This is a genomic window from Lentzea waywayandensis, assembly GCF_900115955.1.
Classification (GTDB): domain Bacteria; phylum Actinomycetota; class Actinomycetes; order Mycobacteriales; family Pseudonocardiaceae; genus Lentzea; species Lentzea waywayandensis.
In genome coordinates this window covers 454,815-568,857 of sequence record NZ_FOYL01000002.1, presented here as the reverse complement: position 1 = coordinate 568,857, position 114,043 = coordinate 454,815, and the positions used below count along the sequence as shown (strand labels likewise).

At 70.4% G+C, this 114,043-nt stretch carries 106 protein-coding genes and 2 pseudogenes (2 of these 108 only partly in view); 60 read left to right on the top strand and 48 right to left on the bottom strand.

The genetic code is table 11. The features are described from left to right. The 4 genes in view from BM417_RS07510 to BM417_RS07495 are tightly spaced (each overlapping or abutting the next) and all read left to right on the top strand, a layout consistent with a single transcriptional unit that may run on beyond the window. A protein-coding gene (locus tag BM417_RS07510) for a class I SAM-dependent methyltransferase (RefSeq protein WP_093589140.1) crosses the window boundary here: on the top strand, positions 1–142 show its end. 551 nt of this gene lie to the left of the window's left edge; 142 of the gene's 693 nt are visible here — the last part of the coding sequence; its start codon lies off the left edge, out of view; its stop codon occupies positions 140–142. After that, a complete protein-coding gene (locus BM417_RS07505; protein ID WP_093589137.1) occupies positions 139–1,662 on the top strand; it encodes an FAD-dependent oxidoreductase in 1,524 nt (507 codons plus the stop codon). Before BM417_RS07510 ends, BM417_RS07505 begins: the two co-directional genes overlap by 4 nt. Next, positions 1,659–2,870: an NAD(P)/FAD-dependent oxidoreductase gene (locus BM417_RS07500; RefSeq protein ID WP_245821760.1), complete on the top strand. Its 1,212-nt coding sequence runs from the start codon at positions 1,659–1,661 to the stop codon at positions 2,868–2,870. Before BM417_RS07505 ends, BM417_RS07500 begins: the two co-directional genes overlap by 4 nt. Beyond that, a complete protein-coding gene (locus tag BM417_RS07495) occupies positions 2,867–4,312 on the top strand; it encodes a cryptochrome/photolyase family protein (protein ID WP_093589134.1) in 1,446 nt (481 codons plus the stop codon). The genes BM417_RS07500 and BM417_RS07495 overlap by 4 nt, the downstream gene beginning before the upstream one ends. Positions 4,313–4,381: 69 nt before the next feature. Here the strand turns inward: BM417_RS07495 and BM417_RS07490 are convergent, their stop codons facing one another. The 4 genes from BM417_RS07490 to BM417_RS07475 all read right to left on the bottom strand — a co-directional run bounded on the left by BM417_RS07490 (position 4,382) and on the right by BM417_RS07475 (position 7,512). Then, the gene (locus BM417_RS07490) at positions 4,382–5,248 is read right to left on the bottom strand and encodes a MerR family transcriptional regulator (protein ID WP_093589131.1); all 867 of its coding nucleotides are present in this window, start codon (positions 5,246–5,248) and stop codon (positions 4,382–4,384) included. Next, the gene (locus tag BM417_RS07485) at positions 5,245–5,532 is read right to left on the bottom strand and encodes a WhiB family transcriptional regulator (protein ID WP_093589128.1); all 288 of its coding nucleotides are present in this window, start codon (positions 5,530–5,532) and stop codon (positions 5,245–5,247) included. The genes BM417_RS07490 and BM417_RS07485 overlap by 4 nt, the downstream gene beginning before the upstream one ends. 77 nt (positions 5,533–5,609) lie before the next feature. Then, positions 5,610–6,572 (bottom strand): DUF5914 domain-containing protein, encoded by a 963-nt coding sequence (locus tag BM417_RS07480; RefSeq protein WP_093589125.1) that lies wholly within the window; start codon positions 6,570–6,572, stop codon positions 5,610–5,612. 13 nt (positions 6,573–6,585) lie between these two features. Beyond that, on the bottom strand, positions 6,586–7,512 hold the full coding sequence (locus BM417_RS07475) for a phytoene/squalene synthase family protein (protein WP_093589123.1): 927 nt from the start codon (positions 7,510–7,512) through the stop codon (positions 6,586–6,588). 142 nt (positions 7,513–7,654) lie between these two features. On the opposite strand from BM417_RS07475, the gene BM417_RS49100 reads away from it, so the two are divergent. The 3 genes from BM417_RS49100 to BM417_RS07460 all read left to right on the top strand — a co-directional run bounded on the left by BM417_RS49100 (position 7,655) and on the right by BM417_RS07460 (position 11,651). Then, positions 7,655–8,731, top strand: a complete 1,077-nt coding sequence (locus BM417_RS49100) for a polyprenyl synthetase family protein (protein ID WP_093589120.1) — start codon at positions 7,655–7,657, stop codon at positions 8,729–8,731. A gap of 17 nt (positions 8,732–8,748) precedes the next feature. Then, positions 8,749–10,221: a phytoene desaturase family protein gene (gene crtI / locus BM417_RS49095; RefSeq protein WP_093590865.1), complete on the top strand. Its 1,473-nt coding sequence runs from the start codon at positions 8,749–8,751 to the stop codon at positions 10,219–10,221. Between the two features lie 62 nt (positions 10,222–10,283). Next, entirely contained in the window at positions 10,284–11,651 is a 1,368-nt protein-coding gene (locus tag BM417_RS07460) for an alpha/beta hydrolase (protein ID WP_093589117.1), read from the top strand. Here BM417_RS07460 and BM417_RS07455 read toward each other — a convergent pair. From BM417_RS07455 to BM417_RS07440, 4 genes are read right to left on the bottom strand one after another with little or no spacing between them, the layout of a single operon-like run. Next, complete coding sequence (locus BM417_RS07455) at positions 11,629–12,978, bottom strand: GH1 family beta-glucosidase (RefSeq protein WP_093589114.1); 1,350 nt, start codon at positions 12,976–12,978, stop codon at positions 11,629–11,631. The genes BM417_RS07460 and BM417_RS07455 overlap by 23 nt on opposite strands. An 18-nt stretch (positions 12,979–12,996) precedes the next feature. Then, the gene (locus BM417_RS07450) at positions 12,997–13,884 is read right to left on the bottom strand and encodes a carbohydrate ABC transporter permease (protein WP_093589111.1); all 888 of its coding nucleotides are present in this window, start codon (positions 13,882–13,884) and stop codon (positions 12,997–12,999) included. Positions 13,885–13,888: 4 nt separating this feature from the next. After that, entirely contained in the window at positions 13,889–14,809 is a 921-nt protein-coding gene (locus tag BM417_RS07445; RefSeq protein WP_093589108.1) for a carbohydrate ABC transporter permease, read from the bottom strand. A 9-nt stretch (positions 14,810–14,818) separates the two neighbouring features. After that, complete coding sequence (locus tag BM417_RS07440; protein ID WP_093589105.1) at positions 14,819–16,075, bottom strand: ABC transporter substrate-binding protein; 1,257 nt, start codon at positions 16,073–16,075, stop codon at positions 14,819–14,821. Positions 16,076–16,277: 202 nt separating this feature from the next. Between BM417_RS07440 and BM417_RS07435 the strand changes: the two genes are divergently transcribed. Further along, positions 16,278–17,312, top strand: a complete 1,035-nt coding sequence (locus BM417_RS07435; RefSeq protein WP_093589102.1) for a LacI family DNA-binding transcriptional regulator — start codon at positions 16,278–16,280, stop codon at positions 17,310–17,312. A gap of 78 nt (positions 17,313–17,390) precedes the next feature. Here BM417_RS07435 and BM417_RS07430 read toward each other — a convergent pair whose 3' ends face one another. From BM417_RS07430 to BM417_RS07420, 3 genes are read right to left on the bottom strand one after another with little or no spacing between them, the layout of a single operon-like run. Further along, entirely contained in the window at positions 17,391–17,858 is a 468-nt protein-coding gene (locus BM417_RS07430) for a MarR family winged helix-turn-helix transcriptional regulator (protein WP_093589099.1), read from the bottom strand. Between the two features lie 26 nt (positions 17,859–17,884). Further along, entirely contained in the window at positions 17,885–19,912 is a 2,028-nt protein-coding gene (locus BM417_RS07425) for a xanthine dehydrogenase family protein molybdopterin-binding subunit (RefSeq protein WP_093589096.1), read from the bottom strand. Beyond that, positions 19,909–20,379, bottom strand: coding sequence for a (2Fe-2S)-binding protein (locus BM417_RS07420; RefSeq protein WP_093589093.1), 471 nt, complete (start codon positions 20,377–20,379; stop codon positions 19,909–19,911). Before BM417_RS07420 ends, BM417_RS07425 begins: the two co-directional genes overlap by 4 nt. A gap of 77 nt (positions 20,380–20,456) precedes the next feature. On the opposite strand from BM417_RS07420, the gene BM417_RS07415 reads away from it, so the two are divergent. Next, on the top strand, positions 20,457–21,470 hold the full coding sequence (locus BM417_RS07415) for a hypothetical protein (protein WP_218164381.1): 1,014 nt from the start codon (positions 20,457–20,459) through the stop codon (positions 21,468–21,470). On the opposite strand, the gene BM417_RS07410 is transcribed toward BM417_RS07415, so the two are convergent. From BM417_RS07410 to BM417_RS07400, 3 genes are all read right to left on the bottom strand, one after another. Continuing rightward, the gene (locus tag BM417_RS07410) at positions 21,406–22,197 is read right to left on the bottom strand and encodes an ANTAR domain-containing response regulator (protein WP_093589088.1); all 792 of its coding nucleotides are present in this window, start codon (positions 22,195–22,197) and stop codon (positions 21,406–21,408) included. The two genes, BM417_RS07415 and BM417_RS07410, sit on opposite strands and share 65 nt — an antisense overlap. A 433-nt stretch (positions 22,198–22,630) precedes the next feature. Continuing rightward, complete coding sequence (locus BM417_RS07405; protein WP_093589085.1) at positions 22,631–23,251, bottom strand: TetR/AcrR family transcriptional regulator; 621 nt, start codon at positions 23,249–23,251, stop codon at positions 22,631–22,633. Between the two features lie 38 nt (positions 23,252–23,289). Beyond that, positions 23,290–23,745 carry a nuclear transport factor 2 family protein gene (locus BM417_RS07400; protein ID WP_093589082.1) on the bottom strand — a complete coding sequence of 152 codons (456 nt, stop codon included), beginning with the start codon at positions 23,743–23,745 and terminating at the stop codon, positions 23,290–23,292. Positions 23,746–23,942: 197 nt separating this feature from the next. Here BM417_RS07400 and BM417_RS07395 point away from each other — a divergent pair, with 197 nt between their 5' ends. Beyond that, a complete protein-coding gene (locus tag BM417_RS07395; RefSeq protein ID WP_143138550.1) occupies positions 23,943–24,770 on the top strand; it encodes an endonuclease/exonuclease/phosphatase family protein in 828 nt (275 codons plus the stop codon). Between the two features lie 80 nt (positions 24,771–24,850). Then, on the top strand, positions 24,851–26,347 hold the full coding sequence (locus BM417_RS07390; RefSeq protein WP_245821759.1) for a molybdopterin-dependent oxidoreductase: 1,497 nt from the start codon (positions 24,851–24,853) through the stop codon (positions 26,345–26,347). On the opposite strand, the gene BM417_RS07385 is transcribed toward BM417_RS07390, so the two are convergent. Then, a complete protein-coding gene (locus BM417_RS07385) occupies positions 26,344–26,808 on the bottom strand; it encodes a peroxiredoxin (protein ID WP_093589076.1) in 465 nt (154 codons plus the stop codon). The two genes, BM417_RS07390 and BM417_RS07385, sit on opposite strands and share 4 nt — an antisense overlap. A 191-nt stretch (positions 26,809–26,999) precedes the next feature. Between BM417_RS07385 and BM417_RS07380 the strand changes: the two genes are divergently transcribed. Beyond that, positions 27,000–27,653, top strand: coding sequence for a fasciclin domain-containing protein (locus BM417_RS07380; RefSeq protein WP_093589074.1), 654 nt, complete (start codon positions 27,000–27,002; stop codon positions 27,651–27,653). A gap of 54 nt (positions 27,654–27,707) precedes the next feature. On the opposite strand, the gene BM417_RS47650 is transcribed toward BM417_RS07380, so the two are convergent. From BM417_RS47650 to BM417_RS07355, 6 genes and pseudogenes are all read right to left on the bottom strand, one after another. After that, positions 27,708–28,094 carry an NAD-binding protein gene (locus BM417_RS47650; protein ID WP_177320330.1) on the bottom strand — a complete coding sequence of 129 codons (387 nt, stop codon included), beginning with the start codon at positions 28,092–28,094 and terminating at the stop codon, positions 27,708–27,710. A 44-nt stretch (positions 28,095–28,138) separates the two neighbouring features. Next, on the bottom strand, positions 28,139–28,870 hold the full coding sequence (locus BM417_RS07370) for an anti-sigma factor (RefSeq protein ID WP_177320329.1): 732 nt from the start codon (positions 28,868–28,870) through the stop codon (positions 28,139–28,141). A gap of 224 nt (positions 28,871–29,094) precedes the next feature. Then, positions 29,095–29,307 (bottom strand): ankyrin repeat domain-containing protein, encoded by a 213-nt coding sequence (locus BM417_RS49090; RefSeq protein WP_245821758.1) that lies wholly within the window; start codon positions 29,305–29,307, stop codon positions 29,095–29,097. A gap of 196 nt (positions 29,308–29,503) precedes the next feature. Continuing rightward, positions 29,504–29,803, bottom strand: a pseudogene (locus BM417_RS49085) (ankyrin repeat domain-containing protein); the annotation flags it as partial. A 57-nt stretch (positions 29,804–29,860) separates the two neighbouring features. After that, on the bottom strand, positions 29,861–30,817 hold the full coding sequence (locus tag BM417_RS07360) for a threonine ammonia-lyase (RefSeq protein ID WP_245821757.1): 957 nt from the start codon (positions 30,815–30,817) through the stop codon (positions 29,861–29,863). A gap of 19 nt (positions 30,818–30,836) precedes the next feature. Continuing rightward, on the bottom strand, positions 30,837–31,307 hold the full coding sequence (locus BM417_RS07355) for a molybdopterin-binding protein (protein WP_245821756.1): 471 nt from the start codon (positions 31,305–31,307) through the stop codon (positions 30,837–30,839). Between the two features lie 88 nt (positions 31,308–31,395). Between BM417_RS07355 and modA the strand changes: the two genes are divergently transcribed. The 9 genes from modA (at position 31,396) to BM417_RS07310 (ending at position 39,726) form a co-directional block, all read left to right on the top strand. Then, complete coding sequence (gene modA, locus BM417_RS07350; protein ID WP_245821755.1) at positions 31,396–32,202, top strand: molybdate ABC transporter substrate-binding protein; 807 nt, start codon at positions 31,396–31,398, stop codon at positions 32,200–32,202. Continuing rightward, positions 32,199–32,996, top strand: coding sequence for a molybdate ABC transporter permease subunit (modB, locus tag BM417_RS07345; protein ID WP_093589066.1), 798 nt, complete (start codon positions 32,199–32,201; stop codon positions 32,994–32,996). The genes modA and modB overlap by 4 nt, the downstream gene beginning before the upstream one ends. Beyond that, positions 32,993–34,039 (top strand): ABC transporter ATP-binding protein, encoded by a 1,047-nt coding sequence (locus BM417_RS07340; RefSeq protein WP_093590850.1) that lies wholly within the window; start codon positions 32,993–32,995, stop codon positions 34,037–34,039. Before modB ends, BM417_RS07340 begins: the two co-directional genes overlap by 4 nt. Positions 34,040–34,141: 102 nt before the next feature. Then, positions 34,142–35,302 carry an NAD-dependent formate dehydrogenase gene (locus tag BM417_RS07335; RefSeq protein ID WP_093589064.1) on the top strand — a complete coding sequence of 387 codons (1,161 nt, stop codon included), beginning with the start codon at positions 34,142–34,144 and terminating at the stop codon, positions 35,300–35,302. Between the two features lie 52 nt (positions 35,303–35,354). After that, the gene (locus tag BM417_RS07330) at positions 35,355–35,969 is read left to right on the top strand and encodes a cysteine hydrolase (protein WP_093589062.1); all 615 of its coding nucleotides are present in this window, start codon (positions 35,355–35,357) and stop codon (positions 35,967–35,969) included. 75 nt (positions 35,970–36,044) lie between these two features. Further along, positions 36,045–36,674, top strand: a complete 630-nt coding sequence (locus BM417_RS07325) for a hypothetical protein (protein ID WP_093589060.1) — start codon at positions 36,045–36,047, stop codon at positions 36,672–36,674. Beyond that, positions 36,671–37,828 (top strand): PrsW family intramembrane metalloprotease, encoded by a 1,158-nt coding sequence (locus tag BM417_RS07320; RefSeq protein ID WP_093589058.1) that lies wholly within the window; start codon positions 36,671–36,673, stop codon positions 37,826–37,828. The genes BM417_RS07325 and BM417_RS07320 overlap by 4 nt, the downstream gene beginning before the upstream one ends. A 53-nt stretch (positions 37,829–37,881) precedes the next feature. Continuing rightward, positions 37,882–38,655 carry an HD domain-containing protein gene (locus BM417_RS07315; protein ID WP_177320328.1) on the top strand — a complete coding sequence of 258 codons (774 nt, stop codon included), beginning with the start codon at positions 37,882–37,884 and terminating at the stop codon, positions 38,653–38,655. Positions 38,656–38,703: 48 nt separating this feature from the next. Beyond that, positions 38,704–39,726 carry an LLM class flavin-dependent oxidoreductase gene (locus tag BM417_RS07310; RefSeq protein WP_093589056.1) on the top strand — a complete coding sequence of 341 codons (1,023 nt, stop codon included), beginning with the start codon at positions 38,704–38,706 and terminating at the stop codon, positions 39,724–39,726. Between the two features lie 10 nt (positions 39,727–39,736). Here BM417_RS07310 and BM417_RS07305 read toward each other — a convergent pair whose 3' ends face one another. Continuing rightward, positions 39,737–40,474 carry an NYN domain-containing protein gene (locus BM417_RS07305; RefSeq protein ID WP_245821754.1) on the bottom strand — a complete coding sequence of 246 codons (738 nt, stop codon included), beginning with the start codon at positions 40,472–40,474 and terminating at the stop codon, positions 39,737–39,739. A gap of 44 nt (positions 40,475–40,518) precedes the next feature. Beyond that, complete coding sequence (locus tag BM417_RS07300; RefSeq protein WP_093590844.1) at positions 40,519–41,091, bottom strand: TetR/AcrR family transcriptional regulator; 573 nt, start codon at positions 41,089–41,091, stop codon at positions 40,519–40,521. 100 nt (positions 41,092–41,191) lie between these two features. Between BM417_RS07300 and BM417_RS07295 the strand changes: the two genes are divergently transcribed. The 5 genes from BM417_RS07295 to BM417_RS07275 all read left to right on the top strand — a co-directional run bounded on the left by BM417_RS07295 (position 41,192) and on the right by BM417_RS07275 (position 45,802). Further along, a complete protein-coding gene (locus BM417_RS07295; RefSeq protein WP_093589052.1) occupies positions 41,192–42,082 on the top strand; it encodes a DMT family transporter in 891 nt (296 codons plus the stop codon). Positions 42,083–42,273: 191 nt separating this feature from the next. Further along, positions 42,274–42,666: a hypothetical protein gene (locus BM417_RS07290; protein ID WP_093590841.1), complete on the top strand. Its 393-nt coding sequence runs from the start codon at positions 42,274–42,276 to the stop codon at positions 42,664–42,666. A gap of 4 nt (positions 42,667–42,670) precedes the next feature. Then, complete coding sequence (locus BM417_RS07285; RefSeq protein ID WP_093590838.1) at positions 42,671–43,528, top strand: hypothetical protein; 858 nt, start codon at positions 42,671–42,673, stop codon at positions 43,526–43,528. Between the two features lie 64 nt (positions 43,529–43,592). Next, positions 43,593–44,972, top strand: a complete 1,380-nt coding sequence (locus BM417_RS07280; protein WP_281251297.1) for a flavin monoamine oxidase family protein — start codon at positions 43,593–43,595, stop codon at positions 44,970–44,972. Further along, on the top strand, positions 44,969–45,802 hold the full coding sequence (locus BM417_RS07275) for a TetR/AcrR family transcriptional regulator (RefSeq protein ID WP_093589048.1): 834 nt from the start codon (positions 44,969–44,971) through the stop codon (positions 45,800–45,802). The genes BM417_RS07280 and BM417_RS07275 overlap by 4 nt, the downstream gene beginning before the upstream one ends. A 124-nt stretch (positions 45,803–45,926) precedes the next feature. Here the strand turns inward: BM417_RS07275 and BM417_RS07270 are convergent, their stop codons facing one another. The 6 genes from BM417_RS07270 to BM417_RS07245 are packed head-to-tail and all read right to left on the bottom strand — an operon-like array spanning position 45,927 to position 51,363. Next, the gene (locus BM417_RS07270) at positions 45,927–47,324 is read right to left on the bottom strand and encodes an alpha/beta hydrolase (RefSeq protein ID WP_093589046.1); all 1,398 of its coding nucleotides are present in this window, start codon (positions 47,322–47,324) and stop codon (positions 45,927–45,929) included. 53 nt (positions 47,325–47,377) lie between these two features. Next, complete coding sequence (locus tag BM417_RS07265; protein WP_093589044.1) at positions 47,378–47,893, bottom strand: hypothetical protein; 516 nt, start codon at positions 47,891–47,893, stop codon at positions 47,378–47,380. Beyond that, the gene (locus tag BM417_RS07260) at positions 47,890–49,248 is read right to left on the bottom strand and encodes a hypothetical protein (RefSeq protein ID WP_143138549.1); all 1,359 of its coding nucleotides are present in this window, start codon (positions 49,246–49,248) and stop codon (positions 47,890–47,892) included. The genes BM417_RS07265 and BM417_RS07260 overlap by 4 nt, the downstream gene beginning before the upstream one ends. Further along, positions 49,245–50,012, bottom strand: coding sequence for an ABC transporter ATP-binding protein (locus BM417_RS07255; RefSeq protein ID WP_245821753.1), 768 nt, complete (start codon positions 50,010–50,012; stop codon positions 49,245–49,247). Before BM417_RS07255 ends, BM417_RS07260 begins: the two co-directional genes overlap by 4 nt. A gap of 8 nt (positions 50,013–50,020) precedes the next feature. After that, positions 50,021–50,815, bottom strand: coding sequence for a cupin domain-containing protein (locus tag BM417_RS07250; protein ID WP_093589038.1), 795 nt, complete (start codon positions 50,813–50,815; stop codon positions 50,021–50,023). Beyond that, on the bottom strand, positions 50,812–51,363 hold the full coding sequence (locus tag BM417_RS07245; protein WP_093590835.1) for an RNA polymerase sigma factor: 552 nt from the start codon (positions 51,361–51,363) through the stop codon (positions 50,812–50,814). The genes BM417_RS07250 and BM417_RS07245 overlap by 4 nt, the downstream gene beginning before the upstream one ends. A gap of 146 nt (positions 51,364–51,509) precedes the next feature. Here BM417_RS07245 and BM417_RS07240 point away from each other — a divergent pair, with 146 nt between their 5' ends. From BM417_RS07240 to BM417_RS07230, 3 genes are all read left to right on the top strand, one after another. Beyond that, the gene (locus BM417_RS07240; protein ID WP_093589036.1) at positions 51,510–52,256 is read left to right on the top strand and encodes an ABC transporter ATP-binding protein; all 747 of its coding nucleotides are present in this window, start codon (positions 51,510–51,512) and stop codon (positions 52,254–52,256) included. After that, positions 52,256–54,718 (top strand): ABC transporter permease, encoded by a 2,463-nt coding sequence (locus BM417_RS07235; RefSeq protein ID WP_245821828.1) that lies wholly within the window; start codon positions 52,256–52,258, stop codon positions 54,716–54,718. Before BM417_RS07240 ends, BM417_RS07235 begins: the two co-directional genes overlap by 1 nt. Before the next feature lie 76 nt (positions 54,719–54,794). Then, positions 54,795–56,717 carry a tachylectin-related carbohydrate-binding protein gene (locus BM417_RS07230; protein WP_177320327.1) on the top strand — a complete coding sequence of 641 codons (1,923 nt, stop codon included), beginning with the start codon at positions 54,795–54,797 and terminating at the stop codon, positions 56,715–56,717. A 411-nt stretch (positions 56,718–57,128) separates the two neighbouring features. On the opposite strand, the gene BM417_RS07225 is transcribed toward BM417_RS07230, so the two are convergent. The 4 genes from BM417_RS07225 to BM417_RS07210 are packed head-to-tail and all read right to left on the bottom strand — an operon-like array spanning position 57,129 to position 61,772. Beyond that, positions 57,129–58,022, bottom strand: coding sequence for an alpha/beta hydrolase family protein (locus BM417_RS07225; RefSeq protein ID WP_093589030.1), 894 nt, complete (start codon positions 58,020–58,022; stop codon positions 57,129–57,131). A 50-nt stretch (positions 58,023–58,072) separates the two neighbouring features. After that, entirely contained in the window at positions 58,073–58,684 is a 612-nt protein-coding gene (locus BM417_RS07220; protein ID WP_093589028.1) for an acetoacetate decarboxylase family protein, read from the bottom strand. Continuing rightward, complete coding sequence (locus BM417_RS07215; RefSeq protein WP_093589026.1) at positions 58,674–60,317, bottom strand: GMC oxidoreductase; 1,644 nt, start codon at positions 60,315–60,317, stop codon at positions 58,674–58,676. The genes BM417_RS07220 and BM417_RS07215 overlap by 11 nt, the downstream gene beginning before the upstream one ends. A gap of 3 nt (positions 60,318–60,320) precedes the next feature. After that, positions 60,321–61,772: a flavin-containing monooxygenase gene (locus tag BM417_RS07210; RefSeq protein ID WP_093589024.1), complete on the bottom strand. Its 1,452-nt coding sequence runs from the start codon at positions 61,770–61,772 to the stop codon at positions 60,321–60,323. 71 nt (positions 61,773–61,843) lie between these two features. On the opposite strand from BM417_RS07210, the gene BM417_RS07205 reads away from it, so the two are divergent. Beyond that, positions 61,844–62,863 carry an AraC family transcriptional regulator gene (locus BM417_RS07205; RefSeq protein WP_093589022.1) on the top strand — a complete coding sequence of 340 codons (1,020 nt, stop codon included), beginning with the start codon at positions 61,844–61,846 and terminating at the stop codon, positions 62,861–62,863. Here the strand turns inward: BM417_RS07205 and BM417_RS07200 are convergent. After that, on the bottom strand, positions 62,860–63,798 hold the full coding sequence (locus tag BM417_RS07200; protein ID WP_093589020.1) for an EamA family transporter: 939 nt from the start codon (positions 63,796–63,798) through the stop codon (positions 62,860–62,862). The two genes, BM417_RS07205 and BM417_RS07200, sit on opposite strands and share 4 nt — an antisense overlap. A gap of 83 nt (positions 63,799–63,881) precedes the next feature. On the opposite strand from BM417_RS07200, the gene BM417_RS07195 reads away from it, so the two are divergent. The 11 genes and pseudogenes from BM417_RS07195 to BM417_RS07145 all read left to right on the top strand — a co-directional run bounded on the left by BM417_RS07195 (position 63,882) and on the right by BM417_RS07145 (position 78,771). Next, complete coding sequence (locus BM417_RS07195; protein ID WP_093589018.1) at positions 63,882–64,436, top strand: CGNR zinc finger domain-containing protein; 555 nt, start codon at positions 63,882–63,884, stop codon at positions 64,434–64,436. Then, a complete protein-coding gene (locus BM417_RS07190) occupies positions 64,433–64,966 on the top strand; it encodes a GNAT family N-acetyltransferase (protein ID WP_218164380.1) in 534 nt (177 codons plus the stop codon). The genes BM417_RS07195 and BM417_RS07190 overlap by 4 nt, the downstream gene beginning before the upstream one ends. Beyond that, positions 64,900–65,190, top strand: a pseudogene (locus BM417_RS49080) ((2Fe-2S)-binding protein); the annotation flags it as partial. The gene BM417_RS07190 and the pseudogene BM417_RS49080, both read left to right, overlap by 67 nt. Further along, entirely contained in the window at positions 65,190–65,849 is a 660-nt protein-coding gene (locus tag BM417_RS07180; protein WP_407656133.1) for an XdhC family protein, read from the top strand. The pseudogene BM417_RS49080 and the gene BM417_RS07180, both read left to right, overlap by 1 nt. A gap of 30 nt (positions 65,850–65,879) precedes the next feature. After that, a complete protein-coding gene (locus BM417_RS07175) occupies positions 65,880–66,296 on the top strand; it encodes a DUF3592 domain-containing protein (protein ID WP_143138547.1) in 417 nt (138 codons plus the stop codon). A 185-nt stretch (positions 66,297–66,481) separates the two neighbouring features. After that, the gene (locus tag BM417_RS07170; RefSeq protein ID WP_177320326.1) at positions 66,482–69,217 is read left to right on the top strand and encodes a helix-turn-helix transcriptional regulator; all 2,736 of its coding nucleotides are present in this window, start codon (positions 66,482–66,484) and stop codon (positions 69,215–69,217) included. Then, positions 69,214–71,703, top strand: coding sequence for a helix-turn-helix transcriptional regulator (locus BM417_RS07165; protein ID WP_093589010.1), 2,490 nt, complete (start codon positions 69,214–69,216; stop codon positions 71,701–71,703). Before BM417_RS07170 ends, BM417_RS07165 begins: the two co-directional genes overlap by 4 nt. Positions 71,704–71,750: 47 nt before the next feature. Beyond that, the gene (locus BM417_RS07160; RefSeq protein WP_093589008.1) at positions 71,751–73,895 is read left to right on the top strand and encodes an ATP-binding protein; all 2,145 of its coding nucleotides are present in this window, start codon (positions 71,751–71,753) and stop codon (positions 73,893–73,895) included. Continuing rightward, the gene (locus tag BM417_RS07155) at positions 73,888–76,278 is read left to right on the top strand and encodes a helix-turn-helix transcriptional regulator (protein ID WP_093589006.1); all 2,391 of its coding nucleotides are present in this window, start codon (positions 73,888–73,890) and stop codon (positions 76,276–76,278) included. The genes BM417_RS07160 and BM417_RS07155 overlap by 8 nt, the downstream gene beginning before the upstream one ends. 460 nt (positions 76,279–76,738) lie before the next feature. Further along, the gene (locus tag BM417_RS07150) at positions 76,739–77,548 is read left to right on the top strand and encodes a streptomycin biosynthesis protein (RefSeq protein WP_245821752.1); all 810 of its coding nucleotides are present in this window, start codon (positions 76,739–76,741) and stop codon (positions 77,546–77,548) included. Between the two features lie 32 nt (positions 77,549–77,580). Further along, the gene (locus BM417_RS07145; protein ID WP_218164379.1) at positions 77,581–78,771 is read left to right on the top strand and encodes an MFS transporter; all 1,191 of its coding nucleotides are present in this window, start codon (positions 77,581–77,583) and stop codon (positions 78,769–78,771) included. Position 78,772: 1 nt separating this feature from the next. Here the strand turns inward: BM417_RS07145 and BM417_RS07140 are convergent, their stop codons facing one another. After that, the gene (locus BM417_RS07140; RefSeq protein ID WP_093589002.1) at positions 78,773–79,060 is read right to left on the bottom strand and encodes a hypothetical protein; all 288 of its coding nucleotides are present in this window, start codon (positions 79,058–79,060) and stop codon (positions 78,773–78,775) included. Between the two features lie 82 nt (positions 79,061–79,142). On the opposite strand from BM417_RS07140, the gene BM417_RS50245 reads away from it, so the two are divergent. Continuing rightward, the gene (locus BM417_RS50245; protein ID WP_407656132.1) at positions 79,143–79,535 is read left to right on the top strand and encodes a LuxR C-terminal-related transcriptional regulator; all 393 of its coding nucleotides are present in this window, start codon (positions 79,143–79,145) and stop codon (positions 79,533–79,535) included. Between the two features lie 54 nt (positions 79,536–79,589). Here the strand turns inward: BM417_RS50245 and ispG are convergent, their stop codons facing one another. The 4 genes from ispG to BM417_RS46675 all read right to left on the bottom strand — a co-directional run bounded on the left by ispG (position 79,590) and on the right by BM417_RS46675 (position 83,894). Continuing rightward, complete coding sequence (gene ispG / locus BM417_RS07130; RefSeq protein WP_093589000.1) at positions 79,590–80,729, bottom strand: flavodoxin-dependent (E)-4-hydroxy-3-methylbut-2-enyl-diphosphate synthase; 1,140 nt, start codon at positions 80,727–80,729, stop codon at positions 79,590–79,592. Next, positions 80,726–82,543, bottom strand: coding sequence for a 1-deoxy-D-xylulose-5-phosphate synthase (locus BM417_RS07125; protein ID WP_093588999.1), 1,818 nt, complete (start codon positions 82,541–82,543; stop codon positions 80,726–80,728). The genes ispG and BM417_RS07125 overlap by 4 nt, the downstream gene beginning before the upstream one ends. Positions 82,544–82,592: 49 nt before the next feature. Further along, the gene (gene ispH, locus BM417_RS07120) at positions 82,593–83,543 is read right to left on the bottom strand and encodes a 4-hydroxy-3-methylbut-2-enyl diphosphate reductase (protein WP_093588997.1); all 951 of its coding nucleotides are present in this window, start codon (positions 83,541–83,543) and stop codon (positions 82,593–82,595) included. Positions 83,544–83,672: 129 nt separating this feature from the next. Continuing rightward, complete coding sequence (locus BM417_RS46675; protein ID WP_143138546.1) at positions 83,673–83,894, bottom strand: hypothetical protein; 222 nt, start codon at positions 83,892–83,894, stop codon at positions 83,673–83,675. 130 nt (positions 83,895–84,024) lie between these two features. On the opposite strand from BM417_RS46675, the gene BM417_RS07115 reads away from it, so the two are divergent. Next, positions 84,025–84,864, top strand: a complete 840-nt coding sequence (locus BM417_RS07115) for an SAM-dependent methyltransferase (RefSeq protein WP_245821751.1) — start codon at positions 84,025–84,027, stop codon at positions 84,862–84,864. Positions 84,865–84,973: 109 nt separating this feature from the next. Then, complete coding sequence (locus tag BM417_RS07110; RefSeq protein WP_093588995.1) at positions 84,974–85,804, top strand: methyltransferase domain-containing protein; 831 nt, start codon at positions 84,974–84,976, stop codon at positions 85,802–85,804. A 52-nt stretch (positions 85,805–85,856) separates the two neighbouring features. Here the strand turns inward: BM417_RS07110 and BM417_RS07105 are convergent, their stop codons facing one another. Further along, on the bottom strand, positions 85,857–87,077 hold the full coding sequence (locus BM417_RS07105; protein WP_245821750.1) for a cytochrome P450: 1,221 nt from the start codon (positions 87,075–87,077) through the stop codon (positions 85,857–85,859). 369 nt (positions 87,078–87,446) lie between these two features. Here BM417_RS07105 and BM417_RS07100 point away from each other — a divergent pair, with 369 nt between their 5' ends. The 8 genes from BM417_RS07100 to BM417_RS07065 are packed head-to-tail and all read left to right on the top strand — an operon-like array spanning position 87,447 to position 96,260. After that, positions 87,447–88,484, top strand: a complete 1,038-nt coding sequence (locus BM417_RS07100; protein ID WP_218164376.1) for a polyprenyl synthetase family protein — start codon at positions 87,447–87,449, stop codon at positions 88,482–88,484. A gap of 23 nt (positions 88,485–88,507) precedes the next feature. After that, positions 88,508–89,674 carry a cytochrome P450 gene (locus tag BM417_RS07095; protein ID WP_093588991.1) on the top strand — a complete coding sequence of 389 codons (1,167 nt, stop codon included), beginning with the start codon at positions 88,508–88,510 and terminating at the stop codon, positions 89,672–89,674. Positions 89,675–89,684: 10 nt separating this feature from the next. Beyond that, positions 89,685–90,581, top strand: coding sequence for a 4-hydroxybenzoate octaprenyltransferase (locus BM417_RS07090; protein WP_093588989.1), 897 nt, complete (start codon positions 89,685–89,687; stop codon positions 90,579–90,581). Next, entirely contained in the window at positions 90,578–91,408 is an 831-nt protein-coding gene (locus BM417_RS07085; RefSeq protein ID WP_093588987.1) for an arylamine N-acetyltransferase family protein, read from the top strand. The genes BM417_RS07090 and BM417_RS07085 overlap by 4 nt, the downstream gene beginning before the upstream one ends. Next, a complete protein-coding gene (gene pabB / locus BM417_RS07080) occupies positions 91,405–93,441 on the top strand; it encodes an aminodeoxychorismate synthase component I (protein ID WP_093588985.1) in 2,037 nt (678 codons plus the stop codon). The genes BM417_RS07085 and pabB overlap by 4 nt, the downstream gene beginning before the upstream one ends. Continuing rightward, complete coding sequence (locus BM417_RS07075; RefSeq protein WP_093588983.1) at positions 93,438–94,196, top strand: aminotransferase class IV; 759 nt, start codon at positions 93,438–93,440, stop codon at positions 94,194–94,196. The genes pabB and BM417_RS07075 overlap by 4 nt, the downstream gene beginning before the upstream one ends. A gap of 13 nt (positions 94,197–94,209) precedes the next feature. Further along, positions 94,210–95,115, top strand: coding sequence for an AurF N-oxygenase family protein (locus BM417_RS07070; RefSeq protein ID WP_093588981.1), 906 nt, complete (start codon positions 94,210–94,212; stop codon positions 95,113–95,115). After that, positions 95,112–96,260 (top strand): 3-deoxy-7-phosphoheptulonate synthase class II, encoded by a 1,149-nt coding sequence (locus BM417_RS07065; RefSeq protein WP_093588979.1) that lies wholly within the window; start codon positions 95,112–95,114, stop codon positions 96,258–96,260. Before BM417_RS07070 ends, BM417_RS07065 begins: the two co-directional genes overlap by 4 nt. Before the next feature lie 16 nt (positions 96,261–96,276). Here BM417_RS07065 and BM417_RS07060 read toward each other — a convergent pair whose 3' ends face one another. Further along, on the bottom strand, positions 96,277–97,926 hold the full coding sequence (locus BM417_RS07060) for a carbamoyltransferase N-terminal domain-containing protein (protein ID WP_093588977.1): 1,650 nt from the start codon (positions 97,924–97,926) through the stop codon (positions 96,277–96,279). 38 nt (positions 97,927–97,964) lie between these two features. Then, entirely contained in the window at positions 97,965–99,200 is a 1,236-nt protein-coding gene (locus BM417_RS07055) for a cytochrome P450 family protein (RefSeq protein ID WP_093588975.1), read from the bottom strand. Between the two features lie 165 nt (positions 99,201–99,365). Between BM417_RS07055 and car the strand changes: the two genes are divergently transcribed. Genes car through BM417_RS07040 form a run of 3 tightly spaced genes read left to right on the top strand, consistent with a single transcriptional unit; the run spans position 99,366 to position 104,730 of the window. Further along, a complete protein-coding gene (gene car / locus BM417_RS07050; RefSeq protein ID WP_218164375.1) occupies positions 99,366–102,680 on the top strand; it encodes a carboxylic acid reductase in 3,315 nt (1,104 codons plus the stop codon). Further along, positions 102,673–104,088 carry a GMC family oxidoreductase gene (locus BM417_RS07045; RefSeq protein WP_093588971.1) on the top strand — a complete coding sequence of 472 codons (1,416 nt, stop codon included), beginning with the start codon at positions 102,673–102,675 and terminating at the stop codon, positions 104,086–104,088. Before car ends, BM417_RS07045 begins: the two co-directional genes overlap by 8 nt. A gap of 18 nt (positions 104,089–104,106) precedes the next feature. Next, a complete protein-coding gene (locus tag BM417_RS07040; RefSeq protein ID WP_093588969.1) occupies positions 104,107–104,730 on the top strand; it encodes a maleylpyruvate isomerase family mycothiol-dependent enzyme in 624 nt (207 codons plus the stop codon). Positions 104,731–104,736: 6 nt separating this feature from the next. Here the strand turns inward: BM417_RS07040 and BM417_RS07035 are convergent, their stop codons facing one another. Beyond that, positions 104,737–105,939, bottom strand: coding sequence for an amidohydrolase family protein (locus tag BM417_RS07035; RefSeq protein ID WP_093588967.1), 1,203 nt, complete (start codon positions 105,937–105,939; stop codon positions 104,737–104,739). Between the two features lie 86 nt (positions 105,940–106,025). On the opposite strand from BM417_RS07035, the gene BM417_RS07030 reads away from it, so the two are divergent. Then, positions 106,026–106,499 carry a MarR family winged helix-turn-helix transcriptional regulator gene (locus BM417_RS07030; protein ID WP_093588965.1) on the top strand — a complete coding sequence of 158 codons (474 nt, stop codon included), beginning with the start codon at positions 106,026–106,028 and terminating at the stop codon, positions 106,497–106,499. 45 nt (positions 106,500–106,544) lie between these two features. Then, complete coding sequence (locus tag BM417_RS07025) at positions 106,545–107,270, top strand: YqjF family protein (RefSeq protein ID WP_093590813.1); 726 nt, start codon at positions 106,545–106,547, stop codon at positions 107,268–107,270. Between the two features lie 3 nt (positions 107,271–107,273). On the opposite strand, the gene BM417_RS07020 is transcribed toward BM417_RS07025, so the two are convergent. From BM417_RS07020 to BM417_RS07010, 3 genes are all read right to left on the bottom strand, one after another. Next, positions 107,274–108,185: an alpha/beta fold hydrolase gene (locus BM417_RS07020; protein WP_093588963.1), complete on the bottom strand. Its 912-nt coding sequence runs from the start codon at positions 108,183–108,185 to the stop codon at positions 107,274–107,276. Between the two features lie 76 nt (positions 108,186–108,261). Further along, positions 108,262–109,812: an esterase/lipase family protein gene (locus BM417_RS07015; RefSeq protein WP_093588961.1), complete on the bottom strand. Its 1,551-nt coding sequence runs from the start codon at positions 109,810–109,812 to the stop codon at positions 108,262–108,264. Positions 109,813–109,820: 8 nt separating this feature from the next. Then, on the bottom strand, positions 109,821–110,264 hold the full coding sequence (locus BM417_RS07010; RefSeq protein WP_093588959.1) for a hypothetical protein: 444 nt from the start codon (positions 110,262–110,264) through the stop codon (positions 109,821–109,823). 211 nt (positions 110,265–110,475) lie between these two features. Here BM417_RS07010 and BM417_RS07005 point away from each other — a divergent pair, with 211 nt between their 5' ends. Next, positions 110,476–111,969 (top strand): hypothetical protein, encoded by a 1,494-nt coding sequence (locus BM417_RS07005; protein ID WP_143138545.1) that lies wholly within the window; start codon positions 110,476–110,478, stop codon positions 111,967–111,969. Between the two features lie 26 nt (positions 111,970–111,995). Here BM417_RS07005 and BM417_RS07000 read toward each other — a convergent pair whose 3' ends face one another. Further along, positions 111,996–112,196, bottom strand: a complete 201-nt coding sequence (locus BM417_RS07000) for a hypothetical protein (RefSeq protein WP_093588955.1) — start codon at positions 112,194–112,196, stop codon at positions 111,996–111,998. A 161-nt stretch (positions 112,197–112,357) separates the two neighbouring features. Between BM417_RS07000 and BM417_RS50240 the strand changes: the two genes are divergently transcribed. Next, positions 112,358–112,456, top strand: coding sequence for a helix-turn-helix domain-containing protein (locus tag BM417_RS50240; RefSeq protein ID WP_218164374.1), 99 nt, complete (start codon positions 112,358–112,360; stop codon positions 112,454–112,456). Here BM417_RS50240 and BM417_RS47645 read toward each other — a convergent pair. Continuing rightward, the gene (locus BM417_RS47645) at positions 112,453–112,599 is read right to left on the bottom strand and encodes a hypothetical protein (RefSeq protein ID WP_177320325.1); all 147 of its coding nucleotides are present in this window, start codon (positions 112,597–112,599) and stop codon (positions 112,453–112,455) included. The genes BM417_RS50240 and BM417_RS47645 overlap by 4 nt on opposite strands. 143 nt (positions 112,600–112,742) lie before the next feature. Here BM417_RS47645 and BM417_RS06990 point away from each other — a divergent pair, with 143 nt between their 5' ends. After that, positions 112,743–114,043: the 5' portion of a substrate-binding domain-containing protein gene (locus tag BM417_RS06990; protein WP_093588953.1), read on the top strand. The gene runs 247 nt beyond the window's last position; the window shows 1,301 of its 1,548 coding nt (coding positions 1–1,301); it begins with the start codon at positions 112,743–112,745; its stop codon lies beyond the right edge, outside the window.

The following is a 114,043-nucleotide window of genomic DNA, read 5'->3' as shown; positions in this document are numbered from 1 at the left end:
GGACTTCGACGGGGCGACGGCGCTGCGGGACCGCTTGCGGCGCAACGACTTCGTCGGGGTGCGCAGCGCGCCGGTGCCGGGCCTTCAGCTCGGCGTGGTGCACACCTTCCGCGGGCACGTGCCGGAACAGGTGCAGCGGTGAGGGATCGCAGGGCCGTGCGGATCCCGGCACCGGCCGGGCGTGCGCAGTTCGAAGGGGACGCCCCCGTGGTCGCCGTCGTGGGCGGTGGCATCGCCGGGCTCTCCGCGGCGACCCTGCTCGCCGAACGCGGGGCGCAGGTCGTGCTGTGCGAACGGGAGAACTACCTCGGCGGGCGTGTCGGCGGCTGGAGCACCAGGCTCGCGGACGGCAGCGACGCCACCATGACGCGCGGCTTCCACGCGTTCTTCCGGCAGTACTACAACCTTCGAGCCCTGCTCAAGCGCGTCGACCCGGCGGGACGCGCCCTCGTCGGACTGCCGGACTACCCGTTGCAACACGCTTCGGGCCATCGGGACGGCTTCGCGAACCTCCCGACGGCCGTGCCGTGGAACGCACTGGCCTTCCTCCGCAGCAGCCCCACGTTCCGCTGGCGCGACCTGCCCGACGTGAACGCGCGAGCCGCGCTGTCGTTGCTCGACGTGTCGGTGCCGCGAGTGTACGAGGAGCTCGACGGCATCGACGCCGCGACCTACCTGGACCGCATCCGCTTCCCGGAGGCCGCGCACGCCCTCGCCTTCGAGGTGTTCTCCCGCAGCTTCTTCGCCCACCCCACCCGCATGTCGGCCGCGGAGCTCGCGGTGATGTTCCACATCTACTTCCTCGGCTCCGGCGAGGGGCTGCTGTTCGACGTGGCCGCGGACCCGTTCCCGCACGGGCTGTGGGAACCGCTCCGGCGTCACCTCGCCCTGCTGGGCGCGACGGTGTGCACAGGTGTCGAGGTCAGGTCCGTGCGGCCGGGCGAGCAGAAGCGGTTCTCCGTCACCATCGGCGACGGGGCGATCGAGGCGGACGCCGTGGTGCTCGCCGCGGACGTCCGGGGACTGCGGGCACTCGTCGGCGAGTCGCCCACGCTCGGCGACGCCGCGTGGCGCGAGAAGGTCGGCGGGCTGCGCACCGCGCCCCGGTTCCTCGTGTCGAGGTACTGGCTGGACACGCCCGTGGACCCGGATCGGCCCGGCTTCCTCGGCACCGGCGGTCACGACCTGCTGGACAACATCAGCGTTCTCGACCACTACGAGCACGAGGCACGGGCGTGGGCGGCACGGACGGGTGGTTCCGTGGTGGAACTGCACGGGTACGCGCTTCCGTCCGATGTGGACGAACGGTCCGCGCGCGCCCGGCTCTGGGAGCAGCTCACCGAGGTGTACCCGGAGACCAAACGGGCAGGGGTGGTCGACGAACGGCACGAGCTGCGCGAGGACTGCCCGCTGTTCCCCGCGGGTGGCTACGCGAACCGGCCGGGAGTGCGGACACCGGACGACTTCCTGGTGGTCGCGGGCGATCTCGTGCGCATCGACCTGCCCGTCGCACTCATGGAACGCGCGGCCACCACGGGGTTTGCCGCCGCCAACCACCTGCTGGGCCGCTGGGGCGTCGCGGGCACCGAGCTGTGGACCGTGCCGACCGAGGGCCGCGTGCCGCTGCTGCGCTCGGTCGCCCGACGCTGGAGGACGCTGTGATCGTCGTGGTGGGAGCCGGTCTGGCGGGCCTGAGTGCCGCGCTCGAGCTCGAAGCGGCGGGCGTCGAGGTCACCGTGCTGGAGGCGGGGGACGAGGTAGGTGGCCGCGTGCGGACCGACGTCGAGGACGGCGTGCGGTTCGACCGGGGTTTCCAGATCATGCTGCCCGCCTATCCCGAACTGGAGCGGCTCGGGCTCGATCCGTTGCCGTTGCGACACTTCAGGCCAGGAGCGTTCGTGCACGACGACGGCCGGCACGACCTGCTCGCCGATCCGCGCAGCGGGCCGTCCGCGTGGGACGGATTCCTGCGCCAGCACGTCCTGGGCGTGCGGGACGTGGCGGCGATCGCCCGGTTCTCCGGCCCGGACGCCTTCGGTCTGGTGCGGCCGTTGCTCACCGCGCAGGACCGCACGACTTGCGACGAGCTGCGGCGGCTGGGTGTGTCCGACCGAGCGGTCAAGGCGGTGTTCCGGCCGTTTCTGTCCGGCGTGTTCCTGGAACGCGAGCTCAGGACGTCGTCGAGGTTCTTCCACCTGGTGTGGCGCAGTTTCGCCCGAGGCGGCGCCGCGGTGCCCGCGCTCGGCATGGGGGAGCTGCCGAAGGCGATGGCGGAACGGCTGCCGAGAGACGCCGTCAAGCTGGAGACCGCTGTGCGGGCCGTGCACGACAACGGCGTGGACCTGGAGGAGGGCGGCCGGATCGCCGCCGACGCCGTGGTGGTGGCGACGGACGTCACGACCGCGGCCCGCCTGCTGCCGGGACTGGCCGAACCCCGCTGGAACGGCGTGACCACGTGGTACTTCCGGCCGCCCCGGTCGCCGCTGCGCGACGGCTGCCTGGTCGTCGACGCCGGCGGTGGCCCGGTCGTGAACACGGCGGTGATGTCGGAGGTGTCGCGCCCGTACTCGCCGCACGCTCCACTGGTGCAGGCCTCGGTGCTCGGCGATGCCGACGAACAGGCCGTCCGAGCGCACCTGGATCGCTTGTACGGCACGGACACCAGCCGGTGGGAGGTGCTGCGGCGGTACGACGTCCCACAGGCGATCCCCGCGATGACGGCGCCGCACCGGCTGAAGAAGTCCGTTCGCGCGGGCGGCCGCCGGTACGTGTGCGGTGATCACCGCGACACCAGCTCGATCCAGGGAGCACTCCACTCGGGACGCAGAGCCGCGCACGCCGTGCTGGCCGACCTGCGTGGTGATCAGTGACGACGTTGCTGCTGTTCGGCGACCAGCTCGGACCGCAGTTCCACTCCGGCCACGACGAGATCGTGCTGATCGAGTCGGCCGCGGCGTTGCGCCGCAAGCCGTACCACCGGCAGAAGCTGCACCTGGTGCTGTCCGGCATGCGTCATCTCGCCGCCGAGTACCCCGATCGCATCACGCTCGTGCGCGCGAACACCTACGGCGAAGCCATCCGCGAGCTGGACCGCCCACTGGTCGCCTACCAGCCGGGTTCGGTCGCCGCGCGGAGGATGCTGACCGAACTCGGCGTGGAAGTGCAGCCCACGCCCGCGTTCGCCTTGTCCCGTGAGGAGTTCACCGCGTGGGCGGGGCCGCGCGAGCGGTTCCTGATGGAGGACTTCTACCACTACCAGCGCACCCGCTTCGACGTGCTGATGGAGGGCGACGTTCCGGTGGGCGGCCGGTGGAACTTCGACACCGAGAACCGCGAACCCCCGCCGAAACGCGGGCGGCTCGACGTTCCGGCGCCCTGGTGGCCCGAAGAGGACGACATCGACAGGCAGGTGCGCGCCGACCTCGACGCGATGGACCTGCCCGCTGTGGGCAGGGACGGCCCGCGCCGCTTCGCCATCACGCGGGAGGAGGCGCTCACCGCGTTGGAGGTCTTCCTGCGCGACCGCCTTCCGCACTTCGGCCCGCACGAGGACGCCGTCCTGACCAAGGACTGGACGATGGCGCACTCACTGCTGTCGGTGCCGCTCAACCACGGACTCCTGCACCCGCTGGAGGTCGTCTACGCCGCGGAGGACGCCTACCGCGACGGTGCCGCGCCCCTCGCGAGCGTCGAGGGGTTCGTCCGGCAGGTGCTCGGCTGGCGTGAGTACGTGTGGCACCTGTACTGGCACCTCGGCCCGGAGTACGGGCGGCGCAACGACTTCCGCGCGACCGCCGCGCTGCCGTCGTGGTGGGCGGAGCTGCGCCCGGCGATGGTGCGCGCGGCGTGCCTGCGGACCGCGCTGGAAGGCGTCCGCGACCACGGCTGGGTGCACCACATCCAACGGCTGATGGTGCTGGGAAACCATGCGCTGCAACGCGGTTACGACCCCGCCGCGCTCAACGACTGGTTCGTCACGTCCTTCGTGGACGGCTTCCCGTGGGTGATGCCGGTCAACGTCATCGGGATGAGCCAGCACGCGGACGGCGGCGTGATCGCGACCAAGCCGTACCTGAGCGGCGGCGCCTACCTCAACCGGATGACGGACCACTGCGGCACGTGCTGGTTCGACCCGAAGCGGCGCACGGGCGAACGCGCGTGTCCGTTCACCGCGGGGTACTGGGCGTGGCTCGACCGGCACGAGGAGCAGGTGAGCGGGAACCACCGCATGGCGCGGGCCGTGCAGGGGCTGCGTCGCATCGCGGAACTGGACGAGGTGCGTGTGCGGGAACGCGACCGCGAGGTGTTCTAGTGGCGCGGGGACGGTGCCGCGAGGCACCCTGCAGAGCGTGAGTTCACGCCAAAGTTCCGAGTCACGCCACTAAGGACTGGTGCGGTCCACGATCAGCCGGATCGCCTCGGTCAGCGTGGCCGGCCGGTGCACGAACGGCGGCAGCTCCAGACCGTTCCACCCGGCGCCCGCGACGGCGAGCACCGTGCCCGGTCGCGCTCCCAGTTCCTCCAGCGGCACCCGGAGCGCCAGTTCGGGCCGGTGCGCCCAGACCAGCGCGACCGCGGGCCGCAGGCGGGTCACCGCGTCGTACAGGGCGTCGGCGGGCACCCGTGCTCCTAGGTTGCGCCACATGCGGCCCTGTTCGGACAATGCCGCGCCGAGCGCCTCGAGCGGCAGCCAGTGTTGTTCGTCGGGTGCGCACGACAGCAGCGCGGAGAGCACCCCGGGACTGCTCGCACGAGGGATCCCCCGCAGGGCGAACAGCACGCTTCCGCTGGCGAGGTGCTCGATCTCGACTCCCTGCCCGGTGTCGGCGACCAGTTCGCCGAGTTCCACGAGCGCCGGGACGAACACGGTCTCCCAGGCGGAGACGACGCCGTGGTCGGTGATGAGCCTCTCGGCGAGGTCGGACATCATCGGTTCGTCGAGGCGTTTCGCCGCGGCCAGGAAACTCCGCCGGGCCGAGGCAGCGTCCTCGGAGCCGAGCGGGGAGAGCGGGAGGCTGGGGCGGATCGCCGGTTTCTGGCGCGCCAGCAAGGCCGCGGCGGACGCCGACACGCCCTGACCGGTCAGCACCACCATTCTGCGCAGCACATCGACGTCCGCCTCCTCGTAACGGCGGTGGCCGCCGTCGGTGCGGATGGAGGGACCCAGTCCGTAGCGCTGGTCCCACGTCCTGAGCGTGGTCGGGGCGACGCCGAGCATCCCCGCCACCGCGCGCGGTGTGTAGGTCACGTCCTACGGGCACGTTTCGCGAGCATCGCCCTCAACTCACTCTCCCCGAGTCCACCCCAGATGCCGAAGGTCTCCTGGACCTCCAGCGCGTGCGAACGGCATTTTTCCATGACCGGGCAGCGCTGGCAGACGGCCTTCGCCGCCGCCTCGCGTTTGTCCCGTGCCGAGCCCCTCTCGTTGGGCGTGTGGAAGAAGTAGGCGCTGTCCATGCCGCGGCACAGGCCGGCGAGCTGCCAGTCCCACGACTCCGCGACTGGCTGGGGCAGGCGGGACAGTTCGGGCATGGCGCACGTCCTCTGGAGTCGACCCTCGATGGGAGCCTATCGTAAAATCGACTCAGAAACGACGCAACTCGGGGGGCTCAGTCGGGGAATCGGCCCGCCTGACGCAGTGCGTACCGGCGTTCGGCGTAGTCGAGGTCGTCGCGCCACAACCGTGCGGCCGCCCAGCGCATGACCGGCCGCAACGCTCCCGCCGCGGGCCTGGCCAGCGCGAAGCCGCGACGGTCCGAGTGCGCGATGGTCGCCTCCACCACGGCGGTCCGGCCGGCGCGGACGGGCGTCGCGTGCGTCTCGACGACGCTGCCCTGGCCTTCCCCCTCGACGATGTGCATCACGACCGTCCGCGGTTCCGGGCAGGTGAAGGCGGCGATGACCGGCACGCCGACCCGTCCGGCGACGCGGAAGGTGACCTCGACCAGGAACCGGTCGTCCGCCTCCGTGGGGGTTTCGAGGACGTGCAGGTTCGCGAACGAGTAGGGGTGGAACCACGCGCCGTGCCAGGGGTCGAGCCGGTTGGCGACGACGTCCTCGGGGTCGCAGCGGCCGATGAGCGTGGCCACCGCGTCGATCGACCCCGCCGGCGGCCTTTCGGGAAGCACGGGAGCGTCCAGCGGCTCCTCTCCGCCCGCCTCGTCCAGCCGGACCCACACCAGCACTCCGTCGTCGTGCGCGGGGAACGGCGTCCACGCGCCGAACCGCGTGCCGTCGAGGGCGAGGCCGTGCCAGCGGCAGATCAGCTTGCCCTCGGCCACGGCGCCATCGCACAGCGGAGCACCGAGGTGCGGACACGAGCCGGACCCCGCCATGAGCTTGTCGTGTGGCCCGCGCCAGAGCACGACCTCCCGGCCCGCGATGGTGCGGCCGCACGGCTTGCCCTTCACGACGTCCCTGCCGGCACCCGCGACGAACCAGTTGCCGGACGGACGCGCGGTCGCGCGCTTGAGCGCGGCCTCGATCAGCGTGGGCTTGGCGTCCTGCCACGTCGGCCGTTGCATCCGCCACGGAGGACTCGAGTAGATCCGCAACGGAATCCGGTCGCGCATCGACTTCCTCTCATCAGGCCGCACGGGCGAACACCGCCCTCGCCAGCGCGGGCAGGGCGACCGCGAGCCGCCTGCCGTTGGACACGACGACGCGGCGCGACAGCACGTCGCAGTCCGCGCCCTCGACGAGGTCGAGAATGCGGCCGTACAGCCGGTAGGCGGTGAGCACGCAGGGCCGCGACCGCGGCGCGAGCATGCCGATGCCCGGCCAGGCCCGCTCGTAGACCTGGCGCGCCCTGCGCACCTGGTCCCGCAGGGCGGCCCGCACCTGCTGGTCGGCTCTTCCCTGCGCACGCGCGTGCAGCAGGCGTTCCCGGTCGACGCCGAACGCCGCGAGCTCGTCGGCGGGCAGGTACACCCGGCCGCGGTCGAGGTCCTCGCCGACGTCGCGGATGAAGTTGGTGAGCTGGAAGGCGACACCGAGCGCCGCGGCGGCCGGTTCGGCCTCCTCCCGCGACGTGCTGGTGCCGAGCACCGGCAGCACCTGCAGGCCGATCACGGCGGCGGACCCGTGCACGTAGCGTTCGAGGTCGGAGTAGGTGGCGTAGCCGGTGACCGTGAGGTCCATCCGCATCGACGCCATGAAGTCCTGAAAGTGCTGAACAGGGATGTCGTAGCGATGCACGGTGTCCATCAGCGCCGCCAGCACCGGGTCGTCCGTCGTCCCGTCCCGCAACGCGACCTGAAGGCGACCGTCGATCGCGCCGAGCGCGGCGTTCTTCTCGTCGACTCCACTGTGGACGTCGTCGACGACGTCGTCCACCCACCGGGCGAACCCGTACAGCGCGTGGACGGCGGGACGTTGCTCCGCGCTGAGCATCCTCGTTGCCAGGTAATAGGTGCGGCCGTGCTGTGCGTTGAGCTCACGGCAGCGCCGGTACGCGTCGCGCAACGCCGGAGCGGTGACGCCCGCGGCATCCAGTTCGCGCTCAGCCGACATCAGGGGTCCTTTCGCGGAGGAGGTTCCTCCACGCTAAGTCCGCGAATTGCCTTCCGCACAACGACCGCACTCATCATGCGGACCCCTCACCGCGCTGCTTAGCTCGGAGGATCGAACTCACGCCGACTTCCGAGGAACGCCGATGTCGCTGCTGACCAGCGTGGACGCTCGCACGTCGCGGGTGGACGACTTCCACGCCCTGCTCGACGAAGCACTGCACGAGTTCCTGCACGCACGACAGGACCTCGCCACCGAGCTCAGCGCCGAGCTGCGTGGGCTGGTCCTGGCCGGTGGCAAGAGGATCAGGCCCACGTTCGCCTGGTGGGGATGGCGTGCGGCAGGAGGAGCGCCGCCGGTGGACGCCGTGGTGCGGGCGATGGTGGCACTGGAACTGCTGCAGTGTTGCGCACTGGTGCACGACGACGTGATGGACCGCTCGGCGACCAGGCGGGGCAGGCCGTCGACGCACGAGTCCTTCGCCGCGCTGCACCGGCGGGAACGGTGGGCCGCGAGCGCTCGCCGGTACGGCGACTCGGCCGCGATCCTGGTCGGAGACCTCGCGCTGGCCTGGGCAGACGACGCGCTCGTGACCGCCGGCCTTCCCGCCGAGGCGCTGAGCCGCGCCTGGGGGCCGTGGCAGGCGATGCGCACCGAGATGATCATGGGACAGCACCTCGACCTGCTGGCCGTCGCGCGACGGGAGGAGTCGCTGGAGCACGCCGTGCGGGTGGCCGCGCTGAAGACCGCCGCGTACACCGTGGAACGGCCGCTGCATCTCGGAGCCGCCCTCGCGGGGGCCGACGACGACGTCGTCGGCTGTCTGCGCGCGTACGGCCACGACATCGGCGTCGCCTTCCAGCTGCGGGACGACCTGATGGGTGTGTTCGGAGACCCGTCGGTCACCGGGAAGCCGGTGGGCGAGGACCTGCGGGAGGGCAAGAGGACGCCGCTGATGGCCATCGCGCTGTCTCGCGCACAGGGCAGGCCTGCCGCGCAACGGGTGCTCCGGCGCTGCCTGGAGAGCGGGACCGTCAGCGAGCGGACCGTCCGCGACGTGTGCGCTTTGCTGGTGGAACTCGGAGCCGTCGCCGCGGTGGAGGAGCACATCGAGAGGCTTGCCGTGTCGGGGATCGCGGCGCTGGAACGCGCGGCCATCGACGACGAAGCGCGTCACGAGCTGGTGCGCCTCGCCGGCCGCGCCGTGGCACGAACGACCTGAGCAGGGGGAACGCAGTGGTGCACGTGGTGAAAGGCTGTACGGACCGTGTGGTCGTGGTCGGCGCGGGACTCTCGGGGCTGTCGGCGGCACTGCACCTGCGCGGTGCGGGGCACGAGGTGACGGTCCTCGAAGGAAAGCCGCATCCGGGCGGGCTCGCGGGCCGTCTCGACGTCGGCGGCCACCGGATCGACACCGGCCCGACCGTCCTCACCATGCCGGAACTGCTGGACGACGCGTTCGCCGCGGTGGGCCGGAAGCGTGAGGACCACCTGGAGCTGCTGCCGTTGCGGCCCGCCTACCGCGCGACGTTCCACGACGGCACGGCGCTGGACGTGCACACCGACGCGGACCGCATGGAACAGGCGGTGCGCGACTTCGCGGGAGACCGGGAGGCGCAGGGATACCGCGATCTGCGAGCGTGGCTGACGAGGCTCTACGAGGTCGAACGGGACAGGTTCATCGGCGCGAGCTTCGACTCTCCGCTCGACCTCGCGGGCCCCGACCTGGTCGCACTCGCCCGGCTCGGCGGCTTCGGCTCGCTCGCGAAGGCGGTGGGGCGGTTCCTGCGCGACGACCGGCTCCGGCGCGTGTTCACGTTCCAGGCGCTCTACGCCGGTGTCGCACCGAAAGACGCTCTCGCCGCTTACGCCGTCATCGCCTACATGGACACCATTGCCGGTGTGTGGTTCCCACGCGGCGGCATGCGCGCTGTCCCGCAGGCCATGGCGGATGCCGCTGCCGACGCAGGCGTGCGGTTCCACTACGGCGTGGAGGCCGAGGAGCTCGAACGGAGCGGTCACCGGGTGACCGCAGTGCGCACGGCCGACACCCGATTCCCTTGCGACGCCGTCGTACTCGCCACCGGACCCGCCCAGAGCACCCGGCTGCTGCGCGGCCGACCGCGCCGGATCCGGCCGTTGCGCTGGTCGCCGTCCGCGGTGGTCGTGCACCTCAGCGCCGGCCGGGTGGCGGACGACCTCGCCCACCACACGATCTCCTTCGGCGACAAGTGGAACGGCACGTTCGACGAGATCATCCGGCAGGGAAAGCTGATGAGCGACCCGTCGCTGCTGCTCACCACGCCCACCCTCACCGATCCCGCGCTCGCGCCGGAGGGCAGGCACCTCCAGTACCTCCTGGCGCCGTGCCCGAACCTCGACGCCGCTCCGCTGCGCTGGGACGCGCTGGCGCACCGGTACGCCGAGGAGCTCGTCGACGAGATGTCGGCGCGCAAGCTCATCGTCGACGCCGAACCGCTCGCCGTGGTGACACCGGACGACTGGGCGCGCGACGGCCAGGCCGCCGGCACGCCGTTCTCCGCCGCGCACACGTTCGGCCAGACCGGCCCGTTCCGGCCGCGCAACCTGCCGTTCCGGGACGGCAACGTCGTGCTGGCGGGCAGTGGCACCACACCCGGTGTCGGCATCCCGCCGGTGCTGATCTCCGGACGGCTGGCCGCCGAACGACTCCGGCGTCCGGAGCAACCGTGAGAGCGCTTTCTCTCGTAGGGTGATCCACTCCGGGCAAGGCTGGAGGGGGCGTCGTGCGAACGATGAGGCGGGCATTGGCGGCATCCGTCGCCGCGGTGGTGCTGGTGGTCACCGGAGGTGCGGCGCACGCCGGACCGGCGTCGTCGATCGCCTGGGCGCCCTGCCCGGACAACCCCGACGGCGAGTGCGGAACGCTCAGCGTGCCGCTGGACTGGAAGAAACCCCGGGGTGAGCGCATCGACCTCGCGCTGGGGCGGCACCGGGCCACCGACCCGGCGCGGCGGCTGGGCGTGCTGATGGTCGACCCCGGCGGTCCCGGGGGATCGGCGGCGGAGTTCGCGCTCTCTGGTCTGTTCAGTCCGGAGGTCCGCGCCCGGTTCGACATCGTCGGCATCGACTCGCGGGGCACCGGGAACAGCCTGGCGTTGCGGTGCGCCGACCTCATGGACGGGCAGCCGTCGATCTATCCGGAGGACGAGGCCGGGTTCGCCGCGCTGCTCCAGCACAACAAGAACGTGCTGGCGAAGTGCCGTGAGCGCAGCGGGCCGATCTTCGACCACGCCGACAGCGCCGCCGTCGCCCAGGACGTGGACGCGGCCCGGCGGGCGCTGGGCGAGCGGAAGATCAGCTACTTCGGGCTGTCGTACGGCACGGTGTACGGGCAGATGTACGCGGAGAAGTTCGGCGGCAAGGTGCGCGCGATGGTCCTCGACAGCGTGGTGGACCACAGCGTGGACGCCCGGCGGTTCGTGGGAGACCGTGCGGCCGCCGCCGACGACGCGTTCCGGGAGTTCGCGAGCTGGTGCGATCGCACGGCCGACTGCGTCCTGCACGGTCAGGACGTGAGAGCGGCCTGGGAGGCGGCACTCGTCCGCGCCGACGGCGAACCGGGAGGACGGCAGGGCCTGCTCGACCACATGTACTTCGCCCTGCGCGGCCCGGACTGGCTCTGGGCCGCCGACCTGATCGCGGTTCAGACGCTGCGGACGCAGGCCTTCGAACCCAACTACGAGTCGGTCCGGCTGGCCACGGTCTGCCAGGACTTCTCGTTGCGCATCAGGAACTTCCAGGAGTACCAGCGGCTGCGGGCCGAGGAGCTGCGCCGTTCGCCGATCATGCGCGGCAGCTTCCTCGGCCACGACGAGGCCACCGCGTGCATCGGTGTTCCCGGACCGCCCGCCAGCCCGCCCCACCGCCTCGACATCGCCGACGCGCCGAAGATCCTGGTCCTCAACGCCAAGTACGACCCGACGACCCCGTACGCGTGGGCGGTCAACATCAAACGACAGGCGCCGCGCAACACCGCGTTGCTGACCTACGAGGGCTGGGGCCACATCGCCTATCCCCGCAGCGCCTGCACGCGCGGCGGGGTGGACGACTACCTGCTCGACCTGAAGACTCCTGCGGTCAGTTGTCCTGCCGTGCCGTAGTGATGAACGAGCGGTACCAGTGGTAGCTGGCGCGCGGTGTGCGTTGCAGCGTCTGGTAGTCGACGTGCACCAGCCCGAACCGGTGCTTGTAGCCGTGCGCCCACTCGAAGTTGTCGAGCAGTGACCAGCAGAAGTAGCCGCGCAGATCCACCTCCGCGGCTTGGGCCGCCGCGATGTGGTCGCGCAGGTAGGAGATGCGCTCGGTGTCCTCGAACCCCTCCGAGTCCGGGTAGACGCAGCCGTTCTCCGTGACGTAGACGGGCGGCAGGTGGGGGTGGCGTGCCTTGAGGTCCGTGAGCGCGGTCGTGAGACCGGCGGGTTCGACCGGCCAGCCCATGCCGGTGCGCGGGACGTCCGGCAGCTGGGTCGTGTCGACGCCGATGTCGTGGGCCGTGCGCTTGGCCGGGTCGGGTTCGCGGTGCGGCGCGTCGGCCACGTGCAGCCGGTAGTAGTAGTTGAGGCCGACGTAGTCCAGCGGCTCGCCGATGATCGCCAGGTCACCGTCGTGCCGGAACGAGAAGTCGCTGATCTCGCCGAACATCGACGTCATCTCGTCCGGGTACGCCGAGCCGAACAGCGGGTCGGTGAACTGCCGCCGCAACAGGCAGTCCTGACGACCGGCCGCGGCGACGTCGGCGGGGGAGTCGCTGACCGGCACGGTGGGGGACTGGTTCAGCACGATGCCGAACTCGCCGCCGGAACCGTTGGCGCGCATGGCCTGCACCGCGAGCCCGTGACCGAGCAGCAGGTGGTGTGCCGCAGCCAGCGCGCCGTGACCTTCGCGGGCGCCAGGCGCGTGGCGACCTTCGCCGTAGCCCACGACCGACGAGCAGTACGGCTCGTTCAGCGTGGTCCACTTCGTGACGACGTCACCGAGCGCCTCGTGCACCAGGGCGGCGTAGTCGGCGAACCGGTGCGCGACGTCGCGGTTTCGCCATCCGCCCTGGTCCTCCAGCGCCTGCGGCAGATCCCAGTGGTACAGCGTCAGGAAGGGCTCGATCCCGTTGTCCAGCAACGCCTCCACCAGCCGCCGGTAGAAGTCGAGGCCGCGCTGCTCGATCCGTCCGCTGCCCTCCGGCAGGATCCGCGACCACGACACCGAGAACCGGTACGCGTCCACGCCGAGGTCGACGAGCAGCCGCACGTCCTCGGCCCAGCGGTGGTAGTGGTCCGCCGCCACGTCACCGGTGTCACCGGACGCGACGGCACCGGGCACCTGCGCGAAGGTGTCCCAGATGGACGGACCGCGGCCGTCGAGGCGGGCCGCCCCTTCGATCTGAAAGGCCGAGGTCGCCACGCCCCAGCGGAAGCCGGCTGGAAAACTCACAACAGTCTCCAAAGAAGATCAGCCCTTGACGGCACCCGACATGATGCCGCCGACGATCTGGCGGCCGAACAACAGGAACACGGCCAGCACGGGGACCGTGCCGATCGTCGCGGCGGTCAGCACCAGCGTGTAGTCCGTGGTGTAGCCGCTGGCCAAAGTGGACAGAGCGGTCTGCACGGTCGGGTTCTCCGGCACCAGCACCACCAGCGGCCAGAAGAAGTCGTTCCACGCCTGCATGAACGTGAACAACCCGAGCACCGCCGCGGCAGGACGCGCCGCGGGCAGCGCGACGTGCCAGAACAGCCGCAGCGAGTGGCAGCCGTCCATCCGGCCCGCCTCCAGCAGCTCGTCCGGGATCGCCCGCTCGAAGTACTGCCGCATGAAGAACACGCCGAACGCGGTCACGAGCCCCGGCACGATCACGGCGTGGATCTCGCCGGCCCAGCCGAACTCGCTCATCATCATGTAGAGCGGGATGATCCCGAGCTCGGTCGGGATCGCCTGCGTGCCGATGATGAGCAGCAGCAACACGTTGCGGCCGCGGAACTTCAACTTGGCGAACGCGAAACCGGCCAGCGTGGAGAACAGCACCACCGAGACGGTCACCGTGCCCGCCACCACGATCGAGTTCATCAGCGCCAGCGCGAAGTCGGTGGTGTCGAAGACGCGTGCGATGTTCTCGAAGAGGTGGCCGCCCGGCACCAGGACCGGCGGCACGCTGTCGATCGCGTCCGGTGTCTGCGAGGACACCACGAACGACCAGTACACCGGGAAGGCCGACCCGGCCAGGATCGCGATCAGGGCGGCGTACGTCCACGGCCCGGCCACGCGCCGGGCCAGCCTGCGCGCCCTCGTCGAGGGGCCGGCGGGCCGCACCGGCGCGGGGCGTTCCAGCACTGCGGTCATGGGGTCACTCCGTCCGGATCCGTTTGGTCACCAGGTAGCCGAGACCGGCGACGATGACCGTGGCGATCGCCAGCACGACCGCGATCGCCGAGCTGTAGCCGAAGTCGTAGTTCGTGAAGCCCTGCTCGTACAGGTACAGCGCGGCGGTCTGGAACTGCCGGTCCGAGCCGCCGGTCGCGGCCGCGGCGCCGGGGTTGAACAGCAGCGGTTCGGCGAGCAGCCGCATGTTGCCGGTGGTCGCGATGATCGTGGAGAAGATGATCTGCGGTCGCAGCAACGGCACCGTGATCCGCCAGAACTGCTGCCGCCCGTTCGCTCCGTCCAGCGTGGCCGCCTCGTACAACGTCGACGGGATCGCCTGCATGGACGCCAGGAAGATCAGCGCGTGGTAGCCGGTCCAGCGCCACACCACCATCACGGCGATCGCGATGTGCGAGGTGGCCGTGCCCGCCTGCCAGTCGATGTTCCCGGCGCCGAACAGGTCCAGCACCCAGTTGATCAGGCCGAAGTCCCGGCCGAACAGCTGCGCGAAGATGATCGTCACCGCCGCCACCGAGGTGATGTTCGGCAGGATGACGCCCATCCGGAACAGCGTGCGGGTGCGGACCTTGCGGTTGAGCAGCTGCGCGATGAAGAGCGCGAACAGGATCTGCGGCACCGTCGTCAGCAACCACAGGCTGAGCGTGTTGCCCATGGCGTTCCAGAAGTACGGGTCCGCCATCAGCTTCGCGTAGTTGTCGAACCACACGAGGCTCGCCGCGTCGGACTCGAGCAGGTTGCGGTCCTGCAGCGAGACCCAGACGGTGTAGAGCAGGGGGAACAGCCCGAAGACACCGAAGATCAGGAAGTACGGCGCCACGTACCCGTACGGCGCGAACCTGGTGTCCCACCGGTGCCTTCGGGCCGTCTTGTCGATCAGGACCATGTCAGCTCGTCACTTCTGGACGTCGCCGACGAACTGGCGCCACGAGTCCTCGCCGTTCTGCTTGCCCTGTTCGACGCGCTGCATCGCGTTGCCGATCGCGGTCTGGATGTCGCCCGCCTTCGGTCCCTGGTACTGCGGGTTGAGCTTCTTGGCCGCGTCGGTGAAGAGCTTGCCGATCGGCGCGTCGTTGAAGTACGGGTTCTTGTAGTCGACGATCGACGGGTCGTCGTACAGCTTCGGGATCGACGGCAGCAGCCCGGCGCTCTTGAACACCTTGGCCTGCTGCTCGGGCGCGGTCAGCCACGCCGCCAGCTCCACGGCCTTGTCGACGTTCTTGCCGGCCTTGGGAACCGTGAGGTACGAACCGCCCCAGTTGCCGCCACCGCCGGGTACGGAGGTGACGTCCCACTTGCCCGCGGCCTCCGGTCCCGCCTGGTCCTTGATCTTGGCCATCTGCCAGGCCGGGCAGGTCACCGTGGCGAACTGGCCCTGCTTGAACCCGGTGTTCCAGACCGGTGTGGAGTACAGGAGCTTCGACGACAGGCCGGACTGCACGCCGTCGACGACGAGGTCCCAGCCCGCCTTGATCTCCTTGTTGTCACCCACGACGATCTTGTCGGTCTTGTCGTAGTAGCCGGTGGAGGCCTGGCCGACGATCGCGTTGAGCACGGTCGGGCCGCCGTCGAACCACTTGACGCCCTCGGGTGCCTTGGCCTGGAACGTCTTGCCCGCGGCCATGAAGTCCTGCCAGGTCGGCCACAGCGCCGCGACCTGGTCGCGGTCGGCGGGCAGCCCGGCGTTCTGGAGCAGGTCGCGGCGGTAGCAGATGGCCAGGCCGCCGATGTCGGTGCCGTAGCCGATCTGCTTGCCGTCCTTGCTGAGCGACGCCTCCCACTTCCAGGCCAGCCAACGGTCCTTGAGCTCGCCGCCGCCCTTCGTGTTGAAGTCGACGAACTTGTCCGGCGTGGCCTTGAACTGGTTGATGTACCCCGTGTCGACCGCCTCGATGTCCGCGGCGCCGCTGCTGGTGGCGAGGTGCGCGGCGAGGTTCTTGTGGTGGTCGGAGTAGGAGGCGGTGCGGTCGGTGATCTCGACGTCCGGGTGCGTGCTCGCGTACTCCTTGAGCAGCTCGGCGTACCCGAAGTTGCCGAACAACCCGATGGTCAGCTTCGTCTTGCCACCGGACGCGGTGTCGCTGCCGCAACCGCTGAGCACCACGGCCGTCGCCAGGGCGGCGCAGCCGAGGACGAGTGCTTTGGGGCGCATTTTCCAGGCCTCCGTTGGTTTTTGGGCGCGCTGAAGCAGAGAAGTGCTTCTTCGAGAAGGTGTGTGGCGCCAATGACAGCGGTGTTACGCGGTGTCCGTCAAGTAACGAGATGATAAACAGATCAACTTCCGCACCCGTTTGACTAGGGGAAGTGCTGCTCGTAGGGTCTATGTAACCGCTTACGGTAAATCGGGAGGTCCGATGGCGACCGGGCGAGAGATCGCCCAGCTCTGCGGCGTGTCCGTGGCGACGGTGTCGCGCGTCTTCAACCAGCCGGAAACGGTGAACGAAGAAACGCGTGAACGCGTGCTGCGCGTCGCGAAAGAGCTGGACTACCGGCCCAACGAGTCCGCGCGGGCGTTGTCGACGAAGCAGTCGACGATGATCGGCCTGGTCTGGGACACCGACCACCGCCGGCCCGGCTGGCGGCACCCTTACCTCCAGGACCTGTTGATAGGGCTGAAGTCCGCGCTCAGCGCGCACGGCTACCACCTGCTGATGCTCGCCACCAGCGGCGACGCCCGCGAGGTCGGCGCGTCACTCGCGGACCCGGTCGGTTACGTGAACATGACCCGCCGCCACCACCTCGGCGGGCTGGTCCTGATCGACAGCGGCTCGGACGCCGAGGCGTTCGAAGCCTTTGCGCAGTCCGGAGTTCCGTGCGTCGCGCTGGACGTCGCCGTCGACGGTCCCCGGGCCACCTACGTGACTTCGGACAACGAGGGCGGCGCGCTGTCGGCCGTCCGCCACCTCGTGGGTCTGGGCCATTCCCGGATCGCCACGATCACTGGTCCGCCGGGCAACCAGCCGTCCGAGGCTCGTGTTTCGGGCTACCGCAAGGCGTTGCGGGAGGCGGGCGTCGAGCCGCGCGACGAGTACGTGGTGGCCGGTGACTTCTACCGGGCGAGCGGAACCGCTGCCACGCACCGGCTTCTGGCGTTGGACGAGCCGCCCACCGCCGTCTTCGCGGCCAGCGACGAGATGGCGGTCGGCGCGCTGCTCGCCGCCCGTGCCGCCGGCCTGCGCGTGCCCCAGGACCTGGCGCTCGTCGGGTTCGACGACATCGAGATCGCCTCGGTGGTCGATCCGGCGCTGACGACGGTGGCGCAGGACAAGCCGGGGTTCGGGGTGGCGGCGGCGAAGACGATCATGGCGATGATCACCGGTGCGGGCCGCGAGGAGCCCGTGGTGCTGCCGACCCAGCTGGTCGTCAGGGACTCCTGCGGAGCGCGTTAGTCCGCGACCTGTGGAGCGCGGCTCAGTGGCTGTGTCGAAGTCTGGTCCGCGACAGCCGTGCCCGGCTTCGGCACCGGCCTAGTCCCTTGTGGACGTGGCGGCCGCGATGAGTGCGATCAGCTGCTGCCGGAAGTGCTCGTAGTCGTCCACGGCGCCGAGCAGCGTGTCGGACTCGCGTTCCTCGCGACGGGCGGCGGCGAGGGCACGGCGACCGGCCGGGGTGATCTTCACCGACGTGCGCCTGCGGTCCTGCTGGTCCTGGCTGCGCACGACGTGACCGCCGCGGTCGAGGTGCTCGATGGTGCGGCTCATGGTCTGGTCGGTGACCCGGCACAGCACGGCGAGCTCGCGCTGGGAACGCGGTCCGTCGGCGAGGTGGTGCAGGGTGATCATGCCCGCGTGGGTGAGGCCGCGGCTCGCCAGGAAGTCCTCGAAGCGCTTCTCGACCACGCGCGCCGCGACCGACAGGAGCCTGCCGGTCGGCCAGGAGTCGACGTCCACCTGGTCCGGGCGGTCTGGCACCGCCGGCTCGTCTCCTTCGGCCACGGCGCCATCATCCCAGACCCGCCCGATCACCCCACGTCGGTCCCGAACGGCATGCCCGTCACCGGCGTGTCGCCCGCGAGCGCCGCCGCGATCGCCGAGGCGGCCGGTGGGTAGGGGAGCTCGCCGAGGCCGCCCAGCGGGGCGTTCGACGGCACGATGGTGACGTCGATGTCGGGTGTCTGGTCGATCCGCGCCCACCGGTAGTCACCGAACGACGACTCCGCGACGTGTCCTTCCCGGACGGTGATCTGCGCACCGAGCACAGTGGACAGTGCGTCGGCCACGCAACCTTCCACCTGGGCGCGGACTCCGGACGGGTGCAGCGCCACGCCGACATCCACCGCCGCGTGCACGCGCAGCACCCGGCGCGATCCCGGCTCGGCGATCGCGATCACCGCGATCGCGGAACCGTATTCCTCCAGGCAGGCCACGCCCCGTGACGTGCCGGGCGCGGGCGGCCTGGTCCAGCCGGCACGGCCGGCGACGGTGTCGAGCACCTTGTGCAGCCGCGAGCCCGCGGGCAGCAGCTTGCGGCGCAACGCGACCTGGTCGAGGCCGGCCCTCGTGCCGATCTCGCTCAGGAAGTTCTCCTCGGCGTAGAGGAACTGCCCCGAGTACACGGACCGCCAGAACCCGGTGCGCAGCGGCGCGGGCCGCACGGTGACCGTGACGTCGCCCGGCACGGTGTAGGGGAAGTGGTCGCCGCTCGCCTTGATCAGGGCGGGGTTGTTGAAGATGGGCAGCACGGTCAGCGGCCAGGTGACGACCTCGTGAGCCCTGCGGACGGGCAGGCCGTCGGCGCCGATCTCCGCGGACATCCGGTGCACCGACATCGGCCGGTAGGAGTCGTGGCGCATGTCGTCGGCACGCGTCCACAACACCTGGACGGGGGCGCCCGCACGACGTGAGCAGGCCACCGCCTCCAGCACCGGATCAGGCTCGACGCGACGCCCGAACGCGCCGCCGGACGCCGCCGTCTCCACCCGCACCGCCGTGGTGGGCAGGCCGAGCTGACGTGCCAACTGGGTGCGCAGCCCGCCGGGATCCTGCGTCGGCGCCCAGATGGTCACGCCATCCGGACGGACGTGCGCGGTGGCGTTCATCGGTTCCATCGGCGCGTGCGCGAGCAACGGCATCTGATAGACGCGCTGCAGGCCGGTGATCGGACTCTGGGCGGGCAGCGCCGAGTGCAGATCGGCGAGCCACGCGCGGCTGTCCGCGGCGGGGGTGCCGCCGCGCCAGGTGATCCGCAGCGCGTCACGGCCGCGCAACGCCTGGTGGGTCGACCGGGCGATCACCGCGACACCACCCTGGCCCTCGGCCGGGGCGGTGAGCGTCAGGACGTCGACCACTCCCGGCATCGCTCGGGTCGCGGTGTCGTCGATCGTGTCGGGAACAGCGCCGATCCACGGCGGGCGGGCCACGACCGCGACCATGCCACCGGGTGGGCGGGAGTCGATGCCGTACCGGGTGCGACCGGTGACGGCGTCGCGGGCGTCGACCCGCCCGCCACGGGTCCTGCCCAGCAGCCGCCACTTCTCCGGCGGTGTGAGCTCGACGGGCACTGTGGCGGGATCGAGGGCGGCCGCGCCGCGCACGAGCGCCCGATACGGCAGCCGGCCCCGGCGCGGATGGCACACGGCTCCGTCCTTCGCCGTGCACTCGCTGACCGGCACGCGCCAGCGTTGCGCGGCGGCGGTGACGAGGAGGCAGCGCGCGGTCGCGGCGGCCGTGCGGATCGGGGTGGCGAGCTGCCGCACCGAGGTCGAGTTGTTGATGGTCTGCGAGCCGAAGCGTTCGGTGTCGCCGGGCGCCTGCTCCAGCGTGATGTCGCCGGCCTCGACCGCCAGTTCCTCGGCGACCATCAGCGCGACCACGGTCCGCACGCCCTGACCGGTCTCCGGTCGGGGCGCGGTCGCGGTGATCCGGCCCGCGCCGTCCAGCCGCACGAAGACGTTCGGCACGAGGCCCTCGGCGGCCAGCGCGGGCACCGGCACCGCGACGACCAGCGCACCGGCTCCCGCGCCGCGCAACAACGTCCGCCTGCTGATCATCGTTCCTCCCGCATGATCCGGCTCGCGCGGCGCACGGCGGCGCGGATGCGGGGATAGGTGCCGCAACGGCACACGTTGTCGCGCAGAGCCTTGTCGATCGCCGCGTCGTCGGGATCCGGATCGCGGGCGAGCAGCGCGGCCGCGGCCATGACCTGGCCGGGCTGGCAGTAGCCGCACTGCGCCACGTCGAGCTCCCGCCACGCCCGCTGCACCGGGTGGTCCCCGTCGCGCGACAGCCCCTCGATCGTCGTGATCCGGGTCTGCGCGCTGTCGGCCGCCGTGCGCACGCAGGGCCGCGCGGCCTGACCGTCCACATGGGACGTGCAGGCGCCGCACAGGCCGACCCCGCACCCGTACTTGACCCCTGTCAACCCCAGTTCGTCCCGCAACACCCACAGCAGGGGAGTGTCGCCCTCGACGTCCACCTCGTGCCGTTCACCGTTGACGCGCAACAGATATCGGGCCACCGCGCTGCCTCCTGATTTGCTCAGTGCGCTGAACGTATCACGGTCGGCACTGCATAATGCTCAGCATGCTGAACGATATGCGACGGACCGGTCGGGGTGTTCTGGTGTGGGGTGTGGTGGCGAGCGCGCTGCTCACCGGCCTGGTGTGGGTGCTGGGCCAGCGGCTGCACGGCGTCACGTTGCTGCCCGACCAGGGAGCCTCTTGGTACTACTGGAAGCTGCCGGACCCGACCTTCTGGACCAGGGCGTCCGCCTGGCTGGGCTACGCGGCGCACCAACTCGTCTCGTGGGGCCTGATCTACTACGCGCAGACCAGAGTCCGGCGCTACACCACCGGCCTGCACCGCCTCAACGTCGTCGCCCTCGCCGCCAACGGCGCGTTCATCGGCCTGCACGCCCTGCAGACGCAGGTGTTCTACGACGGCCTCGCCCAGGACGTCTCCATCTTCAGCTCGCAGGGCTCCGTCGTCCTGCTGCTCGTGGTCGTCCTGCTGATGGAGAACCGCCGCCGCGGCCTCGTGCTCACCTGGTCCGCGCCGATCTCCGCGCAGGTCGTCGCGTTCGCCCGCCGCTACCACGGCTACCTGTTCAGCTGGGCCGCGATCTACACGTTCTGGTACCACCCGATGGAGTCCTCGAGTGGGCACCTCATCGGGTTCTTCTACATGTTCCTGCTGCTCGTGCAGAGCAGTCTGATGTTCACGACATCCCACACGAACCGCTGGTGGACGCTGACCCTGGAGCTGCTCGTGGCCGTGCACGGCACGCTCGTCGCCGTGATGAACTCCGGCCCGAACGGGATGTGGCCGATGTTCTTCTTCGGGTTCGTGGCGATCTTCGTGCTCACCCAGATGCACGGCATCGGCCTCAGCGCCGCGACGCGGTGGTGGATCGGAGGCACGTTCGTGGTCGCCGCCCTCGCCGTCTACTCCTGGCGAGGGCTCGGCAGGATCGACGAGGTCGTGCGGATCCCGTTGATCGAGTACCTGCTGGTGGGGGTGCTCGCCGTGCTGATCTGGGCGGGCGTCAGGCTGGCTCGTCCGGCTGCGTCACCGACTCGAGCAGCTTCGCCGCGACGTCGCGGAGCTTGACGTTCAGGCGCTGCGACTCCGCCACGAGCAGCGCGAACGCATCATCCGCGCTGCACGTGTGCACCGCCATCAGCACGCCTTTGGCCTGGTCGATCACGGCACGCGACCCCAGTGCCCGCTCCAACTGCTGGACCTGGCCCTGCGAGTGCTGCCATCGCTGGGCGCTGGTGATCGTGGCGGACGCGGCCGTGGTGAACAGCCGCATGAGGCCTTCGTCGAACGGGTCGAAGGCCGCCGCCGTGTAGCTGTAGATGTTGAGCGTGCCGATGTGCCGCGCTTCGGAGTCGTCCGACGCCGGCAACACGACCGGCACCGACAGATAGGCGCGCACACCGGCGTTCTCGGCCGCGGCCTCGAACTCGGGCCACGAATCGCGGTGCTCGCCGATCACCGCCCGCACGGGCTTCAGGTTGAGCGCCGACTCCAGGCACGGCCCGCGACCGGAGCCGTACTGCTTCTGGTCGAGTTCGACGAGCCGCTGGTCCGTGGCGGCCGCCGTGTGCGGCCGTTCGTCGGTCACCACGGAAACGGTCACGGCGTCGGCGTCGGGCACGGCCCTGGCCGCGGTCTCCGCGACCCGCTGCAACGCGTCCTCGAGCGACTCCTCGCCGGTGAACGCGTCGTGCAGCTGCGTCAGCGCCTCGGTGGTCTCGTCCAGGCGTTCCACCGGATCGGGACGTTCGCCGTCGACCGGCCTCACCGAACGTGATTGCGCGTAGTCCGCCATGCCGCGGCCCCTTCTGCCTCTGCGGAGTCCACGGCGCCGGCTGCTTGACGCACGTTCAGCGCATCGTACGGCCACGGGCGACGCGGGGTCCGCGACCGGCACGCTGGAACCGGGCCGGCGGCGGGTCGCTGGAGTGTTCAACTTCCCGGCGCCGGCGCGGCCGGACCACCCGAAGGCGGTCCTCCGTGCGAACACGCGCGTGTTCGGCGTCTACTCGGTACCCCGCCGGTGCCGTGCTCACACGGTGCGGGCCACCCGGTGTCCGGCCACGGCCGGGAATCGGGCCAGACCCATTCGTCGTCGATCGCGGCCAGGTCGGTGTGGCAGATGCCGCCGTGCGTCACGCGGACGTCGACCTCGTTGGGCTCCAACGGTCCTGCCGCGTACTCCTAGGGCCAGAGGGGGCCGCGAACGCATGGACCTTCATGCGACGTCAGGTGCCGTTCGAGGGGCCGCGGGTCATCGAGGCGAGGACGATCTCCTGCGCCGCGCGGACCGTGGCCGGGAGGGCGGCCGGATCCCGGCTGATGCGGTCGATGCCCGCGCGCATCGCGCCGGACATCAGTTCCACGGTGAGCCGCACGTCTTCGACGCCGTGGAACTCACCGTTGGCGAGACCGTCCTCGACGACGTTCTCCACCTCGATCACGAGCGTGGTGAACGGGTTGTCCGGTCCGTCCGGCAGATCGGCCACCAGCGAGCCGGAGTTCGGGAGGAACATCAGCCGCATGGCGTGGTTCGTGGAGGCGGACAGGATCACCTCGATGATCTCCCGCAACCGGTCCGCGGCGGGTTCCGGCGATCGTGCGGCGATCGCGGCCACCTGCTCGGCCAGTGGACGGCTCGCCCGGCGGGCGAGCTCCAGGACCAGCGTTCGCTTGTCCGCGGCGTAGTTGTAGAGGGTGTTGCGCGCGAGTCCCGCCTGGGCCGCGATGTGGCCCATGTTGATCGACTCGTAGTCGCGTTCGAGCAGCAGCTGCCGCATCGCCTCGGTGAGGTCGGCCCACACCATCTCGTGGTGTTCCTCGATGGTGGCGGCGCGAATCCGCGGCATCTGATCGTTCTCCTCGGTCGTGGACGGGACCGCCTGCGCTACCGCGCGGGCGCTGCGTCCGCCAGTGCCGGCTGGTTCTCCTGGTGGATCGCGGTCAGCTTGACACGGTTCAGCCGCCAGCCGTCCGGTGTGCGGACCGCCTCGTTGTCGTAGAAGCCGACCACCAGCCACGCGGCGGCGGCGAGTCCGTCCGGCAGCCAGTGCTCGGCGCGGACGTGTGCGTGGATCTTCGCGGTGTCGCCGTCGATCTCGACCACGTGGCCGGTGATGGCGTGGTGCGTTGCCTTGAAGGGCGCGAAGCTTGCGCGCAGGGCCTCGACGTAGTCGTTCAGCGGGACCGTCATCACCGGCATGCCCGTCACCGACTCGAAGTCGAGCGTGAGCACGTCGGTGAAGACCCGGCCGGGCAGGGTCGTGAACTCCTTCAGGTCCGCGATGTCGGCGTAGTGGCTGATCAGTTCGATGAGTTCGGCGCGATCGGCGAGCGTGTTCATGGAGGGCGCCTTCCGTTGCGAATCTTTTACGACAACCTGTCGCAAAAGATTACGACAGGTTGTCGTAAACGGCAACCGGGAACGGTCGATCCGGCTCCGGCCGGCACGCACGACGTGTAGAACCACGGTGGCGGCTCGCTCCGGGGATGGGCCGGGGCAGGACGCCACCTGTGGGGGACTCCATCAACGGAGGACGAATGAGTCGACGAAGTGCGGCGGTCCTGGTGATCGCGGCGGCGTTCGGGCTTGGATCGCTGGTCCCATCGGCGGCGCCCGCCGCGGCCGCGGAACGGTTCTGGGAGCTCCAGCTGAACCTGTGCAACAGCGGCGTTCCCGGGGTGAGCTGCTACGCGCAGGGCCGATCGGTCATCGAGGGCGGTGACCTGATCGCCCGGCTGCGGCCGAACATGGTGACGCTGAACGAGATCTGCGCCAACGACCTGCCCGGCTACCTCGTGCCGTCGCTCGTGAAGGCGTGGCCGGGCGACCGGGTGTACTCGCAGTTCGCGCCGGCGCTGCGGCGGGACACCGGTACGCCGGTGAAGTGCGCCAACGGTCAGGACTACGGCAACGCCGTGATCGGCCGGGTGGCGGCGGCGAACTACCAGGGCGTGAAGACGTACAGCGGCAGGTATGCCAGCCAGGACGGCGGCAACGAGCAGCGGACCTACGTCTGCGTGTACGCGGTCGGCGATCACCTGGGATGCGCGACGCACCTGTCGGCCAGCAGCGAGCCGGTCGCTCTCGCACAGTGCCGGTCGCTGCTGTTCGACGTCGTCCCGCAGATCCGGGCGGCGGAGGGCGTGAGCGGGAAGACGATCGTCGGTGGTGACTTCAACCTGGAGTACGACACCTCCGATCCGGAGAACGCGCAGAACTGCGTCCCGCCCGGCCACATCCGCAAGGGGGACAACGACGTGCAGCACGTGGTGTTCTCGAACGACATCGCGTTCGTGAGCACCTCCAAGTACGGCATGAGCCACACCGATCACGACGGGTTCCTGGTTCGCCTGACCAAGCCGTGACGACGTGAGCGTCGCCCGCCGTGCGCGGCGGGCGACGCTCTTCAGCCAATCCGGTGAGCGGCCGGCTCCGAACCACCCGTGTGAAGGCAACACGAACGATCCTCATCGGCCTGGTGTCGGTGGCCGCGGCGCTGGCGGCGGGGCATCTCGTCGCGGGGCTGGTGAGCCCGCTGGCCTCGCCGTTCCTCGCGGTCGGGAACACCGCGATCGACCTGACTCCCCACCCGGTCAAGGACTTCGCCATCCGCACGTTCGGCGAGAACGACAAGCTGGTGCTGCTCGGCGGCATGGCGCTCGTGCTCGCGGCACTCGGCGTGGTGGCGGGGCTGCTGTCCCGCCGCAGTCCCTGGCCCGGCACCGCCCTCGCCGGTGTGCTCGGTCTGCTCGGGATCGCCGCCGTGCTGGCCAGGCCGACCACGACCGCGTGGTCGGTGATCGCACCGGTGGCCAGTCTCGTGGTCGGGGTAGCGGCGTTCCGCTGGTTGTGGTCCCAGGCGCCGGTCGTGGCGCAGGGGAGGAGGAAGTTCCTGCTGTCGACGGCGGCGATCGCGGCAGGCGCCGGACTCGCGGCGATGGGCGGGCAGTTGCTCGCCGGTCGCGTCGACGTCGAGGCCTCCCGGCGCGGCATCAAGTTGCGGCCGAGGGAGACCGCGCCGGAGATCCCGTTCGACGCCGACTTCGCCCGCGAGGGCACGCCGTCGTTCCTGACGCCGAACGACAAGTTCTACCGGGTCGACACCGCGCTCACCGTGCCTCGCCTGCGAGCGGAGGACTGGCGCATGCGCGTGCACGGCATGGTGGACAACGAAATGCTGCTCACCTATGACGACCTGCTGCGGCGTCCGTTGGTGGAGAAGACCATCACACTGGTGTGCGTGTCCAACGAGGTCGGCGGCCCGTACATCTCCACGTCGAACTTCATCGGCGTCTCGCTGCCCGATCTGCTGCGGGACGCCGGCGTGCGGCCTGGTGCCGACCAGCTGGCGACGCGCAGCGTGGACGGGTGGACGTGCGGCACTCCGGTCGAGTCGATCATGGCGCCGGGATCGAACGCGATGCTGGCCCTCGGGATGAACGGTGAGCCGTTGCCGCTGGAGCGCGGCTTCCCGGTCCGCATGGTCGTGCCGGGTCTCTACGGTTACGTCTCCGCCACCAAGTGGTTGGTGGACATGGAACTCACCACCTTCGACGCGTTCGACCCGTACTGGGCGCAGCGCGGCTGGGGGAAGAAGGCGCCGGTCAAGGTCATGTCCAGGGTGGACCGGCCGAAGTCCTTCGAACGGGTTCCGGCGGGCAGGTTCGTCGTGGCGGGCATCGCCTGGGCCCAGCACACCGGCATCGACGGCGTGGAGGTCCGCGTCGACGGCGGGCCGTGGCAGAAGACCACGCTCAGCACCGAGGTCAACATCGACACCTGGCGGATGTGGCGCATCGAGCTGGATCTGAAGCCGGGCAACCACACCGTGGAGTGCCGCGCCACCGACCGGAAGGGCTACACCCAGACCAACGAGCGCGCCGCCCCGATTCCGGACGGCGCGACCGGCTGGCACTCGATGGTCTTCACCTCGGTCGGCTAGAGGCCCTTCGCCGCACGCTCTCGCAGGACTGCGAGGGCGTTGTCGGCGTGCAAGGTGAACTTCAGCTCGCTCTTGATCACTTCGAGGATCTCGTGGTCGGTGTCGATGACGAAGGTGTGCCTTTTCGCGTGCAGCGGGCTGAAGCGCCGCCAGACGCCGAACTGCTTCGCCACGACACCGTCGACGTCGGACAGCAGCGGGTAGCCGAAGTCGTTCGTGACAGCGAACTCGCGCTGCCTGCTCACGGCGTCCGGGCTGATCCCGACCCGGTGGGCGCCGACTTCGCCGAACTCCTTCGCCAGGTCGCGGAAGTGGCAGCTCTCCTGCGTGCAGCCGCCGGTCATCGCGGCCGGGTAGAAGAACAGCACGACCGGGCCGGAGGCCAGGAAGTCGGACAGCATGCGGGGCCGGCCGGTGTCGTCGGGCAGGGTGAAGTCCGGGGCGGTGTCTCCTCGTTTCATGGCCGTTGTTCGGGCCCGCGAGCACCGCGGATTGCCCGGCGCTTCCGTCCACTGTGGACGATCGGGGAGTTTTCCCTGGTGGGACGCGGTTTTCGGGTTGTTCGGTAACGGATCGGTAACCACGCCAATCCGTTCCCTCAGGGGTGGCGAATCACCAGCAACTGCCCGAACACCCTTGGAGATGTTCCGTCATGAACAAGACCGCCCGCAGCACCGTTCTGGCCGTCGGCGCTGTCTCGCTCGCCCTGTTCGGAGCTGCTTGCGGCTCGGGTGACACGGCGAGCAGCAGCTCCAGCACCGCGCCCACGTCCGCCACCTCGATGGCGCCGTCCTCGTCGGCGATGGCCGACCCGGCCGCCAACCTCGTCGGCCCGGGTTGTGCCGACTACGCGAAGCAGGTTCCGTCCGGTGCCGGTTCGGTGAGTGGCATGGCCGCCGACCCGGTCGCCGTGGCCGCGAGCAACAACCCGCTGCTCACGACGCTGGTCAGCGCGGTGTCCGGCAAGCTCAACCCGAAGGTGAACCTGGTCTCGACGCTCAACGGTGCCGAGTTCACCGTCTTCGCGCCGGTCGACTCCGCTTTCGCGAAGATCGACGCCGCGACGATCGAGAAGCTCAAGACCGACGACGCGCTACTGACCAAGATCCTGACCTACCACGTCGTCCCCGGCCAGATCACGCCTGACAAGATCGCCGGCGACCAGAAGACCGTCGAGACCGGCACCGTCAAGGTCACCGGTTCCAAGGACGCGCTGAAGGTCAACGACGCCAACGTCATCTGCGGCGGCGTGAAGACCGCGAACGCCACCGTCTACCTCATCGACTCGGTCCTGCTGCCCGCGTAAGCAGCTCGACAGCACGACGAACTCCGGGAACAGCGATGCTGTTCCCGGAGTTTCTCATGTCAGTTCGTCCGGATGTCTGATGTGGACGGACGTCGCGTCGGAGGACAGGAACAGCGCGTGGTTCTCCGCTTCGCGAATGACGACGACGATCACGGCGTCGGGGTTGTACGGCCGTACGGCTCGCGTGATCAGGAAGGCCGCGAGGTCGTCCGGCACCGCGACGATGACACGGTCGGCGGCGTCGATCGCCGCTTCGTCCAGTGCGCATCTGTCCCGGCCGTCGCCGAGGATCGCGCTGGCGCCGTTGGCCATCGCCTCGACGACCGCGAACAGGTCGATGTCCAGCACGGTCAGCCGGGCGTCCGGCTGGGCAGCCAGCACCGCGTTGACGGCACAGCGCCCGGTGTCGCCGTATCCGATGACGAGGATGTGATCGGTCACGACCAGGGATTCGGTGTGCCGGTCGAACCGGATTGGCGTCCGCCTCAGCGAAGGTCGAGGGTGAGGACCGGCGCGCTCGTTGGACTCGGTGACCCGCCCAGAGGCTCGACCGTGAGAAGGGCTTCGCCGACTCCTGCGATCCCGGTCACGTGCAGCGACATCGCCGTGCCCGCCGGTCGCAGGGTTCCCGCGGATCGTGGGCCGTGGCCGTCCAGCAGCCACAGCTGATAGACGCGGTCGCGGGGCAACGTGCGCAGGTCGTCCGCCAGGAAGAGCATCTCGTCGCGGCTGCGTGACATGGCGGCGGTACCCGCGGACTCTCCCGCCGTGACGAGCCGCAGATCCGGTGCCGCCAGGAGATCGCCTGTCTGCGTGCGCGGAGAGACGACGACGGGGGCGATCCTCGACGTGGTCAGCGCCCCGTGCACACCGGCCACCGCCGCGGCGGCCACGCAAGCGGCCGAGATGAGCGCGGCGGCGTGCCGGAAGCCTTGTCGCCGCGAGAAAACCGCCCGGATCTCGGAGTCCGGCGGAACCTGCCGCACGTGCCGGGCCGCGTTCAGCAGCCGTGGGCGCAGGGCGCTCGGAACGACTTGGCTGACAGCGTTGCCGAGCTTCGCCGCGGTCTCGCTCAGTTCGGCCACCTCGTCCGCACAGTCCTGGCACGCGCCCAGGTGTGCTTCGAACTCGACTCGCTCGGCGCCGGGGAGCGCGCCGAGTACGTGGGCACCGGTCAGCAGGTGCGGGTTGATCGCACGCGTTCGTCCCGGTTTCACGGTTCTACTTCGAAGCCGTCCGATGAACGGATTGCTCGCGAAGATCAACCCTGGACCGGCTGGTCACCCCATCGGGTGGATCGAGTCGCCGCACCGATCCGCTGTGGCGGTGTCGTGCGGATGTAGAACGCGCGGATCCGCCAGATGCGGTTCAGCCGGCTCGGGACGGCGCCACGCACGTCCCTGTGCGTCCGCCGTCGTTGGACCGGACGCACAGGGACGCGTCACCCCGTCGCCTGCCTGCCGCCCTGACTGCGCAACCACTCCGCGACGTCCTCGAATCCGTTGCGCACGGCAGCGTCGAGCGGTGTGAGGTGCTCCCAGGGCGGAAGCCAGTTCACGTCCGCACCCGACGCCAGCAGGCGTTCGGCGCACTCCCGTTGACCACCGTGGCACGCGCCCCAGAACGCCACGGCGACGTCTTTCCCCAGCTGCACCAACGAGAAGACGCTCAAGTCGATCGGACAGGCCGAGCGTGGCGGCGTCGGTCAGCGTGACGGTCGCGCCGCGCTCCACGAGTCGATGAGCCGCCTTCCACTGCGCGAACGCCCGTGCGTCGGCCAGGGGAGTGCCGCCACCGATCACGGCTCCGTCGGCGTCTATGTCCGCTCCGGCGTCGAGAAGTGCGTCGAGCACCACGACGTCATCGGCGCTCGCGGCCCAATGCAGCGGCGTCTCGCTGTGCGAACCCTGGAACCGTGCGTTGACGTCGGCGCCTGCGGAAACAAGCACGGCAACGGTTTCTGCGCCGTGAGGGCACCGGGCGGGCCAGTCCGTCAGCACGTGCAGCAGGGTTCGCGCATTCCCGCCCTCATCGACGATCCGCGCGGTGGCCAGGTCGGCGTCGTCGGCCAGCAGCTGTCGCAAGGTGGCCAGGTCGCCGCTGCGGATGGCGAGGACAACAGCCTGCGCCAGCGGATCGTCGTGTCGCATGGTCGTCCTCCGCGGTTGGAGGCTCCAGCTTGCCTCGTTGAGACCTGCTTCGCGAAGCTAGGCCTGCGACCACCGGACGACGTCCGCGAAGGTCGTGTTCCCGCCACACACCACGATGCCCAGCCGCGCGCCGGGACCGACCCGGTCCAACACCGTGCGCGCAGCCGCCACGAGGCACCCGGCGGCGGGCTCGGCCCACACCTTCTGGGTCTCGGCCAGCGTGATCGACCCCCGCACGGCGTCGGCGTCGGACACCACGAGGACGTCCTCGACCAGCGCGACGGCGTGGTCGTAGGTCAGCTGCGACACGTGCGGTGCCGAGAGGGTCGAGACGATCGACGTCGGCGCGATCTCGACGGGTCCGCCTGCGGCCAGCGCCTGGTGCATCGCGTCGGCGCCCTCGACCTCGACGCCCCACACCCGGACGCCGGGTACGAGCGCGTGGAACGCCGTCGCGACACCCGCGATGAACCCGCCACCGCCGATGCTCACCAGCACGTCGGTGACGTCCGGGGCGTCGGTCGCGAACTCCAGCCCCACGGTGCCCTGGCCGGCGACCACGATCGGGTCGTCGTAGGGGTGCACGAGCGTCGCGCCTGCCGTCACCAGGTCGTCGAGCAGCGCGAACGCCGCCGCCAGGCCGTCGGTCAGCCGCACGTCCGCGCCGGACGCGCGCGCGAGCTCGACCGAGCGGGCGGGTGCGGAGGCGGGCATCACCACGGTCGCGGCCACGCCTAGTTCGTGCGCGGCGTCGGCCAGCGCGATCCCGTGGTTGCCGCCGCTCACCCCGACCACGCCCGCCGCCCGTGCCTCGCCGGACAGCGAGAGGATCTTGGCGAACGCGCCGCGCGTCTTGAACGAACCGCTGCGCTGCAACAGTTCCAGCTTCACCGTCGTCGGAACGCCGAACAGCGCGGACAGGCCGGGGGAGGGCAGCGTCGGCGTGCGCAGCACCCGTCCGTCGAGCACCTCGGCCGCGGCCCGGACGTCGTCGATGGTCAGCAGTTCCGCCATGCCGTCCACCCTATGGCCGTCAGATGCCGAACCGGGTGATCTCCAGCCGGGCGACGTCGCGGACGTAACGGCTTGCCCGCCCGTCCTGCGGCGTGACGAGGGTCGGCCGGGTGAGCTGCCTGCCGTTGTAGCGGGTGGCGAGCATCGCCGAGCACGCGCCGAACTCCGGGTCGACCTCCGCCCACGACAGCAGCACGCGGTAGCCGTCGGCGGACGAGGCGACGACCACGAAGCTGAGCCGGTCCATCTTGCTGCCCTCGGACGTGCGCAGCGTGACCTTCGCGAGCACCTCGTGCAGCGGAACGCCCCGCACCTGGTGGACCTCGCGGACGCGGGTCGTCCGGTACTGGACGTTGACCGGCTCGCGGGCGTGGGCGTCGAGGTGGGACGTGCGGAAGACCCAGTCGTCGGCGATGTCCCCGGTGACCAGGACCTGGTCCTCGGACAGCGGCGTGCGCGGCGTTGGTATGCCTGCAAACGATGACGTCACGCACTCCACGGTACGACGCAGGCGCGGTCCGCAGAAGCCTCTTAACCTGATGGATTGCATCCGTGAAAGCGGCATCTAAGATGTGACAGTGCCGAATCTGCGGAAAAGCAAGTCCATCAGGGTCACCCTCGCGGTCGCCTCGGCCGCGCTGGTGCTCGCGGGGTGTGGCTCCGGCGGGCAGGCGGCCGCGCCGGCGTCGGGCTCGGAGGCGCCGAAGGTCACCGGTGACGTCACGGTGTTCGCGGCGGCGTCGCTGACGGAGACGTTCACCCGGCTGGGCAAGGACTTCGAGGCGGCCAACCCCGGCACGAAGGTCAAGTTCAACTTCGGCGGCAGTTCGGCGCTCGCCCAGCAGCTCAACCAGGGCGCCCCGGCCGACGTGTTCGCGAGCGCCGCGCCGGCGAACATGAAGCAGGTGACCGACACCAAGACGATCACGGACGCGCCGAGGACGTTCGTGAAGAACAAGCTCGCGATCGCGGTGCCGAAGGGCAACCCCGGCAAGATCGCCGGACTCGCGGACTTCGCCGATGCCGGCAAGAAGATCGCCCTGTGCGCGGAGCAGGTGCCGTGCGGCGCCGCGTCGAAGAAGGTCTTCGAGCTCGCCAAGATCACGCCCGCGCCGGACACCCTGGAGCAGGACGTCAAGGCCGTGCTCACCAAGGTCTCGCTCGGCGAGGTCGACGGCGCGCTGGTCTACAAGACGGACGTGAAGGCCGCGGGCGACAAGGTCGAGGGCATCGAGTTCACCGAGTCGGCGCAGGCGGTCAACGACTACCCGATCGCCTCGCTGGCCAAGGCGCCCAACGCCGTCACGGCCAAGGCGTTCGTGGAGTTCGTGCTGTCCGACAAGGGTCGCACAGTGCTGAGCGCGGCGGGCTTCGACAGCCCATGACGCGCAACCGGGTGCGGGGACGGCTGCCCGTCGTCCTCGTCCTGCCCGCCGTGCTCGGGCTGGCGTTCCTGCTGGTGCCGCTCGCCGGGCTGCTCGTCAAGACGCCGTGGACCTCGCTGTCGACGCTGCTCAGCGCCGAGGTCGGCGAGGCGCTGCGGTTGTCGCTGATCTGCGCCTCGCTGGCGACGGTGCTGTGCCTGTTCCTCGGCATCCCGCTCGCCTGGCTGCTGGCGCGCTCCGGTTTGCCGGGACGTGGGTTCCTGCGCGCGCTCGTCACCGTGCCGCTCGTCCTGCCGCCGGTCGTCGGCGGTGTCGCGTTGCTGCTCGTGCTCGGCCGGCGCGGACTGATCGGTGAGCACCTCGACGCGTGGTTCGGCATCTCGTTGCCGTTCACCACGGCCGGTGTCGTCGTCGCCGAGGCGTTCGTGGCGATGCCGTTCCTGGTGATCTCGGTGGAGGGCGCGCTGCGGGCCGCCGATCCGCGTTATGAAGAGGCGGCGGCGACGCTGGGTGCCTCGAAGTGGCTGACGTTCCGGCGGGTGACGTTGCCGTCGGTGCTGCCGGGCGTGGTGGCGGGCGCGGTGTTGTGCTGGGCGCGGGCGCTGGGGGAGTTCGGTGCGACGATCACGTTCGCGGGCAACTTCCCTGGCGAGACGACGACCATGCCCCTGGCGGTCTACCTCGCCCTGGAAACGGATCCGGACGCGGCGATCGTGCTGAGCATCGTGTTGCTGCTGGTGTCCGTCGGAGTGCTGGCCGGTCTTCGCGACCGGTGGATCAGCGGGCCGACGTGACCCTGAACGCGGAACTGCGCGTCACGCGCGGCACCTTCTCCCTCGACCTCGACGTGACCATCGCGCCGGGCGAGATCGTCGCACTGCTCGGCCCGAACGGCGCGGGCAAGTCCACGGCGCTGCGCGCCCTCGCTGGGCTGCTTCCCTTGAACTCCGGGCACATCACCGTCGGAGAGTCCACTTGGGACGGCACGGACGCGTTCGTGCCCGCCGAGAAACGGCCGATCGGCGTGGTGTTCCAGGACTACCTGCTCTTCGCGCACATGTCCGCCCTGGAGAACGTCGCGTTCGGACTCAGGGCCCGTGGCACGCGCCGGGCCGAGGCACGAGCCGAGGCGGCGCGCTGGCTCGACCGGGTTGGGCTGAACGGATACGCGCAGGCCAAACCCCGTTCCCTGTCGGGAGGTCAGGCCCAGCGGGTCGCGCTGGCACGGGCTTTGGCCACCGGCCCGAGTCTGCTCCTGCTCGACGAACCGCTCGCCGCACTGGACGCGAGCACCCGCCTTCAGGTCCGTTCGGAACTGGGCCGGCACCTCGCGGACTTCGGCGGCCACACGCTGTTGGTGACGCACGATCCGTTGGACGCCATGGTCCTCGCGGACCGGCTGGTGATCCTGGAAGGCGGCCGTGCCGTGCAGTCCGGCCCACCCGCCGAGGTGGCCCGTCAGCCGCGCACCGACTACGTCGCCAACCTCGTCGGCCTGAACTTCTACCGCGGCAAGGCATCGGGCACGGACGTCGACCTGGACGGCGGCGGCCGTCTCACGATTCCCAGGCCTGTCAACGGTCCGGCGCACGTCGTGTTCCCGCCCAACGCCGTGAGTCTGCACGCCGCGAAGCCGGAAGGCAGTCCGCGCAACGTCTGGCCGGTCACCGTCGCCGCGATCGAACAGCACGCGCACACGACCCGAGTCCGGCTGGACGGCGCGCCGAACGTGCTCGCGGACATCACCACGGCCACGCTCGCCGACCTGCGGCTGCGTCCCGGCGACGAGTTGTGGGCGGCGGTGAAGGCGACCGAGACCCACGTCTATCCGGCCTGATAGCCGGCGGCTATCGGGCGATAGGAACGTTCGCTTGGACACCGCGCCGATCCCGGGAGGAAGGTCGAGGCACCACAACGACTTCCGAACGGGAGACCCGCAATGGCGAAGGTCCTGTGCGTGCTCTACGACGACCCGGTCAACGGCTATCCGTCCACCTACGCGCGGAACGACCTGCCGCACCTCGACGGCTATCCGGGCGGCCAGACGCTGCCGGCGCCGTCCGCCGTCGACTTCACGCCGGGCCACCTGCTCGGCAGCGTCTCCGGTGAGCTCGGCCTGCGCCGGTACCTGGAGAGCCAGGGCCACACGCTCGTCGTCACGTCCGACAAGGAAGGCCCCGGCTCGGCGTTCGACCGCGAGCTGGCGGACGCGGACGTCGTGATCTCCCAGCCGTTCTGGCCCGCCTACCTCACGAAGGAACGGTTCGCCCGCGCGCCGAAGCTGAAGCTCGCGCTGACGGCGGGCATCGGCTCGGACCACGTCGACCTGGACGCGGCGATCGAGCACGGCGTCACGGTGGCGGAAGTGACGTACTGCAACAGCATCAGCGTCGCCGAGCACGTCGTGATGTCGATCCTGAACCTGGTGCGCAACTTCGTTCCCTCGCACCAGATCGTGCTGGACGGCGGCTGGAACATCGCCGACGCCGTGGCCCGTTCCTACGACGTCGAGGGCATGCACGTCGGCACGGTCGCGGCCGGACGCATCGGCCTCGCGGTGCTCAAGCGCCTGGCACCGTTCGACATGCACCTGCACTACACCGACCGCCACCGCCTTCCCGAGAGCGTCGAGCGCGAGCTCGGCCTGACGTTCCACGAGACCACGGCGGACATGGTGCCGCACTGCGACGTCGTGACGATCAACGCGCCGCTGCACCCCGAGACCGAGGGGCTGTTCGACGACGACCTGATCGCGACGATGAAGCGCGGCACCTACCTGATCAACACCGCCCGCGCCCGCATCGCCGACCGCGACGCCGTCGTGCGCGCCCTGGAGAGCGGACAGCTCGCGGGGTACGCCGGTGACGTGTGGTTCCCGCAGCCCGCGCCCGCCGACCACCCGTGGCGGACGATGCCCCACCACGGCATGACTCCGCACATCTCCGGCAGTTCGCTGTCCGCGCAGGCCCGGTACGCGGCCGGCACCAGGGAGATCCTGGAGTCGTTCTTCGCGGGCACGCCGATCCGCGACGAGTACCTGATCGTGGAGGCCGGCAAGCTCGCAGGCACGGGCGCGCACTCGTACTCCACGAACAGCTGATCACCCGGGCTGGTGATTGCTCCGGGGTTCGTGGCGAACGTTGGATGAGTCCATGAGCGAACTGACGCTGGACCCCAAGACGACCGCGGTGGTCCTGATCGAGTACCAGAACGACTTCACCAGCGAGGGCGGCGTGCTGCACGGCGCGGTGTCCGAGGTGATGGACAAGACCGGAATGCTCGACAGGACCATCGCGGTCGTCTCGGCGGCCCGCGCCGCCGGGGCGACGATCATGCACGCGCCCATCACGTTCGCTCAGGGCTATCACGAGATCTCCGCGCACCCGTACGGCATCCTCAAGGGCGTCGTGGACGGCAACGCGTTCGTCAAGGACAGCTGGGGCGCCGCGATCACCGACCAGCTCGCGCCGCAGCCCGGTGACATCGTGGTGGAGGGCAAGCGCGGCCTGGACACGTTCGCCAGCACCAACCTCGACTTCATCCTGCGCAGCAAGGGCATCACGACGATCGTGCTGGGCGGGTTCCTCACCAACTGCTGCGTCGAGTCCACCATGCGCACCGGCTACGAGAACGGCTACCGCGTCATCACGCTGACCGACTGCGTCGCGGCCACGTCGGTCGCCGAGCACGACAACGCGATCACGTTCGACTACCCGATGTTCTCGCTCCCGGTCAGCTCCGATCAGGTCATCGCCGCGCTGGCCTGACCGCCGTCACGCCGTGCCGGTCGCGGCCATGTGTGGTCAAGTGGTGCCGGGTACGGCCAGGAGAGGGGCTCTGGGATGACGGACGCAGCACCGCGAGAATGGGTGCCGGTCGAGCACCGGTTCCTCGGACTGGACCGGCGGACGTTCGCACCCGCCCTGAGCGTCCTGGTGATCGCGCTGCTGCTCCTCTACGGACTGCCCGCCCTCAACGCGGCCATCCCGTGGCACAACGAGATCCGCGCCGGCGACGTGCTCGACCTCGGTGACGGCGCGACCGCCGTGCCGCCGGTGGGCTGGCAACTGGAGGGCGGCACGCTGGCCGGCACCGGCTCGGTGTCCCCGTCGAGCGTTCAGGTGCAGCTGGCGTCGGGTGGCGCGACGATCACGTTGCGGGGCACGTCGTTCACCGGGACCGCGGACGCGTTCCTCGACCAGGTCCAGCGCTCGGAGGGCAGCCCACCAGGCGTGGACGGGTCGCGCGGCACGGTGACGACGGCGAGTGGGCTGGTCGGCGTCGCACAGGGCAGCACCTCGCCGAACGGGGACGCGCTCGACGTCGCGTTCAAGATGGCCGGCGCGTCGGGTGAGGCCGAGGCGGCGCCTGCGCTGCTGGTCAGGGTCCGCACGGCACCGGGCCAGTTCGAGCGACTGCAGGACACGGTGGCCACGTTCCTGCGCGGCATCGCCCCTGGAGCGTCCCGATGACCACGACATCCGAAGTGAAGACCGCACAGCTCGCCGCGATCGAGCAGTCGGGCTGGGGGCAGCCGTTCCGGCTCGTCCAGCCGCGCAACCTGGCGTTCTGGGTCTACCTGCTGGGCGTCGGCGGTGGCGCGCTGGCGGTGCTGCGCTACTTCGGCCCAGGCGCCCACTTCTACAGCCCGGCGCTGACCGGCGGCGTGCTGCTGTTCGGCCTGTACCTGGTGCCGTGGCTGCTGCTCCTGCGTCACCAGAACCGCTACACCGCGCAACCCGCCGCCCTCCTCGCGACGGCGTTCGTCTGGGGTGGGCTCGCGGCGCCGTTCTGGATCGCGCTGCCGGCGAACAACGCGCTGCTGGAGATCTGGACGAAGGTCGGCGGCACGGCCTTCGCCGCCAACTGGTCGGCCGGCCTCACCGCGCCGATCAACGAGGAGTTCGGCAAGGCACTGGGCCTGGTCCTGCTGATCGGTCTCGCCCCGAGGCTGGTGCGCGGCGCCTACGACGGATTCATCATCGGCGCGTTCATCGGCCTGGGCTTCCAGGTCTTCGAGGACGTGCTCTACGTCTACAACGGTGCGGCGCAGACCTTCGGCGCCGACCAGATCACCTCCTCGTTCCAGATGTTCCTGATCCGCGGCGCGGCGGGCATCGTGTCGCACGCGTTGTTCAGCGCGATCTTCTGCGCCGGTCTCATGTGGGTCCTCGGCCGCACCCCGGGCGAGCGCAACGTGCCGCGTGGCGTCCTGACCATGCTCACCGCCATGGTGTTCCACTTCGCGTGGGACGACATGGGCGGCCTGAGCGGCGGAAACGCGCTTCTTGCGGTCGTGCTCCCGTTCGTGATCGCGATCGTCGAGCTCGTCACCCTGTTCTACGTCGCGCGGCACGCGTCCAGGCAGGAGCGGATCTGGGTCCGCCAGCTGCTCCAGCCGGAGTCGGATGCCGGCGTCATCGATCCCGCGCTGCTCGCGGCGGTCAGCGGGCTCGGCAAGGACCGCAAGGCGTTCCGGAAGCTGGTGCACAGCCGGAGCAGGGCACGGCACCTGCTGGACGCGGCGGCCGACCTCGCCCGCGAACTCGCTCGCGCACAGGGGAGCGAGACGAGCGAGGTCGCCCATGCCCGCGCCGAGCTGCTGCGTCTGCGCGGCGGTCGGTAGAACCCTTCGAAGGGCCCTCTCACCATCGCGAGCGAGGGCTTACCGTGGACGCCGTGACGACCACGGCGGAGGTTGTGAGCCAGACGGATGACCGGATCCGGCGCCTGGAGTCCCGGCTGGTCCGCGAGTTCCACGACGTGCCGCCGAGCATCGTGCACGAGTGGATCGAACGGGCGCGGGCGCGGTTCGGCGGCGCCCGGCTCCAGGACTACGTGCCGTTGTTCGTGGCCCGTGAGGTGCGAGCCTCCGCACGGGCGTTCCCGGCGCAGGAGACGCCAGGGACGTTCCTGTCGAGCTGGGCGCGGAACACCGCACGCCGCCTGCTTGCCGCCGAGCTGCCACGCCGTTGGGCGCACACGGCCGGTGTGGCGCGTCGTGCCGAGCACGTCGCACGGGTGCTGCCCGAAGAGGAACGCGAGCTGCTCGTGGCGGCGGCGTGGGTGCACGACATCGGGTACGCGGCCGAGCTGACCGACACGGGCCTGCACTCGCTCGACGGGGCACGCTACCTGCGCCGGGCGGGCGTCTCGGAACGGATCTGCGGCCTGGTGGCGCACCACTCCGGCGCGGCGGCGGTAGCCGGCCTGGTCGGGCTCGCCGACGGCCTCGGCGAGTTCCCGGACAACCGCGGCCGGCTGCGCGACGCGCTCTGGTACTGCGACATGAGCACCGGTCCGGACGGCCACCCGACGACGGTGCACGGCAGGCTGGCCGAGATCCGGCAGCGCCGAGGCCCTGACGACCCGGTGGTCCGCGCGCTCGCGATCAACGGCGACGAACGTCTCGCGGCGGTCCGGCGCACGCACCGGCTGCTCCGCCAGGCGTGACGCACGCGTCATGGGCATTTACTTGAAGATTGAACTATCTTGGAGGGCATGAAGAAGATCGGTTTTCTGTCGTTCGGGCACTGGACGGACAGCCCGCACTCGCAGACGAGGTCGGCGGCGGACACGTTGCTCCAGTCGATCGACCTCGCGGTGGCCGCCGAGGAGCTCGGCGCGGACGGCGCCTACTTCCGGGTGCACCACTTCGCGCGGCAGCTCGCGTCGCCGTTCCCGCTGCTCGCCGCGATCGGCGCGAAGACCGACCGCATCGAGATCGGCACCGGCGTGATCGACATGCGCTACGAGAACCCGATGTACATGGTCGAGGACGCCGGCGCCGCCGACCTCATCGCCGGCGGAAGGCTCCAGCTCGGCATCTCCCGGGGATCGCCCGAGCAGGTCGTGGACGGGTGGCGGCACTTCGGTTACCAGCCCGCCGAGGGCCAGACCGACGCCGACATGGCCCGCATGCACACCGAGCTGTTCCTGAAGGTGCTGGAAGGCGGCGGCTTCGCGGAACCCGCGCCCCGCCCGATGTTCCCGAACCCGCCCGGCCTGCTGCGCGTCGAACCGCACGCGCCGGGCCTGCGCGACCGCATCTGGTGGGGCGCCGGTTCCAACGGCACCGCTGTGTGGGCGGCCAAGCAGGGCATGAACCTGATGAGCTCCACCCTGAAGTACGACGAGGGCGGCGCGCCGTTCCACGTGCAGCAGGCCGACCAGATCAGGGCGTTCCGCAAGGCCTGGACCGAGGCGGGCTGGGAGCACGAGCCGCGGGTCTCGGTGTCGCGCAGCATCTTCGCGCTCACCACGGACCTCGACCGCGCGTACTTCGGCGCCGACGGCAGGAGCACCGACTCCATCGGCTTCATCGACGGGCCGAACAAGGCGATCTTCGGCCGTTCCTACGCGGCCGAGCCTGACGTGCTGGTCGAGCAGCTGGCGGGGGACGAGGCGATCGCGGAGGCCGACACGCTGCTGCTGACCGTGCCCAACCAGCTCGGCGTCGAGTTCAACGTGCACGTGCTGGAGAACATCCTCACGCACGTGGCACCGGCACTCGGCTGGCGTTGATCGAAGCAAGTCACCGTCGGCGGTCGCGCACGTAGACCGCCGACTGCTTGCCCTCGCGCGGCCCGCGCCGGTCGACCTCGAACAGCGTGGTCGCCGTGATCAGGTCGCTGAGCTTCGAGTAGCCGTACGTGCGGGAGTCGAACTCGGGGCGCTGCTTGGTGATGATGCTGCCGACGGCGGAGAGCGTCGCCCACCCGTCGTCGTCCGACGCCGCCTCGACCGCGTTGCGCAGCAGCTTGACCAGGGTCGTGTCGCCCTTGAGCTGCGCGGCGGAGGTCGTCGACTTCGGCAGCAGCGGGGTCTCGGCCGGCGTCGCGGCCTCGGGGTAGGCGAGGTTCTCCACGTAGATGAACTTGTCGCAGGCCGCGACGAACGGCTTGGGCGTCTTGCGTTCGCCGAAGCCGTAGACGGTGAGGCCGGACTCGCGCAGGCGGGCGGCGAGGCGGGTGAAGTCCGAGTCGCTGGAGACGATGCAGAAGCCGTCGAAGCGGTCGGAGTAGAGCAGGTCCATCGCATCGATGACCATCGCGGCGTCGGTCGCGTTCTTGCCGGTGGTGTACGCGAACTGCTGGATGGGCTGGATCGACTGGGCCAGCAGGTGGTCCTTCCAGCCCTTCAGGCTGGTGCCGGTCCAGTCGCCGTACGCGCGCTTGACGTGTGCGGTGCCGTACTTGGCGATCTCGGCCAGCAGCGCCTCGGTGATCGAGGGCTGGGCGTTGTCCGCGTCGATGAGCACCGCGAGTTTCACAGCGCTCTCATTGGCAGTGGCCACGCTCGAATCCGCCTTCGTTCTCAGGTGTTCAGCAGCCGGCTCAGCCACGTCAGCGAGGCCGTGACCTGGTGCGGGGACAGGCCGCGCCGTCGTTGTTCCTGGTAGAGCTCGGGGGCCAGCGGCGCGAGCAGCACCTCGACCAGGCCGTTCGGGTCCGGTACGGCGGCCTCGGCCAGCAGCGCCAGCACGTGCAGCCGCCAGAAACCATAGGCGCCGGTGCGGAACCGGGCGTCGCCGGTCTCCGCTCCGAGCGCCAGGTGCAGGTGTCGTTCGAGCAGGCCCGTCATGGCCGCGTAGAACGCCGCGAGCCGCTCGGCCGGTGGTGCGCCGGGGCCCAGCGGTGGGGGACCGCCCATCAGCTGTTCCTGGAGAACGCGTTCGTGCTCGTCCAGCAGGGCCGCGGCGACGGAGGCCGGGTCCGGGTAGCGGCGGTAGAGGGTGGCGCGGCCGACGCCGGCGGCGCGGGCGATCTCGTCCATCGTGACCTGGCGGGCGTCCTTGGTCGCGAACAGCTCCTCGGCCGCAGCCAGCACTCGCGCCCGGTTGCGCGCCGCGTCGGCGCGTTCCCTGGCCGGAGGCTGCCCGATGACCATGAACGGATCGTACGCGATCAACGACTATGTGGACAGCGCGTCCACTTCGTGCCTACCCTGGATTAGCGGACACCGTGTCCACTTATTGGGGGTTGTCGTCGTGTACTTCGCGTTACTGGGGTCAGCGCTGCTCGTCGGGTGTCTGCTCGCCGTGCAGGCGTCGGCGAACCTGCAGCTGACCAAGGCGGTCGGCACGCCGTACGGGGCGTCGACGCTGCAACTGGGCCTCGCCGCGGTGGTGCTCGCGGTCCTCGCCGCGGCCACCGGCACGATCGGGGCGGTCGCGCTGGTGCCGGACGTCGAGCCGTGGCGCCTGCTGGGCGGCCTGGCCAGCCCGCTCTACATCACCAGCGGCATCCTGCTGTTCCCGCGGCTGGGCGCGCTCGCCGCCGTCGGGCTCTTCGTCACCGGTCAGATGTTCGCGTCAGTGGTGCTGGACCTGTTCGGACTGCTCGGCCTGCAGCAGAAGCCGCTCTCCGCGGGCATCGTGATCGGCGCCGTGGCGGTGCTGGCGGGCATCACGGTGATCGCCCAGCCGATGAGGACCAGGAGGCCGGGCTGGATCGTGCTGGGCATCGCGGCGGGTGCCGTGCTTCCGATGCAGGGGGCGATCAACGCCCGGCTGCGCGCCGACCTGCACGCGCCGATCGCCGTCGCCCTGGTCAGCTTCACCGTGGCGACGGTCGCCATCGCGGTGGTGCTGCTGTTCAACCGCACGCCACCGCCGACCCTGGTGCCCCTCAAGGACATGCCGTGGTGGGGCTGGCTCGGCGGCGGGTGTGCGGCGGCCTACGTCACCGCGACGTTCCTGCTCATTCCGGAGATCGGCGCCGCGACCACCGTGGTGCTCACCGTCACCGGGCAGCAGCTCGCCTCGGCGTTGATCGACCACTGTGGACTCTTCCGGATGCCGCGCAGGCCGTTCACGCCTGTTCGCCTCACCGGACTCGCACTGCTGGTCGCCGGTTCCCTGCTCGTGCAGTTCGGCTGAGGTCAGCCTGGTTCAGCGCCGGCACGGCCTCGGTGCGGGACTCCGGCGCCGCGCGACCGGCCGAGACCCGTGGACACACCTCGCCGCCCGGTTGTGACACCGTCTCGACACGATCGTCCAAAGCAACACGAACGCCCTGTGCCCGCATTACGGTGGTGATGGGAAATGCCGTGAGAGAGGCGGAACCGGGCGTGACGTCCTGGGTCGAAGTGATCAACTATGTTCGGCTGCGGTACGAGGTGCTGGAGGAGTCCGACGCCTGGCTGCGTTTCCGGCTCGCCACGGACGGCGAGCGGACGCAACAGGTCTCCGTCCACCACCTGCCGGATCTCGACGGCACGGCGTGGGTGGAGATCTCCTCACCGGTCGGCCGCGCCGCCGACCTGGACCTGAGCCGGTTCCTCGAACTCGCGGGCGAGCCGCAGGTCGGCGGAGCGGCCGTGGTGGACGGACTCGCGTTGCTCAAGCACGTGGTGCCGCTGGAGGACCTGAGCGTCCGCGAGGAGTTCGAACGCCCGCTCGCGCTGCTGGTCGGCCGTGCGGACGCGATGGAGCACCAGCTGACGAGCGGCGACCAGTTCTAGCGTGATGGCGGAGGCCGCGGCCTGGGCCGAGCAGCGGGTGGCGATGGTCCGCGACGACCCCGCCGGTCGGCTGGCGTTGATGGAACGCTGCTACTACGGCCCGTTCGGCCAGGCGCCCCAGCACCTGCCGTTCCGGCGGGCGGCCAGGTCGTTCATGCGCTGGCAGCTGGGGCGCGGCGTGCTGCAACCGGCGTTCCACGCACGGCCGGGTAGTCCGTGGTGGCGCGCGGTGAACGAACGCATCCTGCGCGACGGCTGTGAGGCGGTCGGACTGAGCGGTGGGCTCAGCGGCCCGCCGTCGTCGCAGACGGCCGCCCAGTGGCTGGCCTTCGCGCTCAACCCCACCGCTCAGGCCTGGTACCGCGCGCACAACGGGAGCGTGGTCGCCGCGTACCTGGAGCACCGCTCGCTCGCGGAGGCCGAGAGCGAGCCCGAGCGGTTCTTCATGAACGTGATCCTGTGCAGGGTGCTCTACACGCACGCGCTGGTGGCCGCGCCCCGGATGTCTTTGGGCTGGTTGCGCGCGCTCGCGCCGTTGCTCGGCGACCCCAGGCTGGGCATGACCGGGATCTTTCTGCAGCTCTCGCGGGTGCTCCCGGACGAGTACCCGCTGCGCGACGACGTCCGGTACTACCTCGCCCAGGAACACGGATTCGCCCGTCTCGTCGACTTCGGCATGATCGTGCCGAGGATGCAGCGGCTCTACGAGTGGTCGGCGCGCGAGCTCGCGGTGCCGGGGCTGCTCGACTGCGTTCGCGACGGCGCCCTGACCTACGCGTGGCCGTTCGAGGACCGGCACGTCTGGGATCCGCCGAGATCACTCGTGCTGCCCGTGATTCACCGGGTCCTCCCACCCCGGTAGTAGCCGGATCGCAATTCTCGTCCGGAGCTTGACTGGCGGGTCAGCGTTGCCCATCGTGTGCGGCGTGACTGGACTGGAGCAGCGTTCCACCGGCGTCGTGATCGTCGGTGCCGGCTACGCGGGACTGGCCGCCGCGTCCCGCCTCACGGCCGCCGGACTCGCCGTCGTCGTGCTGGAGGCCGCGGATCGGGTCGGCGGCCGGGTGTTCAGCGAGGTGTTGCCGTCCGGGGTGCGCGTGGACCACGGCGGACAGTGGATCGGCCCGTCGCAGAAGCGTTTTCACGAGCTCGCGGCGAAGTTCGGCTGCGCGACGTTCCCGACGTGGGAGACCGGCCAGCACGTCGAGGTGTGGCACGACGACACCCGCACCGACTACTCCGGCGCCGTGCCGAGGTCCGGTCCCGGCGTCGACGAGTACCAGCGGGTCGTCAAGTCGCTCGACGACCTCGCGCTGACCGTCGACCTGGAACGGCCGTGGCTCACGCCGCGTTTCGCCGAGTTCGACGCGTTGTCCGCCGAGGAGTTCTTCGCCTCGCAGACCAGCGACGAGGACGCGGTGCGCAGGCTGGCGCTCACCGTGCAGGGCGTGTGGTGCTGCGAGCCGAGGGAGATCTCGTTCTTCCACGTGCTGTTCTACGTGGCCTCGGCGGGCGGGTACGGGCAGTTGACGGAGACCGCCGGATGCGCGCAGGAGTCCCGTTTCTCCGATGGCGCCGACGCGCTCGCGCTGGCGTTGGCCGCGTCGATGCCTGGTGTCGTGCGGCTGGACGAGCCGGTGCGGGCGATCCGGCACACCTCCGACGGGGTCGAGGCGGTCACCGACAAGGGAGTGGTCCGCGCACGGCGGGCGATCGTCACCGTGCCGCCGGCGGCGTTGGGGCGGATCTCCTTCGAGCCCGCACTCCCGCAGGCGCGTCGCGGCTGGACCGGTCACACGCCGATGGGACGGGTTGCGAAGATCCACGCCGTGTACGAGGAACCGTTCTGGCGCAAGAAGGATCGCTCCGGCATCGCCACCCTCTACAGCCGCAGCCCGGTGGGCGTCGTGTTCGACAACTCGCCTGAGGACGCGTCACGGGGCGTGCTCGTCGCGTTCGTCTACGGCGACCGCGTCGACCGCTGGGCGGCCGCGCCTGACTCGGTCCGGCGTACCGACGTTCTCGCGGCGCTGGCCGAGGTCGCCGGACCGCGGGCGCGCATGCCGATCGACTACGCCGAGATGGCCTGGTCCGAGGACGGCTGGACCATCGGCGGCTACGCGTGCTTCGTGTATCCCGGTGGCTGGACCGAGTTCGGCGAGCACGGATGGCGTGCCGCGACCGGCGGCGTGCACTGGGCCGGCACCGAGACCGCGTCGGTCTGGAACGGCTACGTCGACGGCGCCATCACCTCCGGCGAGCGGGCCGCCGACGAGGTGATGACCGCGTTGAAGGTCGCCAGATGACCGGCCTGTCCTCGCGCGTGCGGACGGCGCTGCGGGCGGTCACGCTGTCCCAGCGCGAACTGGCCGTGCGCATCGGCATGGACCCGACGGCGTTGTCCAAGGCCCTGCGCGGCACGAGGCGGCTGCGCGACGAGGAGATCACGGCCATCGCCGAGGCCTGCTCCGTGACCGTCGCCTACCTGACGCGGGGCACCGGCCCGGAACCCGTTGTCGCCGATCGTGTCCGCGAGCGCGCGGAAGTCGTGACGGCACAGGAGCGCCGCGACCAGATCCTCGCCGCCGCCACCGTGCTGATCGCCCGCCGCGGCTACCACAACGTGCGCGTGTCCGACATCGCGCGCCACTGCGGCACCAGCACCGCGACCGTGCACTACCACTTCCCGACCAAGGAAGCGGCCCTGCACGCCGCGATGGAGCACTACGCCCGGAGCTTCCGCGCCCGAGTGGAACGGGAGTTCGGCCAGGCCACCTCGGCGCGCGACAAGCTCCGCCGCCTGATCGACGTCCAGCTACCGCTCGCCACCGACGACGTGGACGAGTGGTCGGTGTGGGTCCAGTTCTGGAGCCAGGCGATGTTCGAACCACGCCTGCGGCCGGTCCAGCGCCTGGTCTACTCGGACTGGCGCCGCATCGTCGTGGACCTGCTGGGGGAGTGCCGCGCGGAAGGCCTGTGCGCCGGCGCCGACGTCGAGGCCCTCGCCGATCGCTTCATCGCGATGGCCGACGGGCTCGCCGTCCAGATCCTCGCGTCGTCGACCGAGATGCGGTCGGACCGCATGCGGGAGTTGCTGCTGCGGGCGTTCGAACCGGATCTCGTGCTCACCGCCTGAGCCCGTGGAGACTTGTGCCTTCCGCTGCCCGGCGGAGTGGTCCTGACGACGCCGGATCAACGGCTTCTCCCTGGCCTCGCCGCCGTCGTGGTTCCGCCGCCGTGCACACACTCAGTGAAAGTCGTCAGACCGCTGGGCAGCGCAGGCCGTCGCGCGGCACCGTGCGGTCGAGCAGGTAGGAGTCCGTGACCGCGCGGGTGCACGGGGTGCGGGTGTAGACGCCGTGCCCGGTGCCCTCGTAGGTCACGAGCGCCGCCTTGCCGCGGGCCTGCCGGTGCACGCTGACCGCGCTCTCGTAGCCGGTCGCGGGGTCGTGCAGCGAGTTCAGCATCAGGACCTGCGGTGCGGCGGCCGGGCGCCAGGGGCGTGCGGGGTTGAGGGTCGGTCCCTGCCAGCCGGCGCACCACGTGAGTGCCTGGTCCCAGATCGGCGAGGCCTGGACGTTCGGCGCGGCGGCGCGGACGTGGGAGTCCATCGCGGCCACGTCGGCGGCGCTGGCCGGGTGGCCGGTGAAGTCCTGGCACAGCACGGCCTGGGTGCGGCGGGTCGCGGTGCCGAAGCCCGCTTCCGGCTGGGCGGCCAGGTCGGTGAAGTAGTTGCCCATGCGGGCGAAGTCCGGGCTGTAGCCGAAGCGGACGGTGCGGTTGGCCAGTTCGGTCGGTGTCAGGGGCTGGTCCGGGGCGCCGGGGGTGTGCAGTCCGCCGCGGGCGGCTCGGGCGCGCAGATCGGCGTAGAGCGCGGGGATGTCCTTGCCGTGCAACGCACAGGACGGCGTGGCGCCGCACCAGCGGACGAACTCGGTGAAGATGTCCTCGCCCGCGCGGGCGCCGGCGGTCAGGAGGCCGTCGAGTGGCAGGCTCGCGTCCACGACGCTGTCGATCACCATTGCGCGTACGTGCTTGCCGTAGCGCTCGGCGTACTTCTGGCCGTACAGCGTGCCGTAGGACATGCCGTAGTAGGTGATCTGCTTTTCTCCCAACGACTTGCGCAGGTCGTCCATGTCGCGCACGGCGCTCTGCGCGTCGACTCGGTCGAACACCGGACCGGTGCGCGTGCGGCAGTCTTCGGTGAGCCGGTGGTTGTAGGCGGTGAGCTGCGCGAAGCGTTCGGGGGTGTCCGGACGGCCGCTGGGGTAGGGGAGACCCACGGCGGAGGTGTCGCAGTAGATCGGGTTGCTGTCGCCTACGCCGCGCGGGTCGTAGCCGACCACGTCGAACCGGGCGAGCACCTCCTCGCTGAAGACCTTCGGCGCGTCCTTGGCGTACCGGGCGGCGGATCCGCCGGGGCCGCCGGGGTTGACCATCAGCACCCCGATGCGGCGGGCCGGGTCGGTCGCCTTGCGGCGCGCGACGGCCAGTGCGATCTGCGGGCCGTCGGGGTGGTCGCGGTCGACGGGCACGGTGAGCGTGGCGCAGTCGGCCTCGGGAACGTCCGTGCACGGCTGGAACGGCAGCGCGGGAGTCGCGGACGCCGGGGTGATCGGGAGCAGCGCCAGGGTGAGGGCCATCGCGAGAATCTTCATGTCCCGCAAGACGATCCGGGCCCTGCCTCAGGTTCTCGGTGTGTCATGGGTCACTATTGCTTCAGTGGTGACCGAATCAAGGCGTAGGCGGTCGTACCGATCACACCGAACGCCACTGCCGACCACACCGCCTCGACGGATCCGGTCGGCGCGAGCAGCCAGCTGTCGGCGAAGAACGTGACGGTGAACCACGCGAACGGCAGCGTCCACGCCAGATAGCCGCCGAACAACGCGGCACCCAGCGCGGCAAGTCCCACCAGGCCGACACATCCGCGCAGCACGAACGACAGCGGTGCGATGGAACTGACCAGTGCGGTCGCGACGGCGACGATGGCGACGACGTGCGCCATGCGGTACGCGGGCCACGGCCACGCGGACGTGGCGTCGAGGTCGGCGTCCTGTCCGGTGAGCCCTACGGCGAAGGCGGAGACGGCGGTGGTGATCGCCAGCGCCGACCACCGGGCGTCCGCCACCGGAGCGACCAGGTGCACGAGCAGGCAGCAGAGTGCCGCTGCCACAACGGATGCCGGGATCTGGCGGGATCGCGCGTACAACAGCAGTGCTCTCACAGCGTGCCGCCCGTGAGCACCGCGAGCTGGTCGCCCTGGCAGGACAGTCCGACCTCGCGGGCGGCGTTCACCCGTGCCAACTGCTCATCGGCGGGCAGAGAGCGCAAGGCCGCCAACGCACGACCGGCGGGCTCGGCCGCGCCGGTGCGGACGAAACGGTAGTTGGGCAGGGGTTTCAGGTCGCCGGTGAACCAGGCGGCGACGGTCGTGCGCGCGGCGGCCTCGCGGATGATCTTCTCGTTCTCGTCGGACTGGTTGAAGCAGGTGGGCGTGCCGCCGCCTGCCACGAGCTCGGCGAGCCAGTCGCCGGGGGTGGCGAGCTCGAACGCGTCGCCGTTGAAGTGCACCGGCACGACGTCGGCGGTGCGCGGAATCCCACCCCGGTTCTGTGCGGGGTAAGGGACTTCACGGACGGAAGTTGGCGCGTCCGGCAGCTTCGCCAGCAGCCGCAGTGCCTCCTCGGCGACCGGCGCGAACGCGTCCAATGTGGACTCGCGCATCCGGCTCAGGCACACGTCTCCCCGGCACACTGCGGCGGAGGCGGCCTCGTTGAGCACGAACGTCCTGGCGGGCAGGAGAGGAAGCGCGACGGCGGCGGAGACGACCACCGGCACCAACGCGAGCACTCGCAGGCGCGTGGTCGTGGCGGCGTACAGGCCGAAACCGGTGAGCGCGAGACCGGCGAGCCAGATCGCCTGGCCGGTGTTCGCGGCCGTGGCGACCGTGTCGTAGACGTTGCGCATCGCGCCGAGCGCGGGGGAGAGCAGTGTTATCTGGTTCGGCAGCACGACTTCCGGCTCGGTGACCGGGTCCTGGGAGACGGTCAGGAACGTGACGGCGATCAGCGTGGTCACGGCGAGCAGCGGCGGCGTGAGCACCGAGGGGAAGACGCGCGCGACACCCATGCCGAACCAGCCGCCCGCGACGACGGCGAGTGCGCCGACCGCGGTGATCGGGAGCCAGGCGAGGTGGAAGTAGCCGCCGTGCGCCACGACCTGGACGGCGCCGAGTGCGAAGACCAGCAGGTAGGCGGCCACGAGCCAGAACGCGAGCGCGCCTGCGGTGGCGGCGCCGCGCTGCCAGGCGGGACGTGCGGTGGTGGCGAGGAGGTCGTCGGTGCCCGCGCGGTGGTCGCGCAGACCCGCGATCGCGCCCGCTCCGACGACCATCGGCCACAGGAACACCAGCAGGAAGCGCACCCATTGGGCGGCCGAGTGCCACTGCGCGTCCCACGCCTCCGGGCCTTTCCACCAGGGGGCGCTGAGCGAGTAGAGCAACGCCACCGCGGCGCCCAGCAGGAACAGACCCGCCCACGGCGCGAGTGAGCGGCGCAGTTCGACGCGCAGTGCCCTCACCACGATCCCTGCCGCTTCGGGGTGGCGAGGAGCGCCGTGTAGCCGCGTTCGATGGAGCTGTCGCCCGCGTGGCCGTCGGTTCCGGCAGCGGCGAGTTGTGCCGGGGTGCCCTGGAAGACGAGTTTGCCGTCGGCGAGCAGCACGACGTCGGTGCACGCGGTGGCGACGTCCTCGACGAGGTGGGTGGACACGATCACGCAGGCGTCGGTGCCGAGTTCGACGAGCAGTTCGCGGAACCGCATGCGCTGCGCGGGGTCGAGTCCGGCGGTCGGTTCGTCCAGCAGCAGGACCTCGGGGTCGTTGACGATGGCCTGGGCGATGCCCGCACGCCGCACCATGCCGCCGGACAACGTCTTCAGGCGGTCGTCGGCGCGGTCGGCGAGACCCACGCGTTCGACGGCGCGTTGCACGGCGGCGGGGATGTCACGGGAGGGCATCTCCTTGAGCCACGCCATGTACTCGACGAACTCGCGCACGGTGAACCGCCGGTAGTAGCCGAACTCCTGGGGCAGGTACCCGATGCGGCGGCGCAGTTCGCGCAGGTCGAGGCCGCCGAGCAGGGTGAGCGTGCCGGACGTGGGGCGCAGCACGGTGGCGAGGGTGCGGATCAGCGTCGTCTTGCCGGCGCCGTTGGGGCCGAGCAGTCCGTGGACGCCGCGGCCCATCGTGAGGGTGACGCCGTCGACGGCCATGCGCCTGCGCCCGACCCTGACCGCGAGGTCGTGGGCGGAGATCTCCCAGGCATACGTGGTGGGGGTGGTCATGTCGTTCCTCATCGGTTGGCCCGCAGGCGGGTGAAGGCGGTCCGGCGCAGGGCGATCACGAGCAGTCCGAGTGCGAGCGCCGCGGCCCACACCGGGATGGCCGCCGGGGCGAACGCGACGGACGTGCGGCTCAGCGCCACGGTCGGGGCGACGATCGCGACGGCCCACACCGCGATGAGCGTGATCGCCGCACGGGTCACGCCGACCAGTCCGCCCAGCGCGAGGGTTCCCGCGGTGAACGCCAGGCACGGCAGCAGCCACTGCGCGAGCGAGGCACCGGTCGACCACCCCGCCGCCAGCAGGCTCGGTACGACCACGGCGAGCACCGCGGCGGTGCGGCGCAACACCAGCGGCAGCCCGGCGCGGGGCGTCGCGGCGGCGAGTTCGTACGCAGGGTCCAGCGCCCTGCCCCAGGACGCGGCGACGCCCAGCACCGGCAGCACCGGGGCGACGAGCAGCACCAACGAGACGTCGCCGGGCGTGAGAGAGGTGATCCGGTCGAGCAGCACGGCGACGAAGGTGACGAGGAGGATCATCGCGAGCCACGGTCCGGCCGAGGGCGACACCCACGCGGCGAGGCGGCGGCGCCACGGCCGTGCGGGTGTCATCTGCGGCGTGTGGTCGAGCAACGGCGCGAGCTCCAGCCACACCGCGTCGGCCACCGGTTCGGGTGCCAGCCTGCCGCGGCACGCCGCACAGGTCTCCAGGTGCGACTCGACGGCCCACAGCTCGTCGGCCGGGATGTTCTCGTCGCCCCGCGCGTAACGGAGCAGCAGCTGCTCGCCTGGGTGGTGCGCGGTCATGACAGGGCCTCCCGCATCGCGATCCTCGCCCGCCTGGCGCGGGTCTTGACGGTGCCTTCCGGCACCCCGAGCAGCACCGACGTCTCCCGGACGGACAGCCCGTCGAGCACCATCGCCTGGAGCACCTGCCGCAGTTCCGGGGCGAGCCTGCGCAACGCGTCGCCCACCTCGTCGCCGACCACGCCTTCGAGCACCTCGTCCTCGGCGGCACGGGCGGCGGGCTCGGCCGCGGCGGCGCTCGGCGGCTGGGCGTGGTGCGCGCGCCGGCGGAACGCGTCGATCAGCCTGCGTGCGGCGATGGTCCACAGCCAGCCGACCGCGGTGCCGTCGGTCGCGCTGCCCGCGAAGGCGCCGGCGGCCCGCCACACCGCGAGGTAGGTCTCCTGGAGCACCTCCGCGACGATCTGCTCGTCGGAGCACCGCCTGCGCAGCCGCACCGTCAGCCAGGGCGCGCTGCGGCGGTAGAGCTCCTCGAACGCAGCGCGGTCACCTCGTGCGACACGGCGCACGAGCTGCTCCTCGTCGAGGTCGGCGGGCTTTCCCCGAATTGCTCTCACACTCCGCAAGACGTCGGTTTAGCGCGCGAGGTTCTCACATCGCTGTGGCGTGCGTCACAAATCCGCTCCCGGAGAACCGGGCCCGACGGTGTCGCCGTCTGGCCGCTCGAATCCCCGAAGAGAGTGGAGCCTGTGTGATGACAGTGTCCCAAGTGGAGGTTCGCGGGGCGGTTTCGTCCCACGAACTGGTGAAGGTGTACGGCAACGGCCCAGCGGCGGTGCGCGCGCTGGACGGCGTGAGCACGGAGTTCCGCGCCGGAGAGCTCACCGCGATCATGGGCCCGTCCGGGTCGGGGAAGTCGACGCTGCTGCACTGCCTGGCGGGCCTGGACACCGCCGGCTCCGGGACCGTCCACATCGGCCGGACCGAGCTGACGTCGCTGGGCGACAAGGCGCTCACCCGGCTGCGGCGCGACCGGATCGGCTTCGTGTTCCAGTCGTTCAACCTGCTGCCGACGCTCACCGCCGAGGACAACATCCTGCTCGCGTTGCGGCTGGCCGGTCGCACCGCCGACCGCGAGTGGTTCGCGCGCGTCGTCGACCTGCTCGGCCTGCGGGACCGGTTGCGGCACAAGCCGAGTGAGCTGTCCGGCGGCCAGCAGCAACGCGTGGCGTGTGCACGGGCGTTGGTCGGCAAGCCGGATGTGGTGTTCGCCGACGAACCGACTGGCAACCTCGACTCGCGCACGGGTGCGGACGTGCTGGCGTTCCTGCGCGCCTCGGTGAGCGACCTGGGGCAGACCGTGGTGATGGTGACCCACGACCCGATCGCCGCGTCGTACGCCGACCGCGTGGTGCTGCTCGCCGACGGCAGGGTGGCGGGCGAGATCCACTGGCCGACGCAGGAGTCCGTGCTGGCCGCTCTCTCGACGCTGGGGGCGTGATGCTGCGAACCACGCTGGCTGGAATCCGGGCGCGGTTCCTGCGCCTGGTGCTGTCGTCGATCGCCATCGTGGTCGGCGTGGCGTTCGTGTCCGGCACGATGGTGCTGGCCGACGCCCTGCAGGCCACCATGCGCGACGAGTTCGCGCGGTCCGCGCGTGGCGTCGACGCGGTGGTCGAGCCGGAACGCAAGGCGGTCCTGGACGTCGGCACCATCGCGCGTGTCGACGGGGTCGCGGCCGCGGCGCTGCGGCAGACTGTCGCGGTGCCGATCGTGGGCGCGCAGGGCCGGGCCGACGAGGCCGACCTGGTGGAACTGGCGGCAGACCCGTCGTTGCGCGCGCAGGAGGTCGTGCAGGGCGCGTTCCCCGCCGCCGGGCAGATCGCGGTGAGCGAGCAGACCGCGCGGGACCGGAACCTGCGGGTGGGCGCGGAAGTCGTGCTGCTCGGCCGGGACTCGGCGCCGGAGCGGTTCACGGTGAGCGGCGTCTACGACACGGGCACGGCGGAACGCCCTGGCACGGCAGAGTTGCTGCTGCCCGGCATCGCACGGTTCGTCGACCCGGCCGAGCCCCCGTACGGCGCGCATGTGGTCGTGCGTTCGTCCGGAGTGGACCAGTCCGTGCTGGTCGAACGCCTGCAATCGGTGCTGGGACAGGACTTCTACGTGACCACCGGTGCGGCGTACGCGGAAATGTTGCTCGCCGCGCAGGGCGGAGACGACATCGCGCTGGCGATGAGCCTGTTCGCGGTGGTCGCGCTGGTGGTGGCGGCGATGGTCGTGATGAACACGTTCACGATCCTGATCGCCCAGCGCACCCGTGAGCTGGGTCTGCTGCGCAGCATCGGCGCGGGACGCGGGCAGGTCTTCCGCTCGGTGCTGCTCGAGGCGACGGTCATCGGGATGGTCGCGTCCGTGCTGGGCCTGGCTGCGGGCGTGGGCCTGGCGGCCGCCCTCCAGTCGATGCTGGGTTCGTCGCCCGTGCGGCTGCCGGTGAGCGGCCTGGCGGTGGCCGCCGCGTTCGCCGTCGGTCTCGGCGTCACCCTGGTGGCGGCGTTCCTGCCGGCGCGCCGCGCGACGAGGGTCGCGCCGATGGAGGTGCTGCGGACGCAGGTGGACAGCCGCGAGGAGGTGTCGCGCACCGGACGGGCACGCGCCGTCGTGACCGGGGTTCTCGGCTCGATCGCCGCGCTGCTCACCGTGCTGGCGCTGACCCAGTCGTCAGGTCCGAAGCTCGCCATGGCGCTCGCGATCGGCGCGGGCCTGTTCCTGCTCGGTGCCGTGGTGACGGCGGGTCCGCTGCTGGTCGGCCCCCTGATCCGCGGGCTGGGCGCGGTGCCCCGTGCGCTGTTCGGCGTGCCTGCCGAACTGGCCGCGGGCAACGCCGGGCGCAACCCCCGCCGCACCGCCGCCACCATGTCGGCGCTGCTGGTCGGCGTCGCGGTGGTGTCCATGCTGACGGTGATGGCGACTTCGGTGAAGGAGACGAGGGACAGCACGTTCGCCCAGCAGTTCCCCGCCGACTACGAGGTGAGCAGCGCGGTGCACGACCGGCCGCTGCCCGCGTCGCTGCTCGACCGCATCACCGCGCGTCCCGGCGTCGAGGCGGCAGGTGCGGAACGGACCGAGCACCTGGTCGTCGCGGTCGGGGACAGGAAGCGCACCATCGGGCTGGCCGCGGTGACGCCGTCCTCGCTGGGCATCCTGATCCGCCCGGAGGTGGTGCGCGGAGACCTGTCCGCGGTGCGCGCCGACGGCATCGCGCTGACCGACGAGGTCGCGCGCTCGCTCGGCGCCGACGTGGGCACGGTGGTCACCTCGACCGTCGGTACGGTCTCGCACGACCTGCGCGTCGTGGCGCTCACGAAGTCCGGACCCGGCCTGGACGCCTACGCCGACCTCGCGACGTGGCCGGGACAGGGCGTGCAGACGATCTCGGTGAAGATGGCGGCCGGATCGGACGGCAGGACGGTGCTGAACGAGGCCGTCGAGTCCGTGCCCACGGCGAAGATCACCAGTTTCGCCGACACCCGAGCCGAGTTCACCGCCCAGATCGACCGCCTGCTCGCGTTCGTGTGGGCGATGATCGGCCTGGCGATGCTGACCGCGTTGCTCGGCATCGCCAGCACCATGACCCTGTCCGTGTTCGAACGCACCAGGGAATCATCTCTGTTGCGCGCCTTGGGTTTCACGCGTGCACAGCTGCGCGGGATGCTCGTCGTCGAGTCGATCCTCATCGCGCTGTCGGGCGCCGTGCTGGGCGCGGTGGCCGGAGCGGCGTCGGCGGCGCTGCTCGTCGTGGCGGTGTCGCGTGACGAGGACCTTCCGATGACGGTGTCCGTGCCTTATGGACAGTTGGCGGCGCTGTTCGTGGCGGTCTCGGTCGCCGGGGTGCTCGCGGCGCTGCTGCCGGCTCGGCGGGCGGCTTCGGTCTCGATCGTCGCGGGCATGTCCGACCGGTGACGCGGGCTTGCCGGAATTGTCGGTGCCGCGTCGTATGCTCCTGGTCGTCCGCAAGGATCGCCTGGGGGAGTTCATCGTGAGCAAGAAGCTGAGATCGTTGTGCCTTGTCGCGGCCGTGATCGCCGCAACGGTGCCGGTCACCGGTACGGCGTTGGCCGCAGACCCGGCGTGCGGGCCGGTCGCGCACGTCTTCACCGTGCAGGCCGACGGCGACCTGTGGCTGTACGAGCACTCGGCGCCCGCGTCCGGAGGTTTCGCCTGGGCGGGCGCGCGGCAGGTCGGCTGGGGCTGGGGCGGCAAGACGTTCGCGGGTCAGGACGGGCGCGTCTACAACATCACCACGGGCGGTGATCTGCGCAGACTGCGGTACAACGGCACCGGCTGGGACACGTTCCCCGGTGGCGGCCAGTTTCAGACGATCGGCTGGGGCTGGCAGAAGTTCGTCGAGGCCGCGAACCGCGGCAAGATCACCGTGGACGCCGACGGCTCGTTCTACACGCTCGAAGGCGACCAACTGCGGTGGTGGCGCTACGACGAGCAGGCCGGCGCGTGGGCTCCCGGCAGCGGTCGCGTGCTCGACGTCGGCTGGGGCCGGTTCGACCTGATCGCCGCCAGTGGCAACGGCGGCCTGCAGGCGCGGGACGCCTCGGGCGCGCTGCACCGGTTCCGGTACCACGCCGAGACCGAGCGGTTCGTGGTCTTCGACGTCGTGCCCGCGGCCGGTTGGCAGGGGCGCGGCACGTTGTTCTCGCCGGGCGGCGACCTCTACTACTCCGTGCGGCCCGATACAGGTGAGCTGCGGTGGAACCAGTTCACCGAGGGCACCGGCTGGCGCACCGGGGCCGGTGCGGTGATCGGCACGGGCTGGGGCACCGACGTCGACGTCACCGCCACGACGACCGACTGCTCGGGCAGCCTCCCCGGCCCGGCGCCGGCCGAGGGCCTCGGCGGTGAAGAGGGCCCGCCGCACGTCGCCGACCTGGCGTCGGGCGGCCGGTACGTGTTGGGCCCCGTCTACCAGCGCGGTCTCGTCAGCGACTGGTACGACCCCGTCGCGCGGAACTGGCGGACCACGATGGAGACGAGTGGCTACGGCGCCATGACGGCCCCGATCGTCGACGCCGACGCGGTGACGTTCGGGGCGCTGCGCCCGACCGGCGTGGAACTGGTCACGCTGCGCGGAGGCGACTCGCAGGCCACCACCAAGGTCTCGTTGCGCGGCGCCATGAGCAGCACGCCGACCGTCGTCCGGCGCGCGAACGGCACGGTGGTCGTGTACTCGCTCGCCTCGGCCGGCAACGGCGTCGGCCACCTCTACACCCGCGAACAGCTGCCCGGCGGCGACTTCCTCGCCTGGCGCAGGTTCGGCGACCCGGCTGCCGACTACCGGAACATCAACGCGATCACCCGCGGCGACCAGACGACCGTGCTGGCGATCGACGGGGCCGACGTCGCGCACGTCTTCCGGCACGCGCCGGGCACCGCTCCCGTGCCGGCGGGCCACCTCGCCGGCCGCAGGGTCATCGGGCCGATGACGACTGTTCTGGACAGCAACGGCACGATCCTCGTGTTCTCCGTTCTGCGTACCGACGACGGCATCTACATCGTCCACGTGCGACGGGAGAAGGCCGACCGCACCGGTTTCGAGGACACCTGGCAGTCGCTCGGCGAGTTCGGCAGGCGCGGTGTCATGACGGAGCCGGTGTCCGCGTTGCTGCTGCCCAACGGCACGGTGGCGGTCTCGGTGCCCGCGGACGGCAAGCCGTACGTCACGACGTCGAAGGGCCCTGGCAGCAGCGAGTTCGCCTTCCCGTGGACGCCGGTCGAGGTCCCGGGGGACAAGTGGTTCAACGCGCCGACCGCGCTGGCCCTGAGCAGGAACGGCCACGTGCTGCTCTCGGCCGCGTCGGGCAGCAACAGGCACCTGTTCACCGCACCCGTGCCGGCGGATCCGGCGACACCGCCCCGGTTCACCGGCGGATCGATCTACGGGTACTGAGTTGCGGGCTCTGCGGTCCGGTGTCGAACATCTTCACCATGCAGGCGGACGGCGACCTGTGGCTCCACCAGCACTCCGGCCCGAGCAGCGGGGCGGTCACGGCTCGGTGGCCGTGACGGTGCCCGGCGGCCGGTGGTGACGAGCTCGACGGCCGTGGGCGCCGGCGGGTTCCGCACATGGCAGCGGGTCACGGGGGACGAGATCCTTCACCAACCCGGCGAGCCTCGGGCTGACGGGGTCGGGTGACGTCGTGCTCGCCGTGCGGAGCAAGAGAACCTCCACTACCTGTGGAGGGCTTCGGCGGGCGGCGCCGCTGGAGTTCAGCGGTCGCAAGCTCGGCTGAACCTGAGACGCACGCGTCGCCCCGGCGCCGAGGTGCCGGGGCGACGCGCGTTCGACGAGGTTCTTCGGTCACTCGGTTCCCTCGAAGGTCACCGCCGGGTCGGTGCGGGCGGGCTGCCCCCAGACGAAGTCACGGGCGGCCGCGTCGCCCGCCAGGTAGTGGCGGAACCACGAGGTGAGCACTCGCTTCGCGGCGACGAGCTGAGCCGCCCTGGTGACGGAACCGTTGTCGCAGAACAGTCCGGAGGAGTCCATGAAGCCGCAGTGGAACCCGCCGGTGATGGTGCGCAGCTGCTTCGACGGTGCCTTCGCCGCGAACATCGGCTGCTGGTGCTCGCCGACCGGGGTGATGGTGTCCTGCGAGCCGGCCAGGAACTGCGCGGGTGCCTTCAGGGTGGCCGCCGCTGCCCTGGCGGACGGGTTCGTCTCCGCCGCGGCGTAGGTCGAGATCGCTGTGATCTTCGGGTTGCGGGCGGCCGCGAGGACGGCGGCGCCTCCGCCCATGGAATGTCCTGACGCACCTAACGCCGTTGTCGTGATGTGGTCCCGGAAGCGGGAACCCGCGGTGCCGTCCTGCGCGACGAGCCAGGTGAGCCCGGTGTTGAGGTCGTCGGCGAAGGCGCTGTGACTGGGGCTCAGGCCGCCCTGGGTGGTGGGCACCACGACGACGAAGCCCCACGACGCCAGGTGCGCGTTCGTGCTCGTGTACTTCGACGTGGCCTGGAAGAAGCCGTGCCCGAAGGCGATCGCGGGGAACCTGCCGGTGGCGACCGGCTGGTTCACGCCCGCGGCCGTCGCCGGGTAGTGCACCCGTGCCGCGACGGACCTGCCGCCGGCGACGGCCGTGACATCGCTGTACGCCACCGGGTACGAGCCGGGCAGGCCGTAGTCGGGTGGTGCGGCGGACGCCGGAGTGGCCAGGGTCGAGGCCACCAGGGCGAGCGTGATCGCGAGAACTCGCATGAGCTGCTCCTCGTGATATCGGTCCGCGCGGCACTTGTGGTGCCGCGTCGTCAGGGTGAGCCGAATCGCATGTGCAGGTCGGTGACGAACAGGTGCAGCCGCGGCTTGGCGGCGTTCAGCCAGCCGAGCTCGCCGCCCGGCGTGATGCGCCAGCGCAGCCGGGTCAGGCCGGCTCGGGCGGAGGTGCGCAGTTCGGTGCGCAGCGCCTGGCCGCGCCTGAACTGCCAGACCGAGGTGGTCAGCCGGACCGGGAACGTGCGGGACGACCCGCGGGTCTCGTCCGCGGCGGCGATGAGCTCGTCGTCGTGCGCTGTCGCCGCGAGCGGTTCGGGGGAGAAGGTGAAGCCCGCCAACACCTTCGGGATCGCCCACATCGCCCGCGCGCCCCGCTGGGACGTGGTGTCGTCCACCCAGATGTCCAGAATGGACAGTCCCGGCCTGGCTCCGCGGCGCACCAGTACCGCGGCCATCAACTCGTGGTAGGCCAGCACGCCGGGAGGCTGGTAGTCGACGAACGCCGACACCACGACCACCCGGCCGAACAGGGTCAGCGGCACCACGTCCGGCGATGGCAGGGAGATCGCCGAACGTGGTGCCGTCCACACGGTGAGCCAGCCCCGTCCGCGCAGGTCCCACGGTTCTGCGGGCCACTCACCCGGCATCGGACACCTCCTGGCGCAGCGCACCGGGCGCGGTGTGAGGAACCGCCGGACTGAGCGGTGCCACGGCGGCCAGGCGCCGGTACGCGGCACCGGGCTCCGGGCGTGGATCCGGCTCACCCTTGTTGGGCCACAACGACATCGCCCGCTCCGCCAGCGCGGTGATGGTCAGCGCCGGGTTCACGCCGGGGTTGGCGGGGATCGCGGACCCGTCCACGACGTGCAGGCCGGGACAGCCGTACACCCGCTGGTACGGGTCGACCACGCCGGTCGCCGGGGAGTCGCCGATCACGCAGCCGCCGATGAGGTGGCCGGTCAACGGGACGTTCACCAGGTCGGTCCACGCTCCTCTGGCGGCGCCGCCCGCCTTGGCCGCGAGCCGCCGCGCGACATCGTGCCCGGCCGGGATCCAGGCCGGGTTCGGCGCGCCCTCGCCCTGTCTCGTGGTCATCCGCCCGCGCCGGGACACGGTGGTGAGCGAGTTGTCGAGGCTCTGCATCACCAGCAACGCGATCGTCTCCTCCGACCACGCGCGAGGAGTGTGCATCCGCAGCACCGAACCGCGTTCCCGCACGAGCTGGGCGAGTCCACGGCGCAACCTCGCCGGGCCGCCGTCGACGAGCGTCGTCATGAGCAGCCCCATCAGGTTGCTGCCCCTGCCGTAGCGGACCACCTCGACGTGCGTGTCGGCGTCCGGGTGGATCGACGACGTGATGGCGAGGCCGCAGGAGTGGTCCACCCGGCCGCCCGGCACCCGTACGGCCACGACCGCCTCGGAGTTGGTGCGGCACAGGAATCCGAGCCGGGACGACAGACCCGGCAGCCCGCCGCGATCGCGGATGCGGTGCAGCAGGCGTTGCGTGCCCAGCGATGCCGCCGCGAACACGACCTGACCGCTGGTGAACGTGCGCGTCGCCCGTCCTCCGGTACGCCGGGCCACGACCCGGTATCCGTGCGGATGAGGCCGCACGTCAACGACTGTCGTCAGCGGCCACACCTGCGCACCTGCCCGTTCGGCGAGGTGCAGGTAGTTCTTCGGCAGCGTGTTCTTGGCGTTGTGCCGGCACCCGGTCATGCACGCGCCGCATCCGACGCAGGTGCCCCGCCGCGGACCGGCGCCGCCGAAGTAGGGATCCTCGCCGCCGGGTCCGAAGTGGACACCCACGCGGGAGGACCGGAACGTCGCTCCGACACCGAGATCCGTTGCCACGTCACGCAGCAGCCGGTCACCCGCGGTCCGGCACGGGTTGTCGGCCACACCGAGCATCCGGGACGCCTGGTCGTAGTGCGGCGCCAGCTCGGCCTCCCAGTCGGTGATGTGGCCCCAGGGGGAATCACGGAAGAAGGACGCCGGTGGCCGGTACAAGGTGTTGGCGTACACCAGGGAGCCGCCGCCGACGCCTGCGCCGCTGAGCACGGCGACGTCGTTCAGCAGCGTGATCCGCTGGATGCCGGTGCAGCCGAGCCGAGGGGCGAACAGGTAGTCGCGCACCTGCCAGGACGTCTCCGGGAACTCGCCGTCCGCGAAGCGCCGCCCGGCCTCCAGCACGCCGACGCGGTAGCCCTTCTCGGTCAGCCGCAACGCGGTCACCGCGCCGCCGAACCCCGACCCGATCACCAGCACGTCGTAGTCCACGGGTCACACCTCCGCCGGGGTCGTCGTGCGGGCCGGTTCGTGGTCCGACGGCCGCAGGCGCGCGGTGCGGCGCAGGTACTCCAGGGTGCCGCCGGGCCAGTTGGTCGTGACCGTGCCGTCGGTGGTCCGGTACCACGACGAGCACGTGCTCCAGACGCTCTTCGTCAGCCTGGCGGTGATCTCCTCGTCGAAGGCGGCCGCGACGTCGCGCCGCACCTCCAGCGTCTCCGCGCCGGTCTCCGCGAGGTGACACACCGCGGACACCACGTACCGGCACTGCGCCTCGATCATGGTGATCACCGAGTTGCCCCCGAGGTTGGTGTTCGGGCCGTAGATCAGGAAGAGGTTGGGGAATCCGGGCACGGTGAGGCCCAGGTGGGCCCGCGGGCGCCCGTCCCACGCCTCGGCGAGGCCCCTGCCGTTCCTGCCGGTGATCCGCGTCGGCGTCCCGAACCCGGAGACCGTGAACCCGGTGCCCCAGATCAGCACGTCCGCGGGGTGGTCGCGGCCGTCGGCGGTGCGCAGGCCGTGCTCGGTGACCTCGGTGATCGGCTCGGCCACCACGTCGACGTTCGGCCGGGTGAGAGCCGGATACCAGTCGTTGCTGAACAGCACCCGCTTGCAGCCGGGCCGGGTGTCCGGCCGCAGTGCCGCCCTCAGCGCGGGGTCGCGGACCTGGACCCGCCGGTGCGTCGCGGCGACGGCCGAGACCAGCTCGCGCGAGAGCCGTCCGGCGTTGAGCAGCCCGGTCAGCAGCTCTCCCGCGAGCCACACGCCGGCCCGTGCGGCGCGCAACCTCGCCGGGTGCGACCGGCCGGACAGCCGGGAGTCGGGTTTCGGCAGCACGTGCGGAGCCGACCGCTGGAACACCGTCAAACGGCCTGTGAGAGGCGCGATCTCCGGCACGAACTGCGCCGCGCTCGCTCCCGTGCCGACCACGGCCACCCGCCTGCCCCGCAGGTCGACGTCGTGCCGCCAGCGGGCGCTGTGGAACACCTCGCCGACGAAGTCGCCGAGTCCGGGCAGCGCCGGGATCGACGGCGTGGTCAGCTGTCCCACCGCGGAGACCAGCACGTCGGCCTCGACGACACCGCCGTCCGCGAGAGCGACGCTCCACCGGTTTCGCGACTCGTCGAACGTCGCGGCCACCACCTCGGCGCCGAACCTGATGCGGTCGCGCACCACGGCCGCGGTCTCGCGCAGGTAGCGCAGGATGTCGGGCTGGGCCGCGTACCGGCGTGGCCACGAGGTGCTGGGCGCGAAGGAGTACGAGTAGAGCGACGACGGCACGTCGCACGCCGCGCCCGGATAGGTGTTGTCCCGCCACACCCCGCCGACCTCGTTCGCCCGCTCCAGCACGGTGAACCGCTCGAACCCGGCTCCGCGCAACGACAACGCGACGCCCAGCCCGCCGAATCCGGCACCGATGACGACCACCTCGGGGTTCGCTGTCACCTCACCGAAGCTAGGAACAACCACCCGTTCGCACCAGGACAACACCGGCCGCGAAGTTGACAATCGCGGCCATGACGTCGTTGGCCGAGCCGGTCGTCCGGCACTGGGACTTCCCCCGCGGCATCGCGAGCGTCGCGCTCCTGGTGCGCTTCGGCGCCGAGCACGGGGTGCCGCTGGGCAGCCTGCTCCAGGGCAGCGACCTCGACCCCGCCCTGCTAGCCGACCCGGTCGCCGAGATCGACGCCCACCAGGAGCTCACGGTCGTGCGCAACCTCGCCGCACGGCTGCCGCACGCGGGCGTGGCCGTCGGACGGCGGTACCACGCCACGACGTTCGGCGTGCTGGGCTACGCGTTCCTCAGCGCGGCCACCCTCCAGGACGCGATCACCACCGCCCTGCGCTACCTCGACCTCAGCTTCGCGTTCACCGCACCCTCCGCCGTGATCGACGGCGACCGCCTGGTGCTGGCGCTCGACGCCGGTGCGCTGCCGGACGACGTGGCCTCGTTCCTCGTCGAACGGGACCTCGCCGCGATCCACACGGTCGTGGGGGAGCTGATGACCGGTGCCGTGCCGGTCCTGGGCGTGGACTTCACGCACGCACCCCCCGAGGACGTGCGCGAGCACCTGGAGGTCTTCGGCGTTCGCCCGGACTTCGGGGCGGACGCCGACCAGTCCGTTGTGGACGTCGCCGTGCTGGCCGAGGTGCTCCGGCTGGCGAGCCCCGAGACGAAGGCGGCGTGCGAGGAGCAGTGCCGCGCGCTCGCCACCCGCCGCAGGGAGAGCCCCGGAGTAGCCCAGGAGGTGCGGCGCCTGCTCGAGTCCTCGGTGAGGTTCCAGGAGACGATGCCCGTCGTGGCACGAGCGCTGGGCGTCAGTCCGCGCACCCTGCGACGGCGGCTGGCGACGTCCGGCACGAGCTACCAGGCACTGCTGGACGAAGTCCGCGCGAAGCGGGCCGTCCGGCTTCTCGCGTGCGGCGACACGTCGGTCGAGGCGGTCGCCGACCAGCTCGGGTTCGCCGAGGCCGCGAGCTTCATCCACGCGTTCCGGCGCTGGTACGGGGTGACGCCGAGCAGGTACCGCCGCTAGACCAGCGCGGGCTCGGCGACCGGTTCCACCTTCTGCCGTTCGGCCCGGACCGACGCGATGCCGCCGAGGATCAGCAGCCCGCCGAGCAGTTGCAACGGAGCGAGCCCCTCGCCCAGCAGGAGCCAGGCGAACAGCGAGGCCGAGACGACCTCCAGCAGGGCGATGAACGACGCGAGCCGCGACCCGAGAATCCCCGAGGCGGTGATGCCGCTCGCGTAGGCCAGCGCCGTGCCGGCGACCGCGACGACGAGCAGCGGCACCCACCAGGCCGTGGGGGTGCCGAACAGCGGCACGTCGCCGAACGTGGCGGTGAACGGCAGCAGGCCGGTCGCACCCACCAGCGCCAGGACGGGCACGGCCACCAGCAGTCCGGCCCCGGCCAGCGCTACCGGCGGCAGGCCGTTGTTGGGGCGTGCGGCGATCACGAAGTAGACGGAACATCCGATGGCGGCACCGAAAGCCGCGGCGAGGCCGATCGGGTCCACGGCCTGGATCGCGCCGGGGCCGATCACGAGCACGAGACCGCCGACCGCGAGCACCGAGCCGACCAGGACGACCGGCGCGGGCGTTCGCCTGCTGACGGCCCAGGTGAAGCCGACCAGGAGGAGCGGCGCGAGGAACTCGATGAGCAGTGCCGTCGCCACCGGGATCCGCTGGATGGCGGCGAAGTAGAGGACCTGGGTGATCGCCACGCCCACCAGGCCCATGCCCAGCACCGGCCACCGGGCCTGCCACAACAGCGCCCATCTGCCGCGCATCAGGAAGATCACGAACGGCAGCAGCACCAGACCGGCCGTGAACGCGCGGGCCGTGACCGCGGCGGCGGGGGACCAGCCGGCCTCCAGCAGCGGTTTGACGAACGCGCCGGAGGTGCCGAACGAGATGAACGAGACCGCCGCCGCGATCAGGCCGGTGGACTTCGACGGACTCCCCATGGTTGCCTCCCGGCTCCGAACGATGTCATGGCCTAACCTGACTGATACCCCTGACGCTAGGCCGGTCTCGGTAAGGAGTCAATTTGCGTTTTGCCCCTGACACGGAGGAGTCGCTGGCGTTCGTCGTAGCGCTGTGCAACACCGACCCGGCGGCGTCGCGGACCGGCGAGGACGAGCTGGGCACGGTCGCCCAGCTTCAGGTTCTCCTGGGCGAGTTCCACTACTCGGGCCGCATCGACGGCGACGAGGCGGAGCTGCGGGACGTCCACAGGACGCGTGCGCTGCTCAGGCGCGTGTGGTCCCTCGGTCGCGACGACGCCGTTGAGGCTGTCAACAAGATGCTTCGTGACGCCAAGGCGTTGCCCCACCTCGTGCGGCACGACGACCTCGACTGGCACATGCACGCCACGGAGCCCAGTTCCCCGCTCGCCGAACGGATGCGGGTCGAGGCCGCGCTCGCCCTCATCGACGTGATCCGCATGAACGAGACGGACCGCCTGCGGGTGTGCGCGGCCGACGACTGCGAAGGCCTGCTGCTCGACCTGTCCCGCAACGGTCTCAAGCGGTTCTGCAGCGTGCGGTGCGGCAACCGGATGAACATGATCGCCTTCCGCGAGCGCAAAGCGGACGGCCGATGATGTGGCAACCGCGCATCGGCGTGGGCGATGGGCTGAGTTTGCGGCCGTGGCGTGAAAGCGATGCCACGGCCGTGTTCAAAGCCTTCAACTGCCCCGACATCCAACGGTGGCACGTACGGCGCATGGACACGCACGACGAAGCTCTCGCCTGGATCGCCGGCTGGGCGAAACGCTGGGACGACAAGACGGACGCCAGCTGGGCGATCAGCCGCGACGACGAACCGCTCGGCCAGGCAGGCCTGCGCCACGTCTCGCTGTTCGAGGCGTCAGCGGCCTTGTCCTACTGGGTGCTGCCTGAAGCCCGTGGTGCCGGGATCGCCGCTCGCGCTGCGCACGCCCTGACCGAGTGGACGTTCGACATCCTTGGCCTGCACCGGGTTTCGCTGGAGCACTCGACGGCGAACGCGGCGTCGTGCCGCGTCGCCGCCAAGCTGGGGTTCGCGGTCGAGGGAACGCTGCGGGGATCCGCGCGGCACGCGGACGGCTGGCACGACATGCACCTGCACGCCCGCCTGCGGTCCGACGGCTGAGGTCTACATCGGCGGCTGGGCTGACCGGCACCAAGAAGGGCTGCGACCGCGGCGAGTGCGGTGCCTGCACGGTTCTCGCCGACGGTGAGCGGGTCAAGTGGTGCCTGACGCTCGCGGTGATGCGGCAGGACAGTGAGATCACCACCGTCGAGGGGTTGGCCGACGGCGACCGCCTGCACCCGGTGCAGGAGGCGTTCATCCGGCACGACGCGTTCCAATGTGGATCCCGAGCTGGGACGACCTGGCGCTGGCCTGCCCTGCGACGCAGGTGATCCGCTGGACTGGTTGCGCCACAGGGGAAGCGGTCGACGTGCTGGTCGAGGTGAGCGCGCCACCGCCGCGGCTGCTGATCTTCGGTGCGCTCGACTTCGCGGCGGCCCTGAGTGAGGTGGGTGCGTTCCTCGGCTACCGCGTCACCGTCTGCGACCCCCGTCCGGTCTTCGCGACTCCTGAACGGTTCCCGGCCGCCGAGGTCGTGGTCGACTGGCCACACCGCTACCTGGACCGGACCGAGACCGACGAGCGCACGGCCGTGTGCGTCCTCACCCACGACCCGAAGTTCGACATCCCGGTGCTGACCAGGGCTCTGCGCATGCCGCTGGCCTACGTCGGCGCGATGGGCGCGCGCCGCACCCACGCGGAACGGGTCGAGCTGCTGACCGAAGCCGGCGTCACGGCGCAGGAACTGGGCCAGCTGCGCTCGCCGCTCGGGCTGGATCTAGGTGCGCGCACGTCCGCGGAGACGGCGTTGTCGATCGCCGCGGAGATGGTCGCGGTGCGGGGCGGGGCAGCGGGAGCCCGCTGGGCGTCCTGTCGGGTCCGATTCACCGTCGCCCGAGCGCCTGATCACCGCCCGGCCGGGAGTTGTTGCATTCGGGACTGATGCGACGATGTCCCCGGCGAGGGAGGCGTGGTGGCGAAGTCGTTGAAGTCGAGTACCGGCCGGGTCGTGTCGGGGCTCGTGCTGGTGGGTGCGATCTGGGGCCTGTCGCTGGTGATCCAGGCGTCCGCTGAGCAGAGGTCCTGGGCGAGCACCGAGGGCACCGTTCAGGAACGGCTGAAGTCGGGCAAGAGCGCCTCGGTGAAGGTCGAGTTCCCGCTGCCCGACGGCACGAAGCAGACCATGACGTTGTCCGAGAACGGCCCGGCCCGCAATCCCGGCGACCGCGTGACGGTCCGCTACGACCTGGAGGAGGGCCGGGTCGTCGAGGCCGCCCTCGCCGACAACGACGAGGCGCACTGGGTGACCGGCGTGATGCTGGGCCTCGTGGCCCTCGGCGCGCTTGTCGCCACCCTCATCGCGTGGGTGCCCAAGCGTCGAGCGGAGTGAGCCGACGCCGGCGGCGTTGACCGTCTTGGCGCCAGCCGTGTGAGCGCTCCCGCTGTCCGTTCCAGGCAGATTGTCGGGCTGCGACAGGTTGCGTCACCCGTCTCGGTTACGGAAGGGTACTGGGCGAACGCGAATCGTGACGATTCCCCGTGTCCGGGCTCGGCTTCGGCGATCGAGGAGCGACAGTGACTGACCTGGTCGGCCGGAAGGCGGAGTGCGCGACACTCGTCCGTCTGGCGCAGACCAGCCGTGACGAGGGCGCGCACCTGGTTCTGGTGCGTGGCTCCAGAGGAATCGGCAAGAGCAGTCTGCTGGCCGCGGCTCGGCGGGAGCTCGGCTCGGACGACGTGACGGTGCTGTGCGCGACCGGTCGTGCGCCGGCCGCGGAGTACGGGTCGGTGCGCGAGCTGTTCGAGGCGCTCGGGCCCGCTGCGGGAGCGCTTCCAGAGACCACCGCCGGGCAGCTGGACGACTATGCCGTGCTGTGCGGGTTGTACCGGCTCGCGGTGAACGTGATGGCGGACCGGCCGCTGGTCATCATGCTCGACGACGCGAACGCCTGTGACGCGCGGACACTGAGGTGGATCGACTTCCTGGTGCGGCGGTCCGCCGAGTTGCCGCTGGTGGTCGTGCTGGCCTGGGAGCCCGGCGTCGTCGAGCAGGCCGACCTGTTGTTCGCGGACATGGCCGGCATCGGCCCGGCGGTGATCATCGACCTCGCGCCGCTGTCCGCCCCGGACGTGGCGACGGTGGTCGAGCGGGCTTACGGACGCGGCCCCGAACCGGTGTTCGCCGAGACGTGCGGCCTGATCACGGGCGGGAACCCGTTGTGGCTGCACAGGTTGCTGGCCCTGTTGCGCACGCGTGACGTGCCTCCGGACGAGAGCGGCGTGGAGCGCGCCCGGGAACTGGGCCGGCAGCTGGTCACCGAGTGCTTGCCGGAGCTCATCGAGGAGCCGGGAGCACACGTTCACGAGGTGGCCTGCGCGATCGCGGTGCTCGGTCCTGCCGACGCGCGCACGGTGGGCAGGTTTCTCGGGCTGCCGGAGCCGTTCGTGACGAGCGCGGTGGATGCCTTGCGCCGCAAGGAAGTGCTTGCCGACCGGGAACTGGGGTTCCGGCACGAGGACATCGCCGGTGCCGTGCTGTCCGCCGTGCCCACCGCGAAGCTGGCGGAACTGCGTCATCGGGCCGCGACGTTGCTCAACGACGAGGGTCGCCCGGCCGACGAGGTCGCCGGTCAGCTCGTGTGGCTGCCCGAACTGCCCGAGGACTGGATGCTCAGCGCGCTGCGGCAAGCGGCGGCGGCCGCCGTTCGGCGAGGAGCGCTCGAACTGGCCGAGCGGTGTCTGACCCGGGTTCTCGGCCAGACGCCGGGCCATCCGGCCACCCTGCTGGAACTGGCGAACGTCCTGGTCATGATGGAGCCTGCCACGGCGTTGCCGCGCCTGACCGAGGTCGTCGACCAGATGGCGGACACCGGCGAGAAGATGAGGATCCTGTGCCGGTTGGGCCTGATGTCGGTCGCGGCCACGTGGTCGGAGGCCGCGTTCGACCGGCTCGCCATGATCCTTGACGAGGGCGAGAACTCCCGGATCGACAGCGAACTGCTGCTTCAGGTGCACGCTGTGCTGCTGACCGTGGGGCTGGGCGAGCAGGCCGGCACCGCGCGGCTGCTCACGCGCTATCGGGTGCCGCCACAGCGGGTGCCGGACACCGCGTCAGGACGGTTGATCTCCGGTGTGGCCGCTCAGGCCGAGATGCTGGCCGGTGAGTGCGTCCGGTCGACGGTCGACCTGGCCAGACAGGGCCTGGTTCCCGGGCCGGTGGTGCACGCCGGGCCGGCGCTGGCCGCCGCGACGGTGCTGGGCCTGTCCGGAGAGCCGGTCGAGGCGATGGCGGCACTGGACAGGTTGATCGCCACGAGCCGTGCGGACGGCGCGCTCGACGTTCACGCGCTGGCACTGGCGGCCAGGGCGGGTCTGCTCGATCACGCCGGTGATCTCGCCGACGCCCATGCCGACGCACGGGCCGCGTTGAAGTCCGTCGGGCGGGCGGTGACGCCGGTGGAGGTTGGACCGCTCCGCACGACCATGGCTTCGATCCTGCTCAAACAGGGCGACATCGCCGGGGCCGAGGAACACCTGGAGCGGGTGGGGGAGCCGCTGTTCGGCTGGACGTACGGACCAGTGATGGTCACGAAGGCGGCGGTCCGCCGTGCCCGTGGTGATCTCACCGGTGCGCTGGACCTCCTGCTCGAGTGCGGGCGGCGGCTCATGTCCGCGGGCGTGCACAACCCGGTGTGGGCTCCGTGGTGGCTGGACGCCGTCTGTCTGCTGGTGCGCCTGGACCGGCGCGAGGAGGCCGTCGAACTCGCCGAGGCCGGGGCCGAGCGTGCCCGGCGGTGGGACACCCTCGAAGCGAGGGGACTCAGCCTGATGGCCAGCGGAACGGCGGCCACCGGGCCGTTGGCGGCGGAGTTGCTGAGTGCAGCGGTGACGGACCTGTCCGGGTCTGCCGCCCGGCCGCTGCACGTCCGCGCCGTACGTCTGCTGGGCGAGTCGCGGCTGTCGGACGGTGACGCCAAGGGGGCTCGCGAGCACCTGAGGACCGCGGTCAACCTGGCGATCCGCCTGGGGGATCGGACGGCGGCGGCGGAGGCGAGGGAACTGCTCGTCCTGGCCGGTGGACGCATGCCGAAACTGGGCGCGGGACCGGCGGACGCGCTCAGCGGCCGTGAGCGGCGGGTCGCGGAGCTCGCCGCGGCCGGTGCCAGCAACCGTGAGATCGCCGGCGAACTGTTCGTGACGGTCCGCACCGTCGAGAGTCATCTGTCCAATGTGTACCGAAAGCTCGGCGTCGAGCTGCGTGCGGACCTGCCGGCCGCGCTCGCGACCAGTCTGTGCACCAGCACGGTATGACGGGTCTCGAAGCCGTCGCGACGGCACTGCGTCTCGCACGGTCCGGTACCGGTTCACTCGTGGTGCTTCGGGGACCGCTGGGCTGTGGCCGCTCGGCGGTGTTGAAGGACGCGAAGCGGCTCGCGGAGAGCCAGGACGTCCGGGTGATGCGGGCGACCGGGGCCAGGCGGGAACGGGACTTCCCGTTCGGCGTGGTGCACCAGCTGACCGGAGGGGAGCCTTCCGGAACGGCCCGGCCCGACGGTCTGCACGACGTGCTGGTCGCGGCAGGTCTGGCCCTGATCACGGTGGACGACCTTCAGGACGCGGACGAGGAGTCGTTGCGCGCGCTCGCGCGTTCGGCTCACCGGCTGGACCGGATCCCGGTGGTCATGGTGGTCTGCGTGCGCGATGGCGACGTGTGGTCCAGTTCGCCTCTCGTGGAGCAGGTCATCCGCCAAGCCGCTCACGTCGTCGCGCTGCAACGTCCGCTCCTGGTGGAGAGTTCGAGACTCGTCGCGTGCCTGCGCGCGCAGCCTCCGCCGGTTCGTTCCGTCCTGGACGCGATGGCGATCCTGGGCGACGACACGGACGTCGAGCTGATCATGTCTCTCGCGGGGGCCGACGAGGTCGGGTGCACCGCCGCGCTGCGGGCGATGGACAGGCTCGGTCTCGTCGACCGGTCGGTGCCGCGGTTCGTCCACCGCCTCGTGCGGGAGGCGGTCGAGGAGACGATGGCTCCCGCGGACCGGGTCCGGCTGGAGACCAGGGCCGTTCGTCTGCTGCACGACGCGGGCAGGCCCGCCGGGGTCGTGGCCGGACGGCTGCTGGACATCACGTTCCCCCAGGGGCCTTGGGCCGTCGAGGTCCTGCGCACCGCGGCCGCCTCGGCGATGGAGCACGGCGCGCCCCTGGTCGCCGTGGAGTACCTCCGCCGCGCGCTGCTCGAACGGCCTCAGACCGGCTGGAGGCGGGCGGCGCTGCTCGTCGAACTGGCTGCCGCGGAGCGTGGCGTCGATCGTGCCGCCGCCGCGGTGCACCTGTCGGTCGCGGCCCGGATGGTGACCGCCACCCGGGAACGAGCCGCGATCGCGGCGAGGTTCGTGCCGGGAGCCCTGGTCGAGGCGCCTCCCGCGGTGCGAGAGCTGGTCCAGGGCATCGAGGACGAACTGCGCGTGACGCGCCCGCACGACGATGTTCTGGGCGACCTCGCCCTGCGGATCGAGGCGCGGTCGCACCATGCCGAATGCATGGCGCCGGACGGGGTCGTGAGATGCGTCGACCGGCTCGGCGAGCGTCCGGACGAGACCTTTCCGACGACGAGCGCGGGCCGTGAACTGCTGTCGGTGCGGCTGCACTGCGCGACGATCGCGACGACGTGGCGTGCCGGTGACGTAGCGGCGATCTCGCAGCGGTTGCTGGCTCAAGCACCACCTCAGCCGGATCACGTCCACACGCCGATCGCGACCTTGGTGACCACGTTGTGCGCTGCCGACTCGGTGGACGCCTTGTCCATCTGGCTGCACAGCGCGATGGAGCGGTCTCTTGCCGCCAACGCCGTCGCGGAGCAGGTCCTCATCGAGGCGGAACAGGTGCTGGTGTTGTTGCACCGTGGCCGCTTCGCCGCGGCGCGGAGCATCGCGGCGAGCATCCTCGCCACGGCGGGGCCTCACGGACTCGCCTCCGAGGTGCTGGTGACGCTCGCCTCGGTCGCCTGGGAGACCCGCGACGACCACCTCGTCAGCCGGTTGGTGCCGTTGCTCAAGGAGCAGACGCACATCCCGGCGCTGTCGGTCGCGCACCAGATGCTGTGTGGCGCTGCCGGCGTGGCGGCCATGGATCTCCACACCGGGCTGGCCCACCTCAGGGACGCCGGCAGCCGGTTGCGGGACCTCGGCTGGCGCAATCCCGTGCTGTACCCGTGGCGTTCGGAGGCGGCCCGGATCCTGTGGCGCCTGGGCGACGTCGCGGCGGCGCTGGAGCTGGCAGAAGAGCAGCACGCGCTCGCGGTGGAGTGGGGCTCGGCGGCCGGCGTCGGCAAAGCCTTGTGCCACCTCGGATCGATGACCGAGGGGGACGCCGGGGTCGCGATGCTGCGGCAGGCCGTGAGCGTTCTCGACGACTCGGCCAACCGGTTCGAACTGGCCAGGGCGCTGTGGCGGGTGGGCACGCGGACAGGGGACCGTCACTGCGTGGAACGCGCCTCGGCGGTGGCCGTCGAATGCGGGGAGAGTCCGCTGGTCGCACGAGTGGAGCAGGGCGACGGCGGACGCGACCTGACGGGTGCGCAGCAGCGCGTCGTGGAGCTCGCGCTGGCGGGCCGTTCCAACCAGGAGATCGCGGACCTCATGCAGGTGGGTGTGCGGGTCGTGGAGAAGCACCTGACCAACGCCTACCGCAAGCTCGGCGTGCAGGGCCGCGGCGGGTTGCCGGCGGCGTTGTCCGCTATCGAGACGCCTCCGCCTGTTCGCACGGTTTTCGTTGACGTCTCATATGGGAACAAATAGTCTCGCGATGTGACCAGCGATCGGCTTCAGCGGGCCCGAAGTTTCGCGTGACCAGGAGAATCAGCGAACAGGAACTCGTCACCGAGCTCGTCAGAAGCCTGCGTCGCGGTGGCGGAGCCGTGTTCGAGGTGACCGGGCCGCCGGGGTCGGGCCGCACCGCACTGCTGGGCCGAATCGCCGATCACGTGACCCGGCAGGGAACCCGCCTGATCGCCGCTCGCGCGTCGGCCGTCGAGTCCACTCTGGACGGTGCCGTGCTCGCCAGGGTCCTGGCTGATCTGGGAGCCGACCCGGACCGTTCGATGACGGAGCGGTGCCGTGTCCTTCTCGAAGCCGGGCCGCTCGTGCTAGTGCTCGACGACGCGCAGTGGCTGGACGAGAGCTCGGTCGGCTGGCTCCGCGCCCTGCTGCGCAGGATCCATCGCGCCCCGGTGGTGGTGGTCCTGGCCAACGCCGGACTCGGCACGGCGGCGGAGGACGTGCTCGCCGAGCTTGCCGAGGACGGCTCGGTCACCGCGTCGCCCTGGTACGTCGTTCGCCTGCCCGAGCCCGCGGTGGACGAGGACCGGATCGCGCGAACACTGCACCTGATGTCCGATGTGGACATCACGTTGCTGCGCGCCATGGCGGTGTGCGGCGGGCACTTCGAAGGGTCGCCGGCGCGTGAACTGGCGGACCTGGACCGCGGGCTCGCCGATCGGGCGATGACGAGGTTGCGCGGACTCGGACTGGTCGCGGCCGACGAGCCGAGGCTGACCGACGGTGTGGCCCGTGCCGTGCTCGCCGCGATGAGCGCTGACCAGCGGAACGAGCTGCGGTCCAGAGCGGCGGTGCTCGGTCATCAGGCCGCGCTCGGGTTCGAGCAGATGAGTGCGATCCTGCTCGAGGCACCACCGGTCGGCGCGGAGTGGGCCCGGCTGGTGCTTCAGCGGGAAGCCCGAGTGCTGGCCACCGCGGGAAGGACGGCGGGCGCGGCCCGGCTGCTGATCCGGGCGCTGAGCGAGCCCGCGGACCCCGCGACCCGCGCGGACGTCCTGATCCAGCTCTCGCAGTGCGAACTGGACCACGCGCCGGAGGCCGGTGATCGGCGCCTGGTGCAGGTCCTGCACATGACCGGCCCGGCGATGTCGGGCCCGCGTCTGCGTGCGGCGGACCTGCTGGCCTGCCGGGAGAACTTCAGGGTGTCCCGGCGTGCGATCGAGACCGCGCTCGCGCATCCGGATCTGGCCGAGTCCGAGCAGGAGGCGCTCAGGGGTCTCCACTGGTACGTCGTGAGCGTCGCGGGCGAGCCGGCCGAACTCGGTGTCCCCGCCGTGCGGCCGCTCCCGGACTCGCCTGAAGATCCGGTGTGCCAAGGGATTGCGGCCTGGCACCTGGCCCGTGGTGGACGGGACGGTGCGGCCGCGGTGGCACTGGCGACCCGGGCGCTGGCCGTGCGCGGCCCAGGTCCTCTGACACCTCGCATCGCGGCGGCCGAGGTGTTGTCCTGGACCGCCGAGTACGAGACCGCACTGGCCGGAATCGAGGCCGTTCTCGTGGACGGCCGCCGGTACGGCGCTCGGGTCGCCGTGGCCGAGGCGATGATGCTGCGCTGCGCGGTGCGGTTGCGGCAGGGGAGTGTCGTCGCGGCGGCGGAGGATCTGGCCGGCGTGGAGGCGGAACTGCCGCGCGGCTGCTGGTCTCCCTTGCTCAGCGCGCGGCATCTCGTGCTGGAGGTGGTGCTGCTGCTCGCGGCCGACCTGGTCGACGACGCCCGCCAGGCGCTGGTCAGCGAGCCACCGGCCGAGGGCGCACCCGGCCTGGCGCATGCCTGGCGGTTGTTCGCCCACGGGCTGGTCGCGCTGGTGACGGAACCCGAGACCGCGACCGGGGCCTTCCTCGATTGCGGCCGCTGTCTGCTGGACATGGGTGTGGTCAATCCCGCCGTGCTGCCCTGGCGGTTCTTCGCGGCGACGGGATGGCGGGCCGCGGGCGAGGCCGCGCACGCCGACGCCCTGGTCGCCGAGACCTGCGACCTGGCCGTGCGGTGGGGTGTCCCCGGCTTCCTGCAGGAGGTCCAGGAGTTCGCGGACGTGGTGCACGCCGTGCCGGCGGGAGATGCCGCCAGCGCGTTCGTGGCGCAGTTGTTCCCCGGCCTGCTCGCCCGGCATCCCGTGGCCGCCGGCCGGCTGCTGGAGCTGACCTGTGGCTGAGGAGCTGCACGGCCGGACGGCCGGGATGGATCACCTGACGAAGGCTCTGCGGACGGCGGTGTCCGGCACGGGGGCGTTCGTGACCGTCCGGGGGCCGATGGGCGCGGGGAAGTCGGCGTTGCTGCGGGCGCTGGCCGTCCAGGCGGACAGCGACGGGGCTGTCGTGCTGCGCGCGAGCGGAGCACCCGACGAACGGGACTGGGACTTCGGTGTGGCCGACCAGCTCCGGCCCGTCCCGGCCGGTTTCGTCGTCATCGTGGTGGACGATCTGCAGTGGGCGGACGAGTCGTCCGTGCGGTGGCTGATCGAGGTCGCCTCGTGCGCGTTGGTGGTGACCGCTGTCCGCGACGGCGAGCCGGGCGCCGGCATCGCGCTTCCCGGCCGCGTGGTGCGGTTGCCGCCGGTGTCGACGGCCGGGTGGTCCCGGCACCGGCTCGCCGACTGTCTGCGCCGGCAGCCCGAACCGGTGCGCGGTGTCGCCAGAGCGATGGCCGTGCTCGGTGATCACGCCGAGATCGGCCTGACCACCGAGCTGGCCGGGCTCGACGACGACACCGGTGACGCGGCGGTGCGGAGACTTCGTTCGCTCGGACTCGTGACATCGCAACGGAATCCGCGTTTCGCCGATCCGGCGGTGCCGGACGCCGTGCTCGCCGCGATGACGACCTCCGAGCAGGACACCTGGCACGCGGCGGCCGCCGCGTTGCTGTTCGGCCGGGGCCATCCGGCCGAGGACGTCGCCGAACACCTCGTCGCGACCAGGTCGGTCCTCCCCGAGTGGGCGATCGAGGTCCTCCGGGCCGCCGCGGACACCGCGCTCCGCCGGGGACAGCGGCCGATCGCGCTGAGTCACCTGCGCAGAGCGGTGTCCGCGCAGGGGCCCGGACGTGCCGCGCTGCTGGTCGAGCTCGCCATCGCCGAGTGCGCGACGGACAACCTGCTGGCACTGCAACACCTTTGCCACGCGATCCAGATGCTCGGGTCGTGCCGGGATCGGGCCGCGGCCGTGCTCCGGATGCCCCTCGCGGCGCTGGGCGTGGCGCTGCCGCTGGTCCAGGACGTCATCGGCCCGGTCGAGCGGGACGTTCGTCAGCTCGGCGACCGTGACCTGTCGTTGCGGATCGAGGCGCGGCTGCAGTACGCCGGACACGCGGATCTCACCGAGCTCACCGACTCCACCAGGCGGCTGAGGGAACTCGGGCCGGAACCGGAGACGGCCGGCGCGGCGGAACGAGAACTGCTCACGGTGTTGTCGTTCTCGGCGACGCTGCTGTCACGCGCACCCGCGAAGGAGGTGGCGGCACTGGCCGGTCGTCTACTCGGCCACGTGCCGCCGGGGCACGCGGACGAGATGACGCAGCTGCTCGTGAAAACCTTGTGCGCAGCCGATTCTCCGCTCGACGCGGCCGCCTGGACGGACCAGGCGCTGGCACACGCCGTCGAGACGGGCACGGCGGACGACCAGGCGTTGCTCCGGGCGAGCAGGGCTCTCGTGGCCGTCCACCTGGGCAACGTCGGCGAGGCAAGGCTCCTGGCGAAGAGCGTGCTCGACCACGTCCAGGGTGAACGGGCACTCGTCGGCTCGGACGCGATGCTGGCCCTCGCCGTGGTGGCGCTCAAGGTCCAGGACGAGCAGTTGTCCGAGCGTCTGCTGTCGAGTCCGGTCGAGGTGGGCGATCCTCGTACCGCCCTGGTTCTCGACCTGGTGAGGGGCACGGACGCGGTCGCCAGAGGCGATGCGTGGGGTGGTCTGCGCGTTCTCACGGACGCGGGCCGTCAGCTCGACCAGTTGGGATGGCGGAACGTCGTGTTCTTCCCGTGGCGGACCACGGCGGTCCGGCTGCATCAGCAGTTCGGTGACGTCGGCGCGGCCAGGAACCTCGCCGAGGAGGATCACGAACGCGCTGTCGAATGGGGTGCCCCCGCCGGTGTCGGACGGACGCTGCGGGTGCTCGGCAGCCTGACGGAGGGAGCCGAGGGCGTGGACCTGTTGCACGCGTCCGAGAGCGCTCTCTCCACCTCGGCCAATCGGCTGGAGCTGGCACGCACCCACCTGGCACTGGGGCTGCGGCTGCGGGACCGGTGCGAGCAGGCTGCCACCGACCACCTGCGACGGTGTCATGACCTCGTCGTCGAGTGCGGCGACGAGCGTCTCGCCAGGCAGATCGGCACTCACCTGCGCGGCGAGGTCCGGCGTGCCGAACTCACCCGCACCGAACGGAGAGTGGTGGCGCTCGCGGTGGCCGGCCAGTCGAACCAGGAGATCGCGCACTCGCTCTCGGTGAGCGTCAGGGCCGTGGAGAAGCACCTGACGAACTCCTACCGCAAGCTGGGCGTCCTGCGCCGGGCGGACCTGGCCGGTGCGCTGAGTCACCCGTTTTAGTCTTGATTCTGACCGGACCGTGCCCGAGTCGCCGCGAGTGTGTTTAAATTCCGGCCGAACCTCGGGAAAGTCAACTGGTTCACCATGAGGATGCCCTGTCGATGCATCTCAATTGGGCCGTACCTTTCGTCGCTGTCACGTGAGGACGACCGACCCGCCGCGCGGCTGGACCACAGTATTAGCGGCGCTCCGGAGTCGGCTGTTGACCGGGCGTGAGGTCTTTCGTAGCGTCGGGCCGGTCAGGAATCGTCAATCTTCCAGAACCTGATTCTCCGGTGAATGTAAGCGTTGCTCGCGAAAGATCGCGCACCGAAGGACGGCTTTGATGCGACATCAGGGCTTTGAATGCGGCCGCCAGGAACTGCCACCTCCGTGGCGTGCCTTCCAGGCAGATGACATTCCCGCCGAGATGGTGCCGATCAGTCGGTTGCGGCTCGGCGGTTCGCCGAGGACGAGTGATGTGAGTGTGGAACACATCCGCGTCCTGGCGAGGACGAACATCGCGATGCCGCCGATCATCGTGCATCGCCGCACGATGTGTGTGATCGACGGCGTGCAGCGGGTGCGAGCCGCGGAACTGAGCGCTCGCGATCACATCGAGGCGCGGTTCTTCGACGGCGACGAGAACGACGCGTTCGTGCTCGCGGTCGAGGCGAACACGGCCAACGGTCTGCCGTTGTCGGTCGCCGACCGCAAGGCGGCCGCCACGCGGATCGTCGGGACCCACCCGATGCGATCCGACCGGTGGATCGCATCGGTCAGCGGCCTGACCGCGAGCACGGTGGGCGAGATCCGCAGGCGTTCGACTGTCGAGGGCACGCGGTCGAACACCCGGATCGGCCGGGACGGCAGGCGGCGCCCGCTCGACGGTGCGGAAGGCCGCAGGCTGGCGGGCGAACTGATGCACGCCGATCCGGACCGCTCGCTGCGCGAGATCGCCAGGGCGGCGGGTATCGCGCCGTCGACCGTGCTCGACGTGCGCAACCGGATCAGCCGCGGCGAAGACCCCGTTCCCGCCAGGAAAGCCAGAGAAGAACCCGATCCCGTCGCGATCCTGCGCACCCTGTGCAAGGACCCGTCGCTGCGGCTCACCGAGGCCGGCCGGGCCCTGCTCCGGTGGCTGGACACGCACACCGTGACCGGCCAGGCGGTTCCGCCGGTGACGGACGTCCCGGCGCACTGCGTCGACGCGATCGCCGCCCTGGCACGGCACAACGCGCGGTACTGGGCGGCCTTCGGCGATCGGCTCGGCGATCACTCGGGTCAGTGAAGAAACCCCTACGACTGAATGGACTGGTTCGCTTGAGTGGATCCAACCGATGGGTTGTGCTCATCGGCTCGTTCGTCGCCTACATGTTCGACGCGCTGGAGATCATGCTGCTGTCGTTCGCGTTGCCGGCGATCCGTGCCGATCTGGGCCTGACGACCACACAGGGCGGTCTGCTCGCCACGGCGACGTTGCTCGGCATCGGGGTGAGCAGCGTGACCGTCGGCTGGCTCGCCGACAACTACGGCCGCAAGGGTGCGTTGCTGGTCTCCCTCGCGGTGTTCGGTGTGTTCACCGCGGCGATCCTGGTGGTGCCGAGTTTCGCGCTGTTCGTGGTGCTGCGTTTCCTCGCGGGCATGGGACTCGGCGGCGTCTGGGGAGTGGTGTCGACCTACGTGGTCGAGACCTGGCCGGCCGCGCAACGGGGTCGTGCCGTGGCGTTCGTGCTCAGCTCGTTCCCGATCGGCGGGGTGGTCGCCGCGCTGCTGTCGGGAGTGCTGCTCCCGGACTGGCGCCTGTTGTTCTTCCTCGGCGGCGTGGGCGTGGTGATCCCGCTGGTCATCGTCGGCGTGTTCTTCCGCGAGTCGGCCGAATGGGCCGAGCAGAAGACCACACCGGTGAAGGTGAGCGAGATCTTCGCCCCGGAACTGCGCAGGCGCACCGCACTCGGTGCGATCGTGGCCGGGCTCGCGATGTTCGGGGCCTGGGGCGCGTCCACGTGGCTGCCGACCTACCTTCAGGCCGACAAGGGCATCCCGGCCACGACGGTCGCGCTGTTCCTGACGGTGCTCAACCTCGGGATGTTCGTGGGCTACAACGTGTTCGGGCTGATCGCCGACCGGATCGGCCGCAAGAACGCGCTGATCCTGTCGCTGGCCGGCGTGGCGCTGACGTTGCCGCTGTACGTGATCGCCGCCGACCGGACGGCGTTGCTGTGGCTGGGCCCGATGTTCGCCTTCTTCGCGGCCTACGCCGGCATCTTCGGCGCGTACCTGGGGGAGTTGTTCCCGACCAGGGTGCGGACGACCGGTGCCGGGTTCTGCTTCAACATCGGACGTGGTGTGTCGGCGTTCGCTCCGCTGACGCTGGGCGTGCTGGCGGGCGGCGCGGGGTTCGGCGCGGGTCTGCTGGTGTGCGCGGGTTTCATGGCCTGTGCGGCGATCGTCATGACATTCCTGCCCGATCTGCGCAGCGTGACCACAGCGCCGGCGGCGGTGCGCGGCTAGCTCATTTTCTGCCGGCCGGATCGCTGTCACCGGTGCGCCACAGGTAGCTGCGCACCGAGAGCGACGCGGCGCGCATGGTCGCGTGGATGTGGTCGAGGTCGTCGCCGGTGAGCTCACCACGCGACCGGTCGAAGGAACGCAGCATCAACCGGGCCGCCTCCAGCAGGCACAGCACCGCGTCCAGCTGTGCGCTGGCCGGCAACCTGCTCAGGTCCTCGTGCAGGGTCTTGATCAGCGCGTCCGCCGCTGCCGGTGTCGCGGTCCCGGTATCACGTGTCAACGTTGTCACGGCCGTCCCTCACAACTGTTCCTCTGTGGACACAAAACTGGGTCTCCTCCCAGGGGTGGACGTGCCGGCTGTACTGAAATGGATGGGTGCCATGCATAACGGGCAGAACGACCTGCAGAAGTGCGAGCATTACTCGGGCTGTGCCCGAAAGCACGGCTCAGGTCCGGTGATCCCCAGTCAGGCACGCCCGAGAACGACGAGCTCCGCGGAGTGCGAAGCGCACCGGCCGATCGGCTGTCCGATGCTCAGTTCTCTCCAGGCCAGGATCCTGGAAGGTGTCGCGGCCGGATTCTCCAGCGGGCGACTGTCGCGCGAGTTGTATCTCAGTTCGAAGACCATCGATTACCACGTCCGCGTCATGTCCGACAAGCTTCAGGCACCGAATCGCGTCGCGTTGGTCTCGAGGGCGTACGTCCTCGAAATTCTGCGAAGGGATTCGTGGCCGCCGCGTGTCGCGTGTGAAACCGTGGATTGACGTGCGGTGGTCCGAGGTGGGCAGTTCGCGTGTTCGTGCGCGAACTGCGTGTCGTCAGGTGCCCTCCACGTCCACTCCCATCTCCTCGGCGATGCGGGCCGCCTCGGCCAGGAGGGTCTCCACGATCTGCGACTCCGGGACCGTGCGGATCACCTCGCCCTTCACGAAGATCTGGCCCTTGCCGTTGCCGGCGGCGACACCGATGTCGGCCTCGCGGGCCTCGCCCGGCCCGTTGACGACACAGCCCATCACCGCCACCCGCAACGGCACCGGGAACCCTTCGAGTGCGGCGGTGACCTGTTCGGCCAGGGTGTGCACGTCGACCTGGGCGCGTCCGCACGACGGGCACGACACGATGTCGAGGCCTCGTGGCCGCAGTCCCAGTGACTCCAGGATCTGCGCGCCGACCTTGACCTCTTCGACCGGCGGCGCGGACAGCGACACGCGGATGGTGTCGCCGATGCCCTCCGCCAGCAGCGCGCCGAACGCGACCGAGGACTTGATCGTGCCCTGGAAGCGTGGGCCCGCCTCGGTCACGCCGAGGTGCAACGGGTAGTCGCACCGGGCGGCGAGCTTGCGGTACGCCTCGATCATCACCACGGGATCGTTGTGCTTCACCGAGATCTTCAGGTCGGTGAAGCCGTGCTCCTCGAACAACGAGCACTCCCACAACGCCGACTCCACGAGCGCGTCCGGGGTGACGCCGCCGTGCTTGTCCAGCAGTCGCCTGTCCAGCGACCCGGCGTTCACCCCGATCCTGATGGGCACGCCCGCGTCTCCTGCCGCGCGGGCGATCGCGCCGACCTGGTCGTCGAACCGGCGGATGTTGCCGGGGTTGACCCGCACCGCGGCGCAGCCGGCGTCGATCGCGGCGAACACGTACTTGGGCTGGAAGTGGATGTCGGCGATCACCGGGATCTGCGACTTGCGGGCGATCGTCGGCAGCGCGGCCGCGTCGTCCGCCGACGGCACAGCGACCCGCACGATCTCGCAGCCGGCCGCGGTGAGCTCGGCGATCTGCTGCAACGTGGCGTCGATGTCGGTGGTCGGTGTCGTGGTCATCGACTGCACCGACACCGGCGCGTCGCCGCCGACCGCCACCGGGCCGACCATGATCTTGCGGGAGGTTCGCCGCGTGGCAACGGAAAGTTCTTCCCTGCGCGGCACGGGCATGCCCAAGGCGACGGTCGTCATCGTTCCTCCCCGGTGTGAACCGGCCAGACGTCGAGGTCGTCGATGCCCGCCGGTGCGGCGTCGAGGCCGGCCAGAAGTTCCGTCACGGCACTGGTGACGTCCTGCGCGGTCAGCCCGCAGGCGGCCAGCACCTCGGCCCTGGACCCGTGGCTCAGGAACCGCCTCGGGATGCCGAACTCCCGCAACGGGGTGTGCACGTCGGCGTCCCGCAGCGTCTGCGCGATCGCGGAACCGACACCGCCCGCACGGCTGTTGTCCTCGACCGTGATCGCGAGCCGGTGGCGGCGGGCGAGGTCGGCGATCGCGGGGTTGACCGGGGTGACCCATCTCGGGTCGACCACCGTCACCCCGATGCCCTGTGCCCGCACGCCGTCGGCGACCGCGAGCGCGAGCCCCGCCAGCGCGCCGACCGCGACGATCAGCACGTCCAGCGAGCCGGAGCGGCGCAGCACGTCCAGCCCGTTGAACGTGGCCATGGCGGGAACGTCGTCACCGGCGGGGCCTTTGGGGAACCGCAACAGCGTCGGACCTTCGTGCCACGCCACCGCTTCCGCCAGCAGCTCGGCCAGCCGGGTGCCGTCCCGCGGCGCCGCGATCCGCAGCCCCGGCACCACCTGGAGCACCGACAGGTCCCACATGCCGTTGTGGCTCGGCCCGTCGTCGCCGGTCACCCCGGACCGGTCGAGGACGAACGTCACCGGGCGGCGGTGCAGCGCGACGTCCATCAGCAGCTGGTCGAGCGCGCGGTTGACGAACGTGGAGTAGATGGCCACCACCGGGTGCACGCCGCCCAGGGACAGCCCGGCGGCCATGGTGACCGCGTGCTGCTCGGCGATGCCCACGTCGATCACTCGGCCCGGAAACCGTTGCTGCAACGGCAGAAGCCCGGTCGGCTCGGCCATCGCGGCCGTGATCGCCACCAGGTCCTCGCGTTGCTCGGCCAGTTCGACGAGCTTCTCGCTGAACACCGACGTGAACGACGGCGGCGAGGACTTGAGCGCCTTGCCGGTGAGCGGGTCCATCGGTTTGACGGCGTGGCCGAGATCGAGGTCGTTGCTCTCGGTGTGCTCGAAACCCTTGCCCTTGGCGGTGATCACGTGCACCACCACCGGCCGGCCCAGCGCGGACGCGTGGCGCAGGGCGTCCTGGACGGCGGTGACGTCGTGGCCGTCGACCGGCCCGTGATAGGAGAGACCGAGCTGCTCGAACACGCCGGGCCCGCGTCCGGCCCGCAACGAGGCCAGGTGCTCGGCCAGCCCGCCGACCGTCGGCGCGTAGGAGCGACCGTTGTCGTTGAGCACGATGACGAGCGGCCGGTCCGGCCCGCCCGCGATGTTGTTGAGCGCCTCCCAGGCCATGCCGCCGGTCATCGCGCCGTCGCCGATGATCGCGACGACCGCCCGGTCACGGCGGCCGAGGTGGGCGTCCGCCCGCGCCAGTCCGTCCGCATAGGACAGTGCGGTCGAGGCGTGCGAGTTCTCCACCAGGTCGTGCTCGGACTCCTCCTGGCACGGATAGCCGGAGACGCCGCCGGACCTGCGCAGCCGGTCGAACCCGGCCTGCCGTCCGGTGAGGATCTTGTGCACGTAGGACTGGTGGCCGGTGTCCCACAGCAGCCGGTCGCGCGGGGAGTCGAAGACGGTGTGCAGCGCGATGGTCAGCTCCACCACGCCGAGGTTGGGTCCGAGGTGGCCTCCGGAGGCGGAGACCCGCTCGATCAGGAACGCGCGGATCTCCGCGGCGAGGTCGCGGAGCTCTCCGGCGGTCAGCTCACGCAGCCGTGCCGGGTCGCGCACGGTTTCCAGCAGCGCCATGTCGAACAGTGCTCCTCATCAGCGACGGTGGTTGCCCGGTCTCGATCGGTCACGGCACGTCCGCCACTCCGGTCAGCCGCGCGGGCGGGGAGAACACGACGTCCTCGGTCGCCACCCGGTGCACGGCGACGTCCGCGTGACCCAGTTCGGCGAGCCGGTCGAGAAGTTCGTCGACGAGGATCTCCGGCGCGCTCGCCCCGGCGCTCACCCCGACCGTCGTCACACCGGCCAGCCACGCGGGGTCGAAGTGGGACACGTCCGGGACGAGTTCCGCTGTGGCACCAAGCCTTCTGGCCACCTCGACCATCCGGATCGAGTTGCTGGAGTTCGTCGAACCGACCACCAGCACCAGGTCGCACCGGTCCACGATGGCCCTGATGCCGTCCTGGCGGTTCTGGCTGGCGTAACAGATGTCGTCGGTGGCGGGCCCGCGCAGGTCGGTGAACCTGCGCTGGAGCACGGCGATGATGTCCCTGGTCTCGTCCACCGAGAGCGTGGTCTGGGTGAGGTAGGCGACCGGTGCGTCGGCGGGAAGGTCCAGCGCCTCCGCGTCGGCGACCGTCTCGACGATGATCGTCTGGTCGGGAGCGTGCCCGAAGGTGCCCTCGACCTCCTCGTGGTCCGCGTGCCCGACCAGCAGCAACGTCCGCCCGTCCCGGGCGAAGCGGCGGGCCTCCTGGTGCACCTTGGCCACCAGGGGACAGGTCGCGTCGAGCACGTCCAGCCCGCGCGCGTCCGCGTTCTGCCGCACCTGCGGGGAGACACCGTGCGCGGAGAAGACGCACACCGCGCCCTCCGGCACCTCCTGCTCGGAGTCGACGAACACGACACCCCGCTGCTGGAATCCGCGCACCACGTAGTGGTTGTGCACGATCTCCTTGCGGACGTAGATCGGCGCGCCGTGTTGTTCCAGCGCGAGGTCGATGATGGCAATGGCCCGGCGCACGCCGGCGCACAAACTCCGCGGTTCGGCCAGCAGGACCTGCTTACCGCCACTCATTCCCACTCCGTTCCGTGCCATGACGTCCGCGTCGGAACGCCTGGCTTCGCGTTGCCGAACAGGGCATCCACGCCGGTCGGTAGAAACCGAGTCCTTCTCGGGAAGGCTGGTCCGCCGCGGGGTGCCGGCTCAATAGCCGGACTCGAACACGGCATTGGTGTCGCGCAGCAGCCACCAATCCGCAGAATAGTGCAGTTCAGGCTTTACGCCGTGCCCTTTGGGGTTTTTCCTAAAGTCGAACATGCGCAGGCCACGTCGTTGACACGACCAGGGGCGTCCCTCCAGGATGGAATCCGATAGCTGCCACTCGATTTCGCGGCGGCTCTGCGTTTCGAATCCTGGCCACATCACGGCGGGCACCGCGCAACGACCGCACCAGGCCGTTCATCAACGTCGTCGACATCCGAGCCCTGGAGAAGTGACCGTGTCAAACATTTCAAGTTCACCTCTGGCAGCGCTGGACCCTCAGGACGAGGTAAGGGTGGTCGGCCAGTACTACGACGACAAAACAGCCAAGCTGGTGCGCAAATACGGGCCCGGCCCCAGGATTCACTATCACGTCGGGTACTACCCCTCCTCCGAAGCGCCACCGCCCGGCAACGACGCGGACGCCATTCGCGGCAGCATTCGGCTCCATCAGGAGGGCCTGCTGCGGTACGCGGCCAAGATCTGGGGCGCCGAACACCGGCTGTCCGGGAAGGTCCTGGACGTCGGCTGCGGCCTCGGCGGAGGCTCGCTCTTCTGGGCCCAGGAATACGGCGCCGACGTCACGTCGGTCACCAACGCGCCGGAACACGCGCCGGTCGTCAACGGGTTCGCGCGGGAATGCGGTCTGGGCGGCAAGGTCCGGACGCTGGTCTGCGACGCGAATCGCCTCACCGTGGACGACGGCCCCTACGACGCGGCGGTCGCGATCGAGAGCAGCGGGTACTTCAACCGCCCTCAGTGGTTCGAGCGGCTGTCGCACGTGCTCCGGCCGGGCGCGAGCGTGTGCGTCGAGGAAGTGTTCCTGACTCGCCCTCACGGAGCCGATGTGTGGGCCGAGTACTTCTACACGAAACCGGCCACGGTGCGCGACTACGCGGAAGCCGCGGAGGCCGCGGGTTTCGAGCTGGTCGACGAGGTCGACGCCACCGCGGAGACCGCGCCGTTCTGGGAGGAGAGCGCCGCCTGGACGAAGGCGGTGCTGGACAACGACAGCGGCCTTTCGGCAGTGGAGCGCAGGCAGCTCAGGATCTCTCTGCTGGCGAACCAGGCGCAGGGCGCTGAATGGCGAGCAGGGGGCTTGCAGCTGGGTTTCCTGCGCTTCGAGAAGAAGTGAGCGGCTCACCATCGCGCAGGCGCTCGGCCGGGGAGTCCCGGCCGGGCGCCTGCGCGATCAGCTGTTGAGCCGACTTCCCGCCACCCTCACAACAACTACGGAGATCCGAATGACGATCGAGCAGTCTCCCGCTCCCAGCGACGTCGCCGACGTGTACGACGGGATCGGTCAGATCTACGGTTCCGCGTGGGGCCCCAACTACCACTACGGGTACTGGGACGACGACGCCGACGACAGCTCCATCGAGGTGGCCACGGACCGCCTGACCGACATGATGATCGCGGGCCTCGGCGCGCAGGCCGGCCAGCGGGTCCTCGACGTCGGCTGCGGCATCGGCCACCCCGCGCTGCGGCTCGTCCGCACCTCCGGCGTGAACGTGGTGGGCATCTCCGTCAGTCACGTCCAGGTGGCGCAGGCCAACGAGCTCGCGGCCGCGGCCGGGCTCGGCGACAAGGCCACGTTCCAGTTCACGGACGCGATGGACATGTCCTTCCCCGACGGCTCGTTCGACGCGGCCTGGGCGTTCGAGTCGATGTGGCACATGCCCGACCGCGGTCAGGTGCTCTCCGAGATCGCTCGCGTCCTGCGCCCCGGCGGCCGCCTCGCCATCGTCGACGTCATCGAGCGCGGCCCGGTCAGCCCTGAGGGACGCAAGGTCCTGGACCACGTCTGCGAGAACTACGCGGTGAAGTCCCTGGGCACTGTGGACGAGTACGAGAAGGCGTTGGCCGCCAACGGTTTCGTCGATGCGGAGATCCGCGACATCAGCGCCAACTGCAATCGCACCCTCGCGGTCATGGCCGACGCCGTGGAGACCAAACGCGACGAGCTGGTCGCTCTGGTCGGCGAGGAACAGGCCGACTCGCTGCTCGCCTTCATGCGCCTGTCCGCGGTCACGCCGGAGCAGGGCTACCTCTACCTGACCGCCGTCCGCGCCTGATCCCGCACACTCCTCGGCCTGCGCCACGACGTGGCGCAGGCCGAGGCCGTTCTCACTGCCGTACCCGCAGTTCGGTCAACGCCCGCAGCGGGAACACCGGCCGGTGCCGTGGTGGCAGTCCCGGCGCCAGGGTCAGACCCGGCATCCTGGCGGCGAGGGCCTGCACCGCGATCTCCAGCTCCGCGCGGGCGAACCCGGCTCCGAGGCAGAAGTGGATGCCGTGCCCGAACGCGAGGTGCGTGGCGGACTTGCTGCCCGGGCTGAACGCCGCCGGACACGCGTGGGCGCGACTGTCCCGGCCGGCCGCTCCGTACAGCAGGAGCAGCCTGCTTCCCTCGGCCAGGTGGACGTCGCCGACCACCACGTCACGCGTCGCGGTCCGGTACATGCCCGCCAGCGGACTGTCGAACCGCAAGCCCTCCTCGACGAGGTCGCGGGTGGCGATCGTCCCGTCGACGACCTCGGCCCAGCCGCCGAGGGACCGGAGCTGCTGGTACGTGATCGTGCCCAGCGCCTCGGCACAGGTCATGTGTCCGGCGAAGATCAGGGTGGGGATCTGGACGGCGACCTGGTCGGCCGTGAGCGTGTTGCCCGCCTTGCCGTCGTGGAGCAGCTCGCTGATCAGGTCGTCCCGCGGTGAGGCCAGCCGGTCCTGCGCGATCGAACGGGCGAACGCGCCGAACTCCATCAGCCCGCGGGCGTGTTCGCGCAGCAGGTCGGGATCGGTGTCGCTCTGCAACATCATGAGCTCGATGCGCTGCTCGGACCACAGACGGCACCGGTCGAGGTACTCGTCCGGGACCCCGAGACGCCGGCACATCACCTCGAGGGCGTACGGCACGGCGAACGCGGCGATGAAGTCGAACTCCTCCTCCGCCGCGGCACGCTCGGCGAGGTCGGTCGCGATCGCCCGCATCGTGGGTTCGAACGCCCTGACCCTGGCCGGCGTGAACCCGGTGTTGAGCACTTCCCTGATCTTGGCGTGCTCGGGAGGGTCGAGTGAGCCGACGGCCACGGCACCGGCGCCGCGCCAGGTCTTGAACATCCTGCTCACGTCCTCGGGCAGCGCGACCTTGGGACGAGGGTTGTGGTCGCGTGCCGAGAAGCTCCGGTCGTCCTTCAGCACGGCGAGCATGTCCTCGCGCCGGGTGACGCACCACGCGTCGAGCAGAGGGGCGTAGAACACCGGCTCCGCGTCTCCGACGTCGGCCAGGAATGCGTACGGGTCGTCGCGATGTGCGCCATAGGGGTCGAACGGCCTGCCTTCGAGCAATTTCCCAGAATCGGCCGTTGTAGCCATTTCGCCTCTCAAGCTTTCAGTGAACCGGTTCGGCGATCTCGGTGCGGCCGGCCTGGTCGTGGCGCGGCATTGGCGCCGCCCAGCAGCCACCAATCCACAGAATAGTCCAATCCGGGTTGTACGCCGCCGCGTTTGGGGTTTTTCCTAAAGTCGAACATGCTCACGCCGCGTCGTTGACACGGCGGGGAGAGCTCGTTCAGGATGCTGGTTGGAACTGTTGCTCAAATTCCTGAGCGTCACTCGAGATTCGGTGACGAGTTTTCGGTGTTCAATTCACGAACGCCCCGTGCGTAGGTCTGACCAGGAATCGGGAAGGCGTGCGACCACCGGAGGAGAATCCCGATGAGCACACTCGACACCTCGTCGACCGGGCTTGCAGCCCTCCTGTCACCGGGGACGGTGCGGTCCACGGTGTTGCCCGTCGTGCGGCAGCAGGTCTCCGCGCTGGAGCCGACCCTCGCCAGGGTCTGCTCCTATCACCTCGGCTTCACCGACGAACACGGTGACCTCAGTGGTGCGGCGAACGGCAAGCTGACCCGCGCCGCCCTCATGACGGCGGCGGCGCAGGGGGTCGGCCTGCGGCCGGAGGACGTCCGGTCCCAGGCGGCGGCACTGGAGCTGCTGCACAACTCGACCCTGATCCACGACGACATCATCGACGCGGACGAGCTGCGGCGCGGTCGTCCAGCGGCCTGGAAGGTGTTCGGCGCCAGCCTGGCCATCCTGGCCGGGGACGCGTTGCAGGCTCTCAGTCTGCAGATGGTCGTCGACGACCCCGGCCCCGGCCGCGCGGAGATCTCCTGCGCGTTCGCCGAGGCCAACCGCCTGGTTCTCGCTGGCCAGTCCCGCGAGTTCACCGTCCGGCTGGGTTCCGGCGCCGGCATCGCGGAGTACGACCGGATCGTCGAGGAGAAGACGTCCGCGCTGTTGCAGTGCGCACTGGTGACTCCCGCACTGCGGGCGGGCAGCCCGGAGCACGTCCTGGCCGCCCTGCGCGGTGCGGGCAGGCATCTGGGCCTCGCCTTCCAGATCTTCAACGACGTCGAGGACATCTGGGGCGATCCCGCGGTGACCGGCAAGCCCGTCCGGGGCGACATCGAGCGACGCAACCCGTCTCTGCCGGTGCTGGCGGCGCTGTCCGCCGGCGGCCCGGCCGGCGAGCGGCTGCGCGGACTGTGGCAGGCCGGCGGCACCACGGCGGCGCACCTCCAGGAGATCGCCGACCTCACCGAGGAGGCCGGCGGCCGGCACACGGCCGAGCAGCGGTCCCGCGACCATCTCGACTCCGCTCTGGAGCACCTCGGACGAGCCGGGCTGACCCCGGCCGCGTCCGCCGAACTGACCGCCCTGTTCGACCGCATCGTCAACCGCACGGCATGACCCGTGACTCCCGGAGGTCGTCAGTGAGTACCCCGGTTCAACTGCCTTTCGAGCAGGCGAACGTGCTGCACCTCGCGCCAGGGCTGCGCGCGCTCCAAACCCGGGGCGCGGTCCACCGGGTCCGTACTCCCGAGGGCGGCGAGGCGTGGCTGGTCACCGGTCATGCCGAGGTGCGGCAGTTGCTCGACGACGACCGGCTGAGCCGCAACAACCCCGATCCGGCGGCGAAGGACAGCGGGTCGGCACTGCTCGCCAGTCTGCTGGGCGGCTTCGCCACGGACCACGGCCGGTTGCGTGCGTTGCTGGAGCCGCACTTCTCACCCGAGCGGATGGCGGAGCTGCGACCGTACGTGGAGAAGGTCACCGGGCAGCTCCTGGACCAGCTGGCAGAGCGGAAGCCGCCGGTCGACCTGCGCGAGACGGTGGCGCTGTCGCTGCCGATCCAGGTGATGTGCGAGTGGCTGGGCGTGCCGCAGGAGGACAAGGACCGGTTCGGCGGCTGGACCCAGGACGCCGCGAACGTCGGGGACCCGGTGAGGTCCAAGCAGGGCCTGGGCGGACTTTTCGGCTACTGCAAGCAACTCGTGGCTGACAAGCGGGCGAACCCCGGCGACGACGCGATCTCCAGGATCTGCGCGACCGAGGGGATCACCGACGACGAGGTCCTCGGGCTGACGGCGTTGTTGCTGTTCGGCGGTTATGAGACCACGGTCGCCCGGATCGGCACCTGCGCGGTGCTGCTGTTGTCCGACCCGGAACAGTGGCAGGCGTTGGTGGACGACCCGAGCCTCGTGCCCGGCGCCGTCGAGGAGACCCTGCGGAGGTCGATGCCGAACCCGCACAACGGCGGCATGCCCCGGTACGCGGTGACGGACTTCGAGATCGACGGGGCCGCCATCAGGACCGGTGACTTCGTGCTGCTGAACGTCATCGCGGCCAACCACGACGAGGCGGCCTTCGCAGATCCGGACCGGGTCGACATCACGCGTGACACCGCGGGCAGCCTCGCGTTCGGTCACGGCGCATACAACTGCGTGGGTGCGGCGCTGGCGCGGATGCAGTTGCAGGTGGTGCTCACCCAGCTCGTCACGCGGTTCCCGGCCCTGCGCCTGGCCGCCGGCGTGGACGAGCTGAGGCTGCGCCACGACACGTTGATCGGCGGGTTGGTCCAGCTTCCGGTGCGATGGTGATGGGATCCTGATGCTGCACAAGATATCCGCGGGCGTCGTCACGAAGAGCCCGGAATCGGTCCGCTCGTACCTCCTGCTGATGCGGCTGGACAGGCCCACTGGGTACATGCTCTACCTGCTTCCGGGGCTGTGGGCCGTCGTCTTCGCCTCCGGGACACGGCCGGATCTGCTGTCGGTGGCGGCCGTCGCCGTCGCCGCGGTGCTCATCCGCGGCTTCGCCTGCGCGAGCAACGACGTCACCGACAAGGAGATCGACGCGCGCGTCGCCCGCACCGTGGGGCGGCCCGTCGCGGCGGGGACGATCAGCGTCCGGAACGGGATCCTCTGGGCCGCCGCGCAGGCCCTGGTCGCACTGCTGGTCCTCGCGGTGGCGAACGTCGAGACGGCCCTGGTCGCACTGGCCACCTACCCGTTGATCGTCGCGTACCCCTTCATGAAGCGCTTCTTCGTCTGGCCCTCGGCCTTCCTCGGGCTGGTGATGAGCACCTACGTGTTCGTCGGCTGGACGGCGGCGACCGGGAACGCCGACTACCCGCTGCCGGTGTACGGCCTGTACGCGGCGGGGACCTTCTGGACCATGATCCACGACGCGATCTACTCCCATCAGGACAAGGAGTTCGACCGGAAGATCGGGGTGAAGTCGTCCGCCCTGCTGTTCGGCGGGTCCACCAAGGTGTGGCTGTCGGTCTTCCTCGTTCTCAGCGTCGCGGGCGTGGTGTGGGCCGGTTCCCTCACGCCGATCGGGTGGGCGTTCTACGTGGTCGTCGTGCTGGCGGCGCTCTACCTGGCCTACCTGGTCTTCCGGGTGGACCTGGACGACCCGAAGGCGTGCTGGGACACCTTCGTCGCCAACACCTACTACGGCTGGATCGTGCTCGCGGCCGTGATCGCCGGGCAGGTCACATGAGCGACTCGATGTGGCAGGGAAGCGGCGTCGACCTGGACGCCTACCTGACCCGTGTGGGCTACGAGGGCGACGTGGCCGCGGACCTCTCCACGTTGCGGGGCCTGCACTCCGCCCACGTCGACGCGATCGCGTTCGACAACCTCGACGCGCTGCTCGGGCGCACGGTGGTGCCGCTCGATCTGGACAGCGTCCAGGAGAAGATCGTGCGGCAGGGCCGCGGAGGCTGGTGCCTGGAACAGGTCGTGCTGATGGCGGCCGTGCTGGACCGCATCGGGTTCACGTTCACGGCGTTCGCCGGACGGACGCGCATCCGCTCCGGCAGCAAGCTCGGTCCCGCCCTGCACGTCGCGCTCCTCGTCGAGCTGGACGGCGAACAATGGCTCCACGACGTGAGTTTCGGCGCCTACGGGCTGCACGAGCCGATCCGGTTCGCGGAGAACGAGCGGCTGGACGGCGACTGGTCGTTCGATCTCGTGCGCGAGCCGACCGGTGAGAACGTGCTGCGGTTCCTGGGACCGGACGGACCGGTGGAGCTCTACGGCTTCACCACGGACGTGCGTTACCCGTCGGACTTCGAGCTCCTCAACCACTTCTGCCTCACGCATCCGCGCTCGCCGTTCAACCACCGGATGGTCCTCCAGCGCACACAGCCCAAGGTGAGGCACCTCCTCGCCGGCACCGTGCTGGCCGAGATCCGGCCGGGGGAGCCGGCGACGTTCCGCGAGCTCGACGAGGCGGAGGCGCTGTCCGCTCCCGGCGAGATCTTCGGGATCACCCTGGAGCCGGGCGACATCCAGACTCTTCGGAAAACCTTGGCCGGCCCATGACGCGCACACTTCTGGTGGACAACTACGACTCGTACACCTTCAACCTCTTCCAGCTGATCGCCGAGATCAACGGCCAGGAGCCGACGGTCGTGGTCAACGACGACCCGGCGCTGCTCGACCTGCGGCTGGAGGACTTCGACAACATCGTCGTCTCGCCCGGCCCCGGCCGGCCGCAGAACGCCCGCGACATCGGCCTCGTCGGGGAACTGTTGCGCCGCACCACGTTGCCGGTGCTGGGAGTCTGCCTCGGCCATCAGATCATCGGGTACCTGGCGGGCGCGACCGTGTCCGCCGCGCCGGAGCCGCGGCACGGGCACCTCGCCAAGGTCTCCCACGAGGGAGATCCGTTGTTCGCCGGGGTGCCCCGTGAGTTCGTCGCGGTGCGGTACCACTCGCTCGGCGTGCAGGAGCCACTGCCGGAGGAGCTCGTCCCGATCGCGTGGGCGGACGACGGTGTGCTGATGGCGCTGCGGCACCGGGACCTGCCGCAGTGGGGCGTGCAGTTCCACCCCGAGTCGGTCGCCTCCGGGTACGGCAGGGAGATCCTGCGGAACTTCGCCGAACTGACCCGCCAGGCCCACGGGTCCCCGTCCGCGGAACTCGGACTGATCAGCACCGTCGTGCCGACCGGCGCCGATGCCGAGGCCGTCTTCCTGGAGCTGTTCGGCGAGAGTCCCCACTGCTTCTGGCTCGACAGCAGCCGGGTGGAGGAGGGCCTGTCCCGGTTCTCGTTCCTGGGCGACACGTCCGGGCCGCTCAGCGAGGTCGTGACCTACCGCACCGGCAGCGGGGTGGTGCAGGTGCGCGACGCCGGCGGGGTCCGCGACGTCCCCGGCAGCGTGTTCGACTTCCTGGAGCAGCGGCTGCGCGAGCGGCGGGTTCCCGACACGACCCTGCCGTTCAACCTGACCGGTGGGTACGTCGGCTACTTCGGGTACGAGCTGAAGGCGGAATGCGGTGCGACAGCGCGCCACACCGCGGAAACCCCGGACGCCGCCTGGATGTTCGCCGACCGGATCGTCGCGATCGACCACCAGGAGGGACTGACCTACCTGGTCGCCGTGCACGACGAGGCGACCCGGCGCGACGCCCAGGAGTGGGTGGACCGGACGGCGACCGTCCTCACCGGACTGCACGCCGTCCGGGACGAGCCCGCCGACGAGCCGTGCGCGCCCCCTGACGCCGAGGAGTACCTGGTCCGCGACCGGAACCAGTACCTCGCGGACATCGCGGAGTGCCAGCGTCAGCTGCGGCTGGGCGAGAGCTACGAGATCTGCCTGACGAACAAGCTGCACCTGCCGTTCCGGGACGACGACACCGACTTCTACCTGAGGCTGCGCCGGTCGAACCCCGCGCCGTACGCCGCGCTGCTGCGCCTCGGTGACGTCACGGTCTTCTGCTCGTCGCCGGAGCGGTTCCTGCGCATCGAACGAGATCGCGGGGTCACGAGCAAACCGATCAAGGGCACCGCTCCTCGCGACGCCGACCCCGTGCGCGACGCCGAGATCGCCGCCACTCTCGCGTCGAGCGCGAAGACGCAGGCCGAGAACCTGATGATCGTCGACCTGCTGCGCAACGACCTCGGCCGGGTGTGCGAGGTGGGCAGCATCGACGTCGACCCGTACCTGGCCGTCGAGAGCTACCAGACCGTGCACCAGCTCGTGTCCACTGTGCACGGACGGCTCAAGGACGGCGTCAGCGCGATGGACTGCGTCCGGCAGTGCTTCCCCGGTGGCTCCATGACCGGGGCGCCGAAGCTGCGCACCATGGAGATCATCGACGGCCTGGAGACGGAGGCCAGGGGCGTGTACTCCGGCACCCTCGGCTATTTCGGTCTCTCCGGCGCCGCGGACCTGAACATCGTGATCCGCACCGCGGTCCGCGTCGGAGACCGGCTGACCATCGGTGCCGGCGGGGCGATCGTGCTCGACTCCGACACCCAGGAGGAGTACGAGGAGATGCTGCTCAAAGCGGCGGCGTCGCTGCGCGCCTGGCGTGCGCCCGCGGTGTCGGACGTGGGTTCGCAGCGATGAGCCGCCAGTGGTGGGACGACGGCGGGTGGTCGCCTTCCGGCGAGACGGGGATGGTCCGGGTCATCGACTCGTGGCTCGTGGACGAGGGGCGGGTGCGGGGATTCGGCCGGCACGCCCAGCGCTTCGCCGACGCCTGTTCCCGGTTCTCCGGACCGGGAACGGACGGGTTCCTGCGCGCGGTCGCCGAGTCGTTGCCCGCGCGGGGCCGGTGGTTCCCGCGCGTCGAGCTCGTGGAGACCGGTTCCCGGACGCGACTGCGGTTGTGGATGCGTCCCGCGCCCCCGCGCACCAGGACCGTCCGGTTGTGGAACTCGGGGACCGACCGCCGAAGCCTGCCCGCCGTCAAGGGCGTCGACCTGGACCACCTGACCGCCCTGCGTGCCGCCGCGGTCGCGGCAGGAGCCGACGAGGCAATGCTGCTCTCGCCGGACGGACACGTGCTCGAAGGATCCACGACGAGCATCGTCTGGTGGCGCGGCGACGTTCTCTGCGGACCGCCGCCCGGACCCGGCCTGCTGCCCGGGATCACCCGTGCCCTGCTCGGTGAGCTGGCCGGGCAGGACGTCGTCTCCGAATCCGCCACCCCGGCGGAGCTGGCCGGCGTTCCGGTGTGGACGGTGAACGCCCTGCACGGCGTCCGGCCGGTCACCGAGGGGCTGGGCCGGTTCGTCGAAGCGGACGCGGCGAAGGCCGAGCGCTGGCAGGCGCGCCTGGAGTCGCTCGCCGTTCCCGTCGTCCCCGCGCTGAACACGTGAAGGAGGCTCCCTGATGTCCACTGACCTCGAGCGCGACCTGCTGGTCCAGCTGACCCGTCGCTGGGGCAAGCGGGTGGCCGTCAAGAAGGACGAGCTCGACCTGGACGGGCACTTCGACGCAGGCCTGCCGGACTTCCCGGAGCACCTCGTGCCGGTGCTCGGCCTGCCGGGTGCCGAGAAGCTCGACCGGGACGCACGCGAGCGGATCCTGTCCGCGGCGTGGATCGCCTACAACGCCAAGACCGCGGCCATCGAGGACGAGATCATCCTGCCGGCCTGCCGGTTGATGCTCCAGGAGCGGATCCCGGTCCGCCGCGACGACGTCGCCGTCGACGCGCTGCACCAGACGATCATCGACGAGCACTACCACATTCTCATGTGCCACAACGCTGTCGGCGTCACGCGCCGACGGCGCGACATGGCCGGCGTGCGGTTCGCGCCGGACGTCTGGTCGGTGGTCCAGGGACGTGCGGCGGCCCGCGCCGGGCTGTCCGGGTTCGACCGCGACATCGTCGACATCGCGTTCTCCCTGGCCGCCGAGACGACGATCAGCGGGTTCCTCTCGGCGTTGTCCACCGCCCAGGAGATCCAGCCGATGAACCGGATCACCACCGATCTGCACCGGCGGGACGAGAGCGGCCACGCGGTGGTGTTCCGCGAGCTGTGCGGCTCGCTCTACCGGAACCTGGACGGCACGCAGCAGCAGACGTTCCGCGAAGCGCTCGTGAACGGCCTGACCGCGTTCCGCTCCGCCGACCTGGAGCCGTGGGTGACCGTCGCGGCCCAGGGCGGCTTCGAGATCGGCGTCGACCAGCTGGCCGAGTGGGCCGCGTCCCGCCCGGTGCCGAAGCGGGACACCGGACCGTTGCAGCTGCTGCTCGACGACCTGGGCATCAGCCACGACCTCGTCGAGACGTGAGGTCTGCCGAGGACTGGCGGACGCTCGTCGCCTGCCAGCGACCGGAATGGCCCGACCAGGTCCGGCTCGGCGAGGTGGTCGACGACCTGACGGCCTCGCCTTCACTGGTCACGCCCCAGGAATGCGACACGCTCACCGCACGCCTCGCGCAGGTCGCCGAGGGCAAAGCGTTCCTGGTGCAGGGCGGCGACTGCGCCGAACGTCTCGACGACCTCTCGACGCAGGCGATCCGGCGCAAAATTGTTCTGCTGCGACAGATGTCCGAGATCCTCACGTCCGCCTCGACGCTCCCGGTGGTCACCGTGGGCCGGATCGCCGGCCAGTACGCCAAGCCCAGGTCCTCGCCGACCGAGACCGTGGACGGGCGCACGCTGCCGGTGTACCGGGGTGACGCGGTGAACGGCATCGGCTTCACCCAGGCCGAACGGCAGCCGGATCCGGCCCGGTTGCGCCGCGTGTACGACGCCTCGCAGTACACAATGGACGTGCTGCGAGGGGAGTTGTGCACGAGCCACGAGGGTTTGCTGCTCGACTACGAGGAAGCCCTGACCCGCCGTGACCCGCGCTCTGGCCGACGCTACGCGGGAAGCGGCCACCTGCTGTGGATCGGCGACCGCACCAGGCAGCTCGACGGCGCCCACGTCGCCTACTTCGCGACCATCGACAACCCCATCGCGGTGAAGCTGGGACCGTCCACCACGCCCGAGCACGCGCTGGCCCTGATCGACCGCCTCGACCCCGACCGCCGGCCGGGCAGGCTGACGTTCGTCGTGCGGATGGGAGCCGACCGCGTGCGGGATCTGCTGCCGGAGCTGGTGGAGAAGGTCAACGCCTCGGGAGCGCCGGTGGCGTGGGTGTGTGATCCCATGCACGGCAACACGTTCCAGGCACCCAGCCGGTACAAGACGCGGCGTTTCACCGACGTCCTCGCCGAGGTGGCGGGCTTCGTCGAGGTGCATCGGGCACTCGGTACCCACGCCGGCGGCCTGCACGTCGAACTGACCGGCGAGGACGTCACCGAGTGCGTCGGCCGCGGCGTGGGTTTCGACGACCTGCACCGCAACTACGAGTCGGCGTGCGACCCTCGCCTCAACGCCGGCCAGGCACTCGAGCTCGCCTTCCTGGTCGCCGAAATGCTTCGGTGACCAGGAAGGCGAGCGATCACGCCGGGTTCGTGTACAGCGTGCCCTCCGACCAGATGTACCGGGTCCCGCCCCACCTGGCCGCAGACTCGACGTCGGGGAAGAAGCCCCGTCCCTCCAGGTTCGCGCTGGTGTTGCACAGCACGGGAATTCCGGTGATCTCCGCGTAGGCGGTGAGGATCCGCACCGTGGCGGTGTCCTGAGTGGACGCGATGGTCTGGAGCCGGGCGGTGCCGTCGAGGTGCACGACCGCCGGGACGCGCTCGGCCCAGCCGGGCCGCATGCGGTGCTCGAAGATCATGTACGGATCGGGCGTGCCGGGGTCGAAGACCTCCTGCGCGCGATCCTCCAGGCAGATGGGCGCGACGGGCCGGTACTGGGCCCGGTTCTTGATGTCGTTGAGCCGGTCCTTCATTCGGGTGCTGGTCGCGGGCGCGATGATGCTGCGGTTGCCCAGGGCGCGCGGGCCCAGCTCCGCCCGGCCGGACAGGACGACCACCGGTTCGTCTTCGGCGTGCAGGAGGGCGGCCAGCTGCCGTTCGTCGCAGGGGCGTGAGCGCCACCCGTCGGGGAGCGTGCCGGTGGTGATCCGCGGTCCGCTGTAGACGTTCCACTCCAGCGCCGTCCGGCCACGCCGGAACATCTCGCAGGCCGCCGTGCCGATCGCCGCCCCCGCGTCGTTGGGGAAGGGCGGGATGAAGACCTCCCGGAAGACCCCGCTGGCCCGGATCGCGCTGTTCCACTTGATGTTGAGCGCGCAGCCGCCGCCCATCACCAGGTTGTGGCCGCCGTCCGGGAAGCGGCTGCGCACCGCCGAGGTGAGCCGTTCGAGCAGGTTGTGGCCGAGATAGGCCTGATAGGTGGCGATGAGGTCCGCGTTGGACAGGCCCGGCAACAGCTCGTCGCGGTTCGCGGCGGCCTTGTCTCCCAGCGCCCCCACGTTGTCGACGGGAAGGTCGCTGAACTCCGCCATGAGGTCGTCGAAGACGGCGAACGCCTCGGTCTCGACCCGGCCCTTGGCCGCGTAGGCCATCGCCTTGCCCGCCACGGAGAGGTGATGGCGGATGAACCGGTCCGACGCGATGTCGTCGGTGTCGGGCAGGTACGGCTCGAACCGCGCGCAGAAGGCCGCGAAGCTGCCGCCGAAGACAGGCATGAGGGCCTCGACGAACGTGACCTCACGGGTCGCGGCCCGCACCAGGTAGAGGCGCGGCGTGATGATGCCGTCCCAGACCAGGACGAACGCGTCCTCGCCCCTGGCGGCGAACGGGCTCGAGCAGTACGTGCCGATGAGGTGGTTGGCGACGTGGTGGTAGCTGGCGTAGTCGCCGAGACCGTGGCCGCTGAAGGTGTGGCGTCGCAGCGGATCGCCGTCGCTCTCGACGTACGGCGCGACCCGGAGCTGGACCGGCAGGCCGCCGGCGTGCACGTCGACGGCGACCTCGCCCGCGGCGTCCTTCGTGTACCAGCCGTCGACCACGAACTGGTCGATGTCGCCGGGGGACAGGCCTTCCGCGGCGAGGATCTCGGTCACGCGTTCCAGGTTTCCGAGAGAACTGTACCGTTCGCCGTTCTTCAGCTTCTCGATCTCGTAGCTGAAGAGAAGCCGGCCGTCCTCGATGACCGCGACTCCGCCGTCGTGTGATGCCTTGATTCCGCAAATCCGCATTGGTCAGCCACACCTTTTCGGAGAATGTGAGAAAGCCTCTAACGGTGGTTGAGTCGCACCGGCAGCGAGTCGAGCCCGCGAATGATCGTGCTGTTGCGCCACCGCAGGTCCTCGGGATCGGCGGCGAGCCTCATGGCGGGGAACGCGTCGAGCAGGGCGTTGAACGCCATCTGCACCTCCACCCGCGCGAGCGGTGCCCCGAGGCAGTGGTGGATGCCGTGCCCGAAGGCGACGTGGCCGGCGGCCGAGCGGCGGACGTCCAGCGCGTGCGGATCACCGAAGCGCTGAGGGTCGCGGTTGGCCGAGGCGATCGCCACCAGCACGAAGTCGCCGGCCGGGATCTCGGTGTCACCGATGCTCACCGGTTCCGTCGCGCAGCGGAACGTGGCGTGCTTCAGCGGGCTCTCCAGCCGCAGGAACTCCTCGACCGCGCCGGGCAGCAGGGTCCGGTCCTCGCGCAGCGCCTCCCACTGGGGAAGGTTCCGCATCAGGTGCAGCGTGCCGTTGCCGAGTGCGTTGAGGGTGGTCTCGAAACCGGCGATGAACAGCAGGTAGGCCGTGGAGACCAGCTCGGTCTCGGTGAGCCGGTCGTCGACGTCGCGCGCCGCGACCAGAGCGGTGAGCAGGTCGTCTGTGGTCGCGCGCCGTTTGCGGTCGACCAGTTCGCCCAGGTACTCGGCCACCGCGGTCGCGGCGGCGGTCGCCGCTTCCGGTGACTCACCGGAGACGAGCGCCTTGGACCAGGACTTGAACTCCTGCTGCTCCTGCACCGGCACGCCCAGCAGCAGGCAGATCACCCGGATCGGCAGCGGGAACGCGAACACCTCCAGCAGGTCCACCGTGTCGTGCCCGGAGAGGGCCTCGACCAGTTCGTCGGTGATCTTCTGGATCTCCGGCCGGAGGGCCTGGATGGCGCGGACGGTGAAGGCTTTGCTCACGAGCTTGCGCAGCCTGGTGTGGTCCGGTGGGTCGGTGTGCATCATGTGGCTGGCGATGGCCGAGGAGAAGCCACCGCGCTTGGTGCGGTCCGGCTCCTTCTGCGCGAACAGCCCGTCGATCCTGTTCAGGTCGGTGCTCAGCCGGGGGTCCGCCAGCGCGGAGCGCACGGCCTCGTAGCCGGTGATGAGCCAGACCGGCAGTCCGCCGATCAGGGGTACTCCAGGGGGCATCCGCACCCGGTGCGCCGAGCCTTCGGTGCCGAGCTTCGCGTACACCGAGTACGGGTCCTGCACGAACGCGTCGTCGAGTTCCAGAAGGGTGGAATCGTGGTCCATGGGCACGTCCTCGAAACGAAGGCTGTCCTCGTGGAATCCCTATCAAGGACCATCGTCCGTCGCAATGATGGTTATCAAAAAGCCTAAACGCCGCGCGAACCGCGTGACTGCCCCGCTCGGCTGCTGCTAGTGTCGTTATTCGGCGCTGTTTCCATTTTTGCGGAGATGACATTGCGACTTGCGCAAGTAATGGCAGACGTCTTCGAGCGCTTCGGGGAACGGCCCGCTGTCGGTGAGCGCGCCAGGGAGTTCGTGCGGGACGTTCGGACGGGACGCGTTTCGGCCCGTCTGCTGCCGCGCTACGAGATGACCACCTACCGGCAACTGTGGAACCGCATCCGCGCGGTGGCGAGCGAATGGCACCACCACCCCCGGCGCCCTCTCGCCGCGGGCGACCGGGTGGCCCTCCTCGGCTTCACGAGCCGGGACTACGCGACGCTGGACCTGGTGTGCGGTTATCTGGGCGCCGTCAGCGTTCCGCTGCAGTCCGGCGCGTCGGCTGAGAACCTGGCGTCCATCGTGGCGGAGACCGAACCGGTCCTCGTCGCCGCGAGCACCGAGCGTCTGGACGTGGCGACCGACCTGGTCCTGCGCGCGCCTTCGGTCCAGCGGCTGGTGGTGTTCGACCACGACCCTCGCGCCGACGACCAGGCGGAGCGGTTCGCCGGCGCCCGCGACCGTCTGGCCCAGGCAGGCCGGGACGTGGACGTCGTCGCGCTGTCCGAGGTCCTCGATCTCGGCGCGACCCTGCCCGAGGCGCCGCCACACGTCCCCGCCGATGACGAGGACCCCCTCGCGAAGCTCGTGTACACCTCCGGGAGCACGGGGACGCCCAAGGGCGCGATCTACACCGAGCGGCTGGCCAGGGTGACGTGGGAGGACCGGGCGAAGCGGGAGGGCCTGGTCGCCGTCCACTACACGCCGCTGAGCCATTTCGCGGGCTACTTCACGCTGACGAACGCACTGGCGCGCGGTGGCGTCAGTTGCTTCACCGCGAGCAGTGACCTCTCGACGTTCTTGGAGGACGTCGCTCTCGTGCGGCCCACCGAGCTGTCCCTGGTGCCGCGGGTGTGCGAGATGCTCTACCAGCGCTACCAGAGCGAGGTGGACGGCGCTGATCCTGCCGAGGTGCTGACGCGTCTCCGCGAGGGCGTACTCGGCGGCCGGGTCACCTTCGCCACCTGCGGCTCCGCGCCGCTGTCGGCCACGCTGACCGAGTTCGTCGAGTCGCTCCTCGGCGTACCGCTGTACGACATGTACGGCTCCACGGAGGTCCCGGGCATCGCCGTCAACGGCACCCTGATGAACCCGCCGGTGACCGGCTACAGGCTGGCCGACGTGCCCGACCTCGGCTACTTCCGCACCGACACCCCGCACCCGCGCGGCGAGCTGAGGGTGAAGGCAGACGGCATTCCCGGCTACTACAGGCAGCCCGAACTGACGGCGGATCTCTTCGACGAAGACGGGTATTACAAGACCGGCGACATCGTCGCGGAGCTCGGTCCACGCCGGATCGCCGTCGTGGACCGCCTCAAGAGCGTTCTGAAGCTGTCCCAGGGCGAGTTCGTTGCCGTCGCCCGGCTGGAGTCGGTCTACGCCGCCGGCCCGTTGGTGCGGCAGATCTTCGTGTACGGCAACAGCGAGCGCTCCTACCTGCTCGCTGTCGTCGTGCCCACCGAGGCCGCCCTGGAGCGGTACGGGGACGACCGGGACCGTCTCGGGCAACTGCTGACCGAGTCGTTCCGGGGGATCGCGAGGGAAACGGGCCTGAAGTCGTACGAGATCCCTCGCGGCCTGCTGCTCGAGACCGAGCCGTTCAGTCAGGCCAATGGTCTGCTGTCGGATCAGCGCAAGTTGTTGTGGCCCAGGCTCGTGGAGCGTTATGGAGAGCGGCTGGAACAGCTCTACGCCGAGATCTCGGCGCGCGAGACCCAGGAGTTGCTCGACCTGAGCCGCGGCGGCCGCGACCGGCCGGTGCTGGAGACCGTCCAGCGGGCCGCGCGAGCGTTGCTGGCGGACGCGACGGCCAACGTGAGTCCCTCCGCGTACTTCCGCGACCTCGGCGGCGACTCGCTGTCGGCGGTGTCGCTGTCGAACCTGTTGCACGACACGTTCGGCATCCGGATACCGGTCGACGTCATCATCAGTCCCGCGCACGACCTGCGGCAGCTGGCCGCGTACATCGAGGCCAAGCGCACGGCCACCACGGCACGGCCCACTTTCGCTTCTGTACACGGCGAAAACGCCACCGAGACGCGCGCTGATGCCCTCACCCTCGACCGGTTCATCGACGCGGGAACCCTGGACGCCGCCCGCGACCTCCCGCGTCCTGCCGGGGAGCCTCGCCGCGTTCTGCTGACCGGCGCGAGCGGATACCTGGGGCGCTTCCTCACGCTCGAATGGCTCCACCGGCTGGCTCCGGCCGACGGCAGGCTGCTCGTCGTGGTCCGCGGCAAGGATCCGGACGCCGCACGGCAACGCCTGGCGGATGCGTTCGGCAGCGACGATCCCGAACTGACGCGCACCTTCGAGAAGCTGGCCGCGGAGCACCTGGAGGTGCTGGCGGGAGACATCGCCGAGCCGCGGCTCGGCTTGGACGAGGCGACGTGGGAACGGCTGACCGGTGAGGTGGACCTGATCGTCCACGCGGGAGCCCTGGTGAACCACGTGCTGCCCTACCGGCATCTGTTCGAGGCCAACGTCCTCGGCACCGCGGAGATCATCCGCCTGGCCCTGACCGACCGGCTCAAGCCGATCACGTACATCTCCAGCGTGGCGGTGTCTCGGTCGCGGCAGGGCCGGCCTCTCGACGAGGACTCCGACGTGCGCACCGCGTTACCGGTCCAGCCCGTGGACGACGGGTACGCCGGTGGGTACACGACGAGCAAGTGGGCCGGAGAGGTGCTGCTGCGGGAGGCGCACGACCTGCGCGGTCTGCCGGTGACGGTGTTCCGCTCCAGCATGATCCTCGCGCACAGCAAGTACGCCGGGCAGTTGAACGCGCACGACATGTTCAGCCGGTTGATGTTCAGCATCCTCGCTACGGGCGTGGCCCCGCAGTCGTTCTACCGCGGCGAAGGGGCTCACTACGACGGCCTGCCCGTCGACTTCACCGCGGCGTCGGTCGTAGCGCTGGGACAGCAGGCTTCCGGATACCGGACCTTCAGCCTGGTGAACCCGCACGACGACGGGATCTCCCTCGACACGTTCGTGGACTGGCTCGTCGAGGACGGCCACGCCATCGAACGGATCGCGGACTACGGCGACTGGCTCGTCCGCGTCGAAGCCGCCCTGCGCACGCTGCCCGAATCGCAGCGGCAGTACTCGATCCTCCCGCTGCTGCAAGGCTTCCAGGAGCCGGAGATGGCGGTGTCCGGTTCGGACGTTCCGTCGGCCCGTTTCCGGGAAGCCGCCGGGGAGATTCCGCACCTGTCCCGTTCTCTCATCCGCAAGTACGCGAGGTCTCCTGAACGTGAGTGAGTACGACTACATCGTGGTGGGCGGTGGCAGCGCGGGGTGCGTGGTCGCCGCTCGCCTGGCCGAGAACGCGCACGTCCTGTTGCTGGAGGCGGGGAGCGCGTCTCCGGTGACCGCCCCGCCGAACAAGTGGCTGTCGCTGCTGGGCACCGAATCGGACTGGCAGGACACGACTCTGCCGGAACCGGAACTGGGCCGGACTCTCGCCTGGCCACGCGGGAAGGCGCTGGGTGGCTCCTCCGCCATCAACGGCATGATCTTCGCCCGGGGACACCGCGGCAGTTACGACTGGGGCAAGGGCTGGGAGTTCGACGACCTGCTGCCGTTCTTCCAGCGCAGCGAGCACGCTCCCACGCGCGATCCGGCTCTGCGCGGCGTCGGTGGCCCGCTGAAGGTCGCCCCGGCCGAGCAACAGCATCCGGCAGCGGCCGCGTTCGTGGACGCGGCCGCGGAGGCAGGACATCGGCGTGCGACGGACATCAGCGGCGGCCTGGAGGAGGGTGTCGGCTGGGTCGACCTGAACATCGTCGCCGGAACCAGGCAGAGCGCTGCCGACGCCTACCTGGGCGCACAGCCCGACCTCGACGTGGTGACGGACGCGGTGGTCCAGCGGGTGGTGCTCGACGGGCACAGGGCCACCGGTGTCGACTACATCGTTGGCGGACAACAGATCCGCGCCGAAGCCACCGAAGTGGTGCTGTGCGCGGGCACCGTCGGAACCGCTCAACTGATGATGCAGAGCGGGATCGGCCCGGCCGATCACCTGCGGGACAGGAACATCGACGTCGTCGCGGACCTGCCAGGCGTGGGCGAGAACCTGCACGATCATCCGCTCTCCTACGTGGTGTACGCCAGCGCCCGACCGCTGCCGGTGGGCGTGAACAACAACGTCGAGGTGCTTGGAATGCTGCGCAGCGATCCCGGATTGGACGCTGCGGACCTGCAAACCACCCTGTCGCCGACGGGGGAGGACTCCTACCTGATCGTGCTCTCGCTGATGACCCCGTACAGCCGTGGGCGACTCCGCTTGACCGACAAGGGAATCGCGCTGGCTCCGCGTTATCTGACCGATGCGCGCGACATGACCGCGATGGTGAACGGCCTGCGACTCGTACGCGAGATCGGCGCGGCCAGCGCCCTCGAACCGTGGCGCGGGCAGGAAATGGAGTCAGGCGGCGAGGCCTACATCAGGGCGACCGCGGCGCCGTACTACCACTACGTCGGCACGTGCAAGCTGGGTGTGGACGAGATGTCGGTGGTGGACCACGATCTACGCGTGCACGGCATCGAGGGTCTGCGGATCGCCGACGCCTCGGTGATCCCGCAGATCCCGTCGGCCAACACCTACGCGACCGTGATCGCGATCGCGGAGCGAGCCGCCAGCCTCATCAGCGGAGCCGCGACCGGGTGAACTGGCTATTGTCACGGCGTGCCCGACTTCACCGAGATCCAGGAGCGCGAGCTCGCCGCGTTGGCCGACGACCTGTCCGCGCTCGACCCGGGACAGTGGCGTGCGGCCACGTTGTGCGGTGACTGGGACGTCGAGGAGGTGCTCGCCCATCTCGGCGCGGCCACGAGGCTCGGCCGGTGGGGATGGATCCGCAGCATGGCCGGGGCCCGGTTCGACGCGGACCTGCACAACCGGCGGCGCCTGGAGGAGTTCCGAGGCGCCACCCCGCAGGAGACGCTCGACCGGTTCCGGCGCGCCGGGACGATCGTGCTGCCGGTCAAGTCGTCCCCGGCCGGGCTGGGCGAGGTGATCGTCCACTCCGAGGACATCCGCAAGCCGTTGGGACTGCGGCACACCCCCGACGCCGGTGGACTGCTCGCCGTCGCCCGCTTCTTCGCGACGAAGGACTTCGCGGTCAACAGCAAGACCTTGGTCAAGGGCCTGACTCTGCGGGCGACCGATGCGGACTTCCAGGAAGGCAGCGGCCCCGAGATTCGCGGGCCGTTGCTGTCGCTGGTCATGGTGATGGCGGGGCGTACCGCGTTTCTCGCCGATCTCAGCGGTGACGGAGTCTCCGAACTGAGCTCACGACTGGCCTCCTGAACGCGGTCACTGCCTGGCGCCACGGCGCCAGACCGCACGCGTGTTGAGGGTGTCCGAGATCGTGGTGGTGGGGTCGCCGTCAACGAGGAGGAGGTCGGCGCGCAAACCCTCGGCGATGCGGCCGCGGTCGGACAGCCCGAACCGCCTTGCGGTCGTGGAGGTGGCCGCGCGCAGTGCCTGTTCCGGGGTGAGTCCGGCCGCCACCAGGTACTGCAGTTCGTGGTGGACGCTCGCGCCGTGGGCGAGGCCGCCGAGGAACGGCAGCGGAACGGAGGCGTCGGTGCCCACCAGGACGTCGACACCGGCGTCGCTGAGCACCTTGATCGTCGTCAGGACGTCCTCGATGTCACCCCGCGGGTAGCAGTTGAAGCTGGAGCGCAGGGTCTTGTCCCAGTCCTCGTCCAGCCGGGAGGCGACTCGCGGGTCGTCGGCGAGCTCGTCGCCGGTGATGCCCATGAGAGAGGCGTTGAGGACCGCGCAGGGGACGACGAACATGCCGGCGTCCTTGATCATGGCGATGATCTCGTCGTCGTGGGGTTCGACGAAAAGGTGCGCCAGGCCGTCGATTCCGGCTTCCACGGCCATTCTGGTGGCGTCGATGGTCAGCGTGTGGGCGACGGTGAGCGCGCCGTACCGCTTGGCCTCGGCCACGCCCGCGTTCAGGGTGGCCTGATCGATCATCGGAAGACCGGGATGCCCCTCGACACTGCCGTCGTCGATCATGAACTTGACGTAGTCCGAGCCGTGGGCGAGCAGCTTGGAAATGGAGGCCGCGGCGCCCTCCGGGCTCGTGGCGTCCGGCTGGAACGGCTGCTCGCCGCCGTGCGAACCACCGGGATTGAAGCCCGGAGGGAACAGTTCGGCGGGATGCCCGCCCGGTGGCGTGAGGCCGAAGCCCGCCGAGCGCACGTCCGCGAGCGCGTCGTTCTCGCTGATGCCGGCCCGCCGGTCGCGCGTGTTGACGCCCTGCATCTCCAGCTCGGTGGTCACGCCGAAGCGCAGTGCCAGCGCGAGGGCCTCCGGTCCGGTGTGGACGTGCGCGTCGATCAGGCCCGGAAGCAGTGTCGCGCCGGTCCCGTCGACCACTTCGGCTCCGGCGGGTACCTCCCCTCCGATCCGAACGATCTTTCTGTCCTCAATGGACACGTTGGTGATGCCCAGGGTCTTCTCGCCGTCGAAGACCCAGGCGCCGGTGATGGTCGTCGTCATGGCCCCACTGAATCACATACCTTAAGCTATGTAAATTCTCAAAGGTATGTAGATGACATGTGGTCTGCAGTTGCTACAGTGGAGGGATGAGCGACTCGCCTCTGCCCGAGACCGGCGACGAGGGCCTGCTCGACCAGGTCGGGCCCGCGCTGTCGCGGCTGCGTCGCAGGACCTCCGGTGGACGCGGGGACCTCACCCGCAACCTCGTCCTGAACGTCGTCCACGACGATCCCGGCGAGATGACGGTGGGCGGGGTCGCCGCCGAGATGGGGGTCGCCCAACCTGTCGCCAGCCGGACCGTGGCCGCCTGCATCGCGGACGGCCTGCTCCGGCGTGCCGTCTCGCAGGAGGACGGCCGTCGCACGGTCCTCGAGCTCACCGAGGCCGGCGAGGCCGAACGCGGCCGCTTCGCCTCGGAGCAGCGCGAGGCCTTCGAGCACATCACGACCGAGTGGACGGCCGCCGAGCGCGATCAGTTCGCCCGGTTCCTCATCCGCTACAGCCAGGACAGTTCGGACTGGTCACGCCGAACTCGCAGGGATTCTGGCACTCGACCTTGAGAAGCCGGCGCGGACTCTCAGGTGTGCTGCGTTTCAATCGTGGACATGACCTTCGGTTCGCCGCGGCGCATCGACCGTTCGGTGCTCACGCAGTGGTGGACCGACGTGACGTTCCTGCATTGGCGAGTTCCCCCTGGGGCGGTGCAACATCTGCTGCCCGCGGGCACGAGGCCGGACGTGGTCGACGGCGACACGTTCGTCGGACTGGTCGCGTTCCGCCTGTGTCCGCTGGGCTGGCCCGCGCTGACTGATCGCTGGAGCTTCCCGGAGACCAACGTGCGCCTGTACACGGTCGACCGGCAAGGACGGCGCGGCGTCGTGTTCCTCTCGATGGACGCCTCGAACCTGCCGTTCGTGCTGGGCGCCCGAGCCCTCGCCGGACTGCCGTACATGTGGTCGGACGTAGAGGTGCGCCGCGACCGCGGTGAGGTCACCTACACGTGCAGGCGCAGGTGGCCTCACCGTCCGGACGCGACGAGCACGTTCACCGTCCGGCCAGGGGATCCGATCGCCCGGCCGAGCCCGCTGGAGGAGTTCCTGACGGCCAGGTGGGGCCTGCACACGTCCTGGCTCGGCCGGACCACGTACCTTCCGAACGACCACGCCCCGTGGGACCTGAGGCGCGCCACGATCATTCGCTGCGACGACGACCTGGTGGCCTCGGCGGACATTCCGGTCTCCGGCGAACCGATGAGCGTCCTGTACTCACCTGGGGTGCAAGCCAGGTTCGGCGTCCCGTCGGACGCCTCGGTCCGCCGGGAAACCGCCTGACCGCTAGCGGATGGTCTTCAGCACGTCGTCGACAGCGCCGGTGATGATGTCCGGGCGTTCGGTGACGATCCCTTCGTGCGAGGTGTTCTCGGCGACCACGTGCTTGCGGCCCGGCCCGGCCTGCGCGAAGCGGACCTGGGCGTCCCGCCACAGCTTCGCCGCGTCGGGGGAGTCGGCGAACGGCGTCTCGGACGCGACGATCACGGTCACCGGCACGTCCTTCGGCCAGGCGAGCCGGTGAAAGGCGCGGTGCACGGGCGCGTAGTCGACCATCACGGCGAGCAGCTGGCGGTTCTTCTTCGTCGACGCCTGCGCCAGCAGCGCGATCCGCTGCTTCTCGATGACCGGTTCGAACGCCGTCAGCATCTCGTCGCTGAAGAAGTCGGGCACGTTCGCGTCGACGAGCACCGCGCCGGACACCCAGCCGGGGTTCTTGTTCACGAAGTTCGTGGCGACCTCACCCGCGATGGAGTGCGAGACCAGCACGACGTCCTTCGTCACCCCCAGTTGCCTGAGCCCGGCCTCCAGGTCCGACACCGCGTTCTCCACCCGCCACGGCCCCGAGACCTCGTCGCTCTCGCCCTCGCCCGCCCGGTCGTAGGTGACGACCTTCGATCCGGTGGCCTTCGCCAGCCGTGGCGCCAGGTCCTTCCAGTACGACGAACTCAGCCCGCCGCCCGCGTCCAGGACCAGGGCGGGCAGCGTGCCGTCCACGACGTGGAAGACCAGTTCGTGCTCGGCGTTCGTGACCTTGTGCGTCTTGGCCGCCGGCGCGCCCGTCGCAGACGTGGGTGCGGTGGAGGACGGGCTGCTTGCGGCGTTCGGTGTCGCGCACGCCGCGAGCGAGGCGGTCAGGAGGACCGCGGAACCGAGCGCGATCGCCTTGCGGCGCAGGGGAGTCAGGTGCTGGACCATGGCGAGAACCCTAGGAATCTCCTGGCTGCACAGCGATCAGGCCATCCCGCCGATCCTCGCTGGTGCCAGCCCTACCTCAGCAGCCGTCCTCCGCGCTCGTGGGGGCGTGGCCTCGCAGACCGACGCCGTTGAGATAGGTGATGGCGGCCCGGCCGGAGACGTAGTCGGCGCTCGGGGCGTCGGCGAGACTGAACGCGATCGCGCCGTTGGGCCCGTTGACGATCACGCCGTTGCTGCCCTGGCCGAAGTCGTGGTCGAGGTGTTCCTCGATCTGGTGGCCGGCGAAGGCGGTGCGCAACTCGCTCAGGGTGGAGTTGACGCGAATGTTGCCGACCTGGGTGTGCAAGGCCTTGACCCCCGCGGAGTTGCTGATCGCCAGGACGCGGCCGCTCGCCGACTCGACGCTGAAGCCGAGCGGCTGGCCCTCGCGGGCGTAGCGGACGCAGGCAGCGTTCTGCCCCTGGTACTGGTTGCCCTTGTTGACGTAGCCACGTGCGCGAAGATCCGTGGCGGTGAGGGCGAGGGTGAACTCACCGATGCCGTCGAACCGGACCTCCGACGTGTCGATGAACGGAGGAGGCATCGCCTTGATCACTTCAACGATCTGGTCGGTCGTCTTGGGGTCTGCCAGCTGCTTCTTGTGTCCGCACGAGGCGATGAACATCGCTGCGAACGCCAGACCCATCACAGTCGGCGTCTGGCTGCCTCGTTGGAGGTCCTGCATGGTGAGGTAGTCGAATGCCACGGTGGGCGCGAACGTCGCCAGCGCGGCGGTCTCGTGGAGCTTGGCGAAGTCGGCCCGGCACGGTTGGGTGCGTGATCGCACCGTTGCCCGGCCCGGCGGGCTTGCGCCGCCATCGCCGGACGTCGCGTATCCGTGTGCGGACGTCACGGGCACGATCCCGTCGGTCGACAGCGGAAGCGAGTACATCGTGAACCCGAACAACGAGCGGTCCACGGTGATGTCTCCGGCGACCTGGGTCACCGTCACTCCGGCTGGCAGATAGGGCGGCAGCGGACCGCAGTCGCCCAGCAGCGGCGCCCCCTTCTCGTGCCAGGCGAGGCAATGCCCACCGCTCGCGTCAGGTGGCTTCTCCTTGCCGAGAAGGGTGAGGGCCTTCTCGTAGAGCGGCGCGACGTCCGGTCCGCCCCAAGGCGACCCCAGGTGCGGTGTGCCGAGTGTGATCACTTCCAGCACCGTGCCGGCCGGTATCCAGCTCATCGCGTAGCGCAGAGCGAGACCGCCCATGGAATGTGCGACAACGACTACTTTGCCATCGCCTCTCACGTCCTTGTGGGCCTTCGCCACCTTCGTGATGTAGATGGCGAGGCACGGTGCGATGTGCTCGTTCGACGCCCAGTGCAACGACCATGGACCGTAGTCGAACGTGAACGTACTGACCCGGCTGCCGAGTTTCTCCTGCAGAATCGTCGCCGTCTCCGTCATCCGTTCACCGGCCCACCCGTGCACCAGCACGACCGGGCGTCGTGATGCCGACAGGTCCGTGTGCTCAAGGGTCGGCGGGGTCCCAGCGCAGCTTTCCTCCGCGGTGGGCTGCGCTCGTGCCGGAACGGCGGGGAGCACCGCCAGCAGGAGCGCCAGGACGTATGCCATCGGCTTGCGCATGCGCGTTGTCACGGTGCGGCCTCTGTCCAGCTGATCCGCCACTGGCCGTCGACCGCGACGAGCGCCACCGTCCACACCGCCGCGGCCGATCCGTTCGTGCGTGCGGTCATCCGAGCTGTGCCGTCCCCCTCCACGCGGAAGGTCGCGATGTCGAACTCCATCGACGAGATCGACGCCAGCTGACCCGCCACGGCAGGGTCGAGCGCTTGTTGCGGCGAGATGGCGATCGCCTGCCGCAGCCGCTCTTCCGACCCGCTCGTGAGGTTCGCTGCGATGGCCGTCGCCTGCTCCTTCGTCAGGGGAGGAGGAACGGACGTGCTCGGTGGCGCGGTGGTCGACGACGACGTCGCCGCGTCGGTCACCTCACCACTGCCGCGCAACAGGAACACGACGGCCGCGCCGATGACCACCAGCACGACCGTGAACGTCACGACCAGCGTGCGACGAGTCATGGCTACTTCCTCGTGAACGCGCGGTTCCGCCCGCATCGTCCTCTGTGGACGCGCGACTACCGGACCGGCGTTTCCCCTATCGGCGGCCCGGCCTCGGTTGTGACCGTTCGAGCAGAGGTTCACCCGGCCGGCTCAACGGGACTGCCTATGTAACGAGCCTGTGTTGGGGCGCAATAAGAAAGGGCCGATGTCCGCAGAACGGAGGGTCGCCGTGGCGACAACCATGAGGCGCTCGGGTCGTTCGGCGATCGTGGCGATCGTTCTGCTCGTTCTGGCCGGATGTGACGCCCTCCCGCAAGCTCCGTCCACTCCTGAGGTCGAGGTCGTCGCGCCCGGTGTCGAGGTGCACACGCGGAGTCTGGGCTCGGGCGAATCGCCGGCGCCGGACCTGCGTTTCATCTCCGACGTCTACGAGCTGAGCCCGTCCGGCGTCCTGCCGGCGCAGGCGACGGTCACCGTGCGGATGTCGGTGCCGATCGCGCAGATCTACGTGGCTGTCGTGGTGACGAGGTCGAGCACCGCCGAGCCGTGGGAGTACCTGCCTGCTGTTGTGGCTCCTGATCGTACGTCGGTCTCCTTCACCACCAACAGGTTCGGCTACTTCGGAGTGCTGGAGTACGACCTGGACCAGGCGATCGAACGCTTCGAACGCGACTTCGTGGACGGTCTCGCCGACGGCGTGCCCCAGGCCGCCGGCGCACCTTCCTGTGACAACGAGCAGAGTGCGCGCGGCGACGGCTACTCCGCCGCTTCCGGCCCCGGTGACGCCTTGGCGTGGTGCCTCGGCAAGGACAACGCAGGCACTCGCGTTCTCGAAGTGACGAACCGTCGTGGTCATCCTCTGCTCGCGTCCCACCGTGGCATGGACGTGATCGAGAACGCCGTGGACTGGGCCCAGTGGCCTTCGCTGAGCCGGATCGCGGCGGGCGACAGGGCAGTCATCGCTCCAGGTGGAACGGTCGCGTTCAACGCCGACCTGGCGCCTGGAGCGAGCGCGGCCATCACCACGGAGGCCGATGACATCGGGCACTCGCTCTACGCGTTGCACGCGACTGTCACCGCGCTGGTGCAGGCTCTCACCCGATTCGCCGCGGGATCAGGCGTGCAGGCGGCCGAGATCACCAACAAGATCCTGGCCGGTCAGTCGTGCCCCGGAAGCCTCGGCAAGGGCAGCGGTGCGGTGGTCGCGGATTGCCTGGACGCCAAGACGATCACGGATGTGTTCGGTTCCAGGGGCTTCCTGCTGGCGCCGATCACGGCCGCCGATCCGGTCGCCGCGTACCTGGCCGGCCAGTGGCAGGAGATCGTGGACCGGTTCAACGACAACAGCGCGTACCGCGTCGAGGTCGCGCGCGCCAAGCCCGCGGTGGACCTGACCGTCTTCGCCGGAGAGTGGTCAGGACACACGCGTTCGCTGACCATCACCTCTGACGGACACGCGAAGGAGCACGTGGGCGACGGCTGTTGCCACCCGATCGTCGACCTGACGTTCACGGTGTCCGCTCCGCAGGGCACTCGCGCCGCGGCGACCGCGACCATCACGGTCACCTCGGTGACCCTGCACGACTGGGTGCTTCCGCAGTCCCCGCCCAAGGTCGGGCAGACCGCCACGATCAAGCTCGCCAACGGCGTCATCACCGAACCACTCGCAGGCGGCACGTACTGCGATCGCGCCGCGTCGATGGCGGGCATCTGCGGCGCGTGACCACGCACGACGCGAACCGCGGCGGGTCACTCGCCGCGCAACGACCTGCGGATCTCCTCCAGACGGTCGCGGCCCGCCTCCTCGCGCCGGTCGAACTGGTCCTGGGTGTTCTGCGGATCGCCGGCCAGCTCGGTGGCGGCCTCGCTGGTGAGGTGCCGGCCCTCGATCTTGTCGCGGACGAAGTCGAACGTCGGCACGCCGTCTTCGGTGTAGTCCGGTTCAGTCATCGTGGACCTCCTTCGTGGGTACCCTGGCCTTCGGGTTGGTGAGGAGACGAAAGCCCTGTGGAGCAGGGCACGGTGCGGTGTTCAGTGGCCAAGGCTGAGTCGTGGTGCTCGTGCGGTATCCCGGCCGCAGGTTGGCAATCCGGGTCGGTGTGGTGTGAAGCGTGTCATGTGGGCCGGTGAAGCGGGCGTTTCGTAGCCGCTTCTGTCCGAGCGAGGCGCAGGCTGCGGAGTTGTCGCGCACGTTCGGGTGTGTCCGCTAGCGGCCGACGAAGGTCGCCGCCGTGGCGTGGGCGCTCAGTTCGTGACCGGCGTTGTTGATGTCGAACGTGACGTCTGAGGCGAGGGTGGCGGCCTTGTTGACCGAGGGCTGAACGGTCACGTCGAGCCGAATGGGCACGATCATGTCGTCAACCCGTCTCCGCTCGGGAGCCGCGGGTCCGCGCATGAGTCGGATGACTGCGGTTTCGTACCCGGCGACGTGGAGGGCGTGAAATCGGAACCAGCGAGTTCTGGTCGCGCCCGGCCCCGTTGTCTAAGGTGACCGCCATGGTGCGACCACGGCGGGTGACGGCGCCTGTCGTCGGGCTTTCGGTGCTGCTCGTGTTGTCCGTCGTCGCCTGGATCGGTGGCGACGCGGTCATCGACCGGCTCAACGCGACGCGCTGCACGGATCCGGTGACGGTGCTGGTCACCGCCGCGCCCGCGGTCGCGCCGGCACTCAGCGAGGCGGCGGCCGGGCTGGACTCGGGTGACGACTGCTATCGGGTCGAGGTCAGGGCCGAGCCCGCGCGCGAGACCATGGGGCGCCTGGTCGACGGTGGTGAGTCGCCTTCGGTGTGGGTGCCCGAGTCGACGATGTGGTTGCGCCAGGCACGGGACTCCGGTGCGTGGCGGGTGCCGGAGGCGGGCATCTCCGTCGCGCGGTCGCCGGTCGTGCTCGCCGTGAAGGACGCCGCGAAGGGCAAGAACTGGCGCGAGCTGATCGGGCCCGGCGCCAAGGCGGTCGGCGGTATCGCCGATCCCGCCAAGGACCCGGCCAGTCTGTCGGCGTTGCTGGCGATGCGCGGGTTCGCGTCGGCGGAGAAGGATCCCGCCGCCGCGACGGTCGCCTCCATCAGGCCGGTGTCCGCCGACTACGCCGAGCAGGCCGACGACCTGTTCACCCGCCCGCTGGACGTGTTCCCCACCTCCGAACAGGCCCTCGAACGGCACAACTCGACGCCCGGCGCGACCCGGCTGACGGCGGTCGCCGCGGAGAACCCGGTGCCACCGCTCGACTTCCCGTACGTGGTGCTGCCCGACGTGGGGGAGACGCAGCGGGCCGGCGCGGAGAAGTTCCTGGCGCACCTGCGATCGGGGCCGACCCTCGACAGGTTCGGCCTGCGCGCCCCCGACGACAAGGCCGCCGGTCTGGACCAGGGTTTCGTGGACGAGACGCTGCGTCTGTGGAGTGGACTCACGCTGACCGCGCGGGTGCTGGGAGTGCTGGACGTGTCGGGCTCGATGAACCAGGTCGTGCCCAGGACGGGGACGACGCGGATGGCGCTGGCCGTCGCCGCCGCCGAACGCGGCCTGGGCATGTTCAAGCCCGGCACGCAGATCGGCCTGTGGAAGTTCTCCACCAGGCTGGACGGCGACAAGGACTACCGGGAGATCATCCCGTTCGCGTCCGTCAAGGACCACCTCGCGAGCGGCAGGGCCCTCGCCGAGGTCCGGGCGACCCGCGCGACCGCCAACGGGGCGACCGGCCTCTACGACACCACCCTGGCCGCCTATCAGGAGGCCAGGAAGAGCTGGGAGCTCGGCCGCATCAACATCGTCGCCATCATGACCGACGGCCGCAACGA

What these genes read in the sequence shown, in the direction of transcription:
- BM417_RS07485 (WP_093589128.1), bottom strand. Translation starts at nt 5,532, where the DNA reads ATGCCCGAACTGTCCCGCCTGCCCCAGCCAGTCGCGGAGTCGTGGGAC.
- BM417_RS07480 (WP_093589125.1), bottom strand. Translation starts at nt 6,572, where the DNA reads ATGCGCGACCGGATTCCGTTGCGGATCTACTCGAGTCCTCCGTGGCGG.
- BM417_RS07475 (WP_093589123.1), bottom strand. Translation starts at nt 7,512, where the DNA reads ATGTCGGCTGAGCGCGAACTGGATGCCGCGGGCGTCACCGCTCCGGCG.
- BM417_RS49100 (WP_093589120.1), top strand. Translation starts at nt 7,655, where the DNA reads ATGTCGCTGCTGACCAGCGTGGACGCTCGCACGTCGCGGGTGGACGAC.
- BM417_RS07460 (WP_093589117.1), top strand. Translation starts at nt 10,284, where the DNA reads ATGAGGCGGGCATTGGCGGCATCCGTCGCCGCGGTGGTGCTGGTGGTC.
- BM417_RS07450 (WP_093589111.1), bottom strand. Translation starts at nt 13,884, where the DNA reads ATGACCGCAGTGCTGGAACGCCCCGCGCCGGTGCGGCCCGCCGGCCCC.
- BM417_RS07445 (WP_093589108.1), bottom strand. Translation starts at nt 14,809, where the DNA reads ATGGTCCTGATCGACAAGACGGCCCGAAGGCACCGGTGGGACACCAGG.
- BM417_RS07440 (WP_093589105.1), bottom strand. Translation starts at nt 16,075, where the DNA reads ATGCGCCCCAAAGCACTCGTCCTCGGCTGCGCCGCCCTGGCGACGGCC.
- BM417_RS07435 (WP_093589102.1), top strand. Translation starts at nt 16,278, where the DNA reads ATGGCGACCGGGCGAGAGATCGCCCAGCTCTGCGGCGTGTCCGTGGCG.
- BM417_RS07425 (WP_093589096.1), bottom strand. Translation starts at nt 19,912, where the DNA reads ATGATCAGCAGGCGGACGTTGTTGCGCGGCGCGGGAGCCGGTGCGCTG.
- BM417_RS07415 (WP_218164381.1), top strand. Translation starts at nt 20,457, where the DNA reads ATGCGACGGACCGGTCGGGGTGTTCTGGTGTGGGGTGTGGTGGCGAGC.
- BM417_RS07410 (WP_093589088.1), bottom strand. Translation starts at nt 22,197, where the DNA reads ATGGCGGACTACGCGCAATCACGTTCGGTGAGGCCGGTCGACGGCGAA.
- BM417_RS07405 (WP_093589085.1), bottom strand. Translation starts at nt 23,251, where the DNA reads ATGCCGCGGATTCGCGCCGCCACCATCGAGGAACACCACGAGATGGTG.
- BM417_RS07400 (WP_093589082.1), bottom strand. Translation starts at nt 23,745, where the DNA reads ATGAACACGCTCGCCGATCGCGCCGAACTCATCGAACTGATCAGCCAC.
- BM417_RS07395 (WP_143138550.1), top strand. Translation starts at nt 23,943, where the DNA reads ATGAGTCGACGAAGTGCGGCGGTCCTGGTGATCGCGGCGGCGTTCGGG.
- BM417_RS07385 (WP_093589076.1), bottom strand. Translation starts at nt 26,808, where the DNA reads ATGAAACGAGGAGACACCGCCCCGGACTTCACCCTGCCCGACGACACC.
- BM417_RS07380 (WP_093589074.1), top strand. Translation starts at nt 27,000, where the DNA reads ATGAACAAGACCGCCCGCAGCACCGTTCTGGCCGTCGGCGCTGTCTCG.
- BM417_RS07360 (WP_245821757.1), bottom strand. Translation starts at nt 30,817, where the DNA reads ATGGCGGAACTGCTGACCATCGACGACGTCCGGGCCGCGGCCGAGGTG.
- modB (WP_093589066.1), top strand. Translation starts at nt 32,199, where the DNA reads ATGACGCGCAACCGGGTGCGGGGACGGCTGCCCGTCGTCCTCGTCCTG.
- BM417_RS07335 (WP_093589064.1), top strand. Translation starts at nt 34,142, where the DNA reads ATGGCGAAGGTCCTGTGCGTGCTCTACGACGACCCGGTCAACGGCTAT.
- BM417_RS07330 (WP_093589062.1), top strand. Translation starts at nt 35,355, where the DNA reads ATGAGCGAACTGACGCTGGACCCCAAGACGACCGCGGTGGTCCTGATC.
- BM417_RS07325 (WP_093589060.1), top strand. Translation starts at nt 36,045, where the DNA reads ATGACGGACGCAGCACCGCGAGAATGGGTGCCGGTCGAGCACCGGTTC.
- BM417_RS07320 (WP_093589058.1), top strand. Translation starts at nt 36,671, where the DNA reads ATGACCACGACATCCGAAGTGAAGACCGCACAGCTCGCCGCGATCGAG.
- BM417_RS07310 (WP_093589056.1), top strand. Translation starts at nt 38,704, where the DNA reads ATGAAGAAGATCGGTTTTCTGTCGTTCGGGCACTGGACGGACAGCCCG.
- BM417_RS07300 (WP_093590844.1), bottom strand. Translation starts at nt 41,091, where the DNA reads ATGGTCATCGGGCAGCCTCCGGCCAGGGAACGCGCCGACGCGGCGCGC.
- BM417_RS07285 (WP_093590838.1), top strand. Translation starts at nt 42,671, where the DNA reads ATGGCGGAGGCCGCGGCCTGGGCCGAGCAGCGGGTGGCGATGGTCCGC.
- BM417_RS07275 (WP_093589048.1), top strand. Translation starts at nt 44,969, where the DNA reads ATGACCGGCCTGTCCTCGCGCGTGCGGACGGCGCTGCGGGCGGTCACG.
- BM417_RS07270 (WP_093589046.1), bottom strand. Translation starts at nt 47,324, where the DNA reads ATGAAGATTCTCGCGATGGCCCTCACCCTGGCGCTGCTCCCGATCACC.
- BM417_RS07255 (WP_245821753.1), bottom strand. Translation starts at nt 50,012, where the DNA reads ATGACCACCCCCACCACGTATGCCTGGGAGATCTCCGCCCACGACCTC.
- BM417_RS07250 (WP_093589038.1), bottom strand. Translation starts at nt 50,815, where the DNA reads ATGACCGCGCACCACCCAGGCGAGCAGCTGCTGCTCCGTTACGCGCGG.
- BM417_RS07240 (WP_093589036.1), top strand. Translation starts at nt 51,510, where the DNA reads ATGACAGTGTCCCAAGTGGAGGTTCGCGGGGCGGTTTCGTCCCACGAA.
- BM417_RS07235 (WP_245821828.1), top strand. Translation starts at nt 52,256, where the DNA reads ATGCTGCGAACCACGCTGGCTGGAATCCGGGCGCGGTTCCTGCGCCTG.
- BM417_RS07225 (WP_093589030.1), bottom strand. Translation starts at nt 58,022, where the DNA reads ATGCGAGTTCTCGCGATCACGCTCGCCCTGGTGGCCTCGACCCTGGCC.
- BM417_RS07220 (WP_093589028.1), bottom strand. Translation starts at nt 58,684, where the DNA reads ATGCCGGGTGAGTGGCCCGCAGAACCGTGGGACCTGCGCGGACGGGGC.
- BM417_RS07205 (WP_093589022.1), top strand. Translation starts at nt 61,844, where the DNA reads ATGACGTCGTTGGCCGAGCCGGTCGTCCGGCACTGGGACTTCCCCCGC.
- BM417_RS07200 (WP_093589020.1), bottom strand. Translation starts at nt 63,798, where the DNA reads ATGGGGAGTCCGTCGAAGTCCACCGGCCTGATCGCGGCGGCGGTCTCG.
- BM417_RS07190 (WP_218164380.1), top strand. Translation starts at nt 64,433, where the DNA reads ATGATGTGGCAACCGCGCATCGGCGTGGGCGATGGGCTGAGTTTGCGG.
- BM417_RS07165 (WP_093589010.1), top strand. Translation starts at nt 69,214, where the DNA reads ATGACGGGTCTCGAAGCCGTCGCGACGGCACTGCGTCTCGCACGGTCC.
- BM417_RS50245 (WP_407656132.1), top strand. Translation starts at nt 79,143, where the DNA reads ATGGGTGCCATGCATAACGGGCAGAACGACCTGCAGAAGTGCGAGCAT.
- ispG (WP_093589000.1), bottom strand. Translation starts at nt 80,729, where the DNA reads ATGACGACCGTCGCCTTGGGCATGCCCGTGCCGCGCAGGGAAGAACTT.
- BM417_RS07125 (WP_093588999.1), bottom strand. Translation starts at nt 82,543, where the DNA reads ATGGCGCTGCTGGAAACCGTGCGCGACCCGGCACGGCTGCGTGAGCTG.
- ispH (WP_093588997.1), bottom strand. Translation starts at nt 83,543, where the DNA reads ATGAGTGGCGGTAAGCAGGTCCTGCTGGCCGAACCGCGGAGTTTGTGC.
- BM417_RS07110 (WP_093588995.1), top strand. Translation starts at nt 84,974, where the DNA reads ATGACGATCGAGCAGTCTCCCGCTCCCAGCGACGTCGCCGACGTGTAC.
- BM417_RS07100 (WP_218164376.1), top strand. Translation starts at nt 87,447, where the DNA reads ATGAGCACACTCGACACCTCGTCGACCGGGCTTGCAGCCCTCCTGTCA.
- BM417_RS07090 (WP_093588989.1), top strand. Translation starts at nt 89,685, where the DNA reads ATGCTGCACAAGATATCCGCGGGCGTCGTCACGAAGAGCCCGGAATCG.
- BM417_RS07085 (WP_093588987.1), top strand. Translation starts at nt 90,578, where the DNA reads ATGAGCGACTCGATGTGGCAGGGAAGCGGCGTCGACCTGGACGCCTAC.
- pabB (WP_093588985.1), top strand. Translation starts at nt 91,405, where the DNA reads ATGACGCGCACACTTCTGGTGGACAACTACGACTCGTACACCTTCAAC.
- BM417_RS07075 (WP_093588983.1), top strand. Translation starts at nt 93,438, where the DNA reads ATGAGCCGCCAGTGGTGGGACGACGGCGGGTGGTCGCCTTCCGGCGAG.
- BM417_RS07070 (WP_093588981.1), top strand. Translation starts at nt 94,210, where the DNA reads ATGTCCACTGACCTCGAGCGCGACCTGCTGGTCCAGCTGACCCGTCGC.
- BM417_RS07060 (WP_093588977.1), bottom strand. Translation starts at nt 97,926, where the DNA reads ATGCGGATTTGCGGAATCAAGGCATCACACGACGGCGGAGTCGCGGTC.
- BM417_RS07055 (WP_093588975.1), bottom strand. Translation starts at nt 99,200, where the DNA reads ATGGACCACGATTCCACCCTTCTGGAACTCGACGACGCGTTCGTGCAG.
- car (WP_218164375.1), top strand. Translation starts at nt 99,366, where the DNA reads ATGACATTGCGACTTGCGCAAGTAATGGCAGACGTCTTCGAGCGCTTC.
- BM417_RS07035 (WP_093588967.1), bottom strand. Translation starts at nt 105,939, where the DNA reads ATGACGACGACCATCACCGGCGCCTGGGTCTTCGACGGCGAGAAGACC.
- BM417_RS07030 (WP_093588965.1), top strand. Translation starts at nt 106,026, where the DNA reads ATGAGCGACTCGCCTCTGCCCGAGACCGGCGACGAGGGCCTGCTCGAC.
- BM417_RS07025 (WP_093590813.1), top strand. Translation starts at nt 106,545, where the DNA reads ATGACCTTCGGTTCGCCGCGGCGCATCGACCGTTCGGTGCTCACGCAG.
- BM417_RS07020 (WP_093588963.1), bottom strand. Translation starts at nt 108,185, where the DNA reads ATGGTCCAGCACCTGACTCCCCTGCGCCGCAAGGCGATCGCGCTCGGT.
- BM417_RS07015 (WP_093588961.1), bottom strand. Translation starts at nt 109,812, where the DNA reads ATGCGCAAGCCGATGGCATACGTCCTGGCGCTCCTGCTGGCGGTGCTC.
- BM417_RS07010 (WP_093588959.1), bottom strand. Translation starts at nt 110,264, where the DNA reads ATGACTCGTCGCACGCTGGTCGTGACGTTCACGGTCGTGCTGGTGGTC.
- BM417_RS07000 (WP_093588955.1), bottom strand. Translation starts at nt 112,196, where the DNA reads ATGACTGAACCGGACTACACCGAAGACGGCGTGCCGACGTTCGACTTC.
- BM417_RS47645 (WP_177320325.1), bottom strand. Translation starts at nt 112,599, where the DNA reads ATGATCGTGCCCATTCGGCTCGACGTGACCGTTCAGCCCTCGGTCAAC.